We start from the raw sequence: 90,068 nt of genomic DNA, 5'->3' as shown, positions 1-90,068 counted from the left end.
CGGCTACGGAGCGTCCGATGCCCTGGTAACCGGTGCCRGAGCCGCGGGTGCCGGAGCCTCGGCCTCCGGAGCGTCCTGTCCCCCACCACCGGGCTCCCCCGCGTCCGATCCGTGCGCCGCCGTCGTCGTTTGCTTACGCGACGGACGCCGCCACAGTGGTTCCAGCCCAGCCATCTCGGCGGCGGTAGCGGTCCCGAACGGAGCCCGCGCCGGCCCCTCGGGAGCCTTACGCTCCTGGCCGCGGGTGGCCCACAGGCTGGCACCGATAGAGATGCCAAGGATCGTGGCGATGACACCCAGGGACAGCGGGGTGGGGATGTAGTAGATATCGATCTTCAGCAACATCTTGATGCCGACCCAGATCAGGACGAGCGCCAGGCCGATCTTGAGGTAGATGAACCGGTGGATCAGGTCAGCGAGCAAGAAGTACATGGCACGCAGGCCAAGGATCGCGAAGGCGTTGGCGGTGAAGACCAGGAACACCTCATCAGTCACGGCGAAGATTGCGGGGATCGAGTCGACGGCGAAGATGATGTCCGTGACCTCCACCAGGGCCAGCACGGCCAGCAGCGGCGTCGCCAGCACCAGGCCGTTCGCGCGGACCAGGAATTTCTGTCCGTGGAACTTGTCGGTCATCGGCACGTACCGGCGGAAGAGCTTCAGCGCCCGCGATTTCTCCGGCTCCGGATGTTCGTTGCGCTGGCGGATCATCCGGTAGCCGGTGAAGAGCAGGAAGGCCGCGAACAGGTACAGCACCCACCCGGCGCTGGCGATGATCGCGGCGCCCGCGGCGATGAAGATGCCGCGGAACACCAGTGCGCCAAGAACGCCGAAGAACAGTACCCGGTGCTGGTATTCCCGGGGCACACCGAAATAGGTGAAGATGATGGCCCAGATGAAGACGTTGTCCACGGCCAGGGATTTTTCGATCAGGTAGCCGGCGAAGTACTGCTGGCCGAATTCGGCCCCGTACAGCTGCCAGACTAGGACGCCGAATCCGACGCCGAACGCGACCCAGACGGCGGACCACAAGGCCGCTTCACGGACGCCGATCACATGCGCTTTTCGGTGGGCGAACAAGTCCACCGCCAGCATCAGAAGGATCACGCCAAGGACGGCCAACCAGGCCCACAAAGGAACATTCATTGAAGAGCACCCGCTTCCAGTCAGTCAACACCAACTGGAGGTCTCTCCCGGCCCGGGGGCCTGCCCGCCGGGCCGCTCAGGGGCGGCCGTACTGACGACGGAACATTTGGGGGATACTCCCCTCCACCTAAAAAGTGAAGCACACTTCACCCCTCGCCGACAACGGCCGACGCCGGGGACGCCGCCGGTGCCCCGGCCCGTCGCCCGGCGGCATCCCGCCCGGCGCCGTTGCATCCGCTCCCCCGATTTGACTAGGGTAATTACTAAGCATGCTTAGCGTGTTGTGGGATCCACCCGCCGTCGATGTCCGGCCCCGCAAAAGGTGCCGGGCGCAACGCAACCATCGGAGGAGAACTATGACTGACCAGTACACGTTCAGGAACCCCGTTACGGCGTACGAGCAGATCGAGCCGCCCGAGCAGAGCCAGCCGGAGCCCGGACTGGACGCCAAGCTCACGCCCAAGGCGGATCTCGGCGAGGACACGTACCGCGGCACCGGCCGGCTGGAAGGCCGCAAGGCACTCGTCACCGGCGCGGACTCCGGAATCGGCGCAGCAACGGCGATCGCGTTCGCCCGCGAAGGGGCCGACGTCGTGATGTCCTACCTTCCCGAGGAGGAAGAAGACGCCACCCGGATCGCGAACCTGATCGAGAAGGCCGGCCGCAAGGCAGTGAAGGTCCCCGGCGACCTGAAGGATTCGGCGATGTGCCGGGAGCTCGTGGAGACGGCCGTTAGGGAACTCGGAGGCCTGGACATTTTGGTCAACAACGCTGGCAAACAGGTGGCGCAGAAGGCCCTCGGCGACATCACCGACGTCGAGTTCGACCACACCTACAAGACCAACGTGTACGCCATGTTCTGGCTGACCAAGGAGGCGCTCCCGCACCTGCCGACCGGCTCCAGCATCATCAACTCCACGTCGATCCAGGCGTACAAGCCCTCCGAAACCCTGGTGGATTACGCCTCCACCAAGGCAGCGATCAACAACTTCACCAAGGGCCTGGCCCAGCAGCTCGCGCCCAAGGGCATCCGGGTCAACGCCGTCGCGCCCGGCCCCATCTGGACCCCGCTGCAGGCCAGCGGCGGCCAGCCCACCGAGGACCTGCCGGAGTTCGGCAAGGAGACGCCGCTGGGCCGCGCCGGTCAGCCGGCCGAACTGGCGCCCGCCTACGTGTTCCTCGCCTCGGCCGAGTCCAGCTACGTCATCGGTGAGACGCTCAACGTCAACGGCGGCATGCCGACGCCGTAACCCTCCCCGCCCAACTGGCTCGCAGTTGTTGTCGTTTTGAGCGCTCATAACGACAACAACTGCGAGCTACTTGGGTCCCGACGCCGGCCCGGCGCTCCCCCGCCGCTACCGCTCGGGCTGCAGCGCCTTGCTCCACAACACTGCGCCGTTGGAGTTGCGCAGGCTGACCGTAAAGACGTCGTCGGCGCCGAGGTCCACGTGGCCGAAGTACTGGCTTTCGCCGCTGCGCGGGGATTCGTTGGCATAGGCGCCGGCCTTGAAGAACGCCACCTCCGGGCCGAAGGTGCCGTCCAGGGCGTTCGGGCCGAAGCTGCCGGCGTTGATGGGACCGGCCACGAATTCCCAGAACGGATCGAAGTCGGTGAAGGCGGCGCGCTCGGGCGAGTAGTGGTGGGCGGCGCAATAGTGCACGTCGGCGGTCAGCCAGACCACGTTCTTAACCCGGTTGCGCTTGAACGCGGAGAGCACCCCGGCGAGCTCGAGCTCCTTGCCCAAGGGGGCGCCGGCGTCGCGGTTTGAGAGTGACTCCTGGTTGACCGGGCCGTCCGGCACCACCAGGCCCAGCGGAAGGTCGTTGGCGATGACTTTCCAGGTTGCCTTGGACTTGCTCACCTCGCGGATCAGCCAGTCGGCCTGTTCCTGGCCGAGGATGTGGGTGAGGTGGGTTTCTTTGCCGTCCGTGTTGGCGTCCTTGTAGGTGCGCATGTCGAGGCAGAAGATGTCCAGCTGCGGGCCGCGGCTGATCTTGCGGTAAATCCGGGCGGGCTCGAAGCCGGTGCCGCCGGCGCTGACGCCCGCGATCGGCTGGTACTCCTGCCACGCTTGGCGGCCGCGGGCGGCGAGCACGTCCACGCGGCGTTCGGTGTAGCGGCTGTCGGTCAGGATCTGGCCCGGGTACCAGTTGTTGTGCGTCTCGTGGTCGTCCCACTGGGCAATGACCGGGACCTCCGCGTAGAGCGCGCGGATGTTCTTGTCCATCATGTTGTAGCGGTGCCGGCCGCGGTACTCGTTGAGCGTTTCGGCCACCTTGGAGACTTCCTCGGTGACGAGGTTGCGCCACACCTGGCCGTCCGGCTCGGTCACCTCGGCGCTGATCGGACCGTCGGCGTAGATCGTGTCACCGGAGTGGATGAAGAAATCCGGCGCAGTGGCGTGCATGGCCGCGTAGCCGCGCATCCCGCCGATCTCCTCGTTGATGCCCCAGCCCTGGCCGGCGGTGTCGCCGCTCCAGACGAAGCTCTGGCCCCGCGCGGCGCGGCCACTGCGGAGCAGCCCGGTGGCCGGGGCGGTGCTGAAGGAGCCCTGCGCGGTCTCGCCGGCGTGACCGTCGGCGTCCTCGAAGTGCATGCTGACCGCGAAGCGGGTCCCGGCGGGCAGGTGTTCGGCGTTGATCCTGGCGGTGAAGTCGGTCGCCTCAGACGCGGCGCTCCCCCGCAGCACCCGCCGGAAGGCGCGGCCGCCGCGGAGCGGGGACCCGCCGTCGTCGACCGCCAGCAGGTTCGCCACCAACCGGCCCGGGCCCGACGCGCGGGACCACAGCACGCCGGAGCCGGTGGTGACGTCGCCGGTGGCGATGCCGGACGGCAAGGTTAGGCGGTTGCGGACCAGGGCGACGCCGGCGGGACGGGCGGCGCTGGCCGCTCCACCCGTAGCGGGGACGACGGCGGCGGCGCCGGCAGCGGCCAGGGCACCTTTGAGGACATTGCGGCGGGTGAAATCAGTCATGCGTCCCAGCCTTGACGGTCCGCGTGAACCGTCGGTGGCGGGCGAGTGAACGGCACCGGGCCAGCGCCCGACGCCGGCGGGTTACCGGAACCAGAGCGCGGGCAGGAAACTCCGATTCGCCGACGCGTACGGTTCGCTCGGCAGATTGCCGGCTTTCCACGGTTCGGTGGACCGCACCTCGGGGGTGTGGCCGTGGCCGTCCCGGAGGATGGCGACGAACGTCCCGGGGATCGCGACCAGCGCGGAACCGGCGAGCAGGATAGCGAGAACTTCCATTGGTATTGCACCTCGGTGGTGGTTGGTGAGTGGATGGCTTCAGTGTCTTTTGGGACCGTGTGAGCCGGCGTGTGAGCGGGGTTCCGGCGGTAAAATTGCCGGTATGGCCGACACCTGGATTCGGCTCCTCGGCCCGCCCCGGATCGAACCCCCTGACACAGCGCCCGCGGGCCCTCAACAGAGGGGCACGCCTCCCGCGCAGCCCCGGGGCCGCAAGGCGTGGGCGGTACTGGCCTACCTCGCCCTGAGCCCGGCCGGCGTCGCGCGCGCCCGGACGGCAGCGCTGCTCTTCCCGGACGCCGCGGATCCCCTGGGTGCCCTGCGATGGAACCTGTCCGAGCTGCGCCGTGTGCTCGGCGGGCCGGCGATCGCGGGCGATCCCTTACGCCTGGAGCTGGCGCCGCCTTGGCGCTGCGATGTGCTGGAGCTCGGTTCCGCCGCCGCCCGGGACGTGGACCCGCGCCGGTTCGAGGGTCAGCTGTTGGAGGGCCTGAACTTCGCCGACAGTCCGGTGTTCGAGTCCTGGCTCGCGGACCAGCGGTTCCGGCTGGAGAACGCAGTGCAGTCCCTGTTCTACGACGCCGCGCTGGCCTCGCTGGCGGTCGGCGTCCCGGCGGAGGCGGCCGCCCTCGCATCCCGGGCGCTGCAGCGGGATCCGTTCAACACCGACTGCGCCACCGTGCTGGTCAAGGCGCTGGTGGCCCTCGGTGAGCGTCGCCGCGCCCGCGAGCAGGTCACCAGGTTCGGCGAGTTGTACCGCGCGGAGCTGGGCCTGCCGCTGCCGGAGGAGGTCAGCCGGGCGCTCTCGGAATCTGGTTCCACAGCGGATGCCGGCACTCCGGCGAACGCGGCCACCGTCCGGTCCTACCTCGACGCCGGCGCCACCTCGCTCTCGGCCGGCGCGGTGGACCGCGGACTCGCGCAGTTGCGCCTCGCCGTCGAACTGGCTCAGCGGGCGGGCGAGCGTCACCTGCTGGCCGAGGCGCTGGTCACCCTCGCCGGGGCGGTCATCCACCAGGCGGGCGGACGGGGCGCCGAGGTGGCCGACTTCCTGCACCGCGCGCTGACTGCGGAAGCGCCCGACGGCGGCTCCCGCACCGCCGCGGCAGCTTACCGGGAGCTGGGCTACCTGGCCGTGCAGCGCGGCGTGCCGGACCGGGCCGCCGGCTGGCTGGCGAAGGCGATGCGGGCGGCCAAGGGATTTCCGGACGAGCAGTCGAGGATCCTGGCCATCCGGGGCATGCTGGCCTCGGACACCGCACGGTATGGGGATGCGGTGGCTGCCCTGGCCGAATCTGTGCGGCTGGCTGCCGAGGCGGGGAATCGCCGACAGCAGGCATTCGGTGAGGCGCTACTGGGACGGGTACATCTGATCCGAGGCGAGCTGGGCCCGGCGGGAGCGTGCCTGGACCGGGCCCTGGCCGGGGTGGCCGCCGAGCATTGGACGGCGTTCGAACCGTTCGTGGCGGGGCTGCGCGGCGAGACCTACCTGGCCGCAGGAAAGCTCGAGCAGGCTGCGGCAATGATCGACCGGTCCTGGGTGATGGCCGAGCTGGCCGGCGACCACTGCTACATGGCCCTCGCTGCCGGGGCCGAGGCGCGGCTGTTCCTGGCGCACGGGGACCTGGCCGCCGCGGAGCACTGGGTGGGCCGCGGCCTGGAACCGACCCCGTGGTATCTCTGGTACTCGGCCCGGCTGCTGGACGTCGCGGCCGAGGTGGCGCTGGCGGCCGGGTCGCCGCGGGCCTCCGAGTTCGCCGACCGGCTGGGTTCGTTGGCCAGCCGGTCGGGGATGCGCGAATTCGCGGTGCGCGCGCAGTCGCACCGGGCCGCGCTGGGCGATCCGGACGCCGCGGAATCGGCGCAATGGCTCGCCAAAGAGATCGACAACCCGGCGCTGGCGGGGTGGGTGGCACGGCGGCAGGCGAGGTGAATCGGCCCGCCGCCGGGGCCGACGTCGGGTTGGTGCGCCCGTCCGCGGACCGGGCCGACGTCGGGCGGGTGCGCCCTGCCGTTGCGGCGGGTGCCGTGCCAGCGGCCCCGGATGCTCTCTCAGCTAGGGCTGTTCTGACGGCTCCAGAACAGCCATAGGTGAGAGAGCATCCGAGCTGGGCGCCCTCAAGCGCGTGCTGTGTCCACGAAGGGGACCTGCCCGGCGTACTGCTGGTAGAGCTTGACGGCTTCGTCGACGTCGATGTGCCCGACGTCCAGCGAGACGGCGAGGCTTTCGAGCTGGGCGCTGCAGGTCTCCGCGGCGCTGACCCGGTCCGCGACGGAGCGTGAGGTGGCGAAGTTCGTGGACAGCGCGGCGGCGACGGAGAGAATCACGGCGAGCAGGCACAGCACGCGCCAGACGATCGAGTCCTCGCTGAGCGAGAGCAGGCCGGCCGTGGCGTGGGTGAAGCCGGTGCCGCCTACCGCGGGTCCGGCGGTGAGTGCGGCGGCCAGGCCGCTGCCCACGATGCTGACGTTGGAAAGCCGGTTCCGCCGGGGCCGTTCACGGGCCAGGTAGGCACGGACGGCCCGTTGTTTCTCGTCGATCCGGTCGGACAGCCGTTGCCGGGCGTCTGGTGCTTCGCTCATGGTCTGATGCCAGCTTCCCTCGCCGCTCCTTGGGGTTCCGCGTGGTGGCGACCGCGGACAGCATCAGAATGCTCCCGCGGGTGTGCGGTGTCTAGGGGGCGTTTCCGGGGAGGGGACAGCGCCGCGGGGCACTTCCGGGTTAAACAAAAGCAGGGCCCGTCCGAAGACGGGCCCTGCTCGAAACCTAACGGTCCCGGGTCTCTAAGAAATTAGAGAGCCTGGATGTTGGTGGCCTGAGGACCCTTGGGGCCCTGCTCGGTTTCGAAGGAGACCTTCTGGTTCTCTTCGAGGGAGCGGAAGCCGGAGGAGTTGATCGCGGAGTAGTGCGCGAAAACGTCCTGCGAGGAGTCATCGGGGGAAATGAAGCCGAAGCCCTTTTCAGCGTTAAACCATTTGACGGTACCAGTAGCCATTATTTTTGTCCTTCGTGAAGGTGGAGGAAAAGTCCCGACTTTCGGGTCCTCCAGTGTGGGGTGCTCAAAACCGCTGCTTCAGAAGAACACGGGCTTTCGACCGTGCGTACTGCCTGAACTACGAACTGCATAAACACAACAACAGGATCTACTCTACCGGAGTTTGGCGGGCCGGTTTACCACGCGTCATACAGCCCCGCGGTCCCCTCGGGCCCGGACACCCAACCTCCCATTCTGAGGAGCTCTTGAAAACTCCCCCTGGCTAGGCATCCGGAGCTTCAGGGCCCCTACTCGCAGGCGATACCGTCACTGTCCCGGTCCAGAGGGCTTCTGTAACCTGGCTGTCCGATAAAGATCGGGGCCGCGCCCGCCGCCCTAGCAGCAGAGCAGTTAGCGTAGTAAACCGCCGAAACGACGGGAACCGGGGCAGCGGGCGCAGGAACGGCAACTCTGCGGCCGGCGGAAGACTTGCCGAGGGTTGTGTATCCGGCCTTGGACGCGGTGACGCGGACCGACAGAGTGGCACCCGCAGCGCTGGCAGGGATCCGATACGTAGCTCCGGTCGCACCGGAAATCGCCCGACCGGAGCGGTACCACTGATAACGGAATGCGACAGGGGCGGGCGACCAGGATCCGCGGTTCAGGGTCAGCAAACGCCCCACGCGGGCCGTACCGGTAATGCGCGGGGTCGACCCCGCCAGTATGCCCTTAGCCACGACAGCAGTTGCTCCGGAGGTCTTGCCGAGAGTGGTGTAGCCGGCTTTAGATGCAGTAACGCGCACTGTGAGTCTCGCACCGGCAGCGCTGGCGGGGATCCGGTAAGTCGCGGCGGTTGCCCCAGCAATCGCCCGGCCGGAACGGTACCACTGGTAGCGGTAGGCAACGGGCGCCGGGGACCAGGATCCACGGTTGAGGGTCAGCACACGTCCAACGCGGGCAGTGCCGGTAATCCGAGGCGTGGACCCTGCCAGCACACCCTTCGCCACTACCGCAGTCGCTGCGGACAACTTGCTGACGGTGGTGTAGCCAACCGCGGAAGCGGTGACGCGAACGGTGAGTCTGGCACCGGCGGCGCTGGCCGGGATCCGGTAAGTGGCGGCGGTCGCCCCAGAAATTGTTCGGCCGGAAAGGTACCACTGGTAGCGGAACGCCGAGGGGGCCGGCGACCAAGAGCCGCGATTCGCAGTTGCGAGGTATCCCACCCGGGCCGTACCGGTGATCCGGGGCGCAGACCCGAGCAGCGTACCCTCCGTCACCACCCCGGTCGCCGCAGACATGGCCGTTGCGGTGGTGTAATCGGGCTTGGAACCGGCCACGCCCACCACCAGCGAGGCACCCAGGTCACTTGGTGTCAGGGTGTAGGTCGACCCGGTAGCACCGGTGATGGCAACTCCGGCGCGGTACCACTGGTAGCTAAAAGAAACGGAGGACGGTGCCCAACTGCCGGGGTCGGCGGACAGTACATATCCGACCCTGGTAGTGCCAGAGATACTAGGGGTGCCAGCGGCGAGGGCGTATTTGGCCACCACGGCGGCGGACGTCACCGTGCTCACGTCGTAGCCGGGATTGGAGCCGGTCACTTGTACCGAGATCGCCTTCCCGACGTGGTCTGCGCCAATGAGCAGGGCGGCCTCGGTCGCCCCCGCCAGGGGAACTCCATCAGCCAGCCACTGATACTCGAATGTGGTGCCCGGGGTCCAGAGACCGGGATCGACCGTCAGCGTCGCACCTACCGTGGCGTCGCCCGAAAGAGACGGGGTTGAGACGGTCAGCGTGCTGTCTTGAACAACGGCAGTCGGCTCACTGGTACTCGTAACGTCCGAAGATGCGACTGCAGGCAGCACCCCGGAGGCAGTGACAACTGCAACGACTGTGATCAATTCCGCTAGGCGACGTGTCCAAGACGAAGCGGGTGTGGCGCGGCAAACTTTCAAAGCTCATTCCCCCAATATTCAACTACTTCAAGATTCAACTGAGAGAACTATGCCACAGCTTTCGCTGGAATTACCTACCCGTTTCCAGCCGATTCCTAACGAATGAAAAGCAGCCCAATTGTCGGCCGGCAATGGCGCTTCCAGAGCGCACCACTTACCAATCGACCGACGACGATTTCTCCACCCCTCGGGCCGGCTAGGAGACGGGCTCCCGCTCCCGGACGCTGGCGGCCGACGTCGTCGCCGCCTCGGGCGCGACGTCCGGCACCACCGGGGTTTGCCCGCCCCTGTTGCGGCCAAGGCGCCGGTCCACCGCACGTCCGGCAGCGATCGAGAGGCGCTGGGCAGGCTGTTCCACATAGCGGTAGAACAGTTCAGCCGCCGCGAAGCAGAGGACGACGGCGACGGCGAGCGCCAGCGGCAGCGAGACTCCCCGCATTAGCGTCACGCAGGCCAGGATGATCGGCAGGTGCACGAGGTACAGGCTGAAGGAGATGCGGCCCAGCCATTGTGCGGCGGCGGTGTCTCCCAGCTTCTTCGCGGAGGCGGTCAGCAGGAACACCAGGACGAGCAGTGTGGCGCCGACAGTGATGAGCGCCTCCACACCCTTGACGGGTTTGGCCGGGCTGATCCATTCGGCGTTGGCCAGGAAGAGCCCCGCGGCGGTCAACGGGAGCCAGACGAGCCGCGGCCAAGAGTCGGTCAGCTCCCGGATCCGGTCCCGCTCGACGCCCAGGATCGCACCGATGGCAAAGATCGGCAGGTAGATCAGCCACTGCACTTCCTGCAGGGCGCCCAGCACGGTCAGGCCGACGGCGAGCGCCAGTTTCAGGTGCCAGATGCGCCGCCACTTGAGGGCGATCAGGACGTAAAGCGGAAGCAGCAACGAGAACAGCACCTCCCACCGCAGCGTCCATAACGGCGTATTCACGGTACTCGCGCCGAGCACCAGCAACCCGTCGCGGGCCACCCGGCCAAGCTCGGGGTCCACCACGTACATGTCAGCCCACGAACTCTGCAACGGCGACGCCGTGCGGGGCACCAGCGCGATCAGCGCCGCCGCAAGCCCCAGGGCCGCCCAGGCCGGCAGGTAGAGCCTCAACAGCCGCTTGACGTAGTACGAGGCCCAGCCTTTGCCCCGGCCGGCCTTGGTAAAGGGCAGGATCAGGACGAAGCCGGAGAGCACAAAGAAAACGTGAACCGCCGGCGTGCCGTTCCAGAGCAGATGCAGCGGCGAGAACACCGCCCAGGTCTCCGCGCCGTTGAGTGGACGGGAGCGTTCGTCGAATACGACGTGGCCAATTCCGGGCACGACGGAGAGCACGTGGCAGGCGACGACCACTAGGGCGGCGAGCCCACGGAGGCCGTCCAATTGCGTGACTCGGGTGGTTCCAGGCTGTTTTGGCATCAGCCCCATGTTACCAGTTCGTTATATTTTGCCGATGGCTGGCGTTAGCTCGCTGGCATGGATTTGGGACCTCGCCGCGGACCGTCGCAGTCCGGTTCCCGAGGGAGAATTCCCGGGTGTATCCTCCTGGCTACGCAGCGGCATGCCTTCTGAAAGCGGGCGCTTTCCGGGTATTGACTACTCGTGACACGTGGTCACCGGGGCTATAACTTGAGCTTCACTCAGTACGGGTCGAGGTAGAGGTGCCAGGCGGGGAGGCAACCATGCGTAAGAGTGCAACTCTGGCCTCCAAAGCGCAGGCAATCGAGGCTGCGGCGCTTCCCGGCCCAGTCCGCAAAGGCCTCACGCCGTTATCCGAGAAAATACTCTTCAACTATGCCACCGTTGCGCCGATGAGCCGGGCCGCCTATGAAGCCGCACGCACATTCATGGCGGATTTTTACCTCTATGGGCCCCCCGAAGTTCTCTACCAATACGACACACTGGCAGACGACATGGCCACCGAAGCCGCCCGGCTGCTCCATTGTTCGGCGGAGGAAGTCACGTACCTAAAAAATACGACCGAAGGCATCATGATGGCGAGCGAAGCCTTGCCGTTGCAGCGGGGCGATGAGGTATTGGTACTCGGCAACGAATATCCCGCAAATCTGCTGCCGTGGCTGCGTAAGCGCCAAGACGGCGTGACCGTGAAGGTAATCACGGGCCGTGACAATGAAGGCGCGTTCCTGCGGTTGCTCGAGAGCATCGGCCCCCAAACCAGGGCCATAAGCATCTCCTCGGCCCAACAGTACGACGGATTCATGCCCGCTCTCGGCTTGCTTTCGGACGTGTGCCGGGGCCGGGGCATCTTCCTGATTGTCGACGCCGTCCAGCACGTTGGTGCGCGGAGGATTGACCTGGCCAAAACCCAAGTGGACATCCTGGTGTGCGGCGGCCAAAAGTATCTGCGCGCCGGTATGGGCATCGGGTTCATGTACGTCAACCGGAACGTCATGCCCCTCCTGCGCGACAGCAAAGCGGGCATTCGCAGCGTGGAACGCTTCGACGAGAATTCCTACGTGCTGAAAAGTACGGCCGCGCGCTTCCAGGATGGCACCCAAAATGTCAGCGGGCTGGCGGCCCTGCATGCGGCACTAAGGGAAACCAACGCCGTCGGGATGGACGCCATCGAACGGAAAAACCTTGAGCTCCTAGCGGGGATCAAGGACATTCTGCGCGAACACAACCTGGACTTCATTGATCACGGCACGAAGCAAAGCAACATCGTTTCGATCCGCACCCCCGATCCGGCCGGCCTATGCGGATTCCTGACGGAGCGCGGCATCTACCTCAAGCCCATCCAGGACGTAGCCCGAATCTCCTTCATCCACGAGTCCAGGCTGGAAGACGTCGCGGTCCTGGCCCGGATTACCCGGAAATTCCTCGACGGCGGCAGAAGCTAGCTTTTACGCGGCTCGCACGTGACGCCGCCAGCTGCGGCGGGCCCTGGGAGCAGGCTTAGCTGGCAGCGGCTTGCCCCGCCGACCACTTGACCCTGGGCATGATGATGGCCGGCTCGATGTCGTCCCGGTAGCGGCGCGTGAACTCAAGCATGGCGGCCAGCTCTGCCTGCAGCCGGGCCTCCAGGTCACTGTGACAGGCCCTGATTGCCTCGTGCACTTCCACGCGAGGTTCGAGCTTCCCGGTCGCTTCGTGGCGGGGGTTGGTGACGTAATCGATTGCGACCGAGGGATCGATGTCTGCGAGTTTTTGGGCGATTTCGCCGATGCTCAAACGGTGGGTGAAATTGTGCACCATCTGGTGTTCACCGGCCTCGACGTCGAGGTCGATGAACTTGAGGAAGTTTTCGACCGTGTCGGTCAGGCTGATCAGGCCGGTCTTCTGGGTGCCATCGCCGTAGACAGTGAGGGGATGGCCGATGACGGCCTGGCAGACAAAGCGGTTGATGACCGTGCCGAAGACGGCGTCGTAATTGAACCTGGCAGCCAAGCCGCCCCGCTCGGGTGCATGGTTTTCCGGAATCGTTGCGCCAAAGATGGTGGCTTGCTGGACGGTCATGACCTTCAGGCCCCACATTTTGGAGCAAAGGTCATCGATCAGCAGGTCGGCGATTTTCGACTGATGGTAGAAGTCGGTGGCTTGCATCGGAAGGAAGCTTTGCAGGACCTTGTGTTGCCGGCCCTCATGTTCGAAGGCAAAGTCGTGCTTGCCAAGCGGGACAGCGTCCGTGTCGGTGGCCATGTAGCAGCCTCCCGAGCCAAGCTTGATGTATTTGGTGGCTTGACTCAGGTGCGCGAGAGCCCACAACACGTTGAGATGGCCGACGATATTATTCGTGAAAGTGGCTGCCGCATTTTCCGCGCTGCTCATTGAAAACGGCGCCGAGGGCTGCTGGGCCGCATTAATGACGACGGCGGGCCGGTACTTTGCTAGGACGTTCTCAACTGCCTTTGGATCCAGCAGTTCGACCTTCTCGAATGAGAGATTCTCCTTCCCGAAGATCCGTGTGTACTCCGCGATGCGCACTTCGGGGCTCCGTAGGGGCACCAGGACCTTGGCCCGGGCTTCCTTTTCCCAGCGGCGCTTGATGAGGTTGTCTACCAGAACCACCTGCCGGCCGGTGCGGTTAGCCATCGCCAGACCCAGCGTCCAGCCTAAATACCCATCCCCGCCAAGAATCATGAGCACATTGTCGTTCGTCTCAATCATGGCTGAGCCCCATGAAAATCACGCTTTCCGCTTTTACAAAATGCATGAATGGTTCTGTAATTCGAGAACGTAGAGCAACTCTGCCCATGAGTCAATGGTTTGGGTCAGCTCATAGTGCGACTTTAGCCCGCGAGGTTGCAACGACGGCGCCTACCAGGCCCGGGTGCGGGAGTTCCGCGCCGGGACGGGAGCCCAGTAGCTCTAGGCTCGGACGATGCCAGCCGGATTGCTGGACTCGGCGATCCGCTTGATCGCTGCGAGCGTCCTCGGAATGCCGTCGAGCGCCTGCTGGGTGCGGTCCGCGATTTGGGCGTCCGCCCCATCGCCGAATTTCTCCCCGAACATGGCGATCCCCTCCGGCAGGAATTCCCACGTCTCGCTCAGGACGGTTCCGGCGTCGGACGGGGTGAGGGTGAAGCCCCAGCGCACATACTTGCCGCCCACCACCCACGCGAATTCGCGGCCGCGCTCGGCCGCCACCACCTGCGACCGGGTTTCCCAGTACCGCGTCGGGAGCTCGTTGCGGCCCGTGAACCAGGCACCGACCTGGCCGGCGCTGTCCTCGTCGTCCCACCAGCATGACGTGCAAACCGGGCTCCACTCGCCGGTGCGGGTGATGTCGGAGACCAGGTCGTAGAGCGTCTCGGCTGATGCGTTGATCGTGACCGAGTCCTGGTATTGGCGGATGCTGTGCTGAACCATGAGTCCATCCTTACAGACGCTTCCCCCCTTCCGCCGCTGTTTGTCGCCGCCGGTAGCCGCCGGGGGTGCCTTCGGCTCGCAGCAGGAAGGCCTGATACTGCCGCGAGCAATCCACGGCCCCGGGTCCTCCGAATTGCTGGCATAAGCACAGGACCGGCCGAACCACAGGCCGCTCCCTCACCGCAAGCCCGCACCCAAGGAGCCAGCTATGACAACCACGAACCACACCCGAACCACAGCCCGCACCACCGTCCAGAAGGCCAGCCTCGCCGTCGGCGCCGTCTTCCTGCTGGTCGGCATCCTGGGCTTCGTCCCGGGCATCACCACCAACTACGAGACGCTGCAGTTCGCCGGCCACCACTCCGAGGCCATGCTGCTGGGCCTGTTCCAGGTCTCGGTCCTGCACAACGTTGTCCACCTGCTCTTCGGCGCCGCCGGCCTGCTGCTGGCCCGCACCGCCACCGGCGCCCGCTCCTTCCTGCTCTATGGCGGCATCGTCTACCTGGTCCTGTTCGTGTACGGCCTGCTGGTTCCCGAAGATTCGGCCGGCGACTTCGTGCCGCTGAACAGCCTGGACAACATCCTGCACCTGGTGCTCGGCGCCGGCATGATCGCGCTGGCGGTTATCCTCACCAAGGGCCGCGCCAAGGCACACGCCTAAGACGCCGCCGCACGGAGCACCGCTCCTCCCCAACAACCGCGCCCGCCGGAACCCGGCGGGCGCGGTTTGTTGTGTCAGGTCTTGTCGCGCAGTTAACTGCCCATTCATGTCTTCCTTGGATTGGGTCAATTCGGCGTGAATAGCGTGGCAGGCATGGACAACATTTCGCGCAGATCCGTTCTTTCCGCCGGTCTCGGGGCCGGGCTGGTCGCCGCCTGGCCGGGGGCCGCCGTCGCCGTTTCCACCGCGGACGACGCCGGTCTCCGCTCCGATCCGTTCCGGCTCGGCATCGCCTCCGGCGAACCGTGGCCGGACGGTTTCGTGATCTGGACCCGGCTGGCCGTGAACCCCGTGGCCGGGGACGGCCTGGGCGGGATGCCGTCGCGCAACGTCTCCGTGTCGTGGGAAGTGGCCGAGGACGCGGGGATGCGCACGGTGGTGGCACGCGGCGTTGAGCAGGCCCGGATCGAGACCGCGCACTCGGTGCACGTGGAGCTGCGGGGCCTGCGACCGGGACGCGAATACTTCTACCGGTTCCGCACCGGCCGGCACCTGAGCGCTGTGGGCCGGACGCTGACCAGCCCGGCGCTGCACGAGACGCCGGCGGCGCTGGCCATGGCGTTCGCCAGCTGCGCGCAGTATGAGCACGGCTACTTCACCGCCTACGCCCGGCTGGCCCAGGACCACCCGGACCTGGTGCTGCACCTGGGCGATTACCTGTACGAGTACAAGAAGGACAGCTACGTGATCGGCGGCGGCAACCCGCGCGACCACGAGGGTCCGGAGACCGTGAACCTGGCCGGCTACCGGCAGCGGCACGCGCAGTACAAGGCCGACGCCGACCTGCAGGCAGCGCACGCGGTGGCGCCGTGGCTGGTGGTGTGGGATGACCACGAGGTGGACAACAACTGGGCTGACGATGTGCCGGAGAACCGGGACGCCGGGCAGTTGAACGACACGACCGAGCATTTCCGGCAGCGCCGGGCCGCCGCGTTCCAGGCGTACTACGAGAACATGCCGCTGCGGCGCTCGTCGGTGCCGGCGGGCGCCGACATGAAGATCTACCGGCGGTTGCAGTGGGGCCAGCTGGCTAACTTCCACATGATGGATACCCGGCAGTACCGGGACGACCAGCTCGCCGGCGACGGCTGGAAGAAGAACGTGGTCGAGCGTCTGGCGGAGGACCGCACCATCACCGGCGCGGAGCAGGAGAAGTGGCTGCTGGACGGCTTCCGGAACTCCACGCAGCGCTGGGACATCCTGGGCCAGCAGGTGTTCTTCGCCGAGCGGGACCGGAACCAGGCACCGGAGATCGACGACGTCTCCATGGACGGGTGGGACGGCTACGCCGCGTCGCGCCGCCGCATCACGCAGGGCTGGGTGGACGCGAACGTGCGCAACGCGGTTGTCCTCACCGGCGACGTGCACCGCAACTGGGCGAACGACGTCAAGGTCGACTACAAGAATCCGGACGCGCCCGTGGTTGGCTCGGAACTGGTCTGCACCTCCATCACCTCCACCGGCAACGGCACCGGCTCCACCACGGACGCCACGATGGCCTGGAACCCGCACCTGAAGTTCTACAACGACAACCGCGGCTACGTGAACACCCGCATCACCAAGGACGCCATGACGGCGGACTTCCGGACGCTGGACCACGTCACGACGCCGGGCGCTCCCGTGAGCACGAAGGCATCGTTTGAGATCCGGGACGGGGTGCCGGGGCTGGCGGCGCGGGGGTAGGGGTCTGTACCCGGCGCGGCGCCGGGCATATCCTGCGGTGACCGAGCCCTTCCCGCGTCCGGAGGAACAGATGGAGATGCCCAGGGCGTCAGACGCCGACAAGGAACACTTCCGCGCGATCATGCCCGACCGGGCCGAGGTGGTGGTCAAGCCGATGTTCGGGAACCTCGGGGCGTTCGTGAACGGGAACATGTTCGCCGGCTTGTTCGGCCCCACCATCGGTGTGAAGCTCTCCGAGGCGGACAAGGAGACGCTCGAAATTACCGAGCGGACCGTACCGTTCGGGCCGGCCGAGCGCCCCATGGGCGGCTACACCGGATTGCCGGAAATCTGGAACGGCGAGGGCGACGGCGATGAGGCGCGGGCCAAGGCCTGGGTGGAAAAGGCGTTCGAGCACGTGGCCGGCCTCCCGCCGAAGGCACCGAAGGCGGCAAAGGCCCCCAAGAAGTAGCCGTGACCTCCCCCGGCGCAGGACCAGTCCACGAGATTGACACCCTGGTGATCGGCGCGGGCCAGGCCGGCTTGGCGACCAGCTACTGGCTGAGCCGGCACGGCGTCGACCATCAACTGCTGGAGCAGCGGCCGGAACTGGGCGGCGCCTGGCAGGATCGTTGGGATTCGTTCTACCTGAACACACCGAACTTTGCCTTCCTGCTGCCGGAACTGAGCTACGACGGTCCGGACCCGGATGCCTTCCTCACCCGCGACGAGGTGATCGGGCTGTTCCGTGACTACGCCGCTCGGATCAAGGCGCCGGTCCGGCTCGGCACGGAGGTGACCCGGGCCGCCGTCGTCGACGGCCGCTTCACGGTCGAAACGAACCAGGGCCGCTGGCACGCACGGAACGTAGTCCTCGCGAACGGCGCCTTCCAGCGGACGCGGATTCCGGCGTCGGCCGCCACACTGCCCCCACACCTCCGCCAGCTGCACAGCCACGACTACCGCAACGCGCAGCAGCTCCCCGACGGCGCGGTGCTGGTGGTGGGTACCGGGCAGTCCGGCGGGCAGATCACCGAGGACCTGCTCGCCGCCGGCCGGGAGGTCCACCTTTCCGTCTCCGCCTGCCCCGAGGCCCCGCGCCGGTACCGCGGACGGGATGTTTTCTACTGGATCCTGCAGCTCAACCTCCACGGCCCCGAGTACGGCATCAACGGTCTCCAGGCGGACCAGCTGCCCTCACCGGCCGCGCGCTTCATGTGCAACCCGCTGATCTCCGGCAACGGCGGCGGCCACAGCATCCACCTGCGGGACCTCGGCCGCCGGGGCGTCCGCCTGCACGGCCGGTTTGAGGGAACGGACGACGGCGGCCTCGTCTTCAGCGACGACCTCCCCGCACGCCTCGCCCTGGTGGAGGCGGGGTTCGGTGGGCGGCTGGGCCGGATGGCCGACGCTTATATCGCGGCGGCCGGCATCGACGCCCCGCCCGCAGAGCCTGTGCCGGCGGACGACTGGCTGCCCGCCGAATCGGGGGCGCGGCTCGACCTGGCTGCCGAGGGTGTCACCTCGGTCATCTGGTGCACCGGCTACGGCCTGGACTTTGGCTACCTCGACGTGCCCGTGTTGGACGATTGGAACTACCCGCGTCACCGCCGGGGCGTCACTGAGGTCCCGGGTCTCTATGCCGTGGGCCTGCCCTGGCTCACGAAGCATCTCTCCGCCACGCTGTCCGTGGTGGGCGACGACGCGGAGTTCGTGGCGGAGCACATCGCGGGGCGGTGACGGGGCGTGCTACCTCCGGGAGGCCCCCGGTAAGGCGGCGCAAACCTGCGCCCGAAGCTCGGCGTCCCGGAAGGCCTGGTCCCAGTCGTCCTTGTCGCCGGCGACGACCCAGCGGCGCTGGACCGACCACCGGGAGAGATAGGCCGGCGCCGGAGCCGGGGCGGGGCTCGGGACGGCCGGAGCGTTGTGGTAGAGCTTGGCTGCCGGGGCGGCCCGCGGGGCGACTCGGTGCCGGGTGCGTACATGTTTGACGATCGCCACGGTCAGGACCAGCGCGAGGACGAACAGCCACGTTGCGGCGATCACGTAGACCACCACGGCCAGGAACAACAGGAACCCAAGAATTCGTGCCATGGCAGCATTGTTCCAGACCCGAGATGGGAACACCCGCCTGTTACCCGGCTCAGAAGCTCTCCGCCGACCCAGCGTCTACCGGCGCCGTGGGCCTCGGAGCCACCCAACCCGCAGCGTTGCCGGGGCCCGCATAGTCCCGGCAACGCACAGCGCAACCCCCGGCGCTCCTGCCGCTAGGGATGCACCAGCACCTTCACGGCGGTGTCCTTGTGGTTGATCAGGATGTCGAAGCCCTGTTCCACGAGGTCGTCGAGCGCGATCCTTCCGGTGATGAAGGGCTTGAGGTCTACCTTGCCCTCCTGCACCATCTTGATGACCGCGGGGTGGTCCCGGACGTAGGCGATCGTGCCGCGCAGGTCGATCTCCTTGAGCACCAGCTTCTGCATGTCCACGGTGGCCGGCGCACCCCAGATGGACACGTTGACCACCACTCCCCCGGGCCGGACGGCCTCGAGCATGGTGTCCAGCACCGCGTTCACGCCGGCACATTCGAAAGCGACGTCGGCGCCGGTCCCGCCGGTGAGTTCCAGCACCCGGGCCGGGACGTCCTCCTGGCTGGGGTCCAGCACGTGGTCCGCCACGCCGCTGGAGAGGGCCTTTTCCTTCCGCGCCTGGGTCAGTTCGCTGATGATCGTGGTGACGCCCATGCCCTTGAGGACGGCCGCGGTCAGCAGCCCGATCGGGCCCGACCCGCCCACCAGGGCCACGTCCCCGGCCTTGGCGCCGCTGCGCGCCACCGCGTGGTGCGCCACGGAGAGCGGCTCGATCAGGGCCGCCTCATCCAGGGGGATGTCGCCGATCGGGTGCACCCACCGCTGGTCCACCACGATCTTTTCGCTGAGGCCGCCACCGCCGCCGGAGAGTCCGATGAAGCCCATCTGCCGGCACAGGTGGTAGCTGCCCGCCTGGCACATGTCGCAGTCGCCGTCCACAAAATAGGGTTCGACGACGACGTTGTCCCCCACCGCGAGCCCTTCCACCCCGTCGCCGACCTCGGACACGGTCCCGGAGAACTCGTGCCCCAGGGTCACCGGTGATTCCTCGTGGGAGAGCGGGTGCGGATGCCCCGGCGCGGGGCAGAAGATGGGGCCTTCCAGGTATTCATGCAGGTCCGTCCCGCAGATCCCGCACCACGCGACGTCGATCTTCACCGCGCCGGCCCGGAGCTCCGGCTCGGGGATGTCCTCGATCCGGATGTCCTTGCGGCCATGGAAACGTGCTGCCTTCATGATGGTCCTTTCCTTCCGTGGAGGTGGCGATCTTTCGACACCCGGGGCTGCGGCGTGCCCGGGTACCTTGCTGATCCTCGCACCGTCGCGGCGGGCTTGTTAGGGACTACGGACCCTGAACGGCAGGAGCTTCCAAGGGCTTCAAGGGCAGCCCGGACAGTTTGTCTGTTATGAGCGATACGATCTGTTGCAGTGGCCGCAGAGCAGCACGGCTGGAGCTCATTTGGGGGAATGAACCGATGGTGGAACTGAAGCGCATCTACTGGAGCCGGCAGGTTCTGCGCGTCACCTATGCGGCTGTCGTTGTGTGGATGGCCTTCTCCGTGGTCCTGGCGCTGATGCCGAAGGGGAAAGCCGCCGGAGGGAACGGCGCCTCAACCGTCAGCGGGGTCCTTCGCGGCTTTGTTGACAGCGTCCTGGCTGCGGTCGCTCTCCCGGGGCTGTTCATCGTTGTACTGATCGTTGTTGCAATCGTCATCCGCGCCCGCCATGTCCGACGCCGGGACCCAGTCAGACGATTTAGTCGTCAGCAGCGCAGGGAGGGTATGGAACGGGCGGGCGGCCAGTGTGAGATGGAGGCCCGCCGCGGGCGCCGATGCTCGCGGCCCGCTGAGCACGGAGATCACTTCTTCCCGTGGTCCAAGGGCGGATCCACTAACCTGCAGAACTTCGTCGCCGCCTGCGCGAGATGCAATCGGGCCAAAGGCGCGAGGATCCCGTCGCCCGGTAGACAGGCGCGGATAGAAGGACGACGGCGGGAGTACGTTGCGCCGGCCGGTCCCGTCAGCGTCGGCGCACGTCGGCCGCTGTCGTGAGCGTCGCGGGGCGAGAAGGGAGTGCCCCCCCCGGCGACGACGCGCGGGCCAGGGCCTGGGTGGAGAAGGCGTTCGAGCATGTGGCCGGGTTGCCGCCCAAGGCGCCGAAAGCGCCGAGGTCGGGCGCCGGGAGAAAGTAGCCGCCGCCGACTGCGCAGGTCTTCACCACCGCAGGCCGCCGCCCGTCGTCGTCAGCTAGTCCCTACAGGTAGTCGCCGGCCCGTTCGCGGGCGATTTCCAGCAGCGTGGAGTGGAAGGCGACCTCCGCCGGGGCGTAGACCTTGTCCTGGCGCTGGGCCAGGAGCACGCGCCGCAGCGGGGCGTCCGGGCCGAGGCTGATGACCCGGACATCCGGGTGCTGCAGGGCCACCGCGGTCTTGGGCACCATGGCCACGCCCATGCCGACGCTCACCATCGCCTGCGCTTCCTGGTAGTCGTTGGCGAGGAAGCCGATGGTCGGTTCGAAGCCCGCCTCGTGGGCGGAGCGCTGCAGGACCTCGACGACGGGGTGTGCCTCGGCGCGGACGATCCATGATTCCTTGCGGAGCTCCTCCATCCGGATCTCGTCGCGGTCGGCGAGCGGGTGGCTGCGCGAGACCAGCAGGACGGTGCTCTCTTGGAACACCTCCGTGATCCGGATGGAATCGTCCTGGAACCGGTTCCACGGGTAATCCCACAACAGGCACAGCCCGGTTACCCCGGACTGCAGATCACTGACCAGGTCATCGAAGCGCGCGCTGCGCAGGGACAGGCCGATGGCCGGGTACCGCTTCTTGAATGCGCGGATGACCAGTGGCAGGAAGGACCCGGCGAGCGTGGGGAAGGTCCCGACGGTCAGCGAGCCGCGCTTGAGGCCGGCGATCTGGTCCAGGTCGGACTGGGCCGCGCGCATCTGCCCGATGATCTTGCGCGCGTGGCCGGCGAGGACCTGCCCTGCCTCGGTGGGCACCACGCCGCGGGAGCGGCGGTTGAGGAGCGGCTGGCCGACTTCCTGCTCGAGTTTCCGCAGTTGCTGCGAAACCGCCGACGGCGTGTACATCATCAGCTCGGCCGCGGCGGTGATCGATCCCTGCTCCACCACCTCCACCAGCAGGGCGAGGCGCCGGATGTCGAACAATTCTTGATCAGGATCGTTAAGCAACGCTTTACCCTTCTGTTGAATCCGTTAATTCTATACATCCACCGCCCGGTTCGCGGCAGGAAGCCGGTGGTTTCCGACGGCGGCGCCGCCTGAGGCGGGTACCTACGGACCGGTGCGATAGTGAATTAAGCATCGCTACACTCCCTTGCAGATATCCAACCTTGTCTTCATTTGTGATCTGGATCAATCTCGAATCAAGCCCTTGAACACCATTGAGGCAGATCGAAGCAGAACCGAAGCAAGGAACAGACCATGAAGATCGAAGCGGAGTGGATGCGCGGAGGCACCAGCAAATGTTGGGTCTTCGAAACCGGCCAGCTGGATGAAACCGGGACCAGCCCGGACGTCCTGCTGCCCCGGCTGTTCGGCAGCCCCGACCACCGGCAGATCGACGGGGTGGGCGGCGCCACCTCCACCACCAGCAAGGCGATGATCCTGCACCGCCCCGCCGACGCCGGCGTCGACGTCGAATTCACCTTCGCCCAGGTGGGCATCGAAGAGGCCGCCGTGGACTGGGGCAGCAACTGCGGCAACTGCTCGGCAGTGGTTGGCCTGTACGCCATCGAAAAGGGCTGGGTGGTCCCCACCGGAGACATCACCCGGATCGTCACCCGGAACACCAACACCGGCCAGGTCATCATCCAGCGGGTGTCGACGCCGTCCGGCGCCCTACCGATCGTCCCGCAGGCCCAGATGCCCGGCGTTCCGTTCCCCGGCTACCGGGTGGGGCTCGGCTTCCTGGACCCGGCCGGCAAGACCACCGGCAGGCTGCTTCCCACGGGATCAGCCTCGGACACCATCGTCGCCGGCGGAACCCGCTGGACTGTCTCCATGGTCGACGCCGGAGCGCCGGTCGTCGTGCTGCGCGCCGAGGACCTGGGCCTTGACCCGGAGCGCTACGCCGGCTGGCCCGCCGGGCTGGAACTGCAGCTGGACACCCTGGAGCACATCCGGCGCCAGGCAGCGGTGCGGATGGGTCTCGCGCCGGCTCCCGGCGAAGCCGCCCGCGCCGTCCCCAAGGTCGCCGTCGTGGCCGCCCCGGCGCGCTCCGACGCCGAGTCTGACGTCGCCGTCGTCATGCTTTCGATGGGCAAGCCGCACCCGGCCCTCGCCATCACCGGCAGCATCGCCCTGACCCTCGCGGCCCGCACCCCGGGCACACTGCTGGGCGACATCACCGGCGGCACCGCCGGCCCCACCCTGCGGCTGCGCACCCCGGCCGGGGTCATCGAAACCTGGATCGAGGAACGGGACGGGTCGCTGCTGGTCGGCGTCGACCGCACCGCCCGCACCATCGCCACCACCACCATCCACCTTCCCGAGGCCCTCGGCACCGCCGTCGACGCCGCCTTTGCCAGCGCTACTCAATGAGGAGACAGCATCATGACTAACATCGCAGAAAAGCCTGCAGAACAGCCCACGGAACAGACTGCCGTACAGGCCGCCCCCGGCGGCACGCGCGTCGAGCCTTCCCGGCGTCCCGACCGCCGCCGCCRTGTCCTGCTGGTGGCGGTAGCCGCCCTTACTATGCTGGGTCTGGCGGCCCTCCTGTTTGGAGGTGTCCTCTTTAACCCCGCGGCCGCCTCTGAATCGGAGCCGACCATGACCGCCACCCAGATCATTCCGCTCGTCATCCTTGTGGTGATGTTCGTCGTCGCCACAAAATGGCCGCTGAACATCGGCGTCATGGGGCTGGTGGCGTCCTTCGGCGTCGGCTACTTCATCCTGGGCATGAGCGACAAGGAAATCCTGGCGGACTTCCCGGCCAGCATCGTGCTGACGATCATCGGCGTAACGTACTTCTTCAGCATGGCCCAGCGGAACGGGTCCATCGACATCATCGTCCAGACCTGCGTGCGGCTGGTCCGCGGCAAGACCATGCTGCTCCCCTGGGTGTTCTTCCTGCTGGCGGCGGCGCTGACGGCGCTGGGCACCTTCTCGCCCGCGGCGGTGGCGCTGCTGGCCCCGGCGGCCCTGGGCCTGGCCTACGAGTCGCGCATCCACCCGGTGCTGATGGGCGCCTTCGTCATCAACGGGGCCCACGCGGGCGGCTTCTCCCCGCTGTCCGTGGCCGGCGTGCTGGTGCACGACATCGCGCTGAAGAACGGCTTCCCCGTCTCGCAGGGTTCGCTTTTCCTGGCGAGCTTCGCGCTGAACTTCATCCTTTCCGCCCTGACCATCGTGCTGTTCGCCCTGCTGGGCAAGCTGCGTGACAAGCACGGCAACGAGTACACCGGCCTGGACACCGTCCGCACCGGCCGCCCCGGAGGCCAGCAGATCTTCACCCTGTTCTTGATCGCCGCGATCCTGGTGTGCACCTTGGGCTTCCACATGCCGATCGGCTTCGTGGCCCTCTCCGCCGGCCTGCTGCTGGCGTTCGTCAACATCAAGGAACACAAGACGTTCATCGGGGGCGTGTCCTGGTCCACAGTGCTGCTGGTGGCCGGCATGATCACCTACGTCTCCCTGCTGCAGCACGTGGGCGTCATCGACACCCTCGCCGAGATGGCCCTGGCCCTGGGAGCGCCGTTGCTGATCGCCCTGGTCCTCTGCTACGTCATCGGCGTAGGCTCCGCCTTCGCATCGTCGACGGCGCTGCTCACCGCGTTCATCCCGATGGCCGGCCCGCTGCTGGCTACCAGCTCGCTGAGCGCCTCCGGCACCGTTGCGGCCCTCGCCATCGCGGCCACCGTGGTGGATGTCTCGCCCTTCTCGACCGACGGCGCCCTGGTGGTGGCCAACGCCCGCGACAACGACCGCCAGCGCGTCTACCGCCAGCTCATGATGTACGCCGGAGGTGTGGTCCTGGTGGCTCCCGCACTGGCCTGGGTTCTGCTGGTGCCGACCGGGTTTATGTAGGGGGCCTTCTAACGCACCAAAGGCAGGGCGGCTCTTTCGGCCGCCCTGCCTTTGGTGCGTTATGGCGCCCATCCGTTTCACACGCCTCTGGGCGGGCAGTAAGGAAGCACGGGAACGACGCGGCTACCGAGTGGGCGCCGCATCTCCGATGACCCCAGATTCGATTTCCTTATCTGTGGTCTCTGCCGGCACCCGCCGACGCTCCTCTATTCCTTGAGCTACCTGCAGGATTGTGTCTTCGACTGTTCCGCCGATCGCCTTGGGAACTGAAGCCACCCCCTCGGCAACGGCAACAGCGGCACCCGCCACTGCGCCGGTCGCCTTCTGACCCAGACGCATCACCGATTCATGCCACTGGGTGCGCTTGACGGCGCTGGCTTCGGGCATGCCAAAGTTTGAGCTGAAGATCCGCAGCAACCGCTGCAACTCCTCGGCGGAGGTGTAAAGCCTGCCCATTTCCAAGGGGTTCGTGATGCGAGTCAACGCGTCAACATCCACAACCGCCGACACGGCGTCGGAGAGATTTTGGATTGCTGCCGTGGTGCTAGCCAATCGCCGCTCCCGCGACTTGGCGATGTGACGGGCGTGGGCAGTAGAATCCGATCCGTCATGCGAGCTGCGGACGGCCTCCAGGGAGTCCATTCGAACCATATTGGTGAGGGCCACGGCCGCGATGACCAGCCAGTGTTTCAATTCGCCTTTGGCTGCCGCCTCGGCGCGACTCACCCGCTTGCTGAAATTCTTGACGGCCAGCCCGTCTGCAATGGTGTCGAGGTGGTTGAGGGCGACGGCGTGCGCCTGGGCAAGTGCGGCCGCCTGTCCCGACACTTGGTCCCAAAGGGCATCGTTGAGGCGGCCGGTCTCCTCGAAATACCCAAACGCCTTGTCCAGGACATGTGTTGTGCCCTGCACGTTCCCAAGGGCTTCATCACGGTTGTCCCGGACGATTGTGTCCAGTTTCGCGTCAACAGCCTGCACGAGGGTATCGAGTTCCTTGAGGGCCACGCGGATCGCCAGAGTTGCGGCCATCATCTGCACGTTCGCGGCAGCGGCCGGGTTGACCGGCGAGGAGCTCACCAGTTCGATAATGGTGTCGATCCTGCCATCGGACTGGCGTAGCACACCGCTGACGATCCCGAGCTTTTCCTCGGTGGACCCGACGAGTTCCAAGAATCGCGCGTAGGATTCGGGAGTCATGTGGAAGGAGTTGCCCGGGACATTAGCCGACATGGCAAGCGCAGCTGCCCCAGCCAGGCCGGCAAGCAGATCCGCTACCCCTGAACCTAGGTTCGCGCGGGCCTCTTCTTTGACGTCAAGCTTGCGGAACAGCTCGGCAATTGCTGTCGGGTCGCCCGCCACTAAGGCATTTCTGCCCTCGACGTATAGGGAGAGTTCACGGTCGGTATCGGTCATCCCAACATCTTCACACACGCCGGTCCTGGCAGGGCGGCACTTCGGGGTCCCCGAGAATCTGTGTTGCCGAGCAATGTCAACTCTCGCCCATGCAGGGCCAAAGAAAGTTTTCAGCGAGAAGTCCTTCGGGGGATGCACGCAGAAGCAACCATTCCACGAGTTAGCTCAGTTCCCCGAGCCCGATCTCACGCGGTGCTAGTCTCGGGACAAACCAAACGAAGTATGGAGATAACGGTGGCAGGAACAGCCGACAAAGTGGCAGACGCGATCAAGGCCGGCGGCGCGACGGCGAAACAAGCTGCYGCCAAAGTGCATGATGTAGCCACCGACCCTGTCGTGCAGGAGAAGGCCCGGAAGCTCGCCGAGATTGGCGAAAAGGTCTACCGCGCGGCCAACAGCCCGGAGGCGAAGAAGGCTTACCGTCAGGTCGCAGCCTTCGTGAAGAAGACACGCAAGAGGTAAGGCTTTCCGGCCGACGCTTCGGTATCCCAGAATCTGTGTGACCCACCAATGTTAGCCCTCCCACAATGCAGGGGCGTCTACGTGGCAACCCGATTGATTTTGAACAGCGAGCTGGATGGGTTCACCTGTATCTGGGACATGCGGTCCGCAAGAATATGGCCGAAGCGCATGGTGCCGAAGTCCTCAGGCCAGGCGTTCGAGGCACTAATGCATCCAGAATCACCGGTTCAGACATCAGCGGTGAAAATCTGTTTACTTGCCACCGGTCAATCCGCCCGGCCTCACGAAGGCGACAGGTTCACCTTCGTCTGGCGAGAGTAGCCGTTCCGGGAATTCTTCGTGAACGGGCTATCGGGGGCAGACCTGCGCCATACCCAACGGGCGCGCCCGAAGGCCCCCAGCCAAGCTCAGCCACTCCTGATCGCTTCGTGTCCGATCCGCGACTTCGATCATGGGGTCGAGAATAGATTCAGGAACCGGCGACGCCCCAAGATCCTCGGCGACGTCAGCAAGGATCGCATCCGCGACTCGAGGGCTTAGCTCCGCGGAACCCGCGGCGTGGAATACCGAATATCGGAAGGCATCCGCGTGCATGCCCCTGCGGACACTGACGGTGCACTCGCCGAGACTCGTTTCGAGTTCCATCGACGCCAGCGAGCGGCCTTCACCTAGCCTGAAATTACTTATCCCGACGGCCGGACTGTCACCCAGGTTCGTGCACGAAGCCCAAATCCGATTCAGGATCGCCTGCCGCCGTATCGAGTCAAACGCTTTGCCCACCTCGCTGGCTTCAATGTCTCTTCCTTCAGTCTCGACGCTGGCTCCCGAGAATCGAATTAGTGGATGGCTTCGATGCTCGATTGCGTAGTGGACTGAGGTTCGTGACAGCTCGAAATGATAAAATTCGCCTCCCGCGGCCAGCTGGCCAATGAGTGCGCTATCCAAGTACAGCCGTTCATTTTTCAACTCACCGACGACTCCGGAGTCCTCCAGAAGGTCGAGGCACCAATCGTAAAACTTCTGCTCATCTGGCCTGATGAACTGCTGGCAGTCCTCCACCGTCAGGGCTGTCGGCGCTAAGCTCCGAAACGAGCCCTCAGCGGCGGGGAACGTCATCACATTCCTGGGCCCAGGATATTCGCCGCCGACGGCGCGTCGTGCCTCTGATTCTTTTCGACCCTCTGGCATGTGACGATCCTATTGCAGCGTGCCAGCCGTAATGCAAAGGCTCGCGGGCGAGCCCTCGAAGCTTCCACACAGTTGGTCCGCTGCGATCTCCCCCTGATGCTCACACCTTCGGAGAGGAAGCGAATTTCACAACGAAGCGTTAGCGCCGAACTCAGCGTGATGCAGAGCCAAAATGCCCGCGATCTTGGGCTTTTTCGGTACCTTTAGCTCTACTCCGGCAAGTTCGACATAGGCCGGTACGTGCAGGAGGTGCGGAGACACTTCAACGCGCCATGTGCTGGGATTTACGGACAAAAGTTTTCTGTCGAATAGTGCATGGAGATCCCGCCGCAGGAGCAGGCCCGAGTTGAAGTCATGCAAGCCATGTTCGGCATATTGAACGAGATGGGCGGCCTCAAGGCCCGCGTGAAAGCTTGGACCAGACATTGCACAGTTCTCGCCGTACATTTCCAACAACTTTGCTCGAAAACCCGCTTGACCGACGCGAGCCCTGATCGTAGCTTGAACAAACCCGCCGGGCAACACAAGTTCCGTTCCGGTGTCGGCCAGCTGACGAACGCCACTGCCTAGGGAAACTTCATCCAACGCTTCAACGAATTCGTTCCAGTTCAGATAACGAAGGCTCAGCTGTTCTTTGGGGTTTCTACAGACAGACCGTAGGACGCTCCCAGGCAAGAGCCCCCGAAGGTCAAGCCAGTTTCCGGCATGATTGGACCGGTAGGCCGTCACCTCTTTAGTCGTCTGCTCTGGCTCGTCAAATTGATGAAAACATGTATTGCAACGCCACTTGGGGGACCTTGTGGACCGCGCTTTAAAAGTCTGACCGCGGCAGTTTGGGCAGTGGAAATAGACGTTAACGACCTCCTCTTCGTGGATTGAGTCGATCTTCGAGGCTCCCAGTACGACTGACTTGTTCCACAGGACTACCAAGTCCCCGGCTTTCAGCAATTTGTGTCGAGGAACCGTCGAGTCCCAAGAGTAGTGTTCCGCCGGAAGGTCGTCGTAACCTCCATTTCCGCCATGAACACGGTTCTCACCAGCCGCTAAGATTAGCCAGGCTGTCACAGGACGACGTTCCGCAGCAGTGCGTATGCAAGGAGACCGAATGTTCGTACGTCATTTCCTGTGGTCATTGGTTTCACTCTTTCTGCTTTGAGCCGCAATGTGGTGGATCGGTCCTAATCTAATCGTGTTCCTACAATTTCTCGTTATTGCTCTCACCTACAAATCAGGTTGTGCCCGCCGAGACCTCTTTTCCAGTGTCGCGAGGCCAGGACTTTCCGCCGGAGAAGGCGCCTCGTCGGACTTCATGGGCCGCTGATATCATCTTGTTCACTTAAGCCCCTGAGAGTGGCGTGACACTTCAGGCACTCGTAGACCGGTGTGCCAAAATGTCGCTTTTGCCAGCTAGGCTCATGAGAAAGCACAGCATAAGGGAAAATCTGGGGACGCAATGGGGCAAAATTTCATAAGTAGGGTCGTGTCCCGGCTCATATCGCATAGGCGAACAGGTGCAGGTGACCACCTAGGGCAGGTAGCGCTTGGCCAGACGCGGCAGGCGGGCTCGGAGACGCCATCGTTCGTTATCGCCAAAGTGGGTGCGCCCGTTCCCGCGCATTCCGGCTCTTCCGACGCCGTCCTGACTCATGACCTCCCTGGAATTGCCACGGAGGAACAGGACTACGCACCAACGCCAGCTGTGGCCGGCGGCGCTCAACTTGCACACGTCAGTCCGGCACTCCATCAAGCAATTCCTGAGGAGACGAAGCGGACAATCCCTGAGCCACTGAATCCGACAATGACGTCCAACGTGGAACCTCTCCAACGGAGTGTGCCCGCGGTTATTGATCCACTGAAATACCCCGACGTCCATCCCTGGCAAGCAGACGCCCTCGACGCATGGCACAAGAATGGGCGCCGTGGAATGGTAGAAACACTTACTGGCGCCGGGAAGATCGGACTTGGATTACTCGCCACGGTGGAAGCCCTTCGCCAAGGCGTTAGAGTCCTTTTTCTCGTTCCTAGGTCGCAGCTTCAAACTCAGTGGCTTGAGGAGCTCAAGCTGCACCTTCCCACCGTCCGGACCGGCGCCCCCGGAACCGACAGCCTCGGGTCGGCCGCCAACGTCGACGTGCTTGTGGCCTCCGCTACCTCATCTGACCTCGAACAGAACGTCAGGAGCCACAAGGCGGGATTGGTCATCGTCGACGAATGCGACCTTTGGGTTGTCCCGGCGTGGTTGGCAGCGGAACCTGAAAATGAATGCGGGTGGCGTCTGGGGCTGACGGATCTCTGCGACGAGCCGTACTCCTCAAATCAGGAGTATGCGGACCAGTTCTTCGGCCGCATCGCATATTCGCTCCGGTGCGACCGGGCGTTGAAGGACGGCCCCATAGCCCCATTCGAAGTTACCCTTCTGGGCGTAGACCTTGCACCCGGAGAACTACGGAAGTACTGCGAGCTCTCGGAAGACATGAACGAGGCCGCGCGCTACCTCGAGCAATACGCGAATGTCCCAGAGCGTCCTTTTCAAGAGTTCATCGTCCAAGTGGCCGCACTCGCCGGGGAATCCGAACTAAGACCGGTTACAGTCCTGGCCCGAAAATACATGAATTTCAGGTCCTCTCGCCTCTCACTTCTGACCGGAGCGAAGACCAAACGTCAGGCAATCGCGACTCTGAACGATTTTGTCTCCGCCCCGACGGTGGAAGGCGCTGGCTCAGCTCCCGCGAAGCTGGGAATCGTTTGGCCAGCGAGCGGCACTCCCAAGCAAGTGGTTCAGCTACTCGAACGCCTGATCCCGAGAAAGCCCGGAACCCACCAGGCACACCTCTTCGTCGTTTACGCCAAGGGGACGGTCGAGGACCCCCATCTCGCTGGTGACCAGTTCCTTCATCTCCTCCTCCCCCATGCGCAGCGAGTAAACCACGTAGACGTTGGAACCGATGCGGGCTCCCTAGAGAAGCTTCTCAACCTCCCATTTATGCCCGCGGTCAAGACCGACGACCGGCCAGAGGGAAATGGTTCAGCCAAAGGTGAAGACCCGACTGCGGCAGCAGGTCCCAGCCATCCAGACCGCGCCAACACGAGTGGCGAATGGGAAGGCAGCCCGATTGGCCCCAGCACCGGCCCGAGCTCCGAAATGTCCCTTGAGGAGAGGAAGGCGGCGACCAGCGCTAAGCGCGCCGCCACGCGCGCAGCCAAAAGGGCCGCATCCCAAAAGGGCGGCGACACCGTCGCCAACCATGAGCCCAAGAAGCGTGGGCCCAAGCCCGGCGCCAAAGCCGCGGCGGAGGCCGCAGGCAAAGCCGCAACCGGTGACGACGAAGTAGACGACGATGTCGAGGTTGACCTCGACGACGCCATCGTGGATGCCGTTGAGATCGGCGATGACGGCGAGGAGGTGCCCGGCAAGACGGCAGCAGCCGCCACCGGCTCCGGCTTCGTCTACTCCGACGCCGACGACGACGACGCGCCCGTCCAGCAGGTCATGTCCGCCGGCGCCACCGCCGACCCCGTCAAGGACTACCTGAAGCAGATCGGCAAGGTCGCCCTGCTGAACGCCGAGCAGGAAGTCGACCTTGCCCTGCGTATCGAGGCTGGCCTCTTTGCGGAGGAAAAGATCGCCGCTGACGACGGGTCCATGGATCCGAAGCTCAAGCGCGAACTCGAATTCGTCATCCACGACGGCAAGCGCGCCAAGAACCACCTGCTCGAGGCCAACCTTCGCCTCGTCGTCTCGCTGGCCAGGCACTACACGGGCCGTGGCATGCTCTTCCTGGACCTCATCCAGGAAGGCAACCTGGGCCTGATCCGTGCGGTCGAGAAGTTCGACTACACCAAGGGCTTCAAGTTCTCCACCTACGCCACGTGGTGGATCCGCCAGGCCATCACCCGCGCCATGGCCGACCAGGCCCGCACCATCCGCATCCCGGTGCACATGGTGGAAGTCATCAACAAGCTGGCCCGCGTGCAGCGCCAGATGCTCCAGGACCTCGGCCGCGAACCTACTCCGGAAGAGCTGGCGCTCGAACTGGACATGACGCCCGAAAAGGTCGTCGAGGTCCAAAAGAACGGCCGCGAGCCCCTCTCGCTTGACGTGGAGATCCCTGACGGAACGGGGGAAATGCAACCTTTAGGGCATCTGATCGAAGACACCGACGCGGTCTTGACCCAAGACGCCGTGAACTTCACCCTGCTACAGGAACAGCTGCACTCGGTTCTGGACACCCTCTCCGAGCGCGAGGCAGGCGTCGTAGCGATGCGCTTCGGACTGTCCGACGGACAGCCGAAGACTCTGGAGGAAATCGGCAAGGTCTACGGCGTCACGCGCGAGCGGATCCGCCAGATCGAATCCAAGACCATGGCCAAGCTGCGGCACCCCACACGGTCGCAACTTCTGCTTGGCTACCTCGATTGAACCGATTTCCCCGCCCCAGTCCGCGTCGGATCTGGCTCAGTGATCAAGGAACTCTCTAACGTCAACAACGAAATTTGTCTTTGCGGACACTTCGCACTCCCAAACATCGAGATATGTCCAGCCCATTTCCGTCAGCCTCAACCTCTGGGCGGAATCTCGCTCCTGGTTGCGGCGCCGTTTGTCCGCCCAGAACTCCGTGTTCGTCTTGGGCAGACGGCTGCCTACGGGGCAGTTGTGCCCATGCCAAAAGCATCCATTGACAAAGATGACTTTTCTCCGGCCGGCGAACACCAAGTCGGGCTTACCCGGTAAAGCACCGTCGTGAATACGATACCTGTATCCCAGCGCATGCAGAGCACGCCGGAGCAGCAACTCCGGCTTGGTGTTCTTGGACCGGATCTTAGCCATATGGGCGCTGCGCTGCCCCGAGGTCATGAAATCCGCCATTGACATATTTTATCGATACGGCTCCTCGACGTCGCCGTAGCCGCCCTGCCCTACACCCCGTCGTGGAGCCCGGAGCGAAACTTCCAAGTACGGGCTAGTGCTGCCCGCCCAATCAGACCGACAAGAGGGATCTCATCTTTCTTCCCACTGCCAGGGCTAGCCAGGGCGAGACTGCATTCCCGACCTGCGAGTATTGCGGGACCTCGAAGCGGCGCCGGTCTGAGCCGGTGGTTTCCTTGCCCAAAAATTCGAAATGGTCGGGAAATCCCTGAAACCTGGCCATCTCTCGAACAGTAAAAATTCTCGGTTCGATCGGATGTACGTAATCATCGGGGAGAGTAACCACAGTTCTGGCAGGTTCCCCCCAACGCAGTACCTTTTGGGAGTGTTTCTTGGTCGCCAACCCGTGTGCGACTTGGACGAGCTCGTCCAGAGAATCGGCAAGACAGACACCATCCGGAGCTATGGCAGGCACTGGGGCGTGCAAAAGACGATGCTTCAATAGAAGCTTCGAATCGTCCTCCGGGAGCCTTGCGGCGTGACTCAGAAGTCGTTGGTCGAGGCCGTTCTGTGAAAGGTACTGGTAGAAACGGAACCGTTGCGTCGTGCGCTCGCCGTGCCGGCGACGAACATGGTTCCGGATCTCTGCAGCCGCCGTCGCGCGCCCTGGCCAAAAATCTTTCGAAAGCGACCGCACGTAGGCGGCAGAGTGAGCGTCGGTGTCGGCTGCTCTCCTCGTCGTAAGATCACCCACAGCGTGGCCCACGGACTCCATCTCAGTCATCAACTTGGTCGGACGTGGCGCCAAAGCCGGAATGTCACCTTCGATCTGGTCGATGAAAGTGGAACGCCAGGTTTCGCCTGTCGTAGTCACTCCGTGTTCGGCCGCGACGTCCGCTCTCAGGGCGATGATCATCAGCCGCGGCCGGTGCTGTGGAGCACCGTAGTGAACGGCGTTGACGTGCACACCCTGAACGACATATCCATCGCCCGTCTCGGCGAGGGCTTGCTGCAACTGGCGGAAGGAGGATTCCTCTCCACGCGCAAAGCTCCTATCCATCCCGACCACGTTTTCAATGACAACCGCTCGTGGGCCAGTCGCCTCAACGAACTTCAGGTATTGCCACGGAAGCTCGTTCCGGATATCAGAAGGATTACGCCGACCGGCGAGGGAAAAGCCCTGGCATGGGGGCCCACCGACGACGAGGTCCAGGCCGTTAGCGCGGATCTCCTCCATCGCGGCAGTGTTGTCGAGCAGGACGCCGAGCTCACGCACCAGAAGCCTCGACGCTATCTGGTTGCTTTCGTCGGACGCAACATACCGCTCCCACTGCACGGCATCCGAAGCATCCCTGATGAGGTTGTGACAGAAGGTACGGGCAGCCATGTCGGACTTCTCGACAGCGAGCACCAGCTGGCCGCCAGCTCGCTCGATGCCCAGGGACAGCCCCCCGCAGCCGGAAAACAGGTCAACGTATTTCATAAGGCTCCTATTCTCCCTCACCTAAGCACATGCCACCGACATCCCGCCCTTGCCTCAGGGACGGGGCGCGAAGCGGGGGCTCGATGCCTGGCACCGAACCCCCACATGAGCACTACACGAGTCCTACGACCCGTTAGAGGCGCCGTCCGCTCTGTCGCTAAGCAACTTGAAGAAGGGCACTTCCTCGATGAACTTCCCTGGAAAATTCAACGAACTGTACAGAGCATGGTGAACCTTCTGGCTGGAGATCTTGCTCGCTATATCTGCGGTGATATTCGGCAGGCCTAACGCCTGCAGTTCCTTCAAGGCGACCGAAGGCACCTTGTGGAGGAACCAGGTCAGTAGCGGCTGCCCGTAATTGCGCCCATCCTTTTTGAAATGGTCTAGGTACTGCGAAGCGAGAATAACACCGAAGCCAAATTCGCGGCCCTGCAACATCAGGTTCATGAGCACCGGGAAGTTGTACTTCATGATGTTGACCGCTTCATCCACAAGCAGGAAGGAGTTGAGTCTCCTCAGCTGTGGCGAGCTACCTACAAATGGCCACTTGGTGGCGTTGAGCATGTAGTCGTAATACAGATTGAGGAACATGACGACTAGTGCGTTTTTCCCGTTATCGTCCGTGCCGAAATCATTGAGGGCTACAATGACGACTTTGTCTTCCATCATTTCTTCAAACGACATCATCTCCTTCGGATCGTCGCTGAAGATCTCGCCAAGGATAAAGGGCTTGAGGATGGACGTTACGGCGTCAGGTTTTTGGCCGTCGCTGTACTCTGCCAGGACTTCGGCCAGCGTAGGCGCCTCACCGTGCTTCTCCTTGTAGAGGTTGACGATGGAGGTGACGAGACGATCCGTCTGGACGGGCCCGATATTGCCATAGATCTTGTCCAAGACATCGGCAAATTGCTGGGCACGCTGGTACGCGGCCAGAGGCGAATAACCGTCGCGGAGGGAGAAGATATTTATCGGGATCCGGTAAGGCTTCAGCACCCTTCCCCCAACTGCCTCAAGGAAATCAGTCGATTGGAAGTCCCGTTTGTAGTCGAATACAAGCATCGACAGCGGTGTCTCCTGATTGGACTTGCTTCCTTCCCGGAGCTGATAAACAAGGGCTTTCAGGAGCTGGGTCTTCCCGGTGCCAAGGTCGCCGACGACACCGATATTCATCTGGTTCAGCTCGGTGTTGCTCGGCCAGTAGTCTGCCGTGGCCGCCCCTAAGGTCCCAAGAACCCTGCCTACGCCGAACCGGACGCCGTCACCCCGAATTCCGCCGACGAACGGAGTGTCGTCAGGGAGGTAGTGTCGTCCCTCTTTTTGGGGGCTGGGCACGGCTACAGGCATCTGGGAAGGCTCTTCATTGGTTTCCTCTGCCGCGAGGTCGCCAGTTTCTGGTTCTCTTACCTCCTTGGGGTCAGGCTGGGCCTCAGTTGTCCCCGCAACGACGTCCGGCTTCTGGCCCTGCGAGTGCTCCGGGTCGTTTTCTTCCTCGGGTTCTTCCTCGGAGGGGGCTGGAGCGGGAAGCTCGATCGGGTTGCCAAGCGCCCATTGAACGAGGTCATCCCATTCGCGAACCAATGCGCTTTCGGGATCCGCGACTGCTTCGAAGGCGTGGCCCGCGTTTGCGGCAAGAAGGCCGAAACCGGAGCCCGGTGATGCTCCGTCCATTTCGGAAGTGTGCACCACTCGGAAGCTCTCTCCCTCGGAGGTAGTAGCTTCATGCTTGAAATAGCAAACCAAAGGCTGGCCGGTTCGGACTTGGAGCTTTCCATTGACAAGATCTTCAAGCTGCCGCGCCAAAGCCTCAGGTTCTGCGCTGCCACCGGGCCGCAAACGAATCGCCGCCTCAACGAGCGCAGCCAGCCCATTGGACCAGAGTGCCTTGTCCGCCTCCGAGCCACTTGTGCCAATGGCGCACGAACTTTCCGCCACGCTGAGCAACAGCTCCTGGGTCGCACGGAGCTGCTCAAGCGGCTCATTCATGGCCGCGTCGCTGGGGCCCGGGAGGTTGCCGTTAGTGTCGTCGGAGCCCAACCCGTAGAACTTGATCTCCACGGGCGATAACGTGACTCCTTCCTCGTTCATCCGAACGATCAGGAGGTCGGCACGGCGCATTTGCGCGGCATGGTTTTTTCCGCCAGCGAGGGCCCTCAGGAAATTATCGCAGGCATCGATGGGCAAAACGTATGTGTTATCGGACTGGTCATCGAGGCGATTCATGAGGGCGAATGCCAGGTAGAAGCCAAGCGCACCTGACGCGTGCGTTCCACCCATGGATAGCAGCGACGACAGCCCCACCCCGCGGGCGCCCAGCTGCCCAAGTAGATCGTCCAGCGTCTCCTCGGATACGTTCCCACCTTGAGCCTTGGCGAGCATCTTCTTAATCTGTGCCCGGAAGCTCCCAGGAACCCTCGCAACTGACACGAAGGGGCGCCGCTCCAAAAGAGGAATATCTGCCGACGACTCAAGGAAGGGCGGTCGCCACTCCCAAAGCATCTGGCTACCGCCGCTCGAGTGCTGGACAATTTCCGCCATTGCACTGGGATTCATCAACGCTTCGCCCGACACTGTCCAGTCCGCAGAATCGTTAACCAAGTTGGCTTTGAAAAGCTTTGAGATGATCTGGGGACTGCTTGCCGCCCCCTCTATGAGGCGAAGGGCCCTCGAAAGGGGCTCCCACCCTGTTTCAGGGCGAAATGTGGGATGTGATGCCGAGGATGATTTCGAGCCGCCATTGCCTGTCACTGACTCGAACCGGCGCAGCGGCGCGTCACCCAGTACGCCAAGGTTTCTTCCTTGGCCTGACTGAACCTCAACGTGGACGCCGGCGTCTTGGAGGATGCGGACGTTGCACCGCTTCATGCCGGCGCTATCCGGAGCATATCGCGACCAAGTCAGCGGGATCCCTTCATTGGAGCGCACTAAGCGCGCCATTTTTTCTCGGGGAGGCTCACCCGAACGTCGATTCGAGTCCCAGATTCTGGCCCCTCCGATCAACGGAACTTCGGGTCTCCCGGTCCAGGTCTCAATTTCTTTCAGTACGGCGTCATCGACTTCGTGGAGGCGGGTCGATTCTGTCGACGCAGATAAGTCGATTGTTAGTGTTGAAACATGGGGGTTCATCTGGCGATAACTGCGCAATGCAGCGGCAACCGCGGTCGCGTTCAGTCCACTGGCAGCGCTTCCTGGCGCAGGCCGATCGCCAATCCGGTCTGGCGCGTCCAAAGGCTCCGGGCCCTCGATAGACGCCCGTACTAGCATTGTCCAGCCGAGGAACAACTGATCGTCACCAGTTTCCATTGGAACGGCGAGCATCCGGCCACTCGACATTTCCTTTGGTCCGAGAAGGGGGAAATTCCAGCCCTCAACCGTCCCCGCAAGGTCCTTTGCCCATTCCGATTCCCATAGGACAGATTCGACACCCGCCAACCAAGCCAATCGCACTGGGTGCAGGGGGCTGAGAAGGACCGCGGAGCATTTAGCAGCCGGCTCAGTGGCCCAAACGCTGATGCTGAAAGGATAGGCGGCCCAGAAAACTCCAGCAGGATCGCCGTTTCGACGAGCTTTCTCAACGAGGTCGGCATAAGCCGTAAGGTACCGTTCCAATTGCCCATCGCGGTTTTCCCAAAGGCGTCGCCAGGAGGTCTTTGAGGGCCATTCGACGTACATAGCACCGTCGGCATCGCGGGTTTGCATGGCGCCTAGGAGGTCCAATTCCTTGAAAGCGCCACGGAATTCTTCTGCTTCAGCCGAATATAGGATGTCATCCGGAACTCTGAAGTCAGTGACATTGGCCCAAGTTTCGGCCATGGTTCTGTTCATAAGGAGGCCCCCGAAGGCATCCACTTCTTCGAGAGGGACCGTTCGGTCCGAAGGCATTACGACGTGTCCCATGCAGGTGTTCCACGCATTGTCGAGCAGGTTTTCAGCAAGAAGCGACTCGTACAGGCCGCGAACGGATTGGAGAACTGCCAAGTCTGGTCGTTCTTTGGCTACTCGGTCCCTATTCACAGCTGCAACAATGGGCGATTGCGGGGACTCTCGGCTTTCGGCGGCGCGAATCTCAAACGTTGTGTCACCCACAACAATGCTCGCCAGACTCACCGGGGTTGCATCGACGGCGAATATGCGGGTCCGACCGTTGAGCGGCCCTATCTCTGTTCCTTCGTAGAGCGGAACAGCCCCATCATCAGTTGTCCAGACGATATATCGGTATTGTGACGCCCTTCCATCCAGCGTGATCCCGAAGGTCCCACCGCCGGGATCGGAGCCCATGTACTTGGGCTTTCCGGCTGCGCCCTTCGCCTTCAGCGGCAGGTAAAACAACCCCACAGCGTCGTGCGGCGCCAAAAGCAAATCAAATGACAAAGTCGTATTTACACGACCGGAAAAGACGTCTCCAGCGGGCACCTTGAGCGCTAAAGTTACCGGCCTGGAAGGAGATACTTTACCGTCTCGCCAGATTTGTCCGACGGCCCAGAGGGCACCGGAATCGTCCAGCTGAAGGCTGCCGGACCAATCCGTCTTTGCCGCCTTGGTTGTCAAACTGAGGTCCGTCGATTCAAGTTCGCCCAGCGACGGCGCGCCCGCTATGGGAACCCTGACACGGATTTCTTCCGACCAAATCCCACGTGACTCTTCGTCGGGGTCGGCGCCAGCGACCGCGACCGAACCGGAATCACTCTGCCCGATCGCGGTGAGTGGCCTGCCGGCGCCGTCAGTGACCACGAAGCGAGCCTTTGTCAGGTCCTCACCCAGAGGCTCGACGAAATCGCGATCCGTCAGGGAGCTGAGTGCCTCGGTAACATCAGACCCGTCCGGTGAGTAATTCGCTAGGGCTACTGCTTGATTATCGTCGGCTGCCATCTGACGATCGATCCCAGACCAGTCGATGTCCTCCACCGCATGGCGCCCCACGTCGCCGCCGGCGAGCTGGCCCAAGGACTTCGCGGTTGCTTTGATCGTGGCCTCATCCGCCCAGTATGCCTGCAACGCTTCCACGAACTTCTTCGGCGAATACTTCGTTGGGCCAGATCCATGCGGCCGGGGCAGCCGGAAAGCGGCATAGGTGTAGCAATCGAAAACATCATCTATCGACAACTCGGGCGCCACCAACTTCGCAGTGCGGATCTTCTCCACCAAGCGAGTAAGTCCGATGCCCACGTGCCTACACCAGTAGGTGTTCCAACTTTCCGTCCCCTGGCGCAACTCCTTATGCACGCCCGCCAATAGGCTTAGGCATTCCGCGAGCCTGAGGCTCGCCAACTTCGGATCCCAACCAATCACGTTGTTGATTTCGGTTGCGTCTGCCACTTCCGCGATTGCTGCTTCCGCGACGGACTGCAAGGAAACCTCTTGAGTGGCGCCCTCAGGAAAATTCTGGCCCAGAACTTCGCGGAATGCCTGTACGAAAGAGGCCAGGTCGGGGTGCTTGCCCACGACCACCGCAAGTCGGTCGCCCTGGCGATATTTGATGGCGTTATGTGCGGACACCCTTATGCAATGTTCATCTTCGTCGCTCTCTGCGCCAGCCGACACCAGAATCGCGTACGGAGGGACAGCGGGCCGAAGCTCGTTCGCACGCCGGACAAGTGCGGCCGCGGTCGCATCATCAATACCTTCGGGCAGGTACGCTGCGGTGAGCGTGTCCAAAGACGACAGGCAGCGCCCTAATACCGAACCAAACAATTCCAAGTCCACCATGTCTCCTAGAACGCACTTTCGATGATGACGCCGCGATCGGCATCGGCGCTGCCCCGCGCCAGTCCAGCCTTCTCGAGCAGCTGAATCAGGTCGCCGGCCTCGGGTCTCAGACCGAGTTCCTGGAGACTCAGCATCAGGGTGGCCACATCCGAGGTCTTCCCGGGTCCGTCACAGGAGAGGCTCGCAACAACGGCCATCCACTCTGTCCCCGGTTGTACGGTTAGAAAGCGACCGCTTGACCGTAGGAGTCCGTAGTAGTCGGCGAAAGGGCCACTTGCGTCGCGCGTCAGCAACGCATATTTGACCGCTTCCCACGTATTAGCCGCCGACCGTTCCCCGCTGCCGAGAGCGACGGTTAGGGACCCCTTGACATCCTCATCCTTCGACATTTGAGCCAGCGCGGTAACAAAATCCATCTGAGCTGCCTGATGCGACTCAAGCCACTCCTCCAGGATCTTCCGGATCCTTGAGCCCCGATGCACGCGCCAGGAGAGCAGAGGAGCTACATCCCTAACAGCAACCGACGAACGACTCGATTTCCAGGGAAGGATCTCCGGTACCTGCTCCCTGACCTCACTCCAGTTGCCCGGTTTGCCGCTCAGGATCCGACGAGCCAGAGTTTCGTACCAGGCAGCTTCCCAAAGGAAGCCTTGTCCGAGGGCGAGGCGCAGTACGGTGGTGGCCCAATCAACCCATACCCTGGCCGGAAGCGCATTGACCCATTCGTCGCTCGTCAGTTTCTGCCATGCCCTTGCGAACCAGGAGAATGGGGTGCCCTCGTACAGGCCCGTCCGGTCAGGTTCCGTGGCATTGGTCCTGTCCCCGTCATCTCCCTCAAGTCGTTCCGGATATCCCGCATCGAGGAGCGCTACCTTTGTCGCATTATTGATGGCAGACAACAGGGGGTCTATTTCACAGCGTCTGTTCGCTGCGTTGAGCCAGAGCCGAGCAGCTGATGTTCTTTCGTCGTCCGCTGTGAGGCCAAGCCGGAAGAGGGCTTCAAGAATGCCCCCCAGATCCGGCGGGTTCTTCGTCCTTTGGAAACCGCGCATATCTTGGAGCAGTGCAAAAGCAGGCGTAATGGGGCTGGCGGCTTGGCTCTTGCTCTTCTCAGCCTGAACTCCCGCAACACTATTCAGTACTGCTGCAGCCATGTCGATCTCGTATTTTGCGTTTGTTGCAAGTCCTTGAACAGCAAGCTGTTGACCGTAATCCGCCAACTTCTGGGCCTGCGGAGCCGTAGCCCTGATCTTCAGGGTCGCCGTGCCGGAGGTTTCGGACCTGAACATATAGCCCAATGGAACACCGTTTTCGGATATTTCCTTCGAACGATGGTCGTGAACCATCCATGCTAGTGATGATATGAACGCTTCCGGCACAGACACATATTGGGGCCGGTTCAATGGAAGAAGGATGTGTGTCGCAGCGACCATTAGTAACCTCCAGTCACGTTCATGCTGTAGTCCGAATTACCCACGACAACACGGTAGTTGGCCTGATTCAATTGAGCAGGAATTAGTCGGGCCGCTCTGAATCTCTCCAGACGGGGGGACGTCACGTCTGTCATTTCGGTAACTCCGGCGTGTTCGTGCCCGCAAGCCAAGGCCTCCCTGACCAGCGGAAAGTCCAGAGGCATGCGGGAGATCTCCTTGCCCTGCTCGCTCAGGATTAGGAACAGAGCTTCAGAGTCCCTGAACGTCTTCATTTCGACGTCGCCGGTCTTGAGTGCAAGCTTTGGCTCGGATTGCACACCAACAATCGGATCAGTCCGGCTCGCTAGAATCGGAATCAACGATGCAGATTCGATATCCCCCGGCCTGCGCTTCGGACGCAGTAGGGTACGAAGGCCGAATCCCAACTCGTCGGGGAGGTTCGGACTGAGGTACCAGGCTTGAGTCCATGCAGCGACCTGAGGTCTGAAGGCGGGGATCCCATTGGCAAGGGCGTACAGGCGTCCGAGATATCCCCCGTACCAGGAAATAAAAGCGTAGCGATCTTTATCTCTGATTTTGGTGCTTTGCATGGCATCGACAAACGCCTGGTCCACGGTTCTATCGAACTCTGTTAAGACCTCGCAGAAAGGATCCGGCGAATTTAGGTCCTCCTCCAGACTCTTGAGGTCCTCCTCCAGACTTTCGAGCGGTGAACCGTTCGTCACGGGACCAGCGAAAGAGTCGGCCAAGGGTGTCGCCCAGCCGGAATCCCAGGTTCGATCGTAGCGCCCTGGAATAGCGTCTCTCATTGGGTCCACGAAATGTGTCAGCTTCGTGATCGGATTACCCAGTGGATCGAAGCTCTCGGAACCGGGATTCCTACCACCAAAGATGGCCTGGGAGAAGCGCAAGCCTGCGAGCAACTGAAGGTCCTTGAAACGCAATACCGGGTCGCCGTTGTTTGGCTGGAGCCGAGTAATGAGGCCGCGGAGGTCGTCTCTGGCAACCTGATCCGGCGCGTCCCCGAGGACGCAACGGGTGACTGTTCCCCACATCTCGCGGAACGTCATGCGCTGTCCGGAGCTGAGCTCGGCCCCACGCACCACGGTCATGATTCCAGCGCGAACACGGCTCGAGCGAAGGGACTCAATATTCGCTCTAATCGGATCCACCAAGTCTTCTGTACCGTCGTTAAAGTCGCCGGTCGAGACGTAGTCGATGACATGGCTGAATAGAGCGCCAGCGGGCGTAATCATGTCCATAGAAGTCCGCTTCGCAAAGTCCGCGATTTGATATGGTTCAGCCGCGAAAAGGGTGCCGTCTTCTTTGCTCGACGTGATGATTACCTTTGGGCGCCGTTCAAGCAGCGAGCAGACGTCAACGTACACGACTAATACGCTAGCTACGATGTTGGGACCATCAAAAAGGTGGCCGGCTCGCAGATAGGGCTCATCGCAGTCGGTTTGGACATTCCAGTTCGATTCCCCTTGTGCATGCCCTGCCAACCAGCTCAGGAGCGCTTGCCCCGGAGAGAAGTCGAATGTTGGTGTGGCATTGATCGAAGCTGCTTCTTCAACGAGAATGCCACGATTGACGCACGCCACAAAATGCATACCCGCACGGACAGACGCGTCAATTTCCTTGGTAAGCGGATTCCTCCGGTGCCCAGTGCTTCCAATCGTGGCGTCGTTGATGAGTAGAAGCTCCCTTCTCCCGGCGTTATATCGATAGCTCCGGTGAGCCAGTCCATCTTCGGGGGCCTCAATCGGGTCCAGCCCGGCGACGATATCAGCTGTGGCATGGGATTTCCCGGCCCCCGGGCCTCCCACGAGGAAAAGAAAGCGGGGAAGCGAGTCGCCGGTTAGACCGCTCTTAAACCAGGCGCAAGCTTCCTCGACCCCAGCTGGCCGAGGCGCTGTCGGCAGGGGACTGCCATCGTCGGTCGTCGGTTTCGCAGCGACATCACTTCCGCCAGTTGTCCGATCCCACAACTCCCCCAGTGCATGCCAGTAGGCGCTCTCTTCGGCGTTCACAAACTCCCCCTCATTGCGTGGCTCAAAGGTACCACCGGACGCTCGGCTGGACTTAGGGACTGCAGTCGGCGTTGGATCATCACGGGTTGAGGCTTCGGAACTCGCCAAGTCGTCGTCGGGATCGGAACCTTCCGCTAAAGGAAACTCGTCAAGCCTCTGAAGTAGCCGGACTTGCAGGGCCGCCTGAAAGTGGGGACGTGGCTTGTACCCAGATATGTATTTTCGACCCAACCCGTCCAAGACGGCGCTCAAGTTGCAGAACTTGAACTCGATAGAGGCGTGCGTCCTCTTCACGTACTCCTGTAGCTTCAGGTTGTTTTGACGCTTGTTGTAGCTCGTACCTGCAATTTCGTCCTTCAACATCCCCAAATAGCTGTCTATGAGAGCGTCGAGCTCGTCATCAGACCATTGGAGCGAGCGTGTTTGGTTAGGCATTCGATCAGAATACGGTTCAGACGAGAATGCAGAGGCCGCGACACTCGCCTCCGAGGCTCGCGTCCATCGCAGGCATTCGATGGCCGCGACAATTCTATTGCGTCCCCCTCGAAAGGAAGATCCAGGCCTCTGTGTGAGCCGGAGCAGCAGGATGGTATCCACCTGAGGCCAGGCCCTCGTTAAAGAGGTCGACGGCGAAGATGCAGTTGATCTCGCGTGCGGCGAGCCGCTTCCGCGCCGCCGCGCGGTCGGCGTCGTCGGTGCTGCCGTCGACGGCAACGGAGGCGATGCCGGCGCGGTTGAACACCAGCGCCATGTAGTGGGCGTGCTGGACCGAGACGCAGAAGCCGATGGCCCGCATCTGGTCCGTGCTGGTGACCTTGTCGCGGAGTTCCCGGATCACCTTGGCGGCGCGGGCGTCGTCGCCGGTGTAGAGGTTGTTCAGCTGCGCGGTGTCGTAGTTGCCGCGCTTCCATTCCAGCTGGCTGGGCTCGACGTCGTCCGAGACGCCAAAGTAGTGGAACGGCACCAGCAGATCCGCGTCCAGGGCATCCCAGAGGCGCAGTTCGCTTGCGGTGCGGCCGTCGAAGAACTGCTGGGCGACGTCGACGCCGTCGCCGCGTTCCGGCGTGGCGGTCAGCCCGAGGAGCTGCTGCGGCTGGAGGTGGTCCAGCAGCCGGCGGTAGGTGGGCGCCATGGCGTGGTGGAATTCATCGATGACCACGACGTCGAAGAAGTCCGGCTCCAGCTGCTCGATTCCGAGGGAGGAGAGCGACTGGACGGAGGCGAAGATGTGCTTCCACTCGGCGGGTTTGTGCTCGCCGACGTAGAGCTCGCCCAAGGCGCCGTCCTGCATAACGTCGCGGTAGGTGCGCATGGCCTGCTTGAGGATATCCTGGCGGTGGGCGACAAAGAGCAGCTTCAAGTCGCGGCCGGCCGCCTCCCAGAGCCGCTTGTAGTCGAGAGCGGCAATCACGGTTTTGCCGGTGCCAGCGGCGGCGACCAGGAGGTTGTGGTTGAAGCCTTTGAGCCGCTCGGCTTCCAGGTCCTCGAGCATCTCCTCCCGGTGGAGGTACGGCCGGACCTCGAGTCCGGTGGCTGCCCCTGGGACGGCTGTGCGCCGGCCGCCGTTGCGTTCCAGGGCGGCATCCAGCTTTTCGCCGTCGCGTTCGGGATCATAGCTTTGGAAGGCGCGCTGCGCCCAGTAGCTGTCGAAGGTGACCTCGAACTTCTGCAGCAGGGCGGGCGTGCCGACCGAGCTGAGCCTGACGTTCCATTCGAGGCCGTCCAGGAGGGCCGCCTGGCTGAGGTTGGAGCTGCCGACGTAAGCGGTGTCGAATCCGGAATCCCGGCGGAACAGCCAGGCCTTGGCGTGCAGGCGCGTGGCCTGGGTTTCGTAGCTGATTTTGACTTCGGCGCCGTAGCGATTGACTAGCTCGTCGATGGCGCGGCGTTCCGTGCCACCCATGTAGGTGGTGGTGATGACCAGGAGGCTGGCGCCACGCTCTTTGAGTTGCGCCAGGGCTGGTTCCAGGAGCCTGAGACCGGTCCAGCGGACAAAAGCGCAGAGCAGGTCGACGGTGTTGGCGGATTCGATCTCGGTCCTGAGTTCCGCGGCGAGGTTTGGATCGTCCTTGCTGTTGGTGAGCAGGGCCGAGTCGCTGAGTTTGGTGGTGGGTCGGCGGAGACTTCGGCGCTTGAGCGTGTCTGGGCGGTGGAGGGACTGGAGCTGGGTGGGACCGGTTGCGATGCGCTCTCCGGTGTTCAGCTCTTGGAGGAGCTTGTTCGCGAGGGCGACGCGGTCGGCCGGTTTGGCTGCAGCCAGGGCCCGCCGGACGGCGTCGGCGACGTGGCGGGAGAGGATGTCCGGTGAGTCTTGGTCTTCGATTTCTGCGAAGACGGGGTGGAGTTCTTGCTCCTGGCTCAGATGGTCATGGAGGACATCAGTGTTCAGAAGTTCGTAAAGTCCCTCGGGCAGCTGCTCCGCTGCCACTCCCCCAAAGAAATTATTCACTGCGCCAGGGTATTGGGCTGAAGTGGGCATGCCAAACGACATACGCGGTTTGAGAAGTCGGGGTAGCTTCGCACCAAGTTTTCAGCCACTCGCTGCTACTGTCCGTGAAGGGGCACAACGGTCATCAGACGGAGGAAATACGTTAAGTCTTGTCCGGGGCTGAAACCGGCGACTTCCTCGGTGTTTCCACTAGATCAGCGCTTCTACCCGCGCCGAGTTGACATTTGCACGGTCTATTGAATGTCTTTATGCATGATTATTGACTACCCGGATAGCGACGCACCGTGCGGGATCGTCTCCGGCACAGGCGCTGCTGCGCCCGCGGGGCGTGCGACCACTCCTAGGTTGCTGTACAAATATCGACCGGTCACGAACTACACAGGGCCGATGCTAGCAGCGGGTAGGTTGTGGGCCGCCAAGCCTTGCAGCCTCAACGATCCGTTCGAATGCCAAGCAACGCTTATCGGTCTCGCTACGTCTGCTGCTGAAGCAAACACCCGGCACTGGGCTAACACCATATTCTTCACCGGGATGCAACTTGAAGCTTGCGCCGCCAACGGAAGATCCAAATACGGGATATCCAGCCGCGGCCTCGGAGTATTAGCTGAAAGACTCCGGGCGGCACAGACCCTTGACGAAAAGAAGGCTATCCTGGGCATCATTTATGCTCGGCCCGACGGTGTTTCGACCTTGCAGGAACCCACGGACTTCATGGACTTAGCCCGTCAGACACTCCAGAACGTTGGGATTCTTTCGCTGTCCGCCAAGCCGGACGTAATGCTCATGTGGTCCCACTACGCTGACGGTCACCGCGGGTACTGCCTCGGCTTTGAACGGCGTTCGGGTACTCCGCTAGCCGATGATGTACGAACAAGCCCAGTGAACTACGCCGAGACTGTCCCTGAAATGGATCTGGACAGGCTGCTTGTTACGAAGTCATTTTTCGACTGCGACAGCTTTGGGTTTCGGAGGGTCGTTACCAGCTTGAATTTGGAAACGGAGTCGCTGAGACATGTGTTGTTCCGGAAGTCACCAGCCTGGGCGTACGAGGACGAGTGGCGGCATGTTGTAGAACGAGGTGATCGGGAGATCCCGTATCCGGGTCCCCTTCGTGAAGTGATTTTCGGTGTAAAAATGCAGGAGCCCGAACGAGCAAAAATTCGATCGTTCCTGAATGGGAGCGCAGACCGAGTCACTTTCAAGGAAGTCGTGAGGAACGGAGAGGGGACGCTTGATGTCGTCGACGTGGAATAGGTTGAGCAGTGGGACCGCGGATACGACACCGATAGCGCCAATTCGCGGAGGAACTCAGGAGCGGTCCACCGTTTGGCCTAGCCCTCAGACGTGTGACGAACTGGATACAGGCGGTGCACCTAAAGTTCCGGAATCCGTCAAGTTCTTATCACCGTTCCACACCTAAGGCCCCCCGATAGGGAAAAGTCATGCAGAATGGCCGAGTGCCACTATCGAATCTTTTCCAGAAACGTTCCGAATTTCAGCCCGTTCCCCGCGAGCCAACAGTTGCGTTGGCCGCGGGGCTTTCTACCTTCGACCTCGCCGCACGAGTTAGAACCAACCTGTACAGCGCGAAGACCTACGCCAGGTGGCGCCGCCAGTCATGGAGAATCATGGCCAGTGGGACGCACTTGCTCGGTTTGGCGCTTTCAGCGACCGCGACCGTAATTCTTGGGCTGGCGGAGTTGACCGGTCCCGCTCAATGGGGCTTTATCTTCTCCGCACTTGTCACGACACTTAGCGCTATTGAGCCGTTTTTTAACTGGCGATCTCGTTGGGTGCTGGCCGAGGAAGCACTCGCTGAATGGCACCGTATCGATAACGAGCTGACCATGTATGTGGCCGACACAGAGGAACGGAATCTGGATCGGACCAAAATCATGGCCTTCCACGATGAGTATTCCCAAGTCTGGGAGCACTTCAGCAACCAGTGGCTGGAGCAACGTCGGGCCCGAACGTCGGACACTACATCCTGACCCGTTTCGCAGCTGGGTTACCGAAACCGGCCTGTGGCGCAATCCTCTGGTCTGGATGTCCTGACTGTAACCATTTACTGGGCCCTTTGATGATCCTCCGAGCGTGACGCTTAGGACGAAAAGAATGGGGCAGCGAGAAAGCTCTCATGGTCTCGGATGGGCTGGCCTCCCAGGTCATGCGGGGCGTGGAGAAGGGAAGCCCAAGAACGCGGCTACGCCGTGATAATCGGCCGCACCAGGCCGCGTCCGTCTACACCGCCGGCTACCTCCGCACCTACCGAGCCGCCGGTGTCATTCTCATCTCCGTCGCCAGTACCAACAAATCCAAACTCCCAGCGCACCCGTCGACGACAACCATGCCGTCTACGACCCAACCGCCACCCAGCCGATTTCCCGCTCGTCCTGGCCAGCCCCGCAAAACATCGCGAAGGGCGCGCCCGGCAAGACCGGACGCGCCCTCCGCATGCGCCGACCCCGCGATGCGGGTCCGTAGCAGGTGACTTAGTCGATCAGTACCGGCTCCTTGGCACGCTCCGGGGAGTCCTCAACCGGCGCAGCCTTCCGGTTCCGCTGGTTCAGCCAGCACCCCACCGCCAGCAGCGCCACGAGCGTGAAGGTGCTCAGGAGCTGGGGGCGGGAGTCCTCGCCGATGAAGCCCACCGTGAAGATCGCCGCGAGGATTACCAGGCCAAATACCGTGAGCGCCGGGAAGCCGGGCATCCGCAGCGGCAGCTCGGTGCCCTCGCGGTCGGCGCGGAGGCGCAGCGCGAGCTGGGCCAGCAGGGCGGACGTCCACACCAGCAGGCACGTTGACCCCACAATGTTGAGCAGGACGGGAAGGACCATTTCGGGGAAGGCCAGCTCCAGCACAACGGTGACCACGCCGAAGGCGACGCTGGCCAGGACCGCGGCCACCGGGACCCGGGCCTTGGACACCGAGGCAAGCAGGCGTGGTGCCTCACCGCGCTCCGCGAGGGAGTACGCCATCCGCGACGCACCGTAGAGGTTGGCGTTGAGGGCCGAAAGCAACGCCGCGACGGCCACCAGGGTGATGGCGGTGGCTGCGCCGGGCATGCCGGCAGCCTCCAGCACGGCAGCGAACGGGCTCTTCAGCCCTGCCGAACCCACCGGAACAACGGCCGCGATAATGAAGATCGCGCCGATGTAGAAGACCAGGATGCGCCACAGCACCGTGCGGACTGCCGTCTTCACGCTGCGGGCAGGCTCGGCGGTCTCAGCCGCGGCGACGGAGACAATCTCGGTGCCGCCGAACGCGAACGCCACCACGAACAGCGCCGTCGCGATCCCGGCAAAGCCGCTGGGCGCGAACCCCTCACCCATGAACTTGGACAGGCCCGGCGACTGCACGCCCGGCAGCCAGCCGAAGAGCAGCGCAAAGCCCACCAGGAGGAACCCGACGATTGCCGCCACCTTGAGCAGCGCAAACCAGAACTCGAACTCGCCGAAGTTCTTCACGCTGGTGAGGTTCACGGCGGTGAGCACCACGATGAACACAAAAGCCATCAGCCACACCGGCAGGGCGGGGAAGATGGTGGCCAGCAGGCCTGCAGCACCGAGCGCTTCGGCCGCGATGACCACCACCAGCTGCACCCACCACAGCCAGCCCACGGTGGCACCTGCCACCGGCCCGTAGGCCTTCGCGGTGTAGACGGAGAAGGCGCCGCTGTCCGGGTTGGCGGCGGCCATCTCGCCGAGCGCCCACATCACCAGGATGATCAGCGTGCCGGCGACGAGGTAGGAGATCAGCACGGCCGGGCCGGCCGCCTGGATGCCGGCGCCGGAGCCGATGAAGAGGCCGGCGCCGATGGCGCTTCCGAGGCCCATCATGGTGAGCTGGCGGGGTTTGAGTGCGGCGCCCAGTGCGCGGCCAGACGTCTTTGTCTGTTGTTCCATGGGGAGTCCTCTGGTTTTTGGTCGAACGGGTTAGTTAAGGTCAGTGGTTTCTAGGCGGCGTGGGCTTCTAACAGCCGGAGCACGCGGTCGTTGGAGGCGGGATCGGCAACGGTGATCCGCACGCCGTCGCCCTGGTAGCCCCGGACCAAGATGTCTGCGCGGTCGAACGCGTCCACCAGCTTGGCCCGGAGGCTGTCATCCGCGCGGATCCACAGGAAATTGCCCTGGCTTGGCTGCAGTGTCCAGCCCTGCGCTTCCAGCTGCGCGGCCATCCGGGCGCGCTCCTGTTTGACGGCTGCCACCCGCGCTTCCATCTGGTCCCCGGCGTCCAGCGATGCGATCGCAGCTTTCTGGGCCAGCGCGCTCACCGAAAAGGGAAGGGCGGTGCGGCGCAGTCCCTCGGCGATGGCCGGTGCCGCCACGGCGTAGCCCACGCGCAGGCCAGCCAGTCCGTAGGCCTTCGAAAAGGTGCGCAGGATGCAGACGTTCGGGTACTGGCGGTAGAGCGCCAGGGAATCGGGACCGCTGCCCGCGTCGGCGTACTCCACGTAGGCCTCATCGACCACCACGAGGATCTCGGAGCGGACGGACTGCAGGAAGGCCTCGATGCGCTCGTGGCTGATGGGCACGCCCGTGGGGTTGTTGGGGGTGCAGAGCAGGATCACCTTGGTGCGGCGGGTGACGGCCGCGGCCATGGCCTCGAGGTCGTGGCCCTCGGCGTCGTCCAGCGGGATGCGGACCGGGCGGGCGCCGGCCAGCTCCACCAGGATGGGGTACGCCTCGAAGGAGCGCCAGGCGAAGATCACTTCGTCGCCGGCGTCGCACAGTCCGGTGATGATCTGCTGGAGGACCCCCACGCTGCCGGGTCCCACAGCGACCTCCCCGGCGGTGACGCCCAGGTGCCGGGCCAGCCGTTCGCGGAGTTCGACGGCGGCGCTGTCAGGGTAGCGGTTCATGGTGCCGGCCGCTTCGGTCACGGCAGCAGCGGCCGCGGGCAGCGGCTCGTAGTGGCTTTCGTTGCTGGCGAGGGCGGCAATGTCCAGGCCGGCACTCTTCCGTCCCGGGACGTAGGACGGCAGTCCGGCCACAGCCCCGCGAAGGGTGGGAAACGCTGCGTCGGGGGCGGTGAGGAGCTGATCATGGGTCATGAGGACTGATCATGATTGTGACCCGCCACACAATGCAAGCTAACCTCATCCCATTGGGACTTCTGCTCAACTCCTACAGTTTGCGGTGAAAATATGACCAACCCGAACCCTCGCACCCTGGATTCCCTTGACGGCCGGATCATCCTGGCCATGGACAAAGATCCAGAAGCCAGCGCCCTGGCACTCTCGCGGACGCTCGGCGTCGCCCGGAACACGGTCCATGCCCGGCTGTCGCGGCTCGAGCGCAGCGGCGCCCTCCGGTCGTTCAGCCGCAGGCTGGACCCCGCCGCGCTGGGCTATGAGCTCATGGCCTTCCTGTCGTTGTCCATCAGCCAGACGCGGACCGGGGCCGTGGAGGACGGGCTCGCCGCGATCCCGGAGATCATCGAGGTGCACGCAACCACCGGGGACGCGGACCTCATGGCCAAAGTGGTGGCCCGCGGCACGGCCGACCTCTACCGCATCACCAACCAGATCCTGGAGATCGACGGCATCCAGCGGACCAGCACCGCCATTTCCGTGCTGGAGCTCATGCCCCCGCGCTACGACGGCCTCCTGAGCCGGCTGTCGGAACAGGAGTCCCGCCCCTCCGCCTAAGCGCGGGTGATGCACGCCACGAGCGACACGCGAAGCACGTGTTGTTCACAGGCCTGTCACAATGGACGGGAACGCTGTGGATTTAGTGAGTTGGCTGGGAAAAAACATGACATTGTCTGACACTGAAGTTGGAGGCATGTGGCTTGAGAACTTCGCGCGCGAAGATCGCCAACTCGCACGGAAACTGCTCGACGCGTTCGCGCTCGACAGCTGGACATCCGCGCGTGCGCAGCTTCTTGACCTCCTCAGGACCGAGATAACTACGGCTCAGAAAACTGGCACTGTCTGGGTCATTCCAGCGATGGATATTGGCGATATCCGCAGCGCAAACCATCTGCATCAAAGCGAACCTTTGGTCGCCTTCGGAAACTTTGAGTCAGGCATGGATATCCCATCAATGCCTGGTAGCGAAGGCCTCATTGGCCATCTGCTAAGAGACGTTCAGGGTAAGGGCGTGCTTTCACCGACAACACAACTCTCAGTACTCCGGGACAAGAAGTTACGCACAATTATCGTGGTCACTGACACAATTGAGACAGGTGCGCAGGTTGCGAAGTACGTACGCGCATTACTGCGAAACCCCACGCTGAAGAGCTGGCGATCGTTTCGCTGGTTTGAGTTAAAGGTCGTCGCATATGCCGTATCGAAAGAAGGTGAAAAGGCACTTTCTCAGTTGGCGGCTGTGGACTCCCTTCGGTTCGTTCGACGTGCACCAACCATACGAAGTCTGCCGTGGCCTAATGACGTCATCGCGGATGCAATCTCTCTTTGCCGCCGTTACGGACGGGGGTCCACGGTTCTTGGCTATGGGGAGCAGGCCAGCCTATTTGGGTTTCAGGACCGAGTCCCAAATACGGTTCCCAGAGTCTTCCGACAGACAGGTGGTGATTGGGCGCCTCTATTCGAAGGAAAAGGTGGGCGATTGGTTCCAACTGGAGTGATTGGTGAACTCCTCGACTCATCGGAGGCACCAGTTGCGCACAATGATGTGGTGGAGGCCGTTCGCCAAGAGCGCCTGTCGATCAGCATCCGCAAACAACAACGGGAAAGCAATCGCGATATCCTCGCTGCGCTGGCACTTTTGAGGGCTTCACCCGAGCGTGCCTTGCTCTTGGGGCTTGCACTGGACCTTACCCAGGCTGAGGTTTCGGCACTTCTGGGCTATCTGGTGTCCCAAGGTTGGATCTCGGACAGTCACAGCCTGACGCAGTCCGGAATTGCAGAGTTGGCCGCCGGCAAGCGCAAAGTTCGGCGTGTCGAGCACCAACCCACTTCAGTAAGCCCGCGACCCTACTATCCTAAATCATTGAGGTGAGGAGATGGTAGAAGGTGGCCTAGCAATGAAGTTGCGGCGTCGTCGTGACTCGTTGAGCCATATTGCTCAACTGGTTCGTTTTCGAACCTCGGTGCCCCGGATAGCCGGCGCATTCGGACTAGCTCGCGCAACGCGTGCAAGCACGGACAGGCCGCCCTGCGTGCGCCTCCGGGCTCTTCCTGCCCGTGGATCCCTCCGGGATCTCCCATCAGAGTAGGTCCAAATTTGCCATCTCCTCATCACTACATAGCTGAAGGCCTAACACTTGGCCGCGACGTCGACATGCTTCGTCGGGCCGGGGCCTATCAGCGAGCAATCGCGGCGAACAACGCGTTCCCTCTTCTCACTTTGCGTCACCTAGCTCGGGAAACCGGTACTGAATGGGGATACCTCAGATCAATTGTTGAACGACGTTTGAATGAGTACTCTTCGATCCGACGGCGCAAGAGGGACGGTTCTTTCAGGGAAATCTCGGCACCCAATCCCAACCTCATGCATGTTCAGCGCTGGATGCTGTCGAACGTCCTGACTGGGCTACAGTTCCACGATGCGGCATTCGCGTATCGGCGTGGTCGATCCATAAAGCACTGTGCTGAATTACATCTGGGAGCGAACTGGTTGCTGAAGATGGACCTGCATAACTTCTTCGGAAGCATCGAAGAGTCGCGGGTTTACGGCGTGCTTAGACGCCTCGGATACCCCGCGCTGCTCGCACTCGAAATGGCAAGGATATGTACGAAGCCGATCGCACCCGCCGGCGTGCAGAAACCTTGGCTTTCCGGTCGAGGTGTGGAGGCTTACGGCACCCCGCACCGCGGAGTGCTTCCACAAGGTGCCCCAACCAGCGGTGCTTTGGCAAACACAATTGCATTTCGCCTTGACACGATGCTGACCTCTATTGCGGAAGAGATTGGACTAACGTACACCAGGTACTCAGATGACCTCACATTCTCGTCCTACGAGGGCTTATCCCGCCCCGGAGTCTCAAAGCTCATTTCTCAGATCGAGCGTGCAATCTCGCTTTCCGGATTCGATGTCCACAAGGGGAAGACACGCATTGTTACTCCTGGTGCCCGGCAGATTGTCCTTGGGCTCATGTTGACCCCAGAGGCGGTGAGACTGTTGCCCGAATTCCGGCATCAAGTCGACAACCACATTCGCTGCGTGGGGCGTTACGGTCCAGCAGCTCATGCAAACACCCGACGCTTCGATTCAGCCCTATCAATGATCAACTACGTGGATGGTTGCTTGGCATTCGCCACCGACATCGAGCCCGATTGGACAGCGCGGCGAAAAGCCCGGTGGTGGGCAGCGCTCGATAGACACGGACATCCTGTCGCTCAGGACTCATGAAGCCGAGTCGTTCCAAGCAACCTTTTGACCTTCTGGTATCGTCCCAGCATTGGACCGGCCCTCGGACATCACGGGTGGAAGGCCGTAAAATCTTCGTTGCAAAGCCGACAGTAATCGGATTCGCGACAGTAAGGTGCACGCCCCCACCGGGGACGCGGACCTCATGGCCAAGGTGGTGGCCCGCGGCACGGCCGACCTCTACCGCATCACCAACCAGATCCTGGAAATCGACGGCATCCAGCGGACCAGCACGGCCATTTCCGTGCTGGAACTCATGCCGCCGCGCTACGACGGCCTGCTGGCCCGGCTCTCGGAGCATGAATCCCGCCCCGCCGACTAAGGCACTTCACCGGGACCCCAACTGTGCAGATTTTCACTTTGAACGTTGTCCGACTGCCAAAAGTCCCTGTGAAAATCAGCGCTCTTGCCGATCCGTGACGCAGCACACACAATTCCTGCATGACTTCACTCACCGTTTCCGGCCGCGTGGCACAGGTTCTCAGCAGCTACCTCACCGATCTCTTCGGCGTCATGGGCAACGGAAACGTCCACTTCCTGGACGCCGCCGAGCAGCTGGGCCTCCGCTTCTCCGCCGTCCGGCACGAGGGCGCAGCCATCGCCGCAGCCGACGCCTACTACCGGACGTCGGGCCGCCTCGCCGCGGGCACCACCACCTACGGCCCCGGCTACACCAACGCGCTCACCGCACTGGCCGAAGCGGTCCAGGCGCAAATCCCCGTCGTGCTGGTCACCGGGGACGCCCCCACCAGCGGCGCCCGCCCCCAGGACGTGGACCAGGCAGCCATCGCCGCGGGCCTCGGCGCGGCCACCTTCACCGTCACCCGCGACGCCGCGGGCTCCATCACACAGCAGGCGGTGGAGTACGCGCTCACCAAGCGGACCGCCGTCGTGATTGCCATCCCTTACGACCTCGCGGCACTCGAGGCGGCGGACGAAGAGCTTCCCGCGCCGCTGGCACCCATGGTGAGTGACGACGTCGACGGCGGCCTCGGGCAGGTAGCCCGCCTGCTGGCCGGGGCGAAGCGGCCGCTGATCCTCGCCGGCCGCGGCGCACATCTCGCCGGCGCCGGCCCGGAGCTTCGGGAGCTCGCTGACCGCCTGGGCGCGCTGACCGCCGGAACCGCCCTGGCGCTCAACCTCCTCGAAGGCGACGGATACCTCGGCGTCGCGGGCGGCTTCGGCACGGACACCGCGGCCGGGCTCATGGGTGAGGCCGATGTGATCCTCGTGGCCGGGGCAAGCCTGAGCCCCTTCACCATGCGCTTCGGGCACCTGCTCGCCCCGGACAGCACGGTCGTCCAGATCGACGCCGCCCTGCAGCCGACGCACCCCCGGGTGGACACGTTCGTCAGCGCGGACGTGAAGTCTGCCGCGGCACGCATCCTCACAATGCTGGACGACGCGGCCTCGCCGGCCGCCAGCCCCGCCGGAGCCTGGCGCGCGGAGGCCCGCAAACGCCTGGCCGAGGGACCGGCCCACCACCCAGGCTCCGCGGAGACGCCGGACGGCCGGCTGGACCCGCGCTCCCTCGCTAAGGCACTGGACGCGGTGCTGCCGGAGCGCCGCACGGTGGTCCAGGACGGAGGGCACTTCGTCGGCTGGGCACCCATGTACTGGCGCATCCCGCGGCCGCAGGACCTGGTCATGGTGGGGACCGCCTACCAGACCATCGGGCTGGGCCTTGCCAGCGCCGTCGGGGCAGCCCGCGCGGTGGAGGACGGCCGCACCCTGGTCCTGGCCTCCGGCGACGGCGGTTTCCTGATGGGCCTGTCCGACCTCGAATCGCTGATTGGGGCGGCCAGCAGCGCCGTCGTGGTGATCTACAACGATGCCGCCTACGGGGCCGAAATCCACCAGTACGGATCCCAGGGCCTGACCGAAAAGCCCATGCTGATCCCCGAGGTGGACTTCAGCGGCGTCGCCCGAGCGCTCGGCGCCGAATCGGCGATCATCCGCTCGCTGGCGGACCTCTCCGCGCTCACTAACTGGATCGACGCCGGGGCCAGGGGAACCTTCGTGGCCGACTGCCGGATCACCTCCAGCGTCCGGGCCCCGTGGCTGAGCGAGTGGATGGAAGCCTCGCGGGCCGCGAAGGCGGCGGTGGCCGGCTGACGATTATCCGTTCCAGTAGGCCCTCACGGCCGGCCCGCGTTCGCTCGGGCTCCGACACCGACACCGACTGGTACCTGCACCTCTTCTCCGCCGGTCAGCCAAACTGGAACTGGCGCAACCCAGCCGTCGGCGACTACTTCGACGGCGTGCTGCGTTTCTGGTTCGACAAGGGCGTGGACGGCCTCCGGATCGACATCGCCCATGCTCTGTTCAAAGCAGGGGGCCTGCCGGATTCGCCGTCGGAGGGCGGCGCGGTGGACGGGCTGCGGTCCACGGTGCTCTCGGGCCCCGGTCATGGACGGACGGTGAGGGCTGTCAGTGTGTCAACGATGAGTGCCCGGTGCACGGCGGCAGACCAGCCGTGGGCTCTCCTGATATGCACGACGGTGTCTGCGCATAGCAGAACGTCAGTAATCACGGTGAGGCGTTCAGGGTGCAGACCCGTCGCGAGGAGGCCGTCGGCGGCCGCATGCTCCCAGAACGACCGGCACAGCTGGGTGGTGGCGCGGCGTCCGGCCTGGGCACCCTCGGCAAGCTCCGGCTCAAGACCTTCGGACTGTGCAGCAACCTCGAACAGCTGCCCTGCCCTCTCCGCAATACCCACCGAAACGTCGGCGAGAGCCTCGATCCGTTCGGCCAGGGTGCCGGCGGTGATCGCGTTCTGGGCCCGGGGGCGGTGGGCGACATCAACGGCCAATGCGTCTCCTACGAGGGCCTCGTCGACGACGCGGCTGAACAGCGCTGCCTTTGTCCCGAAGCGGACGTAGACGGTCCGGGCAGCGACGCCGGCGCGCTCCGCGATCTGGGCAAGTGTAGTGGCCACGTAGCCCTGATCAAGGAAAAGCTCGCGCGCAGCCCCAATGAGCTGGGCCTCGGTTCGGGCCACTCGCTTGGCTCTCAGGTCCGCAGCGGCACGGGATTCTTGCTTGACGTCATCGCTCATAAGATGCAGTATAACTGCATAGATACAGTTGCACTGCAATTAGGGAGGTTTTCGATGATTCCGAAACTGGCCGGGGTGCATCACCTCAAGCTGCCCGTCTCCGACTTGGACCGGTCCATCCAGTGGTACGGCACCCGGCTCGGCTATCAAGTCGCCATCGAGTTCCACGACCACGGCCGCCGCACCGGCGTCGCGATGACGCATCCCGACGGCGGACCCGACCTCGCACTGAACGACAATCCGGACCGGGCGAAGGCGTCGGCCGGCTTCGACTACTTCTCCATCGGAGTAGCCGACCGGGACCGGCTCGAGGAGTTAGCGGCCCACCTGAGCGCCCTGGGCGAGGACCATGCCGGGGTGCACTTCGCGACAATCGGATGGATCCTTCCGATGCTGCACGACCCCGACGGTCACGAGGTTCGCTTCTACACAGTCGAATCCCACACTGAGATCGACCCGGCTGCACCGCTCGTCATCAACGACGCCGTCGCGACCGCACGGGCCAAGGAGGAGCGGTGGCTTGCCGATAGGGCCACATCCACAGGCGTCACGGGCGAGGTGTCCTGAACGGCGCGGCGCAGACCGCCGCTCTAGGGCTGGGCCCTCCGGCCATCCTTGGCTGAGCCGGTCCCGCTGTGATCGGCACCTTACCGTAGGTTATGAGGGCGCTAATCTCTTCGCGCCGGACCGTAGTCGTTGGCCCATCGGCCGGCGCCAGAAAGTGAGCGAAAAATCCTTGAGTCCTGAATCCCTGCCGCTGCAGCACTCCCCCTCGCCGTCTGACGCCCAGGCGCCGCCCACAGACTGGTGGGAGTCCGCGGTCATCTATCAGGTGTACCCGCGCTCCTTCGCGGACGGCGACGGCGACGGCGTGGGCGACCTCGCCGGCCTCACCGCACGGCTGCCGTACATCGCCGATCTGGGTGCGGACGGGATCTGGATGACGCCGTTCCAGCCCTCCCCGCAGGTGGACCAGGGCTACGACGTCGCCGACTACTGCGGCGTGGACCCGCTGTTCGGAACGCTGGAACAGTTCGAGGTGCTGCTGGAGAAGGCGCACTCGCTGGGCCTGAAGGTCCTGCTCGACGTCGTTCCCAACCACTGTTCCTCCGAGCACCCGCTGTTCCAGGCGGCCCTGGCCGCCGGACCGGGATCGCCGGAGCGGGAGATGTTCCACTTCCGCTCCGGACCGGCGGGAGACACTCCCCCGAACAACTGGCAGAGCGTCTTCGGCGGCCGGGCCTGGAGCCGCGCCAACCCGTGGTCCGAGACGGATCTCGACTGGTACCTGCACCTCTTCTCCGCCGGGCAGCCGGACTGGAACTGGCGGAACCCTGCCGTGGGCGACTCCTTCGACGGGGTGCTGCGGTTCTGGTTCGACAAGGGCGTGGACGGGCTCCGCATCGACGTCGCGCACGCGCTGTTCAAGGCGGAGGGGCTCCCCGATTCACCCTCGGAGGGCGGCGTGGTGGACGGGCTGCGGTCCAACCCCCAGGTCTCGGACCAGGAGGAAGTCCACGAGGTGTACCGCCGCTGGCGTGCCCTGGCCGAGCAGTATGAGCCGCACCGCCTGCTGGTGGGAGAAGTGAACCTGGAGCCGGCCCGCGCCGCCCGCTACACCCGAGCCGACGAGATGCAGCAGGCCTTTGCGTTCGCGTTCGTGAAGCTCGGCTGGGACGCGCACGCCTGGGCCACCGTCGGCAACGAGCTCGAAGCCGCCCGCCTGGTGCACGGTGCGACACCCACGTGGGCGCTGGAAAACCACGACATCGTCCGCGCCGTGACCCGGTTCGGCGGCGGTTCTGTCGGTGCCGCCCGGGCCCGCGCGGCGCTGGTGGCCCTGCTGGGGCTGCCTGGGCCGGCGTACCTGTATCAGGGCCAGGAGCTCGGGCTGCCCGAGGTCGACGTGCCGGTGGAGGCCCGGGTGGACCCGATGTGGGCGCGCGGCGGCGTCTGCCGCGATGGCGCCCGCGTGCCGCTTCCCTGGACTGAGGACGCCGGGCGAAACCACGGCTTCTCGCTGGGGGACTCTGGCGTTAGTTCCGAACCCTGGCTGCCGCAGCCCGCCGGGTGGGGAGCCCACGCCGTCGACCGCCAAGAGCAGGATCCGGCGTCAGCGCTGAACCTCACCAAAGCCGCGCTGGAACTGCGCCGGAAGCTCTGGCGGGAAGGGGTCTTCACCGCGAACGACGGCGGCACCTGGCGCGTCGAGGCCGGAAACCTGCTGATCTGCGAGCGCAACGAGCACTTCCTCGCCGCCGTCGCGATGGGCGATGAACCGGTGCGGCTCCCGGCCGGCACGGTCCTGCTCAGCGCAGCCCCGCTGGAACGGGATGGCTGGCTGCAGCCGAACAACGCCGTGTGGGTATTGAACGGCTGAGCACGTTGCAGGGTTGCGGAGGCCTGCCATACGAAAGGGCCGGCGCGCGTTTCTAAAGGCGAGATGGCTGTGGGCCAAACGCTAAAGAGCTGGGCGGTTGCGCCGGGTCGCGTTGCCGGCGTCAGCTGGACTCATGGTTTGGGTCAGCTCTGGCGGCTCGGCCTCTCGCTATTTCACGACAACCTCCAGATCGATTACTTCGGCGTCAATGATCTCGGCGTCAACGATCTCGGCGTCGTCGGTTCGGTGTCCTGGCTTGGTCAGCTCCAGGCTAGCGAGGTGCTTCTGCAGCCGTTTGGACATGGGAAGGAATGTGCCCAAGGTGAGGCCTCCGGAGAGAACTGCTCCGACTATTGGGATAGCCTTTGCGACTCCGCTGGCGAAAAGCTTCTTGGTCATGCTCACACCGAGATAGCCGGCCACCTTTTTCACGATCGGATAGATGACACCCTGAGTAAGTGCCTTCTGCGGCAGTTTCTTGGCAACGGTGGCGGCGACCATGCCCGCGACTCTTGCCACTCCACTCTGGGCGATCTGCACGCCGAACATCACGCCCACGAACAGGATCAGCATGCTCTCGGTGGCTTCATCGATTTCGTCGTCATCATCGGCGAATAGGTCAGGCCAACTGTAGATATACGCCAGCTTCTGGGCGATCCGAAGCATGTGACCCAAGTACTGCGCGAGGTCGGCTGGGACAGTGCCGATCATTGCCAGACCGCCGGGGATACCTGCGACGGTTGATATGCCTGTGACCTTGCTCGTCTCATAAGCGATCGAGGTGTTTGCGATCTCAGCGATGACCTTGAGTGGAATGCCCGCTGCCGCGGGAGTTTCGGCGATTGCCCTCTTGATCTGTTCCTCGGTGCAGTGGCGCTTGAGTGCCGTTCGGAGATAGGCGGCCCTACTGATCCTCACGCCTGGCAGCTTCGCCGCCGCGTCCAGCACCTGGGTGAAATTCGATCCAGGGTTATCAATCTCTTGGGTTTCGGTCATGAGGTAGATCGTATCTGTGGGCTCCGACCTACACCGGTATTTGCGAGTCCGAAAATGTTACTCTCCCGTTCCTTCCACTTCCAAGGTTCTTTTGAACTCATGGGCAAGTCATAAATCAGGTATGAATGGGGACATGAAGAGATCATGGGCCGATTTGGAGCGTCGAAGCATCGACCGCGCAATTGAGCTGTGGCATGAGCTCGGAAGCGAGGAGTTCATTGCCCGGACCCGATTTAAGGAGTCTCACCGGTACGTAGTGATCGACCGAGGGCAGTCGATTGCAAGCAAGCCACTGGTCGCCATGGCCTTCCAACTGCAATTCGGCTGCGGCAAGGACGGGCCTCCGCGGCTGTCCGGGGGAGAACAGACACGGTCCATCTTGAATCGACTGGGATACGAGCTGGTGGACATTCACGGAGAGAGTCTCGAAGGCACAGCCGAACCCCTCAGGATCGAAGTCAGTCCGAGCACGAATTTCTGGTGGGCGAACCAGTCGGTGAACTTCGACCCCGTCTTTAACGACGGTACCCTGTGGGCTCCCCTGAAGGATCGCCGTGGCCAACAGGTTGACCACTGGCGCACTCTTGACGGTGTGTCCCCAGGGGATCTCGTTTTCCACTATGCCAGCCCCGAGATCCGGGGCGTCAGCCGCGTGGCAACTATGCCGCGACCGGCCTATCCGCCTCGCGGCTATGACGATGTGCCTGCCGGCACGAAGGGCACATTGGTTCTCACGGAACCGGTGCATGAGATCCGTGTTTCACGGGATCGGGCTCTGAACGCGCTCGACGTCGGCCAGGGTCCGATCACCGCAAGCGGGTCCCTTAGGAACGGCTATTTCTTTCCCCTCGACCCTGGCCGCGCACTGGAGGTGTTGCGGCTAGCAGGCATTGAGCCCGTCACCGGAACAGCCGAGGAGCGAGGGGAACACGCTGAACCGTTCGAAGGCTATGTCGGCGGTCCTAGTGACAGTTTGGCAGTAGTGGCAATCCGGGCAGAGCAGCGGTTTCTGCGGGACCAGCAGCTGCGGCGCTGGGGTAGCTCGTGCGCACTTTGTGGACGCTCGCTCCCCGAAGAACTAGTTGTCGCGGCGCATATCAAGCCCCGCTGGGCATGCTCGGAGAACGAGCGCATGGACACACGAAACGTGTCCATGCTCGCTTGCCTGTTCGGCTGCGATGCGCTCTTTGAGCTCGGCTATGTTGTCATCGGTGATCAGGGAATCATCGAACACGGCAGCCGCGGTTCCGAGCAAGCTGCGGACCGGATACGGGACATCGTCGGCAGGAGATGCGCGGCCTTTGGCGAAAAGTCCCGGCAGTACTTCGCTTGGCACCGACAGCACAATTCGGCCAAACGCGGCAAATAGCGGTTGAGGGAACGCTGCCTATTTTCTCCGCTAAGTGCCCACGTCCAACCTAACCAGATCGTGCCGCTGAATACCCTTGGAAATGGGCCTGCAGACGAGCCCGTCTTTCTATAGGCGGGTGCCCCACGGCGGAACCGCCTGGGACCGGGAACAGAAACCCGGCTCCGAGTAACCTGCATCCAGACCCAGGGGAACCCCGCAGTGCCCGGCACTGCGGGGTTCCCCTGTCTGTCACTGTGCCCGGGGCGCCGCCCATAAGATGAGGCATGGACTTTGCGGATACGCTCTGGACGGTTTTGGGGGCCGGGCTGGTTCTGCTGATGCTCGTCGACGTCTTTCGTACGCTCCTTTATCCCCACGGCTCCGGTCCCGTGGGCCGGGCGATCATGCGCGGGTTCTGGCTAGCATCCCGAAAACTGCGGGGCCGGGGCTCCTTCATCGCAGCGCCGTTGGCCATGGCGGCTGTCATTGGCGCCTGGGCGGGCCTCGCGGCCATCGGCTGGGCCCTGCTGTACCTGCCGCATCTGACGGACGGTTTTGTTTACGGAGCCGCGGTTCCCCTGCGGGCCGACTTCGCCGAGGCCCTCTACATCTCCCTGGTCACTCTTTCCACCGTGGGATTCGGCGACATCGTGGCCACGCATCCGCTGCTCCGGCTGGTTGTGGCCTTCCAAGCCGTCACGGGTTTCGGTTTGCTGACAGCAACGGTCACCTGGATCCTGCAGATGTACCCGGCTCTTAACCGCCGCCGGGCCCTTGCCCACGATCTGAACTTGTTCAGGGAGGCTGCAGGTCCTGCAGGTGTACTGTCCGTGGAACCCACGCATGCCGCCGGGCTGCTGGAGTCAATGGCCGGAAACGTAGCTCTCGTGAGCATCGATCTGCTTGCGTTCCATGAAACCTACTATTTCCGTGAAGTCGAGCAGCGCGGCTCCTTGCCGGCCACAGTCGCCTACGCCCAGGAACTGGCATCCGAGGCCCAACGCAGCGACAACCCTGAGCTTCAGTTCGCCGGACGGATGCTCCACGCCGCGCTGGATGGACTCGCCGCCGTTCTTCGCGGCAAGTTCGGCCACTCAGGAACCACCTCTTCTGACGTGTTCGACAGCTACGAGCTACACCACCGCCACCTTCGGGGCAGGAAACCCGACACTAACTAGCGTGCGGGCAGCCGCTGCCAGCGCTGCTGTTCTGGACGCACTCGTTGCCCTGTTCGGGGGCGACGTCAGGCTCGAAACCGGCTCCCGCCTGAGGGCTGGATCCGGTTCCCTCCGGCTCCGTTGCCGGCGTTAGCGATGTTGATCGGTGCCAGCCTCCGGCCTACGAGCGCTGGGCGATGTTGAGGATATTGCCCTCGCTGTCCAGGAACCAGGCCCCCTTCCCCCAGGATGCCGTGGCAATGCCGTTCTCCGTCTTCAGGCCGGGAAAGTCGTACTCCTCAAAGACGACGCCGCGGCCGCGCAGATCCTCCATGTCGCGTTCGATGTTGTCGGTTTCCCAGCCCATCTGGGTGTTCTTGGCCGTCCCCGCATTGTCCGTCTGGTAGACGAGGAAGCGGGTTCCTTGGCCGCAGCTGTACATCACGCTGCCCTCCTCCATGGATTCGGAGGGCTCGATGCCCAGCTTGTCCCGGTAGAACTCCTTCGCCCTGTTGATGTCCTTCGCGGGGAGGACAGCCATAATGTTTGAATCCTTGAACATGATGAATCCCTTCAGTGCGTCGATGACCGCAGTGATGGCGTAGCTCCCCCCGGTTTCGGTCCCCGGAATCATTGTCCGGAGCCGTGACCGCCCCTCGCGCCGAGCCGGGGCAGCCACCTGGGACTCTCCAACGCCGCGCCACCCATCACCGGCGCGAGGGGTCCCCGAAGCTTATGTGGCCATTATGGACCGATCTGATCCCGCAGAAAATGGGTGCCGGGTGTCCGGTTTCAGGCTCTGAGGACCGCCGGCTGCAACCGCGGAACCCCGCCAAGGCGCTGCGCGGCTGACGCTGGCGTGGCAGAGTGCTGGCATGACAGCCTTCACCCAGTCCGAAGACCTGCAGGGCGCAACGTTCACCGACGTGAACCTGCGGGGCGCCCGGTTCGTCCGGACCGACCTGTCCGGCGCGGTGATGCGTGCGGTCGACGCGGCCGGGGCGGACATCGACGCCCCATGGCTGGTCGAAGCCGGGAACACCCTGTACGTCAACGGCGTCGACGTCGTTCCCTTCGTCGAGGCCGAACTCAACCGCCGCTTCCACGGCCGGGAACAGAGGCGCGCCCAGGGCCCGGACGGGCTACGGGAGGCGTGGGCCGTCGTGGAGCAGGCCTGGCGGGCGACGCTGGAGCGGGTTGCGGCGATGCCGCCCGGCAAGGTCGATCTCTCGGTCGATGGCGAGTGGTCCTTCGCCCAGACCCTGCGCCACCTGGTGATGGCCACGGACACGTGGTTCCGCAAAGCCATCCTGGAACTCGAGGAGCCCTATCACCCGGCAGGGCAGCCCAATGCGGAGTACGAGACCGACGGGTACGACCTCTCTGTCTTCTCCGCAGCCGCCCCGCCCTATGCCGAGGTGCTGGAGGTCCGGGCCGGCCGGCAGGCCATGGTCCGCGATTTCCTCGCCACGGTTACCGAGGCGGAGCTGTCGGCGGAGCGCCGGAACCCGTGGGGGCCGGAGCACGCGGTGACGGTCCGATCCTGTCTGCACACGATCCTCAACGAAGAGTGGGAGCACCTGCGCTACGCCGTCCGCGACCTGGAGGCGATAGCGGTGGGGCTCAACAGGTAGAGGCTGCGGGGCGCCGGGAGCCGTCTGAAACAATGGAGGGCATGACCCTCACAACTTTCGCGCTCATCCGCCATGGCCAAACCGACTGGAACGCGGAGCGCCGGCTGCAGGGATCAACCGATATTCCGCTGAACGACGTCGRCCGCGGCCAGGCGCGGGACGCCGTCGCCGCCCTGTCCGAGTACGAATGGGATGCGATCGTTTCCTCGCCGCTGAGCCGGGCCGCGGAGACGGCGGACCTGATCGCCGCCGGGCTCGGGCTCGGCACGGCGCGGCGGGTTCCGGAACTCACCGAGCGTCACTACGGCCCCGCCGAAGGTCTGCAAGACGGTCCCGACCTCGACGCCCTGCGCATCCCCGGCGGCTTTCGCGGCGCCGAAAGCGACGACGATACATCTGCCCGCGGGCTGGTCGCGTTGGAAACTCTGGCCGAGGAATTCCGCGGCGGCCGGGTGCTCGTGGTCGCGCATGGCTCGCTGCTCCGCGTGACCCTCGGCCGTGCGGTGGGCTGCACCATGCCCAGCATCGATAATGCCGCGCTGAATCTGGCCCATCACCACGCCGTCGAGGGCTGGCAGCTCGAGTACTTCAACGGCGAGCGGCTCAGCGCCGTGGTGTGACCGCCGTCGTTCGAGGGACTCCCAGCAGCCATGCCTAAGATGGGCCCATGACCGCTTCGCCGCTGAGTGCCATGCTGTCCGTCCACCCGGTGACCGGACTTCTGCCGCCATGGCTGGACCCAAACGTGTTCCTTCGTGATCCGGCGGTGGCGCCGTGGCTCATCGCCGTCGTTTGCGCCTTCCTCTTCATTGAGACCGGCCTGCTGGTGGGATTCTTCCTGCCCGGAGACTCCCTGCTGTTCACCGCGGGCCTGCTGGTGGCCACCGGCTCCGTCCCGGTCAACATCGTTCTGCTCGGCGCGGCCGCCTCTGCTGCGGCGTTCGCCGGGGACCAGACCGGCTACCTGATCGGCCGGAAAGCCGGGCCGTCCGTCTTCAAGAAACCGGATTCCAAGCTGCTGCGCAGTGACTACGTGGACAGGGCCCACGAATTCTTCACAAAATACGGCCGCCGCTCGGTGGTGCTGGCCCGGTTCGTCCCCATCGTGCGGACTTTCCTGCCGGTGACGGCCGGCGTCGGGAAAATGGGGCACCGGACCTTTGTCGCCTTCAACGCCATGGGTGCCCTGCTGTGGGGCTTCGGGGTAACCCTTCTGGGGTTCGGGCTCGGCCAGTATGAGTGGATCGGTTCGAACATCGACCTCATCTTCATCGTCATTGTGCTGGTCTCGGTCATCCCGATCGGCATCGGGGTGCTCAAAAAGCGCCGCGCCAAGGCCTCCGACCACGCCGGATAGTCCCTCACCCGGGGTTCAAGCAGCGCCACACTCCCCCGCAAGGAAAGTTGATTTGTGCTTAATCGATTGAAGTCCGCCGAGCCGGCCCGGCTCCACCTGGTCCTGATGCTGGTTTTGACCTTCTCCACCGGCGTGATCGACGCCGTCGGCTACCTCGGCCTGGACCGGGTGTTCACCGGCAACATGACCGGCAACGTCGTGATCCTCGGCATGGCCCTGATCGGCGCAGACAACCTGCCGGTGGTGGGACCGTTGATCGCGCTGGCCTGCTTCATGGTCGGCGCCGTGGTGGCCGGCCGCGTCCTCCGCCCCGAGGCCACGGGCTGGAGTCGCCGTACGACGGCGTTACTCACGGCCGTCGGCGCCACCATGACCGCGGTCGCCGCCGTCCTCTTCGTCCACGCGCCGCACGCCGGCGACCCCGTCACCCTGACCATCACCGGCGCGCTCGCGGTCGCGATGGGCATCCAGGCCGCCACCGCCCGGCCCCTGGCGGTCAAGGACGTCACCACCGTGGTGGTCACCTCCACGCTGACCGGCCTGGCCGCGGATTCCCGACTGGGGGGCGGTTCCGGCAAGCACACCGGCCGCCGGCTGGGCGCCGTCGTCCTGATCCTGGCCGGCGCCACCGTGGGCGCGGCACTGCTGCACGTGCACCCGGGTCTCGGGGTGCTGCTGACCGCGCTGCTGACGCTGGGCGTCGCCGTGGCCGGCGGGATCGCGCGGGCGTCGGGCCAGGAGCGGGTTCGGTCTGAGCCGGCAGACGCCGACGCCGGGCCCTCCACTGCTGTGGAAGACCCGGCGCCGATGTCCGTGCAGCGCTAGCCGCGCCGGGCTAGACCGCCGCCCGCTCCCCCACCAGCCCCGCGAAGAACGCGGCGAGCTCCGCCGTCGCCGTCAGGGGCAGGACGGTGGCCACATACTGGTCCGGCCGCACCACCACCACGACGCCGCCGCGGTCCAGGCCGCGCTGTTTGAAGATGTCGGCCTTCGGGTCCGTGCCGTAAACCTTTTCCAGGTAGTTCAGCTGGAACGGGCCCACCTGCGGCTTGAACACCCCCGGCACGGCGGTGATGTCCACCTCGGTGTGCTCCTGCTGGTAGATCACCTTCACGTCTAACCAGGCGTCCCGGTCCAGGCCTTCCGGGGTGGCGGCGAGCGGCGAATCGGGCGCCTCTGCCAGCCACGCCGCCAGGTCCGTGGTCGGCGACGGCGCACCCGCCACAGCCGGATCGGCGAAGACATAGATCCGCCAGCGGCCGTCCGCCGTGGCCTGGTGGCCCAGATGCAGCGGGTTGGTGTCGCAGACCCGCACCACGGGCGCGGACTTGAAGCGCTTGCCGATCGGGAAGCCGGTGGCGAGCTCCTGGTGCGTGGCCTCGCCGATCAGCATCGAGGGCGCGTACTGGGTCATGAAACCGGCCGGGAACTCGGCGGTGCTGACGTAGAAGTCCTCAAGCTCCGAGGGGCTGTTGAACTCCTCCGGCTTCTTCGCCATCAGGGTCGACCATTCCTTGTCGAAGTCGATGAGGTTCTTCGCGACCACCTGGCGCTCGGCCGAATACGTGGCCAGCAGCGTCTCCGGGCTGCGGCCCTCCAGCACGTGTCCCAGCTTCCAGCCCAGGTTGAAGCCGTCCTGCATGGAGACGTTCATGCCCTGGCCGGCCTTGGCGCTGTGCGTGTGGCAGGCGTCGCCGGTGATGAACACCCGCGGCGTGCGGGTGCCGCGGTCCGCCGGGACGACGTCGTCGAACCGGTCAGTCAGGCGGTGGCCCACCTCGTAAACGCTGCGCCAGGCGACGTTCCGGACATCCAGCGTGTAGGGACGGATGATGGCGTTGGCCTTGGCGATGATCTGCTCGATGCTGGTGCTGCGCACTGCGCCGGCGTCGCCCTCGGGGACCACGCCCAGGTCAACATACATCCGGAAGAGATGCCCGCCCTCGCGGGGAATCAGCAGGATGCTGCCGCCGGAGCCCGAGGTGATGGCGCACTTGGTCCGGATGTCCGGGAAGTCGGTGTTGGCCAGCACGTCCATCACACCCCAGGCGTGGTTGGCCTTGTCGCCGGCCATGGTGCAGCCGATCGAGTCGCGGACCTTGCTCCGGGCCCCGTCCGCGCCGACGACGTACTTGGCCCGGACGGTGCGCTCGGTGCCGGCGTCAGGCCCGGCGGTGTGCGCGAGCGTCACGGTGACGGGGTACTCCCCCTCGGTCACCTCCAGCCGGACGAATTCGTAGCCGTAGTCGGGCTTCATCCGGGTGGGGGCGTTGGCCATGAACTCGGCGAAGTAGTCCAAGACGCGGGCCTGGTTGACGATCAGGTGCGGGAATTCGCTGATACCGGCCGGGTCATCCAAGGTGCGGGCGCTGCGGACAATCCGCGACGGGTCCTCGGGGTCCGGCTTCCAGAAGGCCATCTCGGTGATGCGGTACGCCTCGGCGATGATCCGCTCGGCAAAGCCGAAGGCTTGGAACGTCTCCACGCTGCGGGCCTGGATCCCGTCGGCCTGGCCGATGGCCAAGCGGCCGGGGCGGCGTTCGACGATCCGGGTGGTCACGCCGGGGAACTGGGACAGTTGCGCGGCGGCCACCATGCCCGCCGGTCCGGTACCCACGATGAGCACGTCGACGACGTCGGGGAGTTCGGCGGGGCGGTCAAGGCCGACGCCGTCGGCCGGCTGGACCCGCGGGTCACCGGAGACATATCCGTGGTGGTGAAAGTGCACGGGATTTCCTTACGTCGTTGTAGGGCTGGCTTCCGCCGTCAAAGCTGATTGTTCGATAATTGAACACGACGTTCTATTATCGAACCGCTGTATTGACTATAGGCTTCGGCCCGGCACGCAGGCAACTTTTTTGTGGCTCCGCTCACACCCCAGTGCCGGGGCGTGGCCGCGGCGTCAACTCCCCCGCTTACGCCGTCCGCCGCTCCCGCCACAGCAGCGACACCACGAACACCACCGCACCCAGGCCGATCATGACGAAGACCATCAGCCCCCAGTTCGCCTGGCTGACGCCGGTGCCGTAGAAAATGCCGATAAGCACGGTGGCCGTGATGGCGCCGAGGTAGCGGCAGGTCTGGAAGATTCCCGCGGCCACCCCGCGCTCCTCCAGCCGGGTGGACAGGTACAGGCCCTGGCTTGAGGAAATGCTGACCACGCAATATGGCACGCCCAGCAGCGCGGTCAGTGCCAGCACCAGCGGAACGGCCAGCGAGGCGGTCAGCAGCCACATCGCCGCCGACGCCGCAACCAGCGCCCCGACGCCGGTGATCAGGACCCGCCGGACGCCGAAGCTGTCGATGGCGCGGACCGCGAAGGGCGTCCCGACCACCGAGATGGCGGCGAGTGGCAGCATCAGCAGGCCCACGATGCCAGGGTCGTAGCCGCCGGCGGTCTGCAGCAGCTGCGGGAGCCCGAAGAACGCAAAGTAGTAGACGCCGTTGAACAGCGCGAAGCCCAGGTAAACCAGCAGCAGCGGCCGGTTGGTCCCCAGCAGCCGCAGGTCCAGGAAGGGCGGGCTGAAGCGCAACTCCCGCACGGTGAACAGCACGGCGAGCAACAGACCGCCGCCCAGCAACCACCACCGGTAGGCCGGCAGCACATTGAGCAGCGCCATCATCACCAGCACCAGCGCCCCGATGAACGCGCCGATGCCCGGCAGGTCCGAGTCGCGGAGCAGTTCCGACACCCGGCCGCGTTCCCGCTCAGCGTCCGCCGGCGCAAACCGGCGGACCACCAGGATCGCCGCCAGCGCCAGGGGCACGTTGATCAGGAACAGCGCCTGCCAGCCCACCAGGCTCACCAGCAGGCCACCCACCACCGGCCCGACGGCGGCGGCCGAGGTGTTGGCCATCTGGATCCGGCCCAGCGGCCGGGTGGACCTCACGTCCGCCTGCCGCGCCAGCGCCGCTACCATCACGACGGCGCTGGGATACGCCGTCGCGGTGCCAAGCGCCATGAAAGCCCGCGCGACGCAGAGCAGCGCGAAGTTCGGCGCGAAAGGGGCGAACGCGCAGGTCACGGCCACGAGCGCCATGCCCAGCAGGAACAGCCGGCGCGGGCCGAAGCGGTCCGCGAGCCGTCCCATCAGCGGCTGGCCTGCCGCGGAGGTGAGGTAAAACGAGGTGACCACCCAGGTGACCGTGGCGACGTCGAGCGCGAAATCCGCGCGCAGCACCACCAGCGCGACGGCGATCATCGAGGAGTTCAGCGGGTTCAGCGCCGTGCCGAGGCTTAGTCCTGCGATGGCGACGCCGGTGCGGGGAGAGTTGCTCACGGCAACAGTCTGTCCTACGACGGCGGCCGGAACCGAACCCGCTCGCCGGCACGGACGGGTTGAGTCGTCACAGAACGCAGGCTGTGGCAGGCAGCTGCCTACTGACCCGGGGCCCGGTAGCTGGGTGTCTTCTTGACCGCTTCGTCGATGTCCTCCACCGACATGAGCGGCTTCAGCCGGACGTTGACGTTGCCGGTGGCGTTGATTATCAGCGAAAGGGCTGCGGCGTCGGCATCGCTCGGGGCCTCCAGGACGCCCAGGACGTCGGTGTCCCCGAAGGCGTAATAAAAGCACTCGAGCGTTCCGCCCACGGATTTGAGGGCGTCCACCAGGGCGTCGCGGCGTTTGCTGCCGCCCTCGCGCATCAGTCCCTTGATTCCTTCGCCCAGGTAGTTGGCTTCAAACAGATACTTGGTCATGGCAGTTCCTGTCCCGTGAAGTCCAGGACGCGGGCATCCGGGGGTGTGATGGCACCCCGACGAGGGAGGGTCCTGGAGCCGGTCCCCGGAGTGGGGCCGTCGTGGCACAGCGTAGGCCCACTCCGGCACACTGACAACGGGTGCCGGAAAGTCTGCCGGCACCGTCCTGCGGCTCAGCTCTTCGTCTTGGCCACCGTCATCAGGATCGCCGAATCTTCTTCCGCCATCAGGCTGTGCAGCCCGTCGGGCACGATCAGCAGGTCGCCGGCTTTCCCCTGCCACGATTCCTCGTCGGCCTGCAGCCGGACGCAGCCGCGGATCACATAGACCGTCGCCTCCCCGGGGTTCTGGTGCTCGCTCAACTGCGTCCCGGCCTTGAACGCCATCACGGTCTGCCGGAGGACCTTCTCGTGGCCGCCGTAGACGGTGTCGGCGGCCCTCCCGCTGCCGGCCGCGAGCGCCGCCGTGACCTGCTGGCGGGCCAGGGCGTCGATCGATATCTTCTGCATGCGGCCACCCTACCCAGCGCCACGGTCCCTGCCGAGGGCCATTTGTCCCGGCCGGGCACCACAGCGTTTTTTGTATCACCCGGCTGCGCCTACCCTGAACTCAAAGACGGCACACAGCCGCCAAGAAGCCGCGAGCGCAAGGGAGCCGCCGAATGAGCCAAGCCATTGCCGGCCCGTCGCGCGGAGCGCCCGACGACGGTGCCCTCCGCGCGCTCGCGGCCACGGCTTTCGGCCTCCCCGGGCTCCGCGACGGGCAGCTCGAGGGCATGGCCGCGTTGATTGCAGGCCGGGATGTGCTCGCGGTGATGCCCACCGGCTACGGGAAGTCGGCCATCTACCAGGTCCCGGCGCTGCTCCTGCACCGGGACCTCAAGCGGCCCACCGTCGTCGTGTCCCCGCTGATCTCCCTGCAGGAAGACCAACTGGACGGTCTGGCGGAGGCGCTCGGGCCGGGCCACGCCGTCGCGGTCAATTCCTCGCACAGCGCTGCGGAGCAGGAACGCGTCTGGCAGGCCGTGGAACACGGAGATGCGGCATTCCTCTTCCTCGCCCCCGAGCAGCTGGCGAAGACCGGCACGGTGGAACGGCTCGCGGCCCTCAACATCGCCCTGTTCGTGGTGGACGAGGCCCATTGCGTCTCCGCGTGGGGCCACGACTTCCGGCCCGACTACCTCGGCCTCGGCGAAGTCCGCGAGCGCCTGGACAACCCTACGACGGCTGCCCTAACAGCCACCGCCGCTCCCCCGGTCCGCGAGGAAATCCTGGACCGCCTGCGGATGACGGGTCCGCTGGTCCTGGTCCGCGGCTTCGACCGTCCCAACATCAGCCTGGACGTCGTCCGCCACCACGAGGACAAGGAGAAACGCCGCGACGTGCTGCGCCAGGCTGAAACCCTGGTCAGCGACCTGCACGGCCCCGGCCTGGTTTACGCCGCCAAACGCAAGGACACCGAGAAGTACGCCGCGAAGCTGGTGCAGCGCGGATTGCGCGCCGCGGCCTATCACGCGGGACGGAGCGCGGTGGAGCGGGACGAGGTCCACCGGCGCTTCCTGGCCGGAGACCTCGACGTGGTGGTGGCGACCACCGCGTTCGGCATGGGCATCGACAAGCCGGACGTCCGGTTCGTGCTGCACGCGGACATCCCCGAGTCGCTGGACAGCTACTACCAGCAGATCGGCCGGGCGGGCCGCGACGGGCTGCCCGCCGAGGCTGTGCTGCATTACCGGTCCGAGGACCTGGGCCTGCGCCGGTACTTCGCCACCCACCGCCCAGACCAGGATGCCCTGCTGGCCGTCCTCAGCTTCCTGCGCGACGCCGGCGGCCCGGTTCCCCAGCAGGACCTCGCGGCGGCCGCCGGGTGCAAGCCGCGCCGGCTTACCGGGCTGCTGCACGAACTGCAGGACACCGGCGCCGTGACAACCGGCGGCGTCGTGTGCCTGGAACGAGGTGCCGATCCCGCGCAGGTGGTGGAGCGCGCCGTCGCCCTCGCCGCGGCGCGGGAACGCGTGGACAAGTCCCGGATCGCCATGATGCGCGGCTATGCGGAGACGCACCGGTGCCGGCGCCAGTTCCTGCTGGGCTACTTCGGCGAGGAGCTCCCCGCTCCCTGCGGCAACTGCGACAACTGCGCCGAGGGTTCCGCGTACCGGACGCCCGACGGCGGCGCTGCCGGCGCCTCGTCCTCGACGGAGACCGAGGCGTTCCCGCTGAACTCGGCCGTGGAGCATGCCCTCTGGGGCCCGGGCCTGGTGATGCGCCACGACGACGGGCTGATCACGGTGCTGTTTGAGCGGGAGGGCTACAAGACCCTGTCCCGAAGGGCCGTGCTGGCCAGCGGACTGCTCAGGCCGCTGCCGACGCCCCGGCCTGACGTCCCTGCCTAAGCACCTACCGGGCTCAATACACCACCCGGAAGTTGCTGAACGCGCCGGTCGCCGGGGACAGCTCTTCCTCCACGTGGTCCACCCGCCCGGGCGCGTCCGGCGAGCGGAGCCAGCTCCGGAATTGCAGCACCACGGCCTGCGGGCCCTCCACCACGACGGCGACAGTACCGTCGTCGTCGTTCCTGACGGTGCCGCACAGGCCGAGCTGCTCGGCCTTGCGGACCGTCCAATAGCGGAAGCCGACCGCCTGCACCATTCCCTGCACCCGGGCGGTCAGCCGCACGGCGATCCCCGCATCCGCCGGTCCGGAATCCTCAGCGTATTCAGCCATGAACCAAATGTAGTCCCGGTCCGGCGCCAGCCACATCCGGGACTTTCGCCCCTTTCAGGCCCGCCGCGGGCCCATGGATGGTGGAAGAAGACCTCCGGCACACTGCATCCAGCGGACAACCCGCGTCGCGCGCCGGAACGCCTGAAAGGAATAGACAAATGGCAGGACAATTCGAGATCTTCACCGACGCAGAATCGAACGTCCGGTTCCGGCTGCTTGGGGCTGACGGCACAGTGCTTGCTGTCTCAAAGGCCTTCGAGGACAAGCGTGCCGCAGCGGATGGCATCATGGCCGTCCGTGAATGCGCTGGCACCGGGCTGATCCGCGAGACGCATTCCACCCCCTGGGGCGGGACCACTTGGACCAAGGGCAGCCAGCCGTCCCGCCCCCACTCACGACAGCGCAGGCACTTGCCTGCCGTCTAGCACACCCCAGAGCCGACGCTCCCTCACATCCGGCGAACCCGGGCCCGACGCTCCCTCACATCCGGCGAACCCGGGCCCGACGCTCCCTCACATCCGGCACCCCCGGGCCCGACGCTCCCTCACATCCGGCGAACAACACTGAGGGAGCCTCCGGGCAAGACCGCCAGACCTGAGGGAGCGTCCCTGACTGCACCGCCAGAGGTGAGGGAGCGTCCAAGGCAAGACCACCAGACCTGAGGGAGCGTCCCGGAAAACACCACCAGACCTGAGGGAGCGTCCGTTTAGTCCGCGGGGCGGAGGGATGTGATCATCTTCCGGATTAGTTGGTACTCGGCGGTGCCAGCGTAGCGCTTGGCCTTCTCCAGGTACGGCAGCGACGCCGGGCCCGGGGTGAGGTTGTTCGCCGGGTTATAGGAGCCACCGAACAACGCTCCGCTGGGCGGCCAGAGGAACAGATGGAACATCGGGCACGCGAGCGGGCCGGTCTCTTCAGGCATCATGGTGATGCCGTACGCGGCCATGGTCGTGGGGGACGGTCCGGTGCCGTCACCGCGGGATTCGAAGACGTAGCGGGGCACGCCCCGGTCCGCGCTGCCCGGCTCCACCAGGGACTGGACGTCCTGGGAATCGTAGACCTGATACGGGTACTGCTCGGTGCACTCGGCGCCGGTGACGATGTTGGTGCGCAGTTGGGCCATCGGCTTCCCGGCCGCGTTGGTCACGTCCACGAACGCGCCGCCCAGGTCACCGCCGGGATCCCTGGCGGTCCAGCCCGGCGGGTAGTCGAAAGACAGCCCGTCCGCTGTCGTGAAGGTCTGCCAGCCCGACGGCGTCGTCTGCGGCGGCGGCGTCTCCGAGGGCGGTGCCTCTGAGGGCGGTGCGGTTCCGGAGGCTGGTGGGCCCGCCGTCGTCGTTCCGGCCGGCGCTCCACTCTCCGCCGGTACTGCCGGAGCCGCACAGCCGCCGAGGAGGATGAGCAGTCCCAGCGCGGTGCCGGCCGCCTGCCACGCGTGTGCCACAGGCGGCTATTTCCCCGCCGGGCGCAGGGACATCATCGCCTGCTTGATGTACTTGTACTCCGTGGTGTCCTTGTATACCTCCGGTGTGTCCACGTGCATCGGCTTGCCGGGGGTGGTGTCGAACGGGTCGTATACACCGCCGAAGGACGCCGACTTGGGCGGCCAGGGGAAGACGTGCGAAATGGGGCAGGCCTCGTTCCCGGTGGGCTCCGGGGCCGCCGTGATGCCATAGGCGAAGGTATTCGGCTTCCCCGGATCCGCCGGGGTGGCGTTGACCCGCGCCTCGTAACTAAATCTGGGAGCCACCCCGGACTGCGCCAGGGCGGGAATCGGCGCGGAGTCGTAGGCCATGAACTGCGACTTCGTCGTGCATGCCGGACCGGCGCCCACCTGGGTCCGCAGCGTCGCCATCGTCTTGCCGTAGTCACTCACCAGCGCCGCAGCACCGTTGACCTCCTTGACCGACCAGGTCGCTGGGTAATCGAAGGTCAGGGATCCGTCCGCCGTCGTGTACGACTTCCAGCCTGCCGGGGCAGCCGGCGTCGGGGCGGGCGTTGTCGAGTCCGGCTGCGTGGTACCCGTGGGGGACGGTGACACCGATGTTGGCGAGGCGCTCGACGGCGAGGCGCTCGCAGTGGCGGAGGCCGACGTCGTGCCCGGCGGGGTGGTGGCCGGAGCCGCCGCGGGCGACCCGCATCCAGACAACAAAAGCGCCGCGCAGAACGCGGCGGAAACGGCTGCACCCGATGATGTCTTATGGCTCATGTCACCCTCCCCCGGAGATGCAAGTGATGGCACCATTCTGGGGCATTGAACCGCGGATTCTAGGGCCTTAGGGCCCTAAACCGGCTCCAATGCGACCCCCGAAGTGCCGGGGAGAACGGGCGTGACCAGACCCACCTTGACAATCCACCGATTTCAATTGGCCAGCGAAGCTTGCTAATCCTTAAATGATGCAAGAGTTTCTGAGTTCCGCCATGCCGTTCCTCGCCGTGGCGTTCGCCGTGGCCGCCGGGCTGATCGCCTCCTGGCTGGTGCGCCGGGTAATCCTCCGGCTCAACCGCAAGCAGGAGGCCCTGCGGGAGACCTCCCGGATGGCGCGGTTGCCGCTGCGTTTCGCACTGTGCCTGATCGGAGTGCGGATCGCACTGGCCCTGACCACCGCCGACGCCGATTGGCGCCGCAACGTGGACCACGGCCTGGCGATCGCGCTCATTGGGTCTGTCGCCTGGCTGGCGATCGCGGTGCTTCTGATCATCGAGACCATGGTCCTCACGCGGTACCGGGTGGATGTGGCGGACAACCGGCGGGCACGCCGGCTCCGCACCCAGGTGATCCTGGCCCGCCGGATCGGCGTCGCGCTGATCGCGATCGTGGCCCTGGGCAGCATCATGCTGACCTTCCCCGCCATCCAAGCCCTCGGCGCCGGCCTACTGGCTTCCGCGGGCGTGATCTCGATCGTCGCCGGCCTCGCGGCGCAGACCTCCTTGGTCAACGTCTTCGCCGGCATCCAACTCGCCTTCACCGACGCGATCCGGGTGGACGACGTGGTGGTGGTGCAGAAGGAATGGGGCCGGATCGAGGAGATCACCCTGACCTATGTGGTGGTGCACATCTGGGACGACCGCCGGCTGATCCTGCCCTCCACTTATTTCACCACCACCCCGTTCGAGAACTGGACCCGGCGCCAGTCCGAGGTCATGGGTACGGTTGAGTTCGACCTCGACTGGCGCGCCCCGGTGGAAGCCATGCGCGCCGAGCTGAAGAAGGTCCTCGCGTCCACGGAACTCTGGGACAAGCGCGTGGGGATCCTGCAGATCACGGACGCGACGGCGGGTTTCGTCCGGGTCCGCATCCTGGTCAGTGCCGGGGACAGCGCCTCGCTCTTCGACCTGCGCTGCCTGATCCGCGAAGAGCTGGTGCTCTTCCTGCAGCAGGAATACCCGACGGCGCTCCCCCACGTCCGGCTCGAATCCATGCCGTCCACTGGAGCCTCCAGCCAGCCCGCGGCCCGGCGTCCGGGCAAGCTCGCTGCGGCAGATGAGACCGCCGCCCGGTTGCCCTCCGACCCGCACGACTCACAGCTCTTCACCGGCTCGATCGAAGCCGTGCAGCGCTCCCGGGCATTTTCCGGACCGGGCGAGGACGTATTCGAGGACCGAGACAAGTCGATCGCGGCGCAGAACTAGCCGCGCGCTCTCCTGCCGCCTTCCCTCCGGGGTAGCACGGGTCGATAATCGGAGCCATGACCATCCCCCCAGCACCCGAACCGTCCCCGTTTCCGCCTGAGCCCGGGCCGACGTCGCCCGAGCCGCAGCCCGGCGACCCGTTCCCGCCGGATCCGGGACCTACCCCGCCGGCACCGATCCCAGCCCCGGGCCCAAGTCCGGCGCCAGGGCCTACGCCGGGTCCGTTGCCAATTCCCGACCCCGGCCCGGTTCCGCCGCCGCCCGTTCCACCGGCCCCGGACCCCACCCGGTTTTAACCCGACGCGGGGTCACTTACGGCCCATCCCGATAGCCAGGATGGGCCGTAAATGACCCCGCGTTGCTTGGTGCAGATCCGCCGCAGGCCTACTCGACGACGATGTCCTTGGTCCGGTGGTCGTACTGGATCACCAGCAGGCCGCCGCGGTGGTGCACCTCGTGGTTGGCGCCGTCGAAGTGGCCGAACGCACCGTAGTTCTCATCCCAGGAGCGGTTGATCGCGATCTTGAAGCTGTAGGAGCCGGCGGGCAGTTCCGCGGCGATCTTCCAGAGCTGGTCCACCTCGTCCAGCTGCATCTGGGACTCGTCGTACTGCGGGGCCCAGTTTGCAGGGGCGCCGAGCAGCACGTTGAAGTCGCCGGCAACGGCCACCTCGGCAGGCTGCTGGATGGTCTCCGCGCCTGCTGCCGGGGCGGCGGGCGCGGCGACGCTGGCTGCCTTTTCCGAAGACTTGCGCTTGCGGACGGCCTTGGCGACCGGCGCAACAACCTCTTCCACCAGCTTGGCGGCCGTGTCGGCCACCTTCTCTGCGACCTCTTCGGCTACCTTGACGGCCTTCGGCGCGGCCTTTGCCGCCGGCTTACCCGCGTGACCGGCCGGGCCGGCAGGAAGCGGGGTGTCCGCGGGAGGCTGGGTACCGGCGTCGAGCGCTGCAGTGAAAGCGCCGGGATCGGCGAAGGCGACCGTGGCGCGCTGGCCGTCCTCGGTGATGGTCCAGCCGGAGCGGCCCTTGACCAGCCAGCCGGACTTGACCAACTTGGCCGTCGCGGTGGTCAGCGCCTTGTGGCCGCGGGGAATGCCGCCGCTGAGCAGTTCTCGCTCGTGGTCGTTGAGCGGCACCCGCGCGATGGCCTCGCCGAGCACGACGCCGGCGTTCAGCTTCTCGCCAGACCAGACCCCCTCGGCCAGGACGTCCAGCACAGCCTTAAGCCGAAGGTTCGTGTTTTCCGCAGCGTTCGCGCCCATGGGTCTCCTTTAGAAGCAATTGATCCACCTGCATTTTGCCAAGGTTCGGCCCGTTCCGCGACCGGGCAGGGTTAACTCTGTGTGTCGTGACCCCCTGTGACGGCCACAGCGGCGTTGCGTGGCTAGATCCGCGGGATCAGCACAGGGGTATTCTTCTTGTACTCCTCGTAGTCGGCCTGGCCACCCCACTTAGTGTCGGCCTTCTTTTCGAGATGCGGCACCCCGCTGACCTTGGTGATCAGCAGGGCGACGAAGACCGGGGAGATGAGGGCGACCCACTGCCAGCCCTGCAGCACCGGCAGGGCAATGATGGCGACGCCGACCCAGAGCAGGATTTCACCGAAGTAGTTCGGGTGCCGCGACTTCGCCCACAACCCTGTCGAGATGAACTTCCCCTTGTTGGCGGGGTCGGCGCTGAACCGTGACTTCTGGGAGTCAGCCACAACCTCGAAGCTGAAGCCGGCCACCCAGACGAGCAGGCCCGCCACGGCGAAGCCATCCAGCGCTGCCCGGTTCGYGGACGTCATGGCCACCCATGCGGCGGCCGCCGTGAATGCCACCCAGATTCCCTGCATGGTCCAGACGCTCAGGAAACGGACGAAGGATGGCTTGATCTCATCGAAGCGGTCGTCCTTCCCGGCTTTACTGATGCGGCGGAAGAGGAAGGAACCCAGCCGGATCGCCCACACCAGGACCAACCCCGCCAGCAGGAGTCCCCGGGCGTCGATCCCCGGCGTCAGCAGCACCAGCAGCAGGGTGACGGCGATGTAGCTCAGGGAGCCCGTTAGGTCGTAAAACTTCTCGGTTTGAGCCAGGAAGGCCGGGATGAATGCCAGCCACTGGATCAGGAAGGCTGCCCCGACGGCGAGCACGAACACTGGGATCCCGCCCGCAACTGCACCGCCTTGGCTGCCGGCCCAGGCGAGCCCGGCACCGAGCAGCACTACCACCGGGATGGCGGCGAGCGCCTTGCGTTCGGACTCCTTCATGGACGGTTCCTTCCGTTGGCGGCCCGAGGTCTCGTAACCGGCGCTTACTACTAAGCCTACGAACTAGTATTGGGGAAAGTTCCAGTTCCACCGGTCATGCCCCGCCCATCACTCAACGCGCGTCCCGCCCAGAAGGAGCCCCCATGACCCGTCCGCTCAGGAAGTGGCTGCTGGCCTACGCCGTGGCCGCCGTGATTTTCGCCGGGATCGACGCCGTCTGGATCTTTACCGTGGCCAATCCCCTGTACCGCAGCCAGATCGGGCACCTGCTCCCGGCCAACTTCAACGCCGTGGGCGCTGTCCTGTTCTACCTCGTCTACGTGGTGGGTATCGTGCACTACGGTATCCGGCCTAACGATCCCCAGGCCACGCTGAAGAGCCGGGTCCTCGGGGCGGCGCTGTTCGGCTTCTTCACCTACGCCACATGGGCCCTGACCGCGTTCGCCATCCTCAAGGACTTCCCCGCCCTGGTGGCCCTGACGGACATCCTGTGGGGCGCAGCCGTGTGCGCGGGCGTCACCGCCCTCACGGCGACGATTCTGCGACTGGGCAAACCCGTTGCCCGCGGTAAGCAAGCTCACTAGAGTGGGTTGATCGGCGCCGCCCACCGCCCGCTCCCCCGGGGCAAATCCGCGGCACTCCATCCCCCTTCAGGTTCAGGAGATCCCCATGGAATCACGCACCCTTGGCTCGCTCACCGTCTCCGCCCTTGGACTGGGCTGCATGGGCATGAGCGAGTTTTACGGCCGGGGCGACGAACGGGAGTCCGTCGCCACCATCCACGCCTTCCTTGATGCCGGCGGAACCCTGCTGGACACCGCGGACATGTACGGCCCGTTTACCAATGAGAAGCTGGTGGGCGGCGCCATCGCCGGCCGACGTGACGACGTCGTACTGGCTACCAAGTTCGGCAACGAACGCCGTGAGGACGGCTCCTGGGTGGGCATCAACGGCAAGCCCGAGTACGTCCGGGCCGCGTGCGACGCGAGCCTGCAGCGCCTCGGCGTCGACCACATCGACCTGTACTACCAGCACCGGGTGGACAAGACGGTGCCGATCGAGGAGACCGTCGGCGCCATGGCCGAGCTGGTCCAGGCCGGCAAGGTCAAGCACCTGGGACTCTCCGAGGCCAGCGCCGACACCGTCCGCCGGGCCCACGCCGTGCACCCCATCACSGCCCTGCAGACCGAATACTCCCTGTGGGAGCGCGAGCCGGAGACCAAGATTTTCCCGGGGCTCGCCGAGCTCGGCATCGGATTCGTCCCCTACAGCCCGCTGGGCCGCGGCTTCCTCACCGGCCAGCTGCGCAGCGAGGAGGACTTCGCCGAAGACGACTTCCGCCGCCACTCGCCGCGCTTCCAGGGCGAGAACTTCACCCGCAACCTCGAACTCGTGGACCGGGTTACCGAGCTCGCCCGCGAGAAGGGCTGCACCCCCGCGCAGCTGGCGCTCGCCTGGCTGCTGGCCCAGGGCGAACACATCGTGCCGATCCCCGGGACCAAAAAGCGCGAACGGCTGCAGGAGAACCTTGGCGCCGTCGACGTCGAGCTCTCCGCGAGCGACCTTGCCAGGCTCGATGAGCTGGCCCCGGCCGGCGTCGCCGCCGGCGCCCGTTACCCGCACATGGACAGCATCGACGTCTAGTCGCCCCGCCCCGGGCGTTGCTCTCTCACTTATGGCTCCTATCCGGCCGGTTTGGCAGCCATAAGTGAGAGAGCAACCGAAGGGTTAGCGGCCCGAGGGGTTTAGCKGCCCGAGGGGGTTAGCGGCCCGAGGCGGCCAGTTCGGCCAGCAGTTCAGTCTTGCGTTCCTCGCTTGCGAAGGAGGACCGGATGGAGTTCGCCGCGAGCCGCACGCAGTCGAACTCGGAGAGGCCGATCACGGACTTGAGCTGGGCAAAGTTGTCATCCACATACCCGCCGAAGTAGGCCGGGTCGTCCGAATTCACGCTGACGTTTAGCCCGGCCGCGAGCATTCCCGGCAGCGGATGGTCGGCGAGCGTGTCAACCGCGCGGAGTCGGACGTTGGAGAGCGGGCAGACGGTCAGCGGCATGAGCTCGTTGACCAGGCGTTCCACCAGCTCGGGGTCCTCCATGCAGCGGATGCCATGGTCGATCCGTTCCACGCCCAGCAGGTCCAGCGCCTCGATGATGTACGACGGCGGGCCCTCCTCACCGGCGTGCGCGATCCGCCGCAGCCCGGCGTCCGCGGCCCGGGCGAAGAGCCGTTCGAACTTCGACGGCGGGTTGCCCACCTCGGCCGAGTCGAGGCCGATTCCGGCGATCGGCGCGCCCATGGCGAGCAACTGCTTCAGCACCTCGAGCGCCGATTCCTCGGACAGGTCGCGCAGGAAGGCGGCGATCAGCAGGGTGGAGATGCCGAATTCCTCCGCCGAGGTGGCCAGCACCGAGGCCACGCCGTTCACGCAGGTCTCCAGGGACACGCCGCGGGTCAGGTGCGCCTGCGGATCCAGCATGATTTCGGCATGCCGCACCCCGGCCTTGGCGGCCCGGGTCAGGTAGGCGCGGGTCATGTCCGCGAAGTCCTGCTCGGTCTGCAGCACGGCCATGTTCGCGTAGTACAAATCCAGGAACGACTGCAGGTCGGTGAATTCATACCGGGCACGCAGCTCGTCCAGGTCCGCGTACGGCAGCGTGATGTTGTTCCGTTCGGCGAGCGCAAAGATCAGTTCCGGTTCCAGCGTTCCCTCGATGTGCAGGTGCAGCTCGGCCACCGGCAGCGCCGCGTGGACCTCCTCGGGGATTTCGGCGAACTCGGGAACGGTTTCAGCTTCGCGCCCTGCGGCCTGCTCAGCCTCCCGCTCAGCCTGCGGCTCCACGTCCGGCTCAGCTTGCGGCGCCTCAGCACCGCCGTCGTAAGTTTCCATTCGGTAAGGATATGCCCGCCCGAGGCAAGGACGGATAGAGTCGAACAGATGCAGAATAATCAGCAGGCTTCCGATCTCACCGGCGTCACGCCGGACCACCCCACGGACGGCTTCGTCCGGGTCCGCGGCGCCCGGGAGAACAACCTGCGCAACGTGGACGTGGACGTGCCCCGCGACGCAATCGTCGCCTTCACCGGCGTCTCCGGCTCCGGCAAGTCCTCGCTCGCCTTCGGCACCATCTACGCCGAGGCCCAGCGCCGGTACTTCGAATCCGTGGCGCCCTACGCCCGGCGGCTGATCCAACAGGGGCACAACCCGAAGGTGGAGCTGATCACCGGCCTCCCGCCCGCCGTCGCGCTCCAGCAGCGGCGCGGCACCCCCAGTTCCCGCTCCACGGTGGGCACCGTCACCACGCTGTCCAACTCGCTCCGGATGCTCTTCTCCCGCGCCGGCAGCTACCCCGACGGCGCCGCGTCGCTCGACTCGGACGCCTTCTCGCCCAACACCGCGGCGGGGGCCTGCCCCGAATGCCACGGCCTCGGCATCGCCCACGCGGTCACCGAGTCCTCGCTGGTCCCGGACCCCTCGCTGAGCATCCGGGACGGCGCCATCGCTGCCTGGCCGGGCGCCTGGCAGGGCAAGAACCTGCGCGACATCCTCACGCACCTGGGCTACGACGTCGACACCCCGTGGCGGAAGCTGCCCAAGAAGCAGCGGGACTGGATCCTCTTCACCGAGGAGCAGCCCGTGGTGGAGGTGACACCGCAGCGCGACCGCGTCGCCAAACCCTATAAGGGCCGCTTCTGGAGCGCCCGCAGCTACGTCCTGCACACACTCGCCGATTCCAAGAGCACCACCATGCGCGACCGGGTGCTTCGCTACATGGAAACCGGCCCGTGCCCGCGCTGCGGCGGCAGCGGCCTGCGCCCCGAGGCCCTCGCCGTGACCTTCGCCGGCAAGACCATCGCCGAGCTCAATGCCGTCCCGATGATCGAACTGGCGCAGATCATCCGGCCCACCACCGAACTGACCTCCGCTGGGACGGCTTCCCGCAAGCAGTCCTCCGGCGAGTCCAACGAGGTGGCCGTCGCGATCACGCGCGACCTGCTGCAGCGCGTCACCGTGCTCCTGGATCTGGGCCTGGGCTACCTCGCGCTGGGCCGTTCCACGCCCACGCTTTCCCCCGGCGAGATGCAGCGCCTCCGCATCGCCACCCAGCTGCGCTCCGGTCTGTTCGGTGTGATCTACGTGCTCGACGAGCCCTCCGCCGGACTGCACCCCGCCGATGCCGAACCTCTGCTCGCGGTGCTGGACCAGCTCAAGTCCTCCGGAAACTCGGTGTTCGTGGTGGAGCACAACATGGACGTGGTGCGCCGCGCCGACTGGCTGGTGGACGTGGGCCCGCGCGCCGGCGAGGGCGGCGGCGAGGTGCTCTACAGCGGCCCGGTGGCCGGCCTCGCCGAAATCGAAGCCTCCGTCACGCGGCCGTACCTGTTCCCGGAAGCTGACGGGCTCAAGGCGGACGGGCTCAAGGCGGACGACGGCGGCGCGCCCGGTTCGGCGGGCAAGGGCAGCCGCCGTTCCGGGAGCGGCGCTCGCCGCGAGGCGGCCGGCTGGCTCGAGCTGCGCGACATTAGCCGCCACAACCTGCAGAACCTCGATGCGAACTTCCCGCTCGGGGTGCTGACCGCCGTCACCGGGGTCTCCGGTTCGGGCAAGTCGACGCTGGTCAGCCAGGTCCTCGCCGAGGTGGCCAACTCTTGGCTGCACCCGGGGGCTGACGCCGCGGCCGGCGCCGCGGCATCACCGGACGAGGTTGCCGACGACGCCGAAGAGCTCAGCACTCCGCTGAGCGTGGGACCCGTATCCGGCCTCGAACAGATTCACCGCCTGGTGAAGGTGGACCAGAAACCGATCGGCCGCACCCCCCGGTCCAACCTCGCCACCTACACCGGGCTGTTCGACGCCGTCCGCAAGGAATTCGCCGCCACCGACGAGGCGAAGGCCCGCGGTTTCGGTGCCGGGCGTTTTTCCTTCAACGTCGCCGGCGGGCGCTGCGAGACCTGCCAGGGCGAGGGCTTTGTGGCCGTCGAGCTGCTCTTCCTGCCCGGCAGCTACGGCCCCTGCCCGGAATGCCACGGATCGCGCTACAACCCCGAAACCCTGGAGGTCACCTACCGGGGCAAGAACGTGGCCGAGGTGCTCGGCATGACGGTCAACGCTGCCGCCGACTTCCTCACCGACGTCCCGGCCGCAGCGCGCGCCCTGCAGACCCTGCGCGAAGTGGGCCTGGGCTACCTCCGGCTGGGCCAGCCCGCCACCGAACTCTCCGGCGGCGAGGCCCAACGCATCAAGCTCGCCACCGAGCTGCAGCGCGCCCAGCGCGGCCACTCGCTCTACCTGCTGGACGAGCCCACCACCGGACTGCACCCGGCCGACGTCGAACTCCTGATGGCCCAGCTGCACCGCCTCGTGGACGCCGGCAACACGGTGGTGGTGGTGGAGCACGAGATGGACGTGGTGGCCGCCGCGGACTGGGTGATCGACCTGGGACCTGCCGGTGGCGACGCCGGCGGCAAGATCATTGCAGCCGGGGAGCCCGCCGTCGTCGCACGCTCCAAAAAGAGCAGGACCGCCCCGTATCTCGGGGCGGTCCTGAAGGGCTAAAGCGGAGCAGGCCCTACGCGGCGCGGGGCAGTTCGCGGATGATGCGGACCTTCCAGGCGGTGTCGTCGCTGGTGTCCAGCAGGGCCACGGTGCCCTGTGCGAGGTGCAGGGCGACGCGCTTGGCTGCGAGCAGTTCCAGGTAGAGCTGTTCGTTCATCCGGGCCGGGGTGTCGATCACGTACTTCACCGCGTCACGGACCTTGCGGTAGTTGGCGCTGCGCTCCCGGTGCAGGTGGAGTTCGAGCATCCGGCGCTGCCGCAGCCGCGGTTCATGCCGGTTCAGCCAGGACACGGCCGCGTGCACAGCCACCACAAGGGTGAGCGAGATGGCGTAGATTTCCCAACCGCTGGAGAGCAGGAACAGCGGCAAATTAGCGATCGCGACGACGGCGATGAACAGCCGGAACGCCAGCAGCCGGCGCATGGTCAGGGCCACCGAGGCAAGGGCCGCGCGGAAACCGTGCTGTTCCTTGCGGGCCTCGGCCGGGTCCAAGGTGAATTCTTCGAGGACCAGGATTCCGTTGGCTTCCGGGCCGAGCATTTGTCCGTATTTGGGCGCAATGGGCGCCGTTGATTCAAGGGTCATGGCGGGTCTTCCGTGCGGCTGGGGTGGTTCCCGTAAATGATAAATCCCCGGTCTGGGAGCTGTCTGTACGTATCCGCGATGTGAACACGCTCACCCGGCGGCCCCAGCAATTGGCGATGCGGCCCCGTGGCCCCAAACTGGAGAGATGCAGACTTTCCTCCCCTTCCCCGATTTCCAGCAGAGCGCCGCGGCCCTTGACCCCGCGCGGCTCGGCAAGCAGCGCGTCGAGGCGCTGCAGATGCTGCGCGCGCTGGTGATTCCCGAGTACGGCTGGCAGTCCCACCCCGCCGTCCGGATGTGGATGGGACACGTCCCTGCCCTGACGATGTACGGCCTGGCCATGGTGGACGAATGGACCGCACGCGGCGGCGAAGACACCACCCGGGAAAAGATCATGGAGTTCGCTCCGCAGGCCGCGCACCCGGACTACGCCGCCAGGATCCCGATGCCCTACTGGCTCGGCAACCCGGATTTCCACCTCAGCCACCGCTCCCGGCTCCTCGCCAAGGATGAGCGGTTCTACGCGTCGGTGTTCCCCGGCACGGACCCGGACCTGGAGTACGTCTGGCCCGAGCCCAAGCACGAACTGCTCCCGGAAGATCCCACCGGCGACCGGATGTGGGTCCTCCGCCTGCCGCTGGGAGACACGGATCCGCAGCAACTGGACACGATCAGCCTGCCGCCGGTGCGCGGCAAGGCGAACAGCGCCGCCGGGGAAGATGAGTACCAGTTCGTCTACGCGGACAACGGTTCGCGCCGGCCGGATAAGAACGCCCGCAAGCGCCCGGCCAAGCCGCTGGTGAAGAAGCCCACCCGCAAGCGACAGGCGCAGGAAGAGGCCTTCACCACGCTGCCCGGCAAGTCGGTCGTGGCAATCCCGCTCGAGGGCGGCCGCTCCTTCGCCGTGGGCGAGGTCCAGGGCCGACCAATCACGGTGGACGGCCACTTTGCCCGCAACTTCCAGGTCAACGAGATCCTGGCCCGGCGGGACTTCGACTACCCGGCGCTGCTGCAGGATCCCCGGGCGTTCTTCCCGATCCCGGCACGCTAGCTCGGGGCGTCTGACCGCTCGCGGGTTCCGTCCGCAGTCGACGTTTCGAAGCGTCGAGGTGGGTCGGAACCCGCGAGTACGTCTGCTGCCGACCTCACCGCCCCGGAATTGCTGGCAGACTTGCCGGTATGACTGTACTGCTGGCCGGTTGCGGCGATCTGGGGACCGAGGCCGGGCTGCGTTTTGCCGCGGCCGGGCACCGCGTGGTGGGCTGGCGGCGCTCACCGGAAAAACTCCCTGAGGCCATCGAGGGCGCTGCGGCGGACCTGAGCTCCGGCACACTGCCACCGGTCCCCGCGGACACCACAGCCGTCGTCGTCGCCATCGCCGCGGACTCCCCCACCGAGGAGGCCTACCGGGCGGCGTATGTGGACGGCCTGGCGCACGTGCTCGACGCCGTAGTGGCGTCCGGTGCGCCGGTCCGCCGGGTGCTGTTTGTCTCCTCCACGGCCGTGTACGGCGGCGCCGGGGGCGGCTGGGTGGACGAGACCGCGACGCCGAACCCGGGTGGATTCTCCGGCCGCATCATCCGCGAAGCCGAGGAGTTGCTCTTCAGCCGGCTCCGCGGCACCGGGATTACGCCGGTGGTGCTGCGCCTCGGCGGGATCTACGGGCCGGGCCGCACGCGACTGATCGACCAGGTGCGCGGCGGGAGCGCCACCCTTCCGGCCGAGTCCCGCTTCACCAACCGGATCCACCGCGACGACGCCGCTGCCGCGATCGTGCACCTGTGCACCATGGACGCCGAGCCGGCGCCGTTGTATCTGGGCGTGGACAACGAGCCCGCCGAACTTGGCGAGGTGCTGCGGTTCCTGGCCGTCGAGCTGGGAATGCCGGAGCCTCGTCTCGAAGCGGGGGCTGCCTCGGCCGGCGAGCCCGGGCGGACAGGCAGCGGCGAGCCGTCCCGCGGCGGAAACAAGCGTGTCAGCAGCGCGCTGCTGCGCTCCACCGGCTTCGAGTTCGAGTATCCAAGCTTCCGCGAGGGCTACCGAGCGATCCTCGCCGGCGTCGGCGAGCGGCACCCGTGATGCCGTTTGCTCGCTGACCACTAATTTTCACACTCGACTCCTCCAAGGGGCAGCATGGATTTTCAGCACATCATCGAGACGGTCGGCCGGTTCATGGACTTCGCCGGCGTGGCCATCATGGTCATCGGCGCCCTGGTGTCCATCCCGATGGCCCTGAGGGGATTTCAACCGCGGCAGCTGCCGGCCGGGTCCGAACCGCTCTCGGTCTACCGGTCCTACCGGCAACTGCTGGGCCGCTCCATCCTGCTGGGCCTCGAACTGTTGGTGGCCGCCGACATCATCCGAACCGTCGCCGTCACGCCGACCTTCGAGAGCGTCGGCGTGCTGGCCATCATCGTGCTGATCCGAACCTTCCTGAGCTTCTCGCTCGAGCTCGAAATCACTGGGCGCTGGCCCTGGCAAAAGCAACCGGCGGCCGCCCAGACGGCCTCGACGGCCGGCTGACCAATGGGGAACGATCCCTGGCCGGAGGCGGGCGGTTGGCCGGAGGCGCCGGAGCTGCCGCGGCCCGTCATCATGGACCAGCGCTGGACGGACGCCGTGTTCCTGCACTGGCGTATTCCGCTGGCGGTTGCGGCTACGTTTATGCCTGACGGCGTGGACCCGGACGAGTTCGACGGCTCGGCCTGGGTGGGGCTCATCGGCTTCCGCATGCAGGGCGCCGGCCTGGGCCCCGGGCCCGGCATTCCCTACTTTGGCAGCTTCAACGAGGTCAACGTGCGGCTCTACTCCAGGGAACCGGACGGTACGCGGGGCGTTGTTTTCCTGACCCTGGATGCTTCGCGACTGGCGGTGGTCCTGGCAGCACGGGCGGCGGGGATCCCCTACGTGTGGTCCCGGGACCGTTTCAGGGCTGCCAGCCCGGACGACCCCTCGATGGGGTATTCCGTCCGGCGCTTTCGGGGCGGCGTCCGGAGTGAGTTCGCGGCGGTCCCGGAGCTCGACGTCGAAGCAGCCGATCCGTTGTCAGTACACCTCACGGCACGATTTGGCCTGCATAGCCGGTTCGGTGGCAAAACAATCTACATTCCCAACACCCATGCGCCTTGGCCGCTCTACCGGGCTCGGGTGACGGTGTTGCAGGATCAACTCGTCGCAACCGCCGGCATCACTGTTACCGGACCGCCTGAATCCGTGTTGTTCTCCCCAGGTGTGCGAACGCAGTTTGGCCGGCCGAGGGCGCTGGCCGGCGGGAGCTGAGCCCGTGGCCGTTCTGTTGCGGATAGTTGCTCGGTGCGCATTCGACTGCGGCCAATAATGTCGTAGGTCTCTGATGAACTTGGTTCATGGGAATCAGCGCAGCTCTCATCGCTCGTCCGGCCGGCTGGCCGGGCGGCAATGCGGGTGGGGTTCCGTCGATGGACATCATTGCCCGGCAGTTGCGGGAGTTGTGTACGACGGCGGCGCGGGACGCTGCGCTGCTCGGATTCCGGGGCGCGGCGGAGTTTGCCGGCCGGGTTGAGGAGATCTCCCGGGCCATGGAATACCTGCAAGTCGTTGCCGCCGGGGCCGTGGACCGGACCCGCAAGGAAGCCGCCGCCGATGCGCTCCCGGCCGCCGGCGACGGGTACCGCAAGACCGGGGACTTCCTCCGCGCCCGGCTCCAAATCAGTGCCGCCGAGGCCCACCGCCGGCTCTGCCTCGCCGGGACCGTGCTGCCGCGCACCGGGATCACCGGGCAGGTCCTTCCGCCCCTGCGCGAGGAACTCGCCGGGGCCGTGGCCGCCGGCGCGGTTCCTTCCCGGTCCGCGACCATCGTCAGCCAGGCACTGGACCGGGTCCGGCCGGTGTGCGACCCGGACACCGCCGCCAGGATGGAACACGCCCTGACGGCCACCGCGGCGGAGCACGACCCGGACTTCCTGGCCCGGATCGCCCGCCGCTGGGTGGACGCGATCGACCAGGACGGGGCCGAACCCTCCGAGGAGCTCCTGCGCCAGTTACAGGGCGCGTTCATCCGCAGGCCCCGCCACGGCCTGCAGCACCTGGAAATCTTCGCCACCGCCGAACAGTTCGAACACCTTCTGACCGTGATGAACACCGCTACCAACCCCCGCGCCGGCACCCCGGCAAACGACTCCGGTGACTCGGCAGCCGGGCGTGCGGGCAGCGAACCCGGCGGAGAGGCGGCCGCCGGAGAAGCACTGCTCGACCGGCGGTCGAGGCCTCAGAAACTTCTCGACGGCCTCATTGGCGCCTGCAAAGTCGCCCTCGCCTCCGGCGGGCTGCCCGCCGCGGGCGGCCTACGCCCCCAGGTCATGGTCACCATCGACTACCGCGACCTCCTCGAACGCCTCCAGCGCCACCAACGTGACGCCGACGCCGACGCCGACGGACGCAGCCCCGGAGCGGGACCGCTCGGGTTTACCGGCACCGGCACGATGGCGTTCACCGGCCCCGTCACCGCCGCGACCATCCGCAAAATCGCCTGCGACGCCGACATCATCCCCGTCCTCCTCGGCACCCAAGGCAGGATCCTCGACATCGGCCGCACCAGCAGGCTCTTCCCACCCCACCTCCGCAAAGCCATCACCGCCCGCGACCAAGGCTGCACCTTCCCCGGCTGCACCATCCC

At 65.1% G+C, this 90,068-nt stretch carries 74 protein-coding genes and 3 pseudogenes; 40 read left to right on the top strand and 37 right to left on the bottom strand.

Translation table 11 applies throughout. From position 1 onward, the window contains the following. Positions 1-3: 3 nt before the first annotated feature. A complete protein-coding gene (locus tag AC1DK9_RS16460; RefSeq protein ID WP_476916620.1) occupies positions 4-1,146 on the bottom strand; it encodes a TerC family protein in 1,143 nt (380 codons plus the stop codon). A 356-nt stretch (positions 1,147-1,502) separates the two neighbouring features. On the opposite strand from AC1DK9_RS16460, the gene AC1DK9_RS16455 reads away from it, so the two are divergent. Continuing rightward, positions 1,503-2,396, top strand: a complete 894-nt coding sequence (locus tag AC1DK9_RS16455) for a glucose 1-dehydrogenase (RefSeq protein WP_476916619.1) — start codon at positions 1,503-1,505, stop codon at positions 2,394-2,396. A gap of 105 nt (positions 2,397-2,501) precedes the next feature. On the opposite strand, the gene AC1DK9_RS16450 is transcribed toward AC1DK9_RS16455, so the two are convergent. Together AC1DK9_RS16450 and AC1DK9_RS16445 are read right to left on the bottom strand one after the other, a co-directional pair. Further along, positions 2,502-4,121 carry an alkaline phosphatase D family protein gene (locus AC1DK9_RS16450; RefSeq protein ID WP_476916618.1) on the bottom strand — a complete coding sequence of 540 codons (1,620 nt, stop codon included), beginning with the start codon at positions 4,119-4,121 and terminating at the stop codon, positions 2,502-2,504. An 81-nt stretch (positions 4,122-4,202) separates the two neighbouring features. Beyond that, positions 4,203-4,397 (bottom strand): hypothetical protein, encoded by a 195-nt coding sequence (locus AC1DK9_RS16445; RefSeq protein ID WP_476916617.1) that lies wholly within the window; start codon positions 4,395-4,397, stop codon positions 4,203-4,205. Positions 4,398-4,500: 103 nt separating this feature from the next. On the opposite strand from AC1DK9_RS16445, the gene AC1DK9_RS16440 reads away from it, so the two are divergent. Then, on the top strand, positions 4,501-6,330 hold the full coding sequence (locus AC1DK9_RS16440) for an AfsR/SARP family transcriptional regulator (RefSeq protein WP_476916616.1): 1,830 nt from the start codon (positions 4,501-4,503) through the stop codon (positions 6,328-6,330). Between the two features lie 185 nt (positions 6,331-6,515). On the opposite strand, the gene AC1DK9_RS16435 is transcribed toward AC1DK9_RS16440, so the two are convergent. The 4 genes from AC1DK9_RS16435 to AC1DK9_RS16420 form a co-directional block, all read right to left on the bottom strand. Next, entirely contained in the window at positions 6,516-6,980 is a 465-nt protein-coding gene (locus AC1DK9_RS16435; protein WP_476863225.1) for a hypothetical protein, read from the bottom strand. A 209-nt stretch (positions 6,981-7,189) separates the two neighbouring features. After that, on the bottom strand, positions 7,190-7,393 hold the full coding sequence (locus AC1DK9_RS16430) for a cold-shock protein (RefSeq protein ID WP_056738746.1): 204 nt from the start codon (positions 7,391-7,393) through the stop codon (positions 7,190-7,192). Positions 7,394-7,680: 287 nt separating this feature from the next. Next, a complete protein-coding gene (locus tag AC1DK9_RS16425; RefSeq protein ID WP_476916615.1) occupies positions 7,681-9,273 on the bottom strand; it encodes an excalibur calcium-binding domain-containing protein in 1,593 nt (530 codons plus the stop codon). Between the two features lie 250 nt (positions 9,274-9,523). Beyond that, positions 9,524-10,735 carry an acyltransferase family protein gene (locus AC1DK9_RS16420; RefSeq protein WP_476916614.1) on the bottom strand — a complete coding sequence of 404 codons (1,212 nt, stop codon included), beginning with the start codon at positions 10,733-10,735 and terminating at the stop codon, positions 9,524-9,526. A gap of 263 nt (positions 10,736-10,998) precedes the next feature. Here AC1DK9_RS16420 and AC1DK9_RS16415 point away from each other — a divergent pair, with 263 nt between their 5' ends. Then, positions 10,999-12,177, top strand: a complete 1,179-nt coding sequence (locus AC1DK9_RS16415; protein ID WP_476916613.1) for an aminotransferase class V-fold PLP-dependent enzyme — start codon at positions 10,999-11,001, stop codon at positions 12,175-12,177. A 55-nt stretch (positions 12,178-12,232) separates the two neighbouring features. Here the strand turns inward: AC1DK9_RS16415 and AC1DK9_RS16410 are convergent, their stop codons facing one another. Further along, positions 12,233-13,444 (bottom strand): NAD-dependent epimerase/dehydratase family protein, encoded by a 1,212-nt coding sequence (locus AC1DK9_RS16410; protein WP_476916612.1) that lies wholly within the window; start codon positions 13,442-13,444, stop codon positions 12,233-12,235. A 201-nt stretch (positions 13,445-13,645) separates the two neighbouring features. Beyond that, positions 13,646-14,146, bottom strand: a complete 501-nt coding sequence (locus AC1DK9_RS16405) for an SRPBCC family protein (RefSeq protein WP_476916611.1) — start codon at positions 14,144-14,146, stop codon at positions 13,646-13,648. Between the two features lie 208 nt (positions 14,147-14,354). Here AC1DK9_RS16405 and AC1DK9_RS16400 point away from each other — a divergent pair, with 208 nt between their 5' ends. The 4 genes from AC1DK9_RS16400 to AC1DK9_RS16385 all read left to right on the top strand — a co-directional run bounded on the left by AC1DK9_RS16400 (position 14,355) and on the right by AC1DK9_RS16385 (position 18,269). Continuing rightward, entirely contained in the window at positions 14,355-14,807 is a 453-nt protein-coding gene (locus tag AC1DK9_RS16400) for a DUF4383 domain-containing protein (RefSeq protein WP_476916610.1), read from the top strand. A 153-nt stretch (positions 14,808-14,960) separates the two neighbouring features. Then, a complete protein-coding gene (locus tag AC1DK9_RS16395) occupies positions 14,961-16,550 on the top strand; it encodes an alkaline phosphatase D family protein (protein WP_476916609.1) in 1,590 nt (529 codons plus the stop codon). Between the two features lie 70 nt (positions 16,551-16,620). Beyond that, entirely contained in the window at positions 16,621-17,001 is a 381-nt protein-coding gene (locus AC1DK9_RS16390; protein WP_476916623.1) for a TfoX/Sxy family protein, read from the top strand. Positions 17,002-17,003: 2 nt separating this feature from the next. Continuing rightward, positions 17,004-18,269: a flavin-containing monooxygenase gene (locus AC1DK9_RS16385; protein ID WP_476916608.1), complete on the top strand. Its 1,266-nt coding sequence runs from the start codon at positions 17,004-17,006 to the stop codon at positions 18,267-18,269. A 9-nt stretch (positions 18,270-18,278) separates the two neighbouring features. Here AC1DK9_RS16385 and AC1DK9_RS16380 read toward each other — a convergent pair whose 3' ends face one another. Together AC1DK9_RS16380 and AC1DK9_RS16375 are read right to left on the bottom strand one after the other, a co-directional pair. Next, positions 18,279-18,623 carry a hypothetical protein gene (locus AC1DK9_RS16380; protein ID WP_476916607.1) on the bottom strand — a complete coding sequence of 115 codons (345 nt, stop codon included), beginning with the start codon at positions 18,621-18,623 and terminating at the stop codon, positions 18,279-18,281. A gap of 173 nt (positions 18,624-18,796) precedes the next feature. Continuing rightward, positions 18,797-19,852, bottom strand: coding sequence for a 2,3-butanediol dehydrogenase (locus tag AC1DK9_RS16375; RefSeq protein WP_476916606.1), 1,056 nt, complete (start codon positions 19,850-19,852; stop codon positions 18,797-18,799). A 170-nt stretch (positions 19,853-20,022) separates the two neighbouring features. Between AC1DK9_RS16375 and AC1DK9_RS16370 the strand changes: the two genes are divergently transcribed. Next, a complete protein-coding gene (locus tag AC1DK9_RS16370; protein WP_476916605.1) occupies positions 20,023-20,667 on the top strand; it encodes an HNH endonuclease in 645 nt (214 codons plus the stop codon). Positions 20,668-20,869: 202 nt separating this feature from the next. On the opposite strand, the gene AC1DK9_RS16365 is transcribed toward AC1DK9_RS16370, so the two are convergent. Next, positions 20,870-21,808, bottom strand: a complete 939-nt coding sequence (locus AC1DK9_RS16365; RefSeq protein ID WP_476916604.1) for a LysR substrate-binding domain-containing protein — start codon at positions 21,806-21,808, stop codon at positions 20,870-20,872. Between the two features lie 252 nt (positions 21,809-22,060). Between AC1DK9_RS16365 and AC1DK9_RS16360 the strand changes: the two genes are divergently transcribed. Further along, entirely contained in the window at positions 22,061-23,179 is a 1,119-nt protein-coding gene (locus AC1DK9_RS16360; protein ID WP_476916603.1) for a PrpF domain-containing protein, read from the top strand. Positions 23,180-23,191: 12 nt separating this feature from the next. Further along, positions 23,192-24,667: an SLC13 family permease gene (locus AC1DK9_RS16355; protein ID WP_476916602.1), complete on the top strand. Its 1,476-nt coding sequence runs from the start codon at positions 23,192-23,194 to the stop codon at positions 24,665-24,667. Positions 24,668-24,790: 123 nt separating this feature from the next. Here the strand turns inward: AC1DK9_RS16355 and AC1DK9_RS16350 are convergent, their stop codons facing one another. Next, a complete protein-coding gene (locus AC1DK9_RS16350; protein WP_476916601.1) occupies positions 24,791-26,080 on the bottom strand; it encodes a hypothetical protein in 1,290 nt (429 codons plus the stop codon). Positions 26,081-26,314: 234 nt separating this feature from the next. On the opposite strand from AC1DK9_RS16350, the gene AC1DK9_RS16345 reads away from it, so the two are divergent. Beyond that, entirely contained in the window at positions 26,315-26,542 is a 228-nt protein-coding gene (locus AC1DK9_RS16345) for a hypothetical protein (protein WP_476916600.1), read from the top strand. Positions 26,543-26,890: 348 nt separating this feature from the next. Here AC1DK9_RS16345 and AC1DK9_RS16340 read toward each other — a convergent pair whose 3' ends face one another. Then, the gene (locus AC1DK9_RS16340; RefSeq protein WP_476916599.1) at positions 26,891-27,658 is read right to left on the bottom strand and encodes a hypothetical protein; all 768 of its coding nucleotides are present in this window, start codon (positions 27,656-27,658) and stop codon (positions 26,891-26,893) included. 198 nt (positions 27,659-27,856) lie between these two features. Further along, complete coding sequence (locus tag AC1DK9_RS16335; protein ID WP_476916598.1) at positions 27,857-28,315, bottom strand: HNH endonuclease; 459 nt, start codon at positions 28,313-28,315, stop codon at positions 27,857-27,859. 868 nt (positions 28,316-29,183) lie between these two features. On the opposite strand from AC1DK9_RS16335, the pseudogene AC1DK9_RS16330 reads away from it, so the two are divergent. Continuing rightward, positions 29,184-29,939 (top strand): annotated as a pseudogene (locus tag AC1DK9_RS16330) (DEAD/DEAH box helicase); the annotation flags it as partial. A gap of 933 nt (positions 29,940-30,872) precedes the next feature. After that, positions 30,873-32,150, top strand: a complete 1,278-nt coding sequence (locus AC1DK9_RS16325; protein ID WP_476916622.1) for an RNA polymerase sigma factor — start codon at positions 30,873-30,875, stop codon at positions 32,148-32,150. A 36-nt stretch (positions 32,151-32,186) separates the two neighbouring features. Here AC1DK9_RS16325 and AC1DK9_RS16320 read toward each other — a convergent pair whose 3' ends face one another. The 6 genes from AC1DK9_RS16320 to AC1DK9_RS16295 form a co-directional block, all read right to left on the bottom strand. After that, the gene (locus AC1DK9_RS16320) at positions 32,187-32,597 is read right to left on the bottom strand and encodes a very short patch repair endonuclease (protein WP_476916597.1); all 411 of its coding nucleotides are present in this window, start codon (positions 32,595-32,597) and stop codon (positions 32,187-32,189) included. 112 nt (positions 32,598-32,709) lie between these two features. After that, positions 32,710-34,080 (bottom strand): DNA cytosine methyltransferase, encoded by a 1,371-nt coding sequence (locus tag AC1DK9_RS16315; RefSeq protein ID WP_476916596.1) that lies wholly within the window; start codon positions 34,078-34,080, stop codon positions 32,710-32,712. Positions 34,081-34,203: 123 nt separating this feature from the next. Then, positions 34,204-39,783 (bottom strand): ATP-binding protein, encoded by a 5,580-nt coding sequence (locus tag AC1DK9_RS16310; RefSeq protein ID WP_476916595.1) that lies wholly within the window; start codon positions 39,781-39,783, stop codon positions 34,204-34,206. Positions 39,784-39,788: 5 nt separating this feature from the next. Continuing rightward, positions 39,789-41,216 (bottom strand): hypothetical protein, encoded by a 1,428-nt coding sequence (locus tag AC1DK9_RS16305; protein ID WP_476916594.1) that lies wholly within the window; start codon positions 41,214-41,216, stop codon positions 39,789-39,791. Further along, entirely contained in the window at positions 41,216-43,684 is a 2,469-nt protein-coding gene (locus AC1DK9_RS16300) for a hypothetical protein (protein WP_476916593.1), read from the bottom strand. Before AC1DK9_RS16300 ends, AC1DK9_RS16305 begins: the two co-directional genes overlap by 1 nt. A gap of 94 nt (positions 43,685-43,778) precedes the next feature. Continuing rightward, complete coding sequence (locus AC1DK9_RS16295) at positions 43,779-45,698, bottom strand: DEAD/DEAH box helicase (protein WP_476916592.1); 1,920 nt, start codon at positions 45,696-45,698, stop codon at positions 43,779-43,781. Positions 45,699-45,950: 252 nt separating this feature from the next. On the opposite strand from AC1DK9_RS16295, the gene AC1DK9_RS16290 reads away from it, so the two are divergent. After that, positions 45,951-46,952, top strand: a complete 1,002-nt coding sequence (locus AC1DK9_RS16290) for a DUF2971 domain-containing protein (RefSeq protein WP_476916591.1) — start codon at positions 45,951-45,953, stop codon at positions 46,950-46,952. Between the two features lie 203 nt (positions 46,953-47,155). Next, the gene (locus AC1DK9_RS16285; RefSeq protein WP_476916590.1) at positions 47,156-47,689 is read left to right on the top strand and encodes an SLATT domain-containing protein; all 534 of its coding nucleotides are present in this window, start codon (positions 47,156-47,158) and stop codon (positions 47,687-47,689) included. Positions 47,690-48,190: 501 nt separating this feature from the next. Here AC1DK9_RS16285 and AC1DK9_RS16280 read toward each other — a convergent pair. Both AC1DK9_RS16280 and hisC read right to left on the bottom strand, forming a co-directional pair. After that, the gene (locus AC1DK9_RS16280; RefSeq protein WP_476916589.1) at positions 48,191-49,603 is read right to left on the bottom strand and encodes an amino acid permease; all 1,413 of its coding nucleotides are present in this window, start codon (positions 49,601-49,603) and stop codon (positions 48,191-48,193) included. A 50-nt stretch (positions 49,604-49,653) separates the two neighbouring features. Further along, positions 49,654-50,751 carry a histidinol-phosphate transaminase gene (gene hisC / locus AC1DK9_RS16275; protein ID WP_476916588.1) on the bottom strand — a complete coding sequence of 366 codons (1,098 nt, stop codon included), beginning with the start codon at positions 50,749-50,751 and terminating at the stop codon, positions 49,654-49,656. A 93-nt stretch (positions 50,752-50,844) separates the two neighbouring features. On the opposite strand from hisC, the gene AC1DK9_RS16270 reads away from it, so the two are divergent. The 6 genes and pseudogenes from AC1DK9_RS16270 to AC1DK9_RS16245 form a co-directional block, all read left to right on the top strand. Beyond that, complete coding sequence (locus AC1DK9_RS16270; protein WP_476916587.1) at positions 50,845-51,348, top strand: Lrp/AsnC family transcriptional regulator; 504 nt, start codon at positions 50,845-50,847, stop codon at positions 51,346-51,348. A 61-nt stretch (positions 51,349-51,409) separates the two neighbouring features. Beyond that, entirely contained in the window at positions 51,410-52,663 is a 1,254-nt protein-coding gene (locus AC1DK9_RS16265) for a phosphoribosyltransferase-like protein (RefSeq protein WP_476916586.1), read from the top strand. A 414-nt stretch (positions 52,664-53,077) separates the two neighbouring features. After that, positions 53,078-54,016: a reverse transcriptase family protein gene (locus AC1DK9_RS16260; protein WP_476916585.1), complete on the top strand. Its 939-nt coding sequence runs from the start codon at positions 53,078-53,080 to the stop codon at positions 54,014-54,016. A gap of 130 nt (positions 54,017-54,146) precedes the next feature. Next, positions 54,147-54,356, top strand: a pseudogene (locus AC1DK9_RS16255) (Lrp/AsnC ligand binding domain-containing protein); the annotation flags it as partial. Positions 54,357-54,475: 119 nt separating this feature from the next. Further along, entirely contained in the window at positions 54,476-56,149 is a 1,674-nt protein-coding gene (locus AC1DK9_RS16250) for a thiamine pyrophosphate-binding protein (RefSeq protein ID WP_476916584.1), read from the top strand. After that, a pseudogene (locus AC1DK9_RS16245) lies at positions 56,092-56,385 on the top strand (alpha-amylase family glycosyl hydrolase); the annotation flags it as partial. The gene AC1DK9_RS16250 and the pseudogene AC1DK9_RS16245, both read left to right, overlap by 58 nt. Before the next feature lie 56 nt (positions 56,386-56,441). Here the strand turns inward: AC1DK9_RS16245 and AC1DK9_RS16240 are convergent. Beyond that, on the bottom strand, positions 56,442-57,092 hold the full coding sequence (locus AC1DK9_RS16240) for a TetR/AcrR family transcriptional regulator (RefSeq protein ID WP_476916583.1): 651 nt from the start codon (positions 57,090-57,092) through the stop codon (positions 56,442-56,444). Between the two features lie 54 nt (positions 57,093-57,146). On the opposite strand from AC1DK9_RS16240, the gene AC1DK9_RS16235 reads away from it, so the two are divergent. Together AC1DK9_RS16235 and AC1DK9_RS16230 are read left to right on the top strand one after the other, a co-directional pair. Further along, the gene (locus AC1DK9_RS16235; RefSeq protein WP_476916582.1) at positions 57,147-57,659 is read left to right on the top strand and encodes a VOC family protein; all 513 of its coding nucleotides are present in this window, start codon (positions 57,147-57,149) and stop codon (positions 57,657-57,659) included. 169 nt (positions 57,660-57,828) lie between these two features. Then, a complete protein-coding gene (locus AC1DK9_RS16230; protein WP_476916581.1) occupies positions 57,829-59,472 on the top strand; it encodes an alpha-amylase family glycosyl hydrolase in 1,644 nt (547 codons plus the stop codon). Positions 59,473-59,640: 168 nt separating this feature from the next. On the opposite strand, the gene AC1DK9_RS16225 is transcribed toward AC1DK9_RS16230, so the two are convergent. Next, positions 59,641-60,468 (bottom strand): hypothetical protein, encoded by an 828-nt coding sequence (locus AC1DK9_RS16225; protein ID WP_476863274.1) that lies wholly within the window; start codon positions 60,466-60,468, stop codon positions 59,641-59,643. 133 nt (positions 60,469-60,601) lie between these two features. On the opposite strand from AC1DK9_RS16225, the gene AC1DK9_RS16220 reads away from it, so the two are divergent. Continuing rightward, positions 60,602-61,837 (top strand): ScoMcrA-related endonuclease, encoded by a 1,236-nt coding sequence (locus tag AC1DK9_RS16220; RefSeq protein WP_476916580.1) that lies wholly within the window; start codon positions 60,602-60,604, stop codon positions 61,835-61,837. A gap of 266 nt (positions 61,838-62,103) precedes the next feature. Continuing rightward, positions 62,104-62,997, top strand: coding sequence for a potassium channel family protein (locus AC1DK9_RS16215; RefSeq protein WP_476863276.1), 894 nt, complete (start codon positions 62,104-62,106; stop codon positions 62,995-62,997). 160 nt (positions 62,998-63,157) lie between these two features. Here AC1DK9_RS16215 and AC1DK9_RS16210 read toward each other — a convergent pair whose 3' ends face one another. After that, entirely contained in the window at positions 63,158-63,538 is a 381-nt protein-coding gene (locus AC1DK9_RS16210) for a VOC family protein (RefSeq protein WP_476863398.1), read from the bottom strand. Between the two features lie 313 nt (positions 63,539-63,851). Between AC1DK9_RS16210 and AC1DK9_RS16205 the strand changes: the two genes are divergently transcribed. The 4 genes from AC1DK9_RS16205 to AC1DK9_RS16190 are packed head-to-tail and all read left to right on the top strand — an operon-like array spanning position 63,852 to position 66,792. Continuing rightward, the gene (locus AC1DK9_RS16205) at positions 63,852-64,610 is read left to right on the top strand and encodes a DinB family protein (RefSeq protein WP_476863277.1); all 759 of its coding nucleotides are present in this window, start codon (positions 63,852-63,854) and stop codon (positions 64,608-64,610) included. A gap of 41 nt (positions 64,611-64,651) precedes the next feature. Then, positions 64,652-65,230: a histidine phosphatase family protein gene (locus tag AC1DK9_RS16200; protein WP_476916579.1), complete on the top strand. Its 579-nt coding sequence runs from the start codon at positions 64,652-64,654 to the stop codon at positions 65,228-65,230. 47 nt (positions 65,231-65,277) lie between these two features. Continuing rightward, positions 65,278-65,967: a VTT domain-containing protein gene (locus AC1DK9_RS16195; protein ID WP_476916578.1), complete on the top strand. Its 690-nt coding sequence runs from the start codon at positions 65,278-65,280 to the stop codon at positions 65,965-65,967. Between the two features lie 54 nt (positions 65,968-66,021). Then, positions 66,022-66,792, top strand: a complete 771-nt coding sequence (locus AC1DK9_RS16190) for a YoaK family protein (protein ID WP_476916577.1) — start codon at positions 66,022-66,024, stop codon at positions 66,790-66,792. A 10-nt stretch (positions 66,793-66,802) separates the two neighbouring features. Here AC1DK9_RS16190 and AC1DK9_RS16185 read toward each other — a convergent pair whose 3' ends face one another. From AC1DK9_RS16185 to AC1DK9_RS16170, 4 genes are all read right to left on the bottom strand, one after another. Then, on the bottom strand, positions 66,803-68,695 hold the full coding sequence (locus tag AC1DK9_RS16185) for an FAD-binding monooxygenase (protein ID WP_476916576.1): 1,893 nt from the start codon (positions 68,693-68,695) through the stop codon (positions 66,803-66,805). Between the two features lie 187 nt (positions 68,696-68,882). Continuing rightward, the gene (locus tag AC1DK9_RS16180) at positions 68,883-70,247 is read right to left on the bottom strand and encodes an MFS transporter (RefSeq protein ID WP_476916575.1); all 1,365 of its coding nucleotides are present in this window, start codon (positions 70,245-70,247) and stop codon (positions 68,883-68,885) included. A gap of 98 nt (positions 70,248-70,345) precedes the next feature. After that, complete coding sequence (locus AC1DK9_RS16175; RefSeq protein WP_476916574.1) at positions 70,346-70,666, bottom strand: GYD domain-containing protein; 321 nt, start codon at positions 70,664-70,666, stop codon at positions 70,346-70,348. 173 nt (positions 70,667-70,839) lie between these two features. Continuing rightward, entirely contained in the window at positions 70,840-71,175 is a 336-nt protein-coding gene (locus tag AC1DK9_RS16170) for a cupin domain-containing protein (protein ID WP_476916573.1), read from the bottom strand. Positions 71,176-71,327: 152 nt separating this feature from the next. Between AC1DK9_RS16170 and AC1DK9_RS16165 the strand changes: the two genes are divergently transcribed. Continuing rightward, positions 71,328-73,058: a RecQ family ATP-dependent DNA helicase gene (locus AC1DK9_RS16165; RefSeq protein ID WP_476916572.1), complete on the top strand. Its 1,731-nt coding sequence runs from the start codon at positions 71,328-71,330 to the stop codon at positions 73,056-73,058. Positions 73,059-73,071: 13 nt separating this feature from the next. Here the strand turns inward: AC1DK9_RS16165 and AC1DK9_RS16160 are convergent, their stop codons facing one another. Next, positions 73,072-73,389 carry an acylphosphatase gene (locus tag AC1DK9_RS16160; RefSeq protein ID WP_476916571.1) on the bottom strand — a complete coding sequence of 106 codons (318 nt, stop codon included), beginning with the start codon at positions 73,387-73,389 and terminating at the stop codon, positions 73,072-73,074. Between the two features lie 158 nt (positions 73,390-73,547). On the opposite strand from AC1DK9_RS16160, the gene AC1DK9_RS16155 reads away from it, so the two are divergent. Continuing rightward, positions 73,548-73,814, top strand: coding sequence for a YegP family protein (locus AC1DK9_RS16155; RefSeq protein ID WP_476916570.1), 267 nt, complete (start codon positions 73,548-73,550; stop codon positions 73,812-73,814). 281 nt (positions 73,815-74,095) lie between these two features. Here AC1DK9_RS16155 and AC1DK9_RS16150 read toward each other — a convergent pair whose 3' ends face one another. Next, positions 74,096-74,833 (bottom strand): hypothetical protein, encoded by a 738-nt coding sequence (locus tag AC1DK9_RS16150; RefSeq protein WP_476916569.1) that lies wholly within the window; start codon positions 74,831-74,833, stop codon positions 74,096-74,098. A gap of 6 nt (positions 74,834-74,839) precedes the next feature. Beyond that, complete coding sequence (locus AC1DK9_RS16145) at positions 74,840-75,430, bottom strand: hypothetical protein (RefSeq protein WP_476916568.1); 591 nt, start codon at positions 75,428-75,430, stop codon at positions 74,840-74,842. A gap of 356 nt (positions 75,431-75,786) precedes the next feature. Between AC1DK9_RS16145 and AC1DK9_RS16140 the strand changes: the two genes are divergently transcribed. Beyond that, positions 75,787-77,022, top strand: coding sequence for a mechanosensitive ion channel family protein (locus tag AC1DK9_RS16140; RefSeq protein ID WP_476916621.1), 1,236 nt, complete (start codon positions 75,787-75,789; stop codon positions 77,020-77,022). 384 nt (positions 77,023-77,406) lie between these two features. On the opposite strand, the gene AC1DK9_RS16135 is transcribed toward AC1DK9_RS16140, so the two are convergent. Beyond that, entirely contained in the window at positions 77,407-78,285 is an 879-nt protein-coding gene (locus tag AC1DK9_RS16135) for a pullulanase X25 domain-containing protein (RefSeq protein ID WP_476916567.1), read from the bottom strand. Positions 78,286-78,407: 122 nt separating this feature from the next. Then, complete coding sequence (locus AC1DK9_RS16130) at positions 78,408-79,274, bottom strand: DUF1295 domain-containing protein (RefSeq protein WP_476916566.1); 867 nt, start codon at positions 79,272-79,274, stop codon at positions 78,408-78,410. 143 nt (positions 79,275-79,417) lie between these two features. On the opposite strand from AC1DK9_RS16130, the gene AC1DK9_RS16125 reads away from it, so the two are divergent. Beyond that, on the top strand, positions 79,418-79,858 hold the full coding sequence (locus tag AC1DK9_RS16125; RefSeq protein ID WP_476916565.1) for a DUF2177 family protein: 441 nt from the start codon (positions 79,418-79,420) through the stop codon (positions 79,856-79,858). 85 nt (positions 79,859-79,943) lie between these two features. Beyond that, on the top strand, positions 79,944-80,918 hold the full coding sequence (locus AC1DK9_RS16120) for an aldo/keto reductase (protein WP_476916564.1): 975 nt from the start codon (positions 79,944-79,946) through the stop codon (positions 80,916-80,918). Between the two features lie 118 nt (positions 80,919-81,036). Here the strand turns inward: AC1DK9_RS16120 and AC1DK9_RS16115 are convergent, their stop codons facing one another. Then, a complete protein-coding gene (locus AC1DK9_RS16115; protein ID WP_476916563.1) occupies positions 81,037-82,161 on the bottom strand; it encodes an adenosine deaminase in 1,125 nt (374 codons plus the stop codon). Positions 82,162-82,209: 48 nt separating this feature from the next. On the opposite strand from AC1DK9_RS16115, the gene AC1DK9_RS16110 reads away from it, so the two are divergent. Beyond that, complete coding sequence (locus tag AC1DK9_RS16110; protein WP_476916562.1) at positions 82,210-84,828, top strand: excinuclease ABC subunit UvrA; 2,619 nt, start codon at positions 82,210-82,212, stop codon at positions 84,826-84,828. Positions 84,829-84,841: 13 nt separating this feature from the next. On the opposite strand, the gene AC1DK9_RS16105 is transcribed toward AC1DK9_RS16110, so the two are convergent. Next, entirely contained in the window at positions 84,842-85,414 is a 573-nt protein-coding gene (locus tag AC1DK9_RS16105; protein ID WP_476863299.1) for a hypothetical protein, read from the bottom strand. A 145-nt stretch (positions 85,415-85,559) separates the two neighbouring features. Between AC1DK9_RS16105 and AC1DK9_RS16100 the strand changes: the two genes are divergently transcribed. The 5 genes from AC1DK9_RS16100 to AC1DK9_RS16080 all read left to right on the top strand — a co-directional run. After that, entirely contained in the window at positions 85,560-86,465 is a 906-nt protein-coding gene (locus AC1DK9_RS16100) for an MSMEG_6728 family protein (protein ID WP_476916561.1), read from the top strand. Positions 86,466-86,593: 128 nt separating this feature from the next. Further along, entirely contained in the window at positions 86,594-87,493 is a 900-nt protein-coding gene (locus AC1DK9_RS16095; RefSeq protein WP_476916560.1) for an SDR family oxidoreductase, read from the top strand. 54 nt (positions 87,494-87,547) lie between these two features. Next, the gene (locus tag AC1DK9_RS16090) at positions 87,548-87,937 is read left to right on the top strand and encodes a DUF1622 domain-containing protein (RefSeq protein WP_476863302.1); all 390 of its coding nucleotides are present in this window, start codon (positions 87,548-87,550) and stop codon (positions 87,935-87,937) included. A gap of 3 nt (positions 87,938-87,940) precedes the next feature. Then, positions 87,941-88,693 (top strand): YqjF family protein, encoded by a 753-nt coding sequence (locus AC1DK9_RS16085; RefSeq protein ID WP_476916559.1) that lies wholly within the window; start codon positions 87,941-87,943, stop codon positions 88,691-88,693. 86 nt (positions 88,694-88,779) lie between these two features. Next, on the top strand, positions 88,780-90,068 hold a 1,289-nt coding region (locus AC1DK9_RS16080; protein WP_476916558.1), incomplete at its 3' end, for a DUF222 domain-containing protein.

The organism is Arthrobacter sp. 01T414 (assembly GCF_056398965.1).
Note: the sequence above shows the minus strand (reverse complement) of the source record. Positions and strands in the feature narration are given on the sequence as shown.

Coding starts and splice junctions, on each gene's coding strand:
- AC1DK9_RS16455 (WP_476916619.1), top strand. CDS start 1,503: ATGACTGACCAGTACACGTTCAGGAACCCCGTTACGGCGTACGAGCAG.
- AC1DK9_RS16090 (WP_476863302.1), top strand. CDS start 87,548: ATGGATTTTCAGCACATCATCGAGACGGTCGGCCGGTTCATGGACTTC.
- AC1DK9_RS16195 (WP_476916578.1), top strand. CDS start 65,278: ATGACCGCTTCGCCGCTGAGTGCCATGCTGTCCGTCCACCCGGTGACC.
- AC1DK9_RS16165 (WP_476916572.1), top strand. CDS start 71,328: ATGAGCCAAGCCATTGCCGGCCCGTCGCGCGGAGCGCCCGACGACGGT.
- AC1DK9_RS16440 (WP_476916616.1), top strand. CDS start 4,501: ATGGCCGACACCTGGATTCGGCTCCTCGGCCCGCCCCGGATCGAACCC.
- AC1DK9_RS16170 (WP_476916573.1), bottom strand. CDS start 71,175: ATGCAGAAGATATCGATCGACGCCCTGGCCCGCCAGCAGGTCACGGCG.
- AC1DK9_RS16160 (WP_476916571.1), bottom strand. CDS start 73,389: ATGGCTGAATACGCTGAGGATTCCGGACCGGCGGATGCGGGGATCGCC.
- AC1DK9_RS16350 (WP_476916601.1), bottom strand. CDS start 26,080: ATGACCGATACCGACCGTGAACTCTCCCTATACGTCGAGGGCAGAAAT.
- AC1DK9_RS16375 (WP_476916606.1), bottom strand. CDS start 19,852: ATGAAGGCAGCACGTTTCCATGGCCGCAAGGACATCCGGATCGAGGAC.
- AC1DK9_RS16205 (WP_476863277.1), top strand. CDS start 63,852: ATGACAGCCTTCACCCAGTCCGAAGACCTGCAGGGCGCAACGTTCACC.
- AC1DK9_RS16085 (WP_476916559.1), top strand. CDS start 87,941: ATGGGGAACGATCCCTGGCCGGAGGCGGGCGGTTGGCCGGAGGCGCCG.
- AC1DK9_RS16240 (WP_476916583.1), bottom strand. CDS start 57,092: ATGAGCGATGACGTCAAGCAAGAATCCCGTGCCGCTGCGGACCTGAGA.
- AC1DK9_RS16105 (WP_476863299.1), bottom strand. CDS start 85,414: ATGACCCTTGAATCAACGGCGCCCATTGCGCCCAAATACGGACAAATG.
- AC1DK9_RS16135 (WP_476916567.1), bottom strand. CDS start 78,285: ATGGGCGCGAACGCTGCGGAAAACACGAACCTTCGGCTTAAGGCTGTG.
- AC1DK9_RS16310 (WP_476916595.1), bottom strand. CDS start 39,783: ATGGTGGACTTGGAATTGTTTGGTTCGGTATTAGGGCGCTGCCTGTCG.
- AC1DK9_RS16360 (WP_476916603.1), top strand. CDS start 22,061: ATGAAGATCGAAGCGGAGTGGATGCGCGGAGGCACCAGCAAATGTTGG.
- AC1DK9_RS16270 (WP_476916587.1), top strand. CDS start 50,845: ATGACCAACCCGAACCCTCGCACCCTGGATTCCCTTGACGGCCGGATC.
- hisC (WP_476916588.1), bottom strand. CDS start 50,751: ATGACCCATGATCAGCTCCTCACCGCCCCCGACGCAGCGTTTCCCACC.
- AC1DK9_RS16430 (WP_056738746.1), bottom strand. CDS start 7,393: ATGGCTACTGGTACCGTCAAATGGTTTAACGCTGAAAAGGGCTTCGGC.
- AC1DK9_RS16125 (WP_476916565.1), top strand. CDS start 79,418: ATGACCCGTCCGCTCAGGAAGTGGCTGCTGGCCTACGCCGTGGCCGCC.
- AC1DK9_RS16215 (WP_476863276.1), top strand. CDS start 62,104: ATGGACTTTGCGGATACGCTCTGGACGGTTTTGGGGGCCGGGCTGGTT.
- AC1DK9_RS16405 (WP_476916611.1), bottom strand. CDS start 14,146: ATGGTTCAGCACAGCATCCGCCAATACCAGGACTCGGTCACGATCAAC.
- AC1DK9_RS16115 (WP_476916563.1), bottom strand. CDS start 82,161: ATGGAAACTTACGACGGCGGTGCTGAGGCGCCGCAAGCTGAGCCGGAC.
- AC1DK9_RS16390 (WP_476916623.1), top strand. CDS start 16,621: ATGGAGATGCCCAGGGCGTCAGACGCCGACAAGGAACACTTCCGCGCG.
- AC1DK9_RS16110 (WP_476916562.1), top strand. CDS start 82,210: ATGCAGAATAATCAGCAGGCTTCCGATCTCACCGGCGTCACGCCGGAC.
- AC1DK9_RS16420 (WP_476916614.1), bottom strand. CDS start 10,735: ATGCCAAAACAGCCTGGAACCACCCGAGTCACGCAATTGGACGGCCTC.
- AC1DK9_RS16435 (WP_476863225.1), bottom strand. CDS start 6,980: ATGAGCGAAGCACCAGACGCCCGGCAACGGCTGTCCGACCGGATCGAC.
- AC1DK9_RS16340 (WP_476916599.1), bottom strand. CDS start 27,658: ATGACGTTCCCCGCCGCTGAGGGCTCGTTTCGGAGCTTAGCGCCGACA.
- AC1DK9_RS16400 (WP_476916610.1), top strand. CDS start 14,355: ATGACAACCACGAACCACACCCGAACCACAGCCCGCACCACCGTCCAG.
- AC1DK9_RS16300 (WP_476916593.1), bottom strand. CDS start 43,684: ATGCCTAACCAAACACGCTCGCTCCAATGGTCTGATGACGAGCTCGAC.
- AC1DK9_RS16370 (WP_476916605.1), top strand. CDS start 20,023: ATGAGCGATACGATCTGTTGCAGTGGCCGCAGAGCAGCACGGCTGGAG.
- AC1DK9_RS16140 (WP_476916621.1), top strand. CDS start 75,787: ATGCAAGAGTTTCTGAGTTCCGCCATGCCGTTCCTCGCCGTGGCGTTC.
- AC1DK9_RS16315 (WP_476916596.1), bottom strand. CDS start 34,080: ATGAAATACGTTGACCTGTTTTCCGGCTGCGGGGGGCTGTCCCTGGGC.
- AC1DK9_RS16250 (WP_476916584.1), top strand. CDS start 54,476: ATGACTTCACTCACCGTTTCCGGCCGCGTGGCACAGGTTCTCAGCAGC.
- AC1DK9_RS16175 (WP_476916574.1), bottom strand. CDS start 70,666: ATGACCAAGTATCTGTTTGAAGCCAACTACCTGGGCGAAGGAATCAAG.
- AC1DK9_RS16325 (WP_476916622.1), top strand. CDS start 30,873: ATGTCCCTTGAGGAGAGGAAGGCGGCGACCAGCGCTAAGCGCGCCGCC.
- AC1DK9_RS16210 (WP_476863398.1), bottom strand. CDS start 63,538: ATGTTCAAGGATTCAAACATTATGGCTGTCCTCCCCGCGAAGGACATC.
- AC1DK9_RS16100 (WP_476916561.1), top strand. CDS start 85,560: ATGCAGACTTTCCTCCCCTTCCCCGATTTCCAGCAGAGCGCCGCGGCC.
- AC1DK9_RS16290 (WP_476916591.1), top strand. CDS start 45,951: ATGATTATTGACTACCCGGATAGCGACGCACCGTGCGGGATCGTCTCC.
- AC1DK9_RS16445 (WP_476916617.1), bottom strand. CDS start 4,397: ATGGAAGTTCTCGCTATCCTGCTCGCCGGTTCCGCGCTGGTCGCGATC.
- AC1DK9_RS16450 (WP_476916618.1), bottom strand. CDS start 4,121: ATGACTGATTTCACCCGCCGCAATGTCCTCAAAGGTGCCCTGGCCGCT.
- AC1DK9_RS16415 (WP_476916613.1), top strand. CDS start 10,999: ATGCGTAAGAGTGCAACTCTGGCCTCCAAAGCGCAGGCAATCGAGGCT.
- AC1DK9_RS16265 (WP_476916586.1), top strand. CDS start 51,410: ATGGACGGGAACGCTGTGGATTTAGTGAGTTGGCTGGGAAAAAACATG.
- AC1DK9_RS16225 (WP_476863274.1), bottom strand. CDS start 60,468: ATGACCGAAACCCAAGAGATTGATAACCCTGGATCGAATTTCACCCAG.
- AC1DK9_RS16380 (WP_476916607.1), bottom strand. CDS start 18,623: ATGGCACGAATTCTTGGGTTCCTGTTGTTCCTGGCCGTGGTGGTCTAC.
- AC1DK9_RS16235 (WP_476916582.1), top strand. CDS start 57,147: ATGATTCCGAAACTGGCCGGGGTGCATCACCTCAAGCTGCCCGTCTCC.
- AC1DK9_RS16155 (WP_476916570.1), top strand. CDS start 73,548: ATGGCAGGACAATTCGAGATCTTCACCGACGCAGAATCGAACGTCCGG.
- AC1DK9_RS16280 (WP_476916589.1), bottom strand. CDS start 49,603: ATGGAACAACAGACAAAGACGTCTGGCCGCGCACTGGGCGCCGCACTC.
- AC1DK9_RS16395 (WP_476916609.1), top strand. CDS start 14,961: ATGGACAACATTTCGCGCAGATCCGTTCTTTCCGCCGGTCTCGGGGCC.
- AC1DK9_RS16095 (WP_476916560.1), top strand. CDS start 86,594: ATGACTGTACTGCTGGCCGGTTGCGGCGATCTGGGGACCGAGGCCGGG.
- AC1DK9_RS16410 (WP_476916612.1), bottom strand. CDS start 13,444: ATGATTGAGACGAACGACAATGTGCTCATGATTCTTGGCGGGGATGGG.
- AC1DK9_RS16305 (WP_476916594.1), bottom strand. CDS start 41,216: ATGGTCGCTGCGACACACATCCTTCTTCCATTGAACCGGCCCCAATAT.
- AC1DK9_RS16220 (WP_476916580.1), top strand. CDS start 60,602: ATGAAGAGATCATGGGCCGATTTGGAGCGTCGAAGCATCGACCGCGCA.
- AC1DK9_RS16320 (WP_476916597.1), bottom strand. CDS start 32,597: ATGGCGGATTTCATGACCTCGGGGCAGCGCAGCGCCCATATGGCTAAG.